Genomic DNA, 115,343 nt, shown 5'->3' with positions numbered 1-115,343 from the left:
GTCGGTCTGACCGCGGCCTTCATCGGTGTCCGCGTCGGTGGACAGGGAGCGCTGAACCTGGTCGCGACCACCACCGTGGCCGTGTACGTGCACCACAGACGTGGCTTCGCGATGGGGGTCACCTCCGCTGTCGGCACAGCAGGCATCTCCCTCGCACCGGTGCTGCTGGAACACCTCATCGGCCGGTTCGGCTGGCGCGAGGTGTGGGCCCTGGAAGGGCTGGCGGTACTGGTTCTGGTGCTGCTGGCCGCTCTGCTCGCGCTTCCCCGCACCCCGGCGTCCACCGCGGCCCCCGACGCGGAGAACCGGGCAGCGCCCGAGGAGGACGACACCGAGACCGCCCCACCCGGGCAGCAGCGCCCGCTGGTCGACTGGACCCTGGGCGAGGCGATCCGCACCGGCATGTTCTGGGTCGTCGCGCTCGGCGTGGGAGTGTGCAGCCTGATCAGCACGGCGCTGAACTTCCACCAGGTGTCCCTGCTCGGGGAACGCGGACTCAGCGCGGCCGAGGCTGCCGCGACCTTCGTTCCGCAGACCCTGGCGGGGCTGGCGGCCAGTTTCCTGCTGGGATGGCTGGCCGACCACGTCGCCGACCGAGTGCTGATCACGGCCATGATGGTCGTCATGGCCGCGGCCACCGCGGGCGCCGGTTGGGTCCATCCCGGATGGACAGCGGTGGCCTACGGCATGGCGCTGGGCATCTGCAACAACGGCCTGCGCACCCTCGAAGCCGTGGCCTTCCCCCGGTGCTTCGGCCTGCGCCACATCGGCGCCATCCGGGGCGTGGTGCACTCGGTGACGGTCGGCGCGTCGGCCTTCGGCCCCGTCATGCTGGCCACGGGCCGCTCCTGGACCGTCTCCTACCAGCCGGTCCTGCTCGCGTTGTGCCTGCTTCCGCTGGCCGTGGTCATCGCCGCCGTCATCGTCACACCGCCTCCCCCGGAGTCGATCCCCCGCAGCAACCGCTCGCGCACCAGAGCGACGTGCTCGCGCTCCGGCGCCCCGGTCCGCTGGGCCAGGAAACCGGTGTTGAGCGGAGGGTCCTCGGGTTCGAGCAGCGAGACCAGGGATCCGGAACCGAGTTCCGCGCGGCACAGGTAGCGGGGCAGGACGGTGACCCCCGCACCGGCGACCACGGCGGCCCGCACCCCGCGCAGATCGGGGACCACCGCTGCGGGCTGCGCGGTCAACCTCCGCCCGAACACGTGCCGCCAGTAGCGGCGCAGGATGGGCAGGTCCTCGGCGTAGGTGACCAGCGGTACCTCCCCGAGCGCGCCGGGATCGTCCGGGGTGACGGGGCCGATGCGCTCGGCCCACGCGGGTGCGGCCACCAGCACGAACTCCTCGTCCATGAGCGGGACGGCCGTGACCGCGCGTCCGCGCGGGCGAACGGCGGAGACCACCAGGTCGAACCGCCCGGCGCGCAGCCCATCGAGCAGTTCGTCGGCCAGCCCCGTGGTGACCCGGAGCCGCACTCCCCGCTCGACGAGGTCCCCCAGCGCGGGCAGCGCGCTCACGCTCAGGAACTCGGCCGGGCCGGCCAGGTGCACCGGCTCGGGCGGGACCTCGCCTTCCGAGCTGCCGCGTTCGGCCACGGCGGTCAGCGTGTCCAACGGGGCAGCCACCTCGGCAGCCAGCTCGTCGGCCACCTTCGTGGGCACCACCCCCTTGGGCACCCTCTCGAACAGTTGCCGCCCCAACCGCTGTTCCAGTGAACGCACCTGCCCGGTCACCGTGGGTTGGGACAGCCCCAGCGACCGCGCCGCCGCGCTGAAAGCCCCGGCACGGTACACGGCGAGAAACGTGCGCAGCAGTCCGAGTTCCAGCGGCCCGTCCGGGGTCCCCGATGGCACACCACTCCCGGATCCATCATTATTCCTATGGGCCATAACGAGAACTCTATTGGCTGAACAATGGCAATGCGGCCTACGGTCGACACCGTCCGCCCGAACGGACCAAACGTGAAACCGCGACCTCGCCACGGGCGAGGTCCAGGAACGAAAGAGCGAAAGATGGCGAAGATACTGTTCGTGATGACCGGCGCCGACCACTGGACCCTGGCCGACGGCACCGAACACCCGACCGGGTACTGGGCCGAGGAGTTCACCGCCCCGCACCAGGTGTTCACAGGAGCCGGGCACGAGATCACCGTGGCCACCCCCGGCGGCGTGGTCCCCACGGTCGACCGGTCCAGCCTGGCTCCCGAGGTCAACGGGGGCCAGGAGCAGGCCGACCGCATCGCGGCGGCCCTGGAAGCGGCCACCGAGCTCAAGCACCCGGTGGAACTGGAGAACGTGCGTCTCGACGAGTACGACGCGGTGTTCTACCCCGGTGGGCACGGCCCCATGGAGGACCTGGCCGTCAACGACGACTCAGCCCGGCTGCTGACGGACACGCTGAACTCCGGCAAACCGCTGGGAGTCGTCTGCCACGCCCCGGCGGCCCTGCTGGCCACCGAGCGCTGGGGCGGGACCAGCCCGTTCGCCGGATACCGGCTCACCGGGTTCACCAACACGGAGGAGAGCCAGGTGGGGCTGGCCGACAAGGCCGCATGGCTGCTGCAGGACAGGCTGATCGCTCTCGGCGCCGAGTTCTCCGAGGGGCAGCCGTGGGCGCCCAACGTGGTCGTCGACCGCAACCTGCACACCGGGCAGAACCCCGCCTCCTCCGGACCGCTGGCCGAGGAGATCCTGCCCCTGCTGAAGTGAGCGGCCGTCCGGGCACCGCACCACGCGTTCCACCTCACCTGGTCGGTGCCCGGCGAAGAACGCGGCAGGATCCACGCAACCCTCGGATCGGCACGGTCGTGGACCGAAACGGCGGCATCCCGGACCTGCTCCCGACCCGCCGGGCACGCGGCCGCTGAGGCGATACGGTCGACCGGTACGCGACCACCACACCGAACCGCTCCGGAGCCGCCTCCGACTCCTCGGGAAGGATCGATATGCGCATCGCCATCGCCGGTGGGCACGGGAAGATCGCCCTGCGGCTCACCGAACTGCTCGCCCGGCAGGGGCAAGAAGTTCTCGGCCTGATCCGGAAACCGGACCAGGCCGCCGAACTGGAAACCGCCGGGTCCCGGCCGGTCCCGCTCGATCTGGAGCGGAGCTCCGGCGCGGAGACGGCCGAGGTGCTGCGGGGAACCGACGCGGTCGTCTTCGCCGCCGGCGCGGGCCCGGGCAGCGGCACGGACCGCAAGTACGCCCTCGACCTGGGAGGATCCGTGCTGCTGGCCGAGGCGGCCGAGGCGGCCGGGGTGCCGCGCTTCGTGCAGGTCTCCACCATCGGAGCCGGACAGCCCCCCGCCCCCGGCTCCGGGGAGGTCTGGGAGGCCTACATCGACGCCAAGACCCGTGCGGAGCAGGACCTGCGCTCCAGGAACCTGGACTGGACCGTGGTCCGCCCCGGCCGGCTGACCGACGCGGAGGGAACGGGACTGGTGAACCTGTCACCCCCTCCCGTGACGCCCGGTTCCGTTCCGCGCCGGGACGTGGCCGCCGTGCTCGTCGAACTGCTCGCGCGTCCCGGCGGAATCGGGCTGACGCTCGAACTGACCGAGGGCGGGATCCCGATCCCCGAGGCCGTCGAAGCGCTGGGCACCGCACGCCCTCCCGCCCCCGGCTCCCCTCACGACTAGGCTGAGGCCGGTCGTCACTCACTCCGCCGCCGGGAAGGAGCCGCGATGCGCGCCGTCGTGTTCGACGAGTTCGGAGCCGTGCCCGAGTTGCGCACGGTGCCGGACCCGGGCCCTTCCCCGGACGGAGCGGTGATCACGGTCGAGGCGACCGGGGTGTGCCGCAGCGACTGGCACGCCTGGCAGGGCCACGAGCCCGACGTCACCCTGCCGCACGTGCCCGGCCACGAGCTGGCCGGACGCATCTCCGCACTGGGCTCCCTGGTGCGCGGCTGGAACATCGGCGACCGGGTCACCGTCCCGTTCGTGTGCGCCTGCGGCACGTGCCCGCAGTGCTCGGCGGGAAACCAGCACATCTGCGCGCACCAGTTCCAACCCGGCGCCACCCACTGGGGCTCCTTCGCCGAGCAGGTCGCCGTCGAAAGGGCCGAGACCAACCTCGTGGCCCTGCCCGACGAGCTGGGCTCGACCGCCGCGGCGACGCTGGGCTGCCGATTCGCCACCGCCTTCCGCGCGGTGCTGCGGCGCGGCGGAACGCAGGCGGGCCAGTGGGTCGCGGTGCACGGCTGCGGTGGTGCGGGAATCTCGGCCGTGATGCTCGCGGCAGCGGCCGGGGCCCGGGTGGTGGCCGTGGACCTCTCCCCCGACGCGCTGGACCTGGCCACCCAGCTGGGTGCCGCCGCTGCGATCGACGGGTGCGAAACCTCCGACACGGCCGAGGCGGTCCGGGAGATCACCGGCGGAGGCGCACACGTCTCGCTGGACTGCGTCGGGCAACCGACCACCTGCGCGGCCTCGGTGTCCTCACTGCGCCCCCACGGTGTTCACGTCCAGCTCGGCCTGATGCCGCCCCAGCAGGGCGTTCCACCGATCCCGATGCACCTGGTGATCGCCCGCGAGCTGAGCGTCGTGGGCACGCACGGGCTGCAGGCCCACGAGTACCCGGAGATGCTGCGGACGGTGGCCGCCTCCGGTCTCGAGCTGCACCGGCTGCTCGGCAGGCGGATCGGTCTGGAGGGGGTTCCGGCGGAGCTGGCGGCGATGAACGACCCCGTGCCCACCCGCGGCGGGCTCACCGTCGTCGAGCTCGACCACCGCTGACCGGAATTCCGGGCGCGCCGAACCGGTGCGCTTGTCGACACCGGCACCGGGGCCGGTTCTAGGCTCTGCACATGACGCAGTACTTCGAAGTGCACCCGGAGAACCCGCAGCGACGCGCGCTCGGCCAGGTGGCCGAGATCCTCCGCTCCGAGGGGCTGGTGGTCTACCCGACCGACTCCTGCTTCGCCCTCGGCTGCCGGGTGGGCAACAAGGACGGTCTCGAGCGGATCCGCTCGATCCGCCACCTGGACCGGAATCACCACTTCACCCTGGTGTGCCGGAACTTCGCCGAACTCGGCCAGCTCGTCAACGTGAACAACACGGTGTTCCGCGCGATCAAGGCATCCACCCCGGGCAGTTACACGTTCATCCTCCCCGCGACCAAGGAGGTTCCGCGCAGGCTGCTGCACCCCAAGAAGAGAACCGTCGGTGTGCGCATCCCCGACCACGTCACCGCACAGGCCCTGCTGGACACCCTGGACGAACCCCTGCTGTCGAGCACGCTGCTGCTGCCCGAGCAGGACGAGCCGATGACCAACGGGTGGGACATCAAGCAACGGCTCGACCACGCGGTGGACGCCGTCGTCGACTCGGGCGACTGCGGCACCCAGCCCACCACGGTGATCGACTTCTCCGACGACGAGGGCGAGATCGTCCGGTACGGGGCGGGTGACCCCACCATGTTCGAGTAGTCCCCCGCAGCCCGGGCTGCCCCTCCCCGCTCGTTCTGGCAGGATTGTCCGGGTGATCGGCTGGGAGATCGCGGGCGGTGTGGTCCTCACGGTGTGGCTGTGGCTGCTGACCTGCCACGGCCGGTTCTGGAGCACCGGCCAACGGCTTCCCGGCAGCACCGAACCGCGCGACTGGCCGTCGGTGGCCGTGGTGATCCCCGCCCGCCGCGAGGCCGACGTCCTGCCGCGGACCCTGCCGACCGTGTTGGCGCAGCACTACCCCGCCCACGCACGAGTGATACTCGTGGACGACGACAGCGACGACGGCACCGGCGAGCTCGCGGAGTCACTGGCCCGCGAGGCCGGTGCGGGGCTCCCGTTGACGGTCACCTCCCCCGGAAGCCCCCCGCCGGGCTGGACCGGCAAGACCTGGGCCCTGGCGCACGGGGTGGTCGAGGCCGGCCAGGTGGACCGGGTGCTGTTCACCGACGCCGACATCGCACACGCCCCCGACTCGCTGACCGAACTGGTGCGGGCCTGCGAAAGCGGCTACGACCTGGTCTCGCAGATGGCGGTGCTGCGCACCGGAACCCGCTGGGAACGCCTGATCGTGCCCGCGTTCGTGTACTTCTTCGCCATGCTGTTCCCGTTCCGCCGGGTCAACCGACCCTCGAGCCGCACCGCGGCGGCCGCGGGCGGTTGCGTGCTGCTGCGGCGCGCGACGCTGGCACGGGCGGGCGGACTCTCCGCCGTCCGCGGAGCACTGATCGACGACGTGGCGCTGGCCCGACTGGTCAAACGGGCCGGTGGACGCGTCTGGCTCGGCCTGGCCGGGAAAGTCCGCAGTGCGCGCTCCTACCCCCGGCTGCGGGACCTGTGGCAGATGATCAGCCGCAGCGCCTACACCCAGCTGCGCCACTCGCCTACGCTGCTGGTCGGGACCGTACTCGGGCTCGCGCTGATGTTCCTGGGCCCACCCGCGGTCACGATCGCCGGTCTCACAGGCGGCGGTCCGGCCGCGCTGCTGCTCGGCACCGCGGCCTGGGCGGTCATGGCGGGCACCTTCGCGCCGATGCTGCGCTACTACGGACACCCGGGCGCGGCGGCCTTCCTGCTGCCCGCCACGGCCGTGCTGTACGTGCTGATGACGCTCGACTCGGCCCGCCGACAGCGGTACGGCCACGGCACGAGCTGGAAGGGACGCAACTACCCGGCATCGCGGAGCGCCGACTGACCGGGGTTTCCCGTTCTGCCTCGGCGCAGGTGATCACTCGGCGGAACCTCTCGCGGGCTCTCGCCGCAGGGGCCCGACATCGGTTCGCGCCGTTCGACGGCCTCCGCTGCCCCGGCCGGAGACGCCACCGAACCACGGCCCCCGGCTCGTCGTCACGAACGGCACAGCCGTACCGCTCCACCGTGGAAGAATCCGATCACGCGCATCGCACGATTCGAACACGGCGGTTCGGTCCGGTACGGACGGTGGCACGACGACGGGATAGCGCCGTTCACCTCCGATCCGTTCACCCCCTCGGAGACCGCCGCGGAGGCTTCCCGGTTGTCCGCGGACGAGGTACGGCTGCTCGCCCCGGTCCGCCCCGGCAAGGTCCTGGCCGTGGGCAGGAACTACGCGGAGCACGCCGCGGAGCTGGGCAACGAGGTCTCGGCGGAACCGCTCGTCTTCCTGAAGCCCGGAAGCAGCGTCATCGGCCCGAACGAGACCGTCGTCCGCCCCTCCCGCACCGCGGACCTCCACCACAAGGCCGAACTCGCCGTGGTGCTGAGCGAGCGCTGCCGGAACCTGCCCCCGGACCGGGTTCCCGAGCACGTGCTGGGCTACACCTGCGCCAACGACGTCACCGCGCGGGACCTGCAGGGCCCGGACCGCCAGTGGTGGCGCGCCAAGGGATCCGACACGTTCTGCCCCCTCGGGCCCTGGATCGAGACGGAACCGGGAACCGGCTCACTCGCGATCGGCACCATCGTGAACGGAGAGACCAGGCAGAACGGCCGCACCGAGCACATGGTGCACGGCGTGGCCGAGCTGGTCTCCCACATCAGCTCGGCCATGACCCTGGAACCCGGAGACGTGGTGCTCACCGGAACCCCGGCGGGAGTGGGGCCGCTGCGGCCGGGCGACACGGTCACCGTGTTCGTGGAGGGCATCGGCGAGCTGACCAACCCCGTCGAGTCCGCGAGCTGAACCCTGCCCGCGGACGTCAGCGGTCGGCGCCGTGGGAGTTCCGCCCCGCGGCCGGGCGAGACCTCCGGGAGCGGTCCCGGTTCCTCGCCTCACTGCGGCTACCGCACCGCTCGGGCGAGTTCGGCGATCCCGGCCGGGCCCACCCGGCAGCACCCGCCCACGACACGTGCGCCTTCGGCGACCCACTGCCGGGCCCGCTCGGCGGAGTAGCGGGCCGGGCCGGTCCAGTCCCTCCGCGCCGGGTCCCAGCCCTCGCCGCTGTTCGGGTAGGCGATCACGGGCTTGCCCGTCACCCGGTGGGCGGTGGCGACGGCGGCAGGCACATCGTCCGGACAGCAGCAGTTCACCCCTACCGCCACGATCTCGGGCACCCCGGCAGCCACGGCGAAGGCCTCGGACATCGGCTGCCCGGCCCGGGTGTGCCCCCCTGCGACGTTGTACGACAGCCACGCGGAAGTCCCCGTTCCCTCCAGCAGGGACACCAGGGCCCGCGCCTCGTCCACGTCCGGCACCGTCTCCAGAGCCAGCAGGTCCGCACCGGCCTCGGCCAGCACTTCCAGCCTGGGACGGTGCCACCGGCGCAGCTCGTCCACGCTCAGCCCGTAACGTCCCCGGTACTCCGAGCCGTCGGCCAAGAACGCCCCGTACGGGCCGACCGAGGCCGCCACCCAGCGTTGTCGGCCGTCGCCGGAGACCTCGGCACGGGCCCTGCGGGCCACCTCGACGCCGCGGCGCAGCAGCCCCGCGGCCTCGTCCCGCTCGATTCCGTGCGCGGCGAAGCCCTCGAACGAGGCCTGGTAGCTCGCGGTCGTGGCGATCACGGCTCCGGCGCGGAAGAACGCCAGGTGCGCCGCCTCGATCTCCTCGGGGGCCTCCGCGATCAGCCGTGCCGACCACAGCGCGTCCGAGAGGTCGTGCCCGCGCGCCTCGAGTTCGGTGGCCAGACCACCATCGGCGATCAGCACCGGACCGGTGGAGCCGGGAAAGCTCATGCTCCTCATTCTAGTGCCGCCGTTTCGGGTGGCGATCGTCATCGGTGACTTCTTGGTGAGAGGATTGGTTTCGTTCAATACTGAAACAACAGTGACAATCAACCGATCGAAGCCGGGGACCACTCACCTTCGCTCGGGCAGGTTCGACACCGATCCTGATCGTGCGTGGTGCGGCCAGAACCGACCCGCTATCGTCCACGGGCGCCGCGTTGCGGCCGCGCCGAGACCGAACCCGACGAGCTGATTCCATGACTTCGACGAACGACGGTCCCGTAGCGGTGACCGGAGCGGCCGGGCTGTGCGCGAGCCGCGCTTCGCCGAAGTCATCGACACCGTCGACCAGCTCCTCGGAATCCCGCCCCCTTCTCCGGCGCTCCCGCGGCCACCTGCCTGACACTCGCCGTCCAGCCAGACACCGCAAAAGCCGCGTTCCACGCGCACCGCACGGTAGTCGTTGCGGAGCGGCTCCAATTCGGAAACACTTCGACCTCGTCAACAGTTTCTCGTCGCCACCGCCGCCGCAGTAGCGACGATCGGAGGAACACCGGGTTCCCGGCGGACGAGTTGTCCACTTTTCGTCAAAAGAGATCACGTCCCGCGAACCCGTGCGATCATCGACACCATGCAGGCAAGATTGAAAAAATTCCTGGGGACTCTGGGCGCTATCGCGGCGGCCGGGACGATGGCCGCAACCATCGCTCCCGCCGCGGCGGCGTCCAGCAACGGCACCACGGCACTGCCCACCTGCACGACGGTGGTCCAGTATCTTCCCGCCACATCGGACAAGTCATGGGACTGCCTGCTCGAACAGGGCATCTCCAACCACGCTGTGAAGGGACTGCAGATCTCCCTGAACAACTGCAACGGGCAGAGCCTGGCCGAGGACGGAATATACGGGCCGGCCACGCGGTCCGCTGTCGCGGATGTCCAGCGCTCGGCAGGGATCGCCGTGGACGGCGTGTACGGGCCGAACACGAGGAAGAACATGCTCTGGTTGACCGCGACCGGATGCAATTCGCGAAACTAGCGAGAACGAACCAGTCGCGGAAAGCGTGCGAATTCAGGTTGTTCCTCAGACCACGCTGAGCGAATACGCGGGATCAGAGGAATCCGGCTACCCCGTTCCGGCCGAACGGAGATCACATCGTCTCGACCGGATACACGGGCCCACTCCCCCGAGAGCCGGATTCCTCGACCGCGTTCGTACCGTCGATGCGGACGATTCCGTCCGGAACGACCAGCGGGAAAAGCCCCCGGATCCCCTCCCGAAAACCACCCGAGCGGGACCGGTCGAGCGGGACCGGTCGAGCGGCCCGCGGCGCCACGAGAGGTACGGTTCCGAACCGGACGGGACAGCCCCGTGCGCCCGGTTCGCGGCACCGATCGGTGCCGGACAGCGCATCGGGCACGGTTGGGAACGAAGGAGTGACGATGGCGGTGCTGCTCGCCGGGTGCGGCGACCTCGGCACGGAGGCGGGGCTGCGTTTCGCCGCCGCGGGCCACGATGTGGTCGGGCTGCGGCGGTCGACACACCGACTTCCCCACGGGATCACCGGCCAGTCCGTCGACCTCACGCGCGAGCTACCGTCCGTACCCGCCGACACCGGGATCGTCGTCATCGTCCTCACCGCGGACCGGCGTGACGCGGAGGGCTACCGGCGGACCTATTCGGACGGCACCCGGAACGTGCTCGACGCGCTCGACCGGACCGGGATCTCCCCCCGAATCCTGTTCGTGTCCTCCACCGCCGTGTACGGGGCCACCGAGGGCCTGGTCGACGAGCACACCCCGACCGCTCCGAGCTCGGAGACCGGCGAGGTCCTCGCCGAAACCGAACGGACCCTGCACGAACGGCGCCCCGACGCGATCGTCCTGCGGCTGGCCGGGCTCTACGGCCCGGGGCGCACCTCACTCGTCGACCGGGTGCGCGAGGGCACCGTCGACAACGCCTCCGCACCGCGATACACCAACCGCATCCACCGCGACGACGCCGCCGCGGCCATCGTGCACCTGACGACCGGGGTCGCACACCCGGACCCGGTGTACGTGGGGGTGGATCACCAGCCGGCCGAACGCGCCGAGGTGCTGGACTTCCTGGCCGCCGAACTCGACGTCCCCCGCCCCTCCGCCGGGGCCCCCGCGACCGGGCGCCCCGGCGACAAGCGCTTCCGCAACGACCGGCTCCTCGCCACCGGGTTCGAGTTCACCCACCCCACCTACCGCGAGGGGTACCGCGCCGTGCTGTCCGGCCGAGGAGTGCGACACCACTGAACGAGGAACTCCTCACCGCGCACGGGACCACGTCGGGGGCTCGTCCCCGAGTACACCGAACAACCCCCGGACGGCCCCGCGACACCGCCGCTGCCCGGCTCAGGAAAGCGGCAGCAGCAGCCGGAAGGTGCTGCCCCCGCGCTCGTTGGCGTGCAGCTCCACCCGACCGCCGTGCGCCTCGGAGATCGCCGCGGTGATCGCCAGCCCCAACCCGGTTCCCCCGGGGGAACGCTCCTCGTCGACGCGGTAGAAGCGGTCGAACACGTGGTCCGCGTCCTCCACGGCGATTCCCGGGCCGCTGTCGGCGACCGAGACCACCGCCAGCGGCGTCTCCGCAGCAACCCCGGCCCCGGCGGCGGACAACGCCCCCTCGCTCGCGAACCCGTGGGAGACGGCCACGGTGACCCCGGTTCCCGGGATGGTGTGCACCAGGGCGTTGTTGGTGAGATTGGTCAGCACCTGCCGCAACCGCTGCCCGTCGCCGAGCACCCGGAACGGGCTGTCCGGCGTCTCCAGCACGATCTCCCGCTCGGGATCACGTGCCCGCGCGTCGTGGACGACGTCCCGCGCCAGGGCGACGAGGTCCACCTCGGCGAGGTCCAGGGGGCGTTCCCGGTCCAACCGGGCCAGCAGGATCAGGTCCTCGACCAAACCGCTCATCCGGCCGGCCTCGGACTCGATGCGCCCCATCATCGCCCGCACGTCCTCCTCCCGAGGCCGGTCGCTGCGCCGGTACAGCTCGGCGAACCCGCGGATCGAGGTCAGCGGGGTGCGCAACTCGTGCGAGGCGTCCGCGACGAACCGGCGCAGCCGCCGCTCGGACAGCTCGCGCTGCCGCAGCGCGTCGACCAACCGGCCGAGCATGGTGTTCAACGCCAGCCCCAGCCGCCCGGTCTCGGTGCGGGAGTCCTGGTCGGGAATCCGCCGCTGCAGCTCCCCACCCGCGATGGCGTCGGCGGTGCGCTCGATCCGCGTCAACGGGCGCAGGCTCAGCCGAACCGTGACTGCCGCGGCCACGGCCAGCACCACGAGCACGATCCCTCCCGCCACCAGCTCGATGACCACGAGCCGGTTCACCGTGGCGTGCACACCGGACAGCGACAGCGCCAGCGCTATGGTCTCGCCGTCCGGCAGCGTGACCGTGCGAACCCGCCACGACGCGCCGTCCGAACGGTCCGGAACCGTCCTGATCGAGGAGTCCCGCGGGCGGCTGCGCAGCGCGGGCCCACCTTCGCCCCGTCCGGACCGCCCGAGCATGTCGGTCGGGCCCCCCGCGGCGTCGAAGAACAGCACCCGGAAGTCGGTGGGCACTCCACCGCGACCGCCGTCCCCCTCGGTCGGAGGCCCCGGCGGCATCCGCCGCCCCTCCTCCCAGGGACGCGACATCTCGACCAGGCGCTGATCCACCCGCTCGGTCAACGACCGCTCCAGCAGGGACACGCTGGCGAACCCCATCGACGTCAGCCCGACCACCGAGACGACCACGAGCAGCAGCGTCAACCGCCCGCGCACGGTGCGCGGCGTTCTCACCGCGACCCCGGCGACAACCGCAGCATGTACCCGACACCACGAATGGTGTGGATCAACGGCGGCGGCTCGGTGTCGATCTTGCGGCGCAGGTAGCTGATGTAGGACTCGACGATGCGGCTGTCCCCGCCGAAGTCGTAGTTCCACACCCTGTCGAGGATCTGGACCTTGCTGACCACCTTCTCGGAATTGATCAACAGGTAGCGCAGCAGCTTGAACTCGGTGGGTGAGAGGTTCACCAGACGACCCCCGCGACGGACCTCGTAGGTGTCCTCGTCGAGTTCGAGGTCGTGGTAGCGCAGCTTCGCCGTGGTGTCCTGCTGCGCGGGTTGGACGCGCCGCAGGATCGCCTGCAGCCGCAGCACCACCTCGTCCAGGCTGAATGGCTTGGTCACGTAGTCGTCACCGCCCGCCGTGAGGCCGGCGATCCGGTCCTCGACGGCGTCCCGCGCGGTCAGGAACAGCACGGGTACGGAATTGCCGCCCTCCCGGAGCCGGGTCGCCACCGAGTACCCGTCGATGTCGGGCAGCATCACGTCCAGCACGACGATGTCGGGCCGGAACTCCTCCGCGGCGCGCAACGCCGCTTCCCCGCTGTCCGCCCCGCACACCTCGAAACCGCTCAACCGCAGGGCGGAGGTCAGCAGTTCGAGGATGCTCGGCTCGTCGTCGACGACCAGAGTCCGCGCGCCGTTCGCTTCCGCCACATCCATAGTATCCGTTCACCTTCCGCGAGAACGCCGTTCGGGCACCGAGATCGGTCCCCGAACGGGCGGGAGGGCACCTCCCCGAAAGGTGCCCTCCCACCCGGATCACTCACACGGGTCACTCACAGCGGTAGAGCTGTTGGGAGCTGTCGGACGAACCGCCCCACGTCTGCGGATCGACCGAGGTGCAGTTGCTCTCCACCCACTGCTGGCGTTCGGAGCGCACACTGTCGTCCGTGCCGGGCATCGCCGTCGAACTCCCGCTCGAATCCTGCGAGTTCCCTTGCGAGCTCCCTCCGGGAGGACCACCTCCCCTTCCCCCGCCGAGCAGCACGAAACCGAGCTGCCCCGAGTCCTGCCACTCGGTCAGCTGCTCCACCGACGGGGCGTCGTCGGAACCGGTGAATCCACCCATCCCGACCACGGTCACATCGGAGTTGATGATGTAGGAGGTCGCCGACATCGCCCCGCCTTCCACGGCCAGCGGGACATCGCGGTCACCGGCGTTGGTCCGCACGTAGTCGAGCAGTGTCCGCTGCTGCTCACTCAGCGAAGCGCCTCCGCCCGGCCCGCCCGAGCCGCCACGCGTTCCCGAACCGGACCTTCCGCCGCCGTTCGAAGGCCCACCGGCGTCCTGCGAGCCGTCCCCGTCGGAACCCGTCCCGTCGGAACCGTTCGGTGGTGTGCCCCTCCGGCCGGGAACGCCTCCTTGTCCGGGGAACGTTGTCTGTCCCTCTCCGGCGGCATCACCTCCGCCGAAGCCTCCGGGGCCACCGGATCCACCGGGGCCGCCACCACCGCCGAACATGCCCGTCGCCGGGCCGGCCGTGGGATTCGTACCCCCCATCGCCTGCGCCGAGGAGAAGGCCCCGATCACCGACCACGCCGCGGGGACCGTCAGCGCGGCGGCCAGGCCCAGCGCCAGCCCGCCGCGCGCGAGACCGTCCCTGCCGTTCCGCCCGATCAGCAGCGCCAGCAGCGCGAGCACCCCGAACCCGACGGCGAGGTATCCGGCCCACCGGTTCCAGTCCGGGTTGCGCGCGACCAGCTCCAGGGCCCAGGCGACGCTGAGCGCCACCCCGAGCGGCAGCAACCACCGCGCCCTGCCGGAGGGCTCCCGGTACCAGTGCCAGAACCGCACGATCCCCGCCCCGACCAGGGCACCGACAGCGGGAGCCAGCATCGTCGTGTAGTAGGGGTGCATGGTGCCCTGGGCGTAGCTCAGCGTTCCGGCCACGACGACCAGCCAGCCGCCCCAGAGCACCCAGCCCGCGAGGCGGTCGCGGTCGACGGCGGCACCGGAACGCAGCCGCAGGATCCCCGCGACCAGCATCGCGACCAGCACCAGCCCGCACAGCGGGAGCAGCCAGCTGATCTGCCCACCCAGGGTGTCCCCGAACATGCGCAGCAGCCCGGGTTCACCGCCGAAACCGGCGCCGCCACCACCGCCGGGAGGGCCTCCGCCGGCGCCACCGCCCCCACCGTTCCGGCCGCCACCGCGGTTCTCACCGAAGATCCGGCCGAACCCGTTGTAGCCGAACACCAGGTCCCACGCCGAACCGTTCTCGCTGCCACCGATGTAGGGCTTGGGATCGGGCCACAGCGCGGTCGCGGCGACCCACCAGAAGGAGGAGACGACCAGCACGACGGCGGCCCCGGCCAGATCGACGAACTTGCGTCCCCACGAGCTCCGGCCACCGATCAGGTAAGCCGTCACGAAGGCGGGCAGCACCATCCAGGCCTGCAGCATCTTGGTCGTGAAGCCGCAGCCGACCAGGAAGGCGGCCAGCAGCAGCCACGAGGTGGCCCGCTGCCCACCGCAGGCACGTGTCACCGCGTAAGCGGCGGCCACGACCAGCAGCACCAGCAGGGTGTCCGGGTTGTTGTCGCGGTTGATCACCACGGTGATCGGGGTCAGCGCCAGGACCAGCGCCGCGATCAGCGCCGGGTGCTCACCCGCCCAGCGCCGGACCGTGCGGTGCAGCAGGAACACAGCCGCCACCCCGAAAACGGCTTGGGGAAACAGCACCGCGAACTGGTTGTACCCGAACACCTTCACCGACAGCACCTGCGCCCACAGGGCCATCGGCGGTTTGTCCACGGTCACCACACCCGCCGGGTCCAGGCTTCCGAAGAAGAAGTTCTCGAAGCTGGTCGACATCGACTTGACCGCGGCCGAGTAGTAGGTGTTGCCCCAGGAGCCGCCGATGCCCCACAGGTAGAGCAGGGCGGCCAGAGCGCAGATCCCGCCGAGGGCCCACGGCTGCCAGCGGCGCCCGGAACGCGATTCGATCGGGGTGTCGGTCGGTTCGACCACACTCGTCATGATTCCTCTTCCTCTGTGGAGGCCGGGGTGCGGAACACCCACGACCGCAGCAGCACGAAGCGCAACGCGGTTCCGACCACGGAGGAGACCACGAGCACCAGCACTTCCAACCATCGTGACGGGTCGGGATTCACGGCCTGCAGGGCGAGCAGCGCCCCCGAGGTGACCACGTAGTACAGGGCGAACACGATCAGCCCCTGCAGGTGGACGCGCCCGGCCGAACCCGACTGGTTCAGAAACGTGAAGCGCCGGTTCGCCTCGGTGTTCCACAACGTGGTCAGCACCAGCGCGACCAGGTTGGCCACCAGCGGTGGCCACCAGCCGCGCAGCAACGCGTACAGCACGGCCGTGATCCCGGTGGACAGCGCACCGATGGCTCCGAAGGAGACGACCTGCCACAACAGCCCGTTCTTCGGCTCGGCCAGCACCGCCCGCGGATGCGCGGGCTTCGGGGCGGGGCGCCGGGGCAAACCTGACACCCTCCCCGCGCCGGTCACCTTGGAACGGGCCACGCGCACCAGTCCCGCGATGTCGTCGACAGCGGTGCGCACCACCTCGACCCTGGTGTCGACGTCCTCCACCCAGTCGACCGGGACCTCGTGCACCCGCAGCCCGTTGTACTCGGCCAGCAGCAGCAGTTCGGTGTCGAAGAACCAGGAGTCGTCCCGCACCCGTTCGAGCAGCGGACGCACCACGTCGGTGCGCACGGCTTTGAATCCGCACTGGGCGTCGGAGAAGCGAGCACCGTGCGTCCAACGGATGATCCTGTTGTAACAGCGCGAGATCAGCTCACGCTTTCCGCCGCGCACGGTCCTGGCGCTGGGCGCCAGCCGGGAACCGATCGCGAGATCGGAATGCCCGTTGACCAGCGGCGCCACCAGCGGGAGCAACCCGTTCAGCCCGGTGGACAGATCGACGTCCATGTACACGACCACGTCGGCGTCGCTGTAACCCCACGCCGTGCGCAACGCCAGTCCCCGGCCCTTGCTGTCCAGGTGCAGCACACGCACCCCGTCCGACCGCTCGGCGAGCTCGCGCGCCACCCGCAGCGTGGCGTCCGTGCTCGCGTTGTCGACCACCGTGATGCACCACCGGAACGGGAAGCTCTCCGCCAAGTGCCGCTGCAGCACCTCCAGGCACCCCGGTAGCGCCCCCTCCTCGTCGTGGACCGGGATCACCACGTCCACCAGTGCGGCCCGCTGCGATGATCGCGCTTCGGAACCGGTGACGGCCTGCGACACGCCTGTCATCCCCACCACCTCTCTTCCGATTGATCCGACGACCATTCCGCCAGAGGGAAGTGCGAACGGACTGGAAAAGAGCTGGGAAAAAGCTGGACGCCGCAGCCCCTACGCGCGACGCGGTCCACTCCCCGGCAGCGGGGAGCGCGCGGTACGACGCCGGCTCCCGGACAGCTGGTTTTCCCGTTCCCCGGCGCGGGCGCAAGACTCCGAACGGGTGTGGTGGTCCAGGATGAGGCCGAAACGCGCAGCGGACCGCGAAGGAGCGTGAAGGCGGTGCACAAGGTCGGGAACCTGACCGGGCCGGGCCTGACGGACCGTTTCGGAATCGGCGGCACGGACCTCGGCGTCCTGACCACCGCCCCGGACGGGCGGCTGGTGGCGGTGCTCGGCGACACCTTCGAACGCCCGGGCGTGGGGGGACCCGGTTGGCGTTCACCGGTCGTGCTCTTCGCCGATCCGGCGTCGGTACGCACCGGGCTCACCTGGACCGGCTCCACCGGACCCCGCGACTACGCGGAGCAGGCACTGCCCTACCAGCACGACTCGATCATCCACGGAGTCCGGGTGAGCACCGTGATCCCGACCGACGTCATCACGATCGGCGGCACCGTGTACCTGCACGTGATGGTCTGCGAAGGCATCGGCAACGTGCACTGGACCGAAGTGCACCGCTCCACCGACAACGGCGCGACCTGGACGCACACCGGAACCACCTGGCCCGGTGACCACCACGACGGCCTGTTCCAGATGCTCACCTGGGCGCGGGGGGCGGACGGCTACGTCTACGCCTTCTCCACCGGATTCCAACGCGACCGGGGACTCATCCTGCAGCGCGTGCCCGCCGACCGGATAACCGAACCGGAGGCGTGGCAGGGCTGGGGTTTCCGGGACGGCGCGTGGGCGTGGGGCAACCCGCCGACCGTCGCCCTGACCGGAGCGCACGGCGAGCTGTGCCTGCGCCCCGTCGAGGACCGGTGGCTGCTGTCCTTCTTCGACGCGGGCAACTACCGCATCGACGTGCTCGAGCTCGACCACCCGACCTCGAACCTCCACGAGGCGCGCCGCACCACGCTGCTGCGCGGAACCTCCTGGGAGGACGAGAACCACGCCACCGGGCACGTGGCCCAGCTCTACGCCCCCTACCTGGTCCCCGGATCCACGCTGGACGAGCTGCACCTCGTGGTCAGCCAGTGGAACACCGAACGGAACTGGCCCTACCGGGTGATGCAGTTCGCCGGTGGCCTGCCCCGGCGGGACGCGTAACCGTCCGGCGAGGGCGTCCCGGCAGACCGGCCCGAGCGGCACTCGCCCGGTCCGGCCGAGTCGACCGGACCGGGCGGGCGCTCGCGCGGTGGGCCGGGCACTCCGACCGCACCGCACGCGCGGGAGCCGCGGACGAGGGCCCGCCACCAGGGGTGTGCTCCTGTCACACGCCCTCGTTCACCGTCTCGTCGTAGTGCTCGCCGTTGATGTCGACGTCGTCCAGCCGCAGGTTCTCGACGTGTTCCAGCTCCATCGGCGTGCCCACATCGCTGAAACCGGATTCGGAGACGGTCACGTCGCTGATCGGCGAGCGCTCGTAGCCCTTCAGGTACAGCGCGAAATCACCGCCCACGCTGTGCACGTCCGAGAGGTTGATGTCCCGCACCGCGGGGGTGTGCGCGTCCGCGTCACCCTCCTCGTACTGGAAGCTCACCCGGATGACCTCGCCCCCGATCTCGGGGACGTCGTTGCTGCGGAAGTAAACGTGCTCGACCACACCACCACGCACCGGGTTGGTCTTGACCCGCGGTGCCCGATCCAGGTTCGGACTGCTCATCGTGTTGTTCTCGGCCACCACGTCGCGCACGCCGCCGGTCATCTCGCTTCCGATGGTGCCCCCTCCGTGCCCGCTTCGCATGTGGTTGTCGTGCACCAGAACGTTCTCGCTGGGCACGTCGATGCGCTTGCCGTCGGCGTTGCGTCCGGACTTGATGGCTGTGCAGTCGTCACCGTTGTTGAACCGCGAATTCCTGATCACGACGTTCCTGCTGGGCTCGGGGACCACCCCGTCGCTGTTCGGCCCGTTCGGACTGTCCAGGTTCACGTTGTCGACGGTCACGTTCTCGGACAGCACCGGATGGATCATCCACATCGGCGAATTGGTGAGCGCACCAGGATGCTCGAGCTGTCGTAGAACTGCACGAAGTTCGGGCGCAGCTCGCTGTCCGCGCCGAAACCACGCTGCTCGACCGGAACGCCGTTCTCGGCCATCTCGAACAGCTCGTCGCGGTGCTCGGTCTCGAGCACACCACCGTGACCGTTGGACTGCTGCTTCCACGGCCACCAGTGGTCCTCGTCCGCCCGACCGTCGAGCGTGCCGGTTCCGGTCGATGGCGACGTTGGTGACGTCCTCGGCACAGATGAACGGCGAGTAGTTGTACAGCTCGACGCCCTCCCAGCGGGTGCGCACGGGAGGCAGGTAGTCCTCGCGGTCCTGGCTGAAGCGAACCGTGGCCCCTCGCCGACGTGCAGGTTGACGTCGCTGCGCAGGTGGATCGCTCCGGTGCGAAACTCGCCGCCACCTTCGACGTTCCGGTGGCACCGCACCTGCTGCCGGAACTGTCCGGTCAACTGGCGTTGTGCGTGCCGCTGGCGGGGATGGTGGAAGACATCGACCGGGCGAGCCCGGACGAGCTCGGAGCACTGGCCCGGCCCAGCGAGGTCCGGGTCGACGCACGTGGGGCCCGCGCCGACACCGCCCCCGGAAACGGGCTGGTGTTCGACCTCTCCTGCTGAGCCGCCACAGCGCGTCGTCTGCCTGGCCGGGTTCCCGCGCACGGTCGGCGGCGTCCCGGAGAGCACCCCGGCACTCCGCCTACACTGCACCGGGAGGGTGAACGTGCCGTCGCGCTGCCACACGACGACCGGCCGAGACCTGCGCGCACCAGCCGTGGTCCCGGCCGCGGGAGCGGTCGAGCACTTCGTCGCGGGGACGGAGCGGTTCCGAACGACCGGACCGCTCCCCGTCCGGAAGACCTCCCGAGGAAAACATCATCACCCGAGAAGAGGGACACGATGCCGCAGGCACACGCCGAAGTCCGAACACAACGAGCACAGCGCTACCTCAAGCAGCTCGCCTCCCACCTGGGAGAACGGTGCGAGATCACCGAGGAGACCGACAGCACCCGGATCACCCTGCCGCGGGACCGGGGAACCGGGCACTGCCTGCTGACGCCGCACGCCGAGACGCTGACCATGCACGCCGAGGCCGACACCACCGATGACCTGGCCAGCGTGCAGGACGTCATCGGCCGTCACCTGGAGCGTTTCGGCGAGCGGGACGGGCTGACCGTCGCGTGGTCGGCGGAACAGCCGCAGCAGTAACGCGATCCTCCCGAACCGGACAACACCGCGGAACCACCACATGAGCGGGACCACACCGGATCGCCCACCGGGGCCGGGCCCGACGAGCGAAAACGGCGTCCGGAGCCGTTGTTCGCGCCACCACGAGCGGGCTCAGCGCCCGGTGGGCGGTCTCCGGACCGCACCCTCGTTCTCGACGCGGACCACACCGCCGAAGCCCTTTTCGCGGAGCGTGCCGAGCAGGTGCGCCCCATCGGTACGGCCAAAGGACGAACAGCCGGCCCCGCTCAGGGCAGTTGCCGACCACGATCCGCTCATCCCGCTGATCCTGCGCTACGCCCGGCCACTCCTCCGGGCGCCGGCGGCGCGGCCCCGGCGGTGTCCGGGGCCGCGCGGCAGTCGCGTCCAGTTTATTTTTCTCGGCAGTTATATAACCAATTGGTCATCCTCAGTCCATGGCCACTGCTTTCGCCGCGCTCGCCGACCCGCACCGTCGGCAGATCCTCGACCTGCTGCGCGCTCGTGAGCGCGCGGTGAGCGAGCTGGTCGACCAGCTGGGCCTGAGCCAACCCGGGGTGTCCAAGCATCTGCGGACGCTGCGCGAAGCCGACCTGGTGACGGTGCGCCACGACGCCCAGCGGCGCTGGTACGGACTGTGCCCCGAACCGTTGACCGAGGTCGATGACTGGCTGGCGCCGTACCGTGCCTTCTGGTCCGACCGCCTCGACGCCCTGGAACGCCACCTGGAGGAGAACCCGGATTGAACGCGATTCTGCGAAGTTCATCCGGTCGAGCGGATGTGGCGGGCGGTCAGTGAGCAGGCCGAGCTCGCAAGCCTGATGCCCGCTGCCGCGGACTGGCCCCCGAGGAGGGGAGGTGTTCGAGCTGGGCGGCCAAACCGGACAGATCACCGAACTCGATCCGCCGCACGTGATCGCCTGGACCTTCGCCGATCAGGTGTTCCGGTTCGAACTGAGCACCGAGGGGGAGGGTTGTTTCCCGGTGTTCACCCACGTCTTCGACGAGACGACACCGGCAGCGCGAACCGCCGCCGACTGGGACCGCTGCTTCGCCCGCCTCGATGCCCTGCTGGCCGGTCGGACGATGAGCGAAATCGCCTCCTCGGCGGCCTGGCCGGACGTGCACGAGCGCTACGCGGCGAGCTGGGGCATCGACCCCGAGATCGGGCGGACGGCCCACGCCGAGCGCACGTCCGGCTGAGCAGCGTCACGCCTGCTCTCGGCTCTCTCGTCCGGACCCCGACCAACACGGCCACCGGTCGTCCGGCAGCGCGAGCGGCGGAGAGCTGCTCGCCCCGACCCGCTCACCCTGAGGCCACCCGCCGAGCGAGACGGCTCAGAACCGTACCGGGAACACGAACGCCGTCGGCAGCGGGAACAGGGTCCGCTCGGCACAGCGGTCACGGGTGGATTCGGCCGGCACACCCGGCAGGTGTCCCCGTCCGGGTGATCCTCATGTGTACCGGATCACCGGAGCGGGTACTCCGCGGCCGGGAACCAACCGCGCCGCCGCCGTTCGCCTGCGAGCGGCAGCGGCGCGGACGGTCGGACACGACGAATCGGTCCGAAGGGAGTATTCGGATGGCCGGTGGCACGCCAACGGCGGACGTGACGACGGAACAGGCCAACGCGATCACACAGGCCTGTGTGCAGAAAGCGCACGAGCTGGACCTGCTCATGAACATCGCCGTGGTCGATGTGGGCGGAAACCTGAAGGCGTTCACGCGCATGGACGGAGCCTGGCTGGGCAGCATCGACATAGCGATCAAGAAGGCCCGCACGGCACGTCTGTTCGACATGCCCAGCGGAGACCTCGGCCCCATGGCCCAGCCCGGCCAGCCGCTGTACCACATCGAGTTCTCCAACGGCGGACTGATCACCTTCCCCGGCGGGATCCCCCTCGCGAACGGAAACGGCCAGGTGGTGGGTGCCGTGGGCGCCAGCGGCAGCACCGTCGACAACGACCAAGCGGTCGCCCGTGCGGGCGTGTCGGCATTCGACTCGACAAGCGCACAGTGACAACGGGGACGGAGTGATCATGAAAGCTGTGGTGTACCAGGGTCCGTACGACGTGACGGTGCAGGAAGTCGCCGACCCACGACTCGAGGACCCCACGGACGTGCTGGTTCGGATCACCACGAGCGCGATCTGCGGATCGGACCTGCACATGTACGAGGGACGGACCGACGCGCAGGCCGGCATCGTCTTCGGCCACGAGAACATGGGCGTCATCCAGGAAGTCGGTTCCGCGGTGACCACCCTGCGTCAGGGCGACCGGGTGGTCCTGCCGTTCAACGTGGCCTGCGGCTTCTGCACCAACTGCCGAGCGGGCAAGAGCGCGTTCTGCCTGACCGTCAACCCACCGGGGGCGGGCGGTGCCTACGGCTACGTGGGAATGGGCCCGTACTCGGGCGGTCAGGCCGAGTACCTGCGCGTTCCCTTCGCCGACTACAACTGCGTGCCGCTGCCACCGGGCGAGGAGCACGAAAACGACTTCGCGCTGCTGGCCGACATCTTCCCCACCGGTTACCACAGCACCGTGCTGGCCGGGGTGCAGCCCGGCGAGACGGTCGCCGTCTACGGAGCCGGTCCGGTCGGGTTGATGGCGGCCTATTCGGCGCTGCTCAAGGGAGCCTCCCGGGTGTTCGTCGTCGACAAGGTCCCCAACCGCCTGCAACTGGCCTCCCGGATCGGGGCCGAGCCGATCGATTTCACACAGGGGAATCCGGCCCAGCAGATCGCCGACGCGGTGCGCGACAGCGGAACCGACCGGGGAATCGACGCGGTGGGTTACCAGGCCACCGCGGCCGAGGGCGAGGAACAACCGGCCCTCGTGCTCAACCAGCTGGTCGACACCGTCCGTCCGACCGGAACGATCGGCGTGGTCGGGCTCTACCTGCCCTCCGATCCCGGCGCTCCCAACGAGAACGCCGCAAAGGGCGAACTGCTGTTCAGGGTCGGGCGCTACTTCGAGAAGGGGCAGAAGATGGGCACCGGCCAGGCCGACGCCAAGCAGTACGCCCACCAGCTCCGCGACCTGATCACCGCCGGTCGGGCCAAGCCCAGCTTCGTCGTCTCCCAGCACCTGCCGCTGAACAGCGCTCCGGACGCGTACTCGCGCTTCGACAAGCGCGAGGAGGGGTACTCCAAGGTGCTGCTCCAGCCCGGCACATCGAGGTGACGGTGCCCCGGACCACCCCCGTTGCCCCGTGCCCGGGACAGCGGGCGGGGTGAAGGCCGTGCTCGAGGCCCGGACCGCCACGGCGGTCCGGGCCTCGAGCACGTTCGGAGGCGACGTCGTGTGTCCGTCCGCCCGCTTCGGGGAGGAGTCGCAGGGCGGACACGTGGGATCGGGTGCTCCGGGACCGCTGACGTCGTGGTGCCCGTTGAGCTCCCGGCGGGACGAGCGGCTCGACACCGGCCGGGAATCCGTGCCGGTCCCGTGAACGTTGGCGCCGGTGTGACCACACCAGTGCGCTTCTCGGTCCTGGATCGCTCGCTCGTCCGACACGGGCGCGACCCCGCGGAGTCACTGCGCCGCACCGTCCGATTCGCCGCGGAGACCGAAGCGCTCGGGTACCACCGGTTCTGGGTGGCCGAGCACCACGGCGTTCCCGGGGTGGCCGGATCGGCTCCGACCGTGCTCGCCGCGGAGATCGCCGCGGCGACCTCCCGGATCCGGGTGGGAACGGGAGGGGTGATGCTGCCGAACCACCAGCCGCTCGTGGTGGCCGAGCAGTTCGGCGTCCTCGAGTCGCTGCACCCGGACCGCATCGACCTGGGGGTGGGGCGCTCGCTCGGCTTCACCGCGGCGGTGCGCCGGGCGCTGGGTACCGACCGGGACGCCGCGGAACGGTTCGGCGCGCAGCTGGCCGAACTGCTCGGCCACTTCGCGGGAGGACCGGATTCGCCGGTGCACGCGGTTCCCTCCGGGGGACGTCGGATCCCGGTGTTCGTGCTGGCCACCGGCGCGGGCGCCGAGCACGCCGCTGAGGCGGGGCTGCCGCTGGTGATCGCCGCCCCACGCGGTGACGACGCGCTGCTGCGCTCGATCGAGCTCTACCGCCAACGGTTCCGCCCGTCGGAGTGGGCACCGCGGCCCTACGTGGTGCTGTCCCGTTCCGTCGCGGTCGCCGAAAGCACCGAACGAGCCCGCCGCCTGCTCCTGCCCGAAGCGTGGGCCGGCGCGTACTCGCGCGTGCACGGGGTCTTCCCACCACTGGAGCCGGCGGAGGACGTCCTCGCGCGGCGAATGAGCAGCCGGGAACAGGAACGGTTCGAACTCGCCATGCGCGGCCACGTGTACGGCACCGCCGAGGAGGTCGCCGACGCGCTGCACTCCCTGGTGGACACAACAGGAGCCGACGAGGTGCTGGTCACCACCAGCGGCGGCCACGACGAGGACGCCCTGCTCGACTCCTACCGGCGACTGGCCCGGCTGATCCCCGCGGAACGCTGACCCCGCACACGAGGCCGCCCCGGAACCGAGCGCCCGGACCCGGTGGGTCCGCAGCGGACACAGCCGGTCAGTCGATGCGCAACGCCTGTACGGGGCAGAGCTCCACGCCCTGTTCGGCGGCGTCCTCCTTGCCCGGGGGAACCTCTTTGCCCTGGCCGATGTCGCTGTAGCCGTACTCGTCTAGTGTGAACAGCTCCGGATCGACGATGTTGCACTGGCCGCGGGCGTCGCACAGCTCGTCGTCCACGCTGACCCTCATGAGTGCTCACCTCTCCCGCGCGGTTACCCGGTCCGACACGGACAGCCTACCGACGCATCCGCCCCGTGACCGACCGGACTCCTCGGTGCGGCAGCAGAAATCCTCCTCCGCGCGCCGGCGGAGACGCCACCGTCCGACGCTTCGAGGACCGGAATTCCCGCTCGGACCCTGCTCCCACGGAAGCACGGGGCCGACGACTTTCCGGCAGGAACCGCCCGTGCCGCACCGCACGCACGGCTCCCCGGGAAGTTGCGTCCACCTGGACGCGCGACGCGCACACCGGCTGTCAGCCGAGCGCGCGGACGGCGACGATCAGTCCGGCGGTTCCGGCCCCGGGCCACGGCGGTTCCACTCCATACGCGACCACGGACGGCTCAGCTCGTCCCGAGTGAGCACTTCCCGCGGGGCCAGGCTCTCGAGAGCGTGCGCCTCGTCGTGCCGGGCGAAGACCGAGCCGGTGTAGCGGTGCCCGGTGTCGGCCGCGATGAACAGCACGGCCCTGTTCCGATCCACCGAGCTCTCCCAGTTCGCCACGAGATACGCCGCTCCGCTGGACAGCCCCGCGAACACCGCGTGCCCGCGAAGCAGCTCGACGCTTCCGGACAGGGCCGCGTCGAACGCGGTCCAGTGGATCGTGTCGTACAGGCCGTGCACCACGTTGTCGAACCGGATGGAACTGCCTATCCCGGCGATGATGATGTCGGGGTCGGCGACGTGCTCACTCCCGAACGTGACACTGCCGAAGGGCTGCACCCCGACCAGCCGGACGTCGCTCGAACGCTGCCGCAGGTAGACCGCCAGCGCCCCCGTCGAGGCCCCGGAGCCCACCCCGCCCACCACCGTCAACCCCTCGGCACCGAGCTCGCGCACGATGTGGTCGGCGACGGTTCGGTAACCGAGGTAGTGGATGTCGTCGTGGTACTGGCGCATCCAGTGGTACTCGGGATGTCGCCACAGGATCTCGCGGACACGCCGCACCCGACGGTTCTGGTCGAGTTCGAGGCTTCCCGAGGGGGGCATCCGCTCCAACGTCGCGCCCAGCACCTCGAGCTGCACCCGCAGCGTCTCGTCCACGGTCGTCGAACCGACGATGTAGCACCCCAACCCGAAACGGTGACAAGCCAGGGCCAGCGCATAGGCGTAGATCCCGCTGGAACTGTCCAGCACGGTGTCCCCGGGACGCACACGCCCCTGTTCGAGCAGGCGTCGTACCGCGGCCAGCGCCGAGACGACCTTCATCGTCTCGAATCGAACGCAAAAGACCCGGTCGGTGAGCCGCACCAGGTCCGGGCGGCTGATCGCGTCCGCGATGTGCTCGTCCATGTTTCGCGTCCTTCCGGGACGGGATAGTTCCTGAACAGGTGGGAGAACGGGATTCCGCGCCGGTTCAGCGCGCGCACGCACTCCCGCAGTCGACCTCGGAGCCCGGGAGCGTCCGGTTCGAAAAGCAGCCCCGCGACGTTCCCGCTGTGCGCCACCTGCACACCGGCCGCGCCGACCTCCCCCGCGATCTCCTCGAGCGCGCCCAGCTCCTCCTTGGGCAGGAATCGCTGGTTGTGCCGGGCGCTCTCGGTGCTGACCCGCCCGAGCAGCGCCACGTCGGACTCGGAGACGGCCCGTCCGAGCATGCCGCGCAGCCGCTGGAACGCCCGCACGTCCGCTTCCCGCTCGGCACCGGAGCCGACGCGGAGCGTGTCCACGGTTCCGCCTCCCCCGGTCACACAACCGACCACGATCACCCCGGGCAGGGCCTTGCCGAAACGTTCGAGGACACGCCCCTGGCGCTGGGCGAACAGCAGGGCGTGGTCGTCCAGCATCAGCGGATCCGAGGCTCCCTCGGAACGCACGGCTATCGCGGCGATCGTGTTCCAGGGCAGCGACACCCCGGAACCGGCGGCAACCGCCCGGACGGTGGCGATGACGTCGCTGGTCGAAGAGCCCATGCCGAGTCCGAGTGGCACGGTGCTGGTCAGCCGGATCCTTCCTCCGCAGGAGCCCCGCCGGCCACGGCGTCGGCACTCCGCACCGGCGAGCACCGCCGCGGTGGCGGCCTTGGTTTTCGTCCGCGGGTGGACGCTCAGCTCCTCCGGATCCGTCCCGGGAACCGGGGTGAACTCGGCGTAGACGCCGGGACCGAAGACGGGAAGTGTGGTCAAACCACGGCACAACCGCCCGTCGGAGTCCCGGAAGACTCCCTGCAGGATCTCGCCGTGGTGACAGGAGCAGTACCCGAGCACCGTCCCTTGGGAGAGCGCGAGGTTCATGAGTCGACTTTCGGGAGGCGATACCGGTACACGGCCGTGGAATCGGCGCTGAACTGCGAGAACGGGAACGGCTCGGCCAACAGCGCGGTCACCCCGCCGCCGAGGAAGGCCCGGGCGATGTTGCTCCCCGTCTGGGCGTAGACCACCAACGGCAGTTCCCGGCGGCGGCAGTGCGCGACGATTCCGTCGAACGTCCCGTTGCCCAGGGTCATTCCCGTGGCGACCACGGCCTCTGCCGCGTGCAGCACCTCGCCGGTGGTGTCGGCGACCGGATCGCCCCACCGCGTGCTGCTGGTGTTGAAGTCGCAGGGCAGACATCTTCCGCCACGTTCACGGATGGCGGCCACCAGGGGGTCGACCACCCCGATCAAGGCGACGTTCGCACCGGGGGCGATCTCCAACAGCCCGGCGATGGCCGCGTCCCGTGCCTCGGCCCGGCTCTCGGGAGAGCCCGCAGGAAGCACGGCCCGCTCGGCCCCGGCACTCGGGCCGTGCGGTTCGAGCACGCCGAGGTAGGCGTCCAGAGCAGCGATCCGCAGCGGCAACGGCGCGTGGCGCAGCAGCAGGTCCAGCGTCACCCCCGAGCACCGTTCGCAGATTCCCGGGTCCAGTTCGGCGGGCTCGAAGGCGCACGCTCCGAAGACCGCTCCGACCCGGACCAGCACGTACTGGTTGCGGTAAGTCACCTCCCCTCCGGCCAGTCGGGTGCCGTGGTGAACCCAGAACACGCTGGTGGCGCTCAGCGATTCGGGCGCGGGGCCCCACTTCCCGGAAAGGGCCCCGCTCATCAGGGCCTCGACGTCCTCGTCCGCACGGATCATGTTCACTCCAGGAAATTCCGGATTCCGCCACCACAGCACCGCTCGAGAGCGCGCTCTCCCACCGTCGGAAGAACTCGGTGCGCGGAATCCTCACAACGACGACACGACGATTCGAAAGATCGTGTCGGATGACAAAGTCACGAGAGCCGGTACAGCCTCACCGCTGTGCTGCCCGGTGCATCAGTTCTCGACCGAACGCAGGTATTCGGCGAGTCTCTCCGCTGCCTCCACATTGCGCGGACCACTCACGGCGGCTCCGTAGTCGAGGACGTGGAAGCGGTCGTTGCGCACCGCCGGGGTCGAGGACAGCGGCGGGAACGACTTGAGGAACTCGATTTTCTCGTCCACCGGCTTGTCCCCGTAGTCGACGACGGTGATCACCTCGGGGTTGGCGTCGACCACCTTCTCCCAGCCCACGGTCGTCCAGCGCTTCTCGAGCCCGGACAGGACGTTGCGCCCTCCGGCCAGGGACACGATCGCGTTGGGGGCGGCCTGGTTACCGGAGGTGAACGGCTTGTCCGTTCCCGAGTCGTAGACGAACACGCTCGTGAGGTCCTCGGGCCGCTGCTCGCGCAGCTTCGCCGCACGTTCCTTCAGGTCCCGCACCACCTCCCGCGCGCGCTGTTCGACGCGGAAGATCTTCCCGATGTCGATCAGGTCGATGTACAGCGCCTCCAGCGGGGGAACGCTGACCGGGTCGCTGCCGTAGTTGAAGCAGCTCTCGGTGTGCTGGTAACTGCGTATTCCGAACCGCTCCAGCTTCCGCGGGGTGATCCCCCGACCTTCGCTGAAACCGGAGTTCCACCCCGCCAGCACCCAGTCGGCCTTCGCCGACAGCACCACTTCGAGGCTGAGCACGTCGGTGCTGAGAGTTTCCACCGACTCGTAGTCCTCCTTCCACGGGGATCTGGCCACCGAGCGGTCGGCGGTGCTCGGCATGACGATGCCGCGCATCCGGTCGGCCAGCCCGAGCGCGAACATCTTCTCGGTACTGCTCATGTCGTAGGCCACGGCACGTCTCGGCACCGGGTACTCGATCTCCTCGCCGCAGTTCTCGACGGTCACCGTGCCGTTCTCCCGCGAGGTGGAGTCGACCTCGGCCCCGCAAGCCGTGGTCAGCAGGCACGCGACCAGGCCCGCGGCGAACAGGGGGGTGCTCCGGTTCAAAGGTGTTTTCCTTCCGTGCTTTCCGGATCGAGCGTGTAGTGCAGCTGGACGACTCCGGTCCCAGGATGTGTCCCGACGGACGGAGTCACCCCGAAAACCCGGCGCACGGCACTCGGGGTGAGCACTTCGGACGGTTCTCCCGCCTCGACCACCGAACCGCCGTGGAAAACGGCGATGCGATCGCAGCACGCCGCCGCCAGGTTGAGGTCGTGCAGCGCCACGAGCACCGTTAGGCCGCACCCGCGCAGGTAGCTCAGCAGCTCCACCTGGTGCCGCACGTCGAGGTGGTTGGTGGGCTCGTCGAGCACGAGAACGCTCGGCTGCTGGACCAGGGCCCGCGCGATCATCACGCGCTGGCGCTCCCCGCCGGACAGCGAGAGCAGGCCGCGCTCGGCCAGGTGGGCCGTGTCGGTTCGACGCATGGCGGCACGGCACAGCGCTTCCACCGACTCCCCCGTGTCCCGGGACTCGCGCGGATGCGGAAAACGCCCCATCGCCACCGCCTCGAACACGGTGAAGTCGAGATCGGCGCCGTTGTCCTGGGTGACCGCGGCTATCATGCGGGCGCTTTCCCGCAACGGGAGAGCGGTCAGGTCCGTGTCGTCGAGCCACACCCTGCCCGAACTCGGTCGAACCGCCCGGTAGAGGCACCGCAGCGCGGTGGACTTGCCGCTGCCGTTCGGGCCGATCAGGCCGAGAACCTCACCGCTGTACGCCTGGAGCGTGAGGTCGTGCACCAGTGCCCTGCCTGCCTTGCGGACCGAGATCTCCTCGAGCGTCACACGCATGTCAGTGGCCTCCGAACAGGTAACCGTTCCGGCGCAGCAGCACGACGAACACCGGAACACCGATCAACGCGGTGACCACGCCCAGCGGCAGCTCGCGCGGTGCGAACAACGTCCGGGACAGCAGGTCCACCCAGACCAGCAGGACCGCCCCGGCAGGCGGGGCTACGGCGAGCACGCGACGGTGCCCCGGCCCGGCCACGATGCGCGCGAGGTGCGGCATGACCAGCCCGACGAAGCCGACGGCGCCGCTGACCGCCACCAGCGCGCCGGTTACCAGCGCGGTCAACGCGAACAGGTTCCTGCGCAGCGCTGTCGCGTCCACGCCGAGACTCGCCGCCGCCTCGTCCCCGAGGGACAGCACGTCCATGCGGGCACTGCTGCGCTGGAGCACGACCATCGCCACCACCACCGAGAGCGTCGCCAGCGGCAGCGATCCCCAAGTCGCTCCGCCCAGGCTGCCCATCAGCCAGAACAGCACGGAACGGGCGGTTTCCCCGCGGGGAGCGAAGAACACGATCACGCTCATCAGGGCCTGGAACGCGTAGGCCAGCGCCACTCCCACCAGCACCAGCCGCAGCGGTGTGAGTCCCGCCGCGGTGCGGGCGGCCAGGTACACCAGCACGGAGGCCCCCAACGCGGTCAGGAAGGACGCCGTCGACAGGGCGTAGACCCCCAGCCCGACGAACAGTCCCAGGGAGGAGACGGCGCTGGCCCCCACCGAGGCTCCGGAGGAGATCCCCAGGATGAACGGGTCGGCCAGTGGATTGCGCACCAGCGCCTGCACCGCGACACCGATGACGCTCAGCCCGGCTCCGACCACCGCTGCCAGCAGCACGCGGGGCGCGCGTACCTGCCAGACGATCGAGTACTCGGCCACCTCGGTGGAATCGATCGTGCCTCCCGTCAGCGCGGCCCCCAGGTACCGGACGGTGTCCCCGATCGGAACGGCCGTCGGGCCCAGCGCGATCCCGAGCAGCAGCGACAGGAGCAGCACCGGGATCAGTGTCGACACCACCGGTGTCAGCCCCGGTCTCGTCCGCACGCCGGTCGACGTGGAACGAGGTCTCGAGCGAAGCACGCACCGTCCTCCTCGAAAAGCATCACTTGTCCGGGTGATCAAAAGACCCCACCCGAACGCACTGCGTCACACCTTGATACTAATAATGAAAATCATTTTCGTCTACACCTCCCAGCGCGAGACCGTGATCACACCTCGTCGGGGCACCCCGCCCCGCTTCGTCCAACCGGGACACCGGGGTCCCGCGGCCGACAGGGGTCATGTTTTTGAAAATGATTATCGTAAGCTTTAAGTGCCTCCAGGCACGGTCCGGAACGAACAGGCACCGCACAGCACGATCGGAGTCACCATGACCACGACCGCGGAACCGAACACGTCCCCCTCGCCCCCGCCGCGGAAATCCGTGCTGCTCGACAGCGGTTTCCTGCGCCTCTGGGTCGGTTCCACGGCCTCCGGGATGGCCACGTGGGCCCTCCCCTTCGTCCTCGGTCTCGCGGTGCTGCGGACGACGCTGACCCCCGCCGAGATCGGGCTGCTGCTCGCGACGCGCACCGCGGGGTTCCTGGTGGCCGTTCCACTGGGTGGCGTGTGGACCGACCGGCACTCCGCGCGCGGCGTCGTCCTCGTCTCCGGAGCGCTGGCCGCGGCGGCGACACCGGTGATCGCGGTGGGCATGGGCGAGTCCACGCTCCTCACCGCCTGCGCCGCCGCCGTGGTCGGAATCGGCCAGGGCACCACGCGCCCGGCCTACCAGGCGTTGACCGCCGAAGTGGTCGACGAGGCCCGACGCCAGCAGGCCAACGCCGCGCGGACGCTCTCCGTACGCGTGAGCACGCTGGTGGCCCCAGGTGGCACCGCGTTGCTGGCCACAGTGCTCAGTGTGCGGTGGCTGCTGCTGATCACCGCCTCGCTCTGGCTGGTGTCCGCGCTCGCTCCCCCCAGGGGCGCACTCCCCGTCCACGACGGGGAGCACTCCCCCGGCGTCGTCGGCGGATTCGTCGACGGACTGCGCGAAGCCCGCCGCCACCCGTGGTTCCCGGCCGGGCTGGCCGCGCTGAGCACCGTGATCACCTTCGGCTACTCGACGACCAGCGTCATTCTGCCCATGATCAGCCGGGACCGCTACGGAACCGAGTTCGTGCTCGCGGGAGCGCTGACCGCCTACACCGCGGGAGCCCTTCTCGGGGCGGTGATCATCGCTCGCTGGCGCCCGGGTTCCCAGGGGTGGGCGGCCCTGGGCGCGCTGGCCTGCTACGGCTTCGCCCCGCTTACCCTGCTTCTCCCCGTCCCGGCCGCCGTGGTGTTCGCGGGGTACGCGATGGCCGGAGTCGGCATCGAACTGTTCAACGTCCCCTGGTTCACGGCCACCCAGCGCGAGGTCGACCCCCGACTGCTGGGCCGGGTGTCCTCACTGGACTTCCTCGTCTCGTACGGGCTCGCTCCGCTCGGCCTGGCACTGATCGGTCCGGCGGTCGACCTCCTCGGAACCACCTGGGTGCTCGGCACCAGCGCGCTGCTGTGCTGCGCGGTTCCCGCGCTGGTCACCACGGCACCGGGAACCCGGCACTTCTCCCGAAGCCACGCGCGAACCGCCTAGCTCGAGTCCCGCACCGTTCACACCGGCGCGCCGCGCGAGGCCCCTGGTGGGCCGGCACTCGGCGGTGCAGGCCCACGTCACCGAGCGGAGGCGTCGTGACTTCGCCGCCTCCGTGGCGGAACTCGGTGCGGTCCGGCTGTCCAACGAGCCCCCGGTCATCGTGACCAGCGCCGAACACGCCCACCAGACAGCACCTGGCCACCACCGACTCGAACCGCACCTGGGTCAGCGGCACCGCTGAACCGGTTCGGCCCGTTCCGGCACGCGGAGTGCCGGCTGTCGACGCAGGGAAGAACGCGAGTCAGGAGGGCAGCTGGCTGATCGCCGCCAGCTTGGCGTGCTGCACGTGCACGCGCACGATCGCCGCGACCATGGAGGCATCGCCCGCCGCGCAGTGGGCGACCAGCTGGTGGTGTTCGTTGCGGGCTTCCTCGTCGCGCTGCCCGGTGGCGGCGAGATTGATGTAGCGCTCGCACGTGTGCCAGAGCATCCGCACGTGCCGTTGCACGGTTCCGTCGCCGAGGCCGGCGAACATGGCGAAGTGGAACGCGCGATGTGCCCGGAGCTTCTCGGCACGGTCCTCGTCGGGATCGAGAGCATCGAGCCGGTCGAGTTCGGTCCTCATGGCCTCGGCGACACCGAGGTGGTCGTTGCGCACCGCCCGTTCCGCGGCCATGACCTCGAGGGTCTCCAGCAGCCGGAAGCAGTCCTCGAGCTCCTGCTGGTGCAGGGGGCTGACCACGGCTCCCCGGTGCGGATACATCTCGACCAGCCCCTCGGCGACCAGCTCACGAAAGGCCTCCCGGAGCGGCACCCGACTGACGTCCAGCTCGTTGACGAGCGTGTCCACCCGCAACCGGGTGCCGGGTGGGTAGTTGCCGAGCACGATGCGCCGGCGGATCTGATCGGCGACGACGTCGGTCCGTGTCTCGGCCGCACCTTCTTCGGCTCGGCTCACCTGCGGTCCCTCCTGTCGGTTCTCACCGACCCAGCTTGCCACCGCAGGCTCCCGAGACCACCGTCCCTGCTACCGGCCCGCGGGCCGCATGTCCGGCACCACGACGTCGCCACCGCGCACGACCGGCTCGTCGTCGGGGTGGAGATCACGGTCCCGCACGGAGACGTCGAAGTGGCACGGGACGTCGCTCGGGCCGCCTGATCGGACGGGGCGAGGAACGCCGCGCGGCTGGTCGATTGGGGATCCCGGCCGGCCCCGGAGAGCAGTGGGCTGCGCCCGCAGGAGAGGACGTGGTGCCGCGGTCCGTTCGCGTGCACGTGTTCGCTCGTGCCAACGGTTTCCGTCACAGTTGTGCCTCCGCTCCGGGGAGCCCGTCCAGGGGCGGTCCGATGTAGCTCTCCGCGAAGTTCCGCGCGTATGCGGGCGAGTTCCGCAACTGCCACAACCGGGACTGCTGCAGCTTCTGCCGGAAAGCCGCGTCCGGCGAGTCGGACGGGTAGTAGGTGTGCATCATGTGCAGCAACGCGTGACTGAATTCCTGGGCCTTCCAGACGTCCGGAACCCGTCGCTGCGAATACCGGTCCAGCTCGGCCTCGTCACCGGATCGCAGGTGCCGCACGACGGTGTCGGCGAATTCGGCCGCGTCCGCGATGGCGAGATTCATCCCCTTGCCCCCGGAGGGCGTGATGATGTGCGCGGCGTCCCCGAGCAGGAAGACCCGGCCGTACCGCATCGGCTCGACGACCCGGCTTTCCATCTCCAGGATGTTCTTGCTGAAGATCTCGCCCTCGTTCAGGGTCCATCCAGGTTTGGCCAGCCTGGTTCTCAGCTCCGTCCAGATGCGCTCGTCCGGCCAGTCCTCGATCGTGTCGCCGAACGGGACCTGCAGGTGGAAGCGGGTCACGGTGTCCGAACGCAGCAGATGACCGGCGAAGCCGTTCTCGTGCTGGGCGTAGACCGTGTGCTCCGCGGAGGGCTCGGCGTGGGCGAGCAGGGTCAGCCAGCGGAACTCGTGCCGCATGGTGTACTCGGTGATCGCCTCGGCGGGAACGCCGTGCTTGCTGACACCGTGCTGACCGTCGGCGCCCGCGGCGTAGTCCGCCCGGAACACCGCGCCGTCCACGCACTCGACCACGACGTGACCGTATTCCTCGCGCACCGATCCCACCGTGGTGGCGCAGCGCACGGTCCCGCCCGCGGCCTCGTAGGCGTCGAGCAGGTCGGTGACGATCTCCTGCTGCGGGTAACCCAGTGCGGTGTCCCACCGTGGTGCGCGGAGTAATCGGTGAAGAAGCTCGTCCCCGCGGAACGGAACTCGCAGCCACGGTGCACGGCACCTTCCGCGTAGAGCCGGGAGGCCAGACCGTTCCTGTCGAGCAGTTCGACCGTGCGGCGCTCGAGCAGCCCGGCCCGCGAGCGGCCCACGATCTGCTCGCGGGTGCAGCGGTCGAGCACGACCGTGTCGACTCCCCGCGCGTGCAGCAGGTTCGCCACCGTCAGCCCGGCCGGTCCCGCCCCGAGGATCACCACCGTGGTGTCAGTGTTCGACACGACGCACCTCCTCGTCGAGTGCCGCGCCACCGCCCGGGATCCGCGGGGCGGTTCCGGTGGCGCGGAGCGGTTCACGTGCCGTCGCGGTCGTCGCGATGACCACGGGCAGGCCGAGCGCGCGCTGGACCGGTTCCACGGGTGACGGCGCCGAGTTCCCGTTCGACGCGCTCGTGCGCACCGGAGCCCCGGCCATCAGCGTGACGAGGCACGCGTACCCGATGACGTCCGTGCCCGCGTCGGCGAGTTCACCGGGGCACCGGTCGCCCTCGCCGACCATCGCGTGCAGCGACTCCGCGTCGACGTTGTGCGGTGCCGCGCTGCTGGAGTGGCACGCGCGGTCCTCGTGTCCCAGCAGCGCCGGGACCTCCGTTTCCATGGTGATGTTCGAGCTCGGCACGATGAGCCCGATCCGCTGCGTCGTCATGCTGCTCCGTGGAGGTAGGTGAGCGCGTCGCCGAGCTCGACGACGTCGCCGTACTCGGCCTGGATGTCGAGACCGGCCCGGTGCGGTTCCGCGGCGCGGTCCCCCAACGCAGTCGGAGACCACCAGGGCCGGGTAGCCGTACTGCGCCGCGTGCACCACGCTCGCCCGGACGCAACCGCTCTCGCCGCGCGTTTCTCCGGGAGCGGTTCGTCGGCGCTCCCGTCGAGGCGGGAATCCGGTTCGACCAGCGTGGTCCCGCGCCGCAGGCCCCCGGAGCCCGGTGCTTTGCGCAGCCACGCGGTGGTTTCCCCTCCCTCGGAGAGGATCGTGGTGAACAGGATCGGCACCCCCGTCGCACGGACGACCCGCAACAGCCGGGCCGTGGCGGCGACTTCGCCGTCCAAGTCCACGCCGATCCGGCTCGCCGGGTCGACGACCCCGGAAGTGAAGTCCACGAACAGCACCGCCGGCCCGGTGCCACGGAGCACGGGCTCACCGATTCCCGCGCGTCGACAACGTTCAGCGACGTCGGCGTGCTCGGTGGCTGCGCCCACGGACGCCCCTCCTCGTTACTGTCCCGTTGCGCCGCAAACCAGATTAAATTTAATGAAAAAAAGCTGTCAACGCTTCCAGTACTGACTGTTTAAAGCCAGTTTTCCATATCGACAGCCAGCGCATCACGGTGCTCGTAATTAAACATTCCGGACAACTCGCTAAGTGAGATACCGCTGTGACGGGTGCCGAGCAGGCCCGCACCCCACCACCGCCTACGGGCTCCACGGGTGCCGCACACTGTGGACGGCGTTGTGCCTCGGCAGGCTGCTCGCCTGAGCCGATCGCTCGCTCACCGGTCCCGTGGTCACGTGGGTGATCGACAACGACGTCGCCTTCACGCGGTCGGCGACCGAACCACACGCGCTCGGAGGGCTGATCGGCAGCCTGTTCCTCGCCGGATACGTGCTCACCCGGTTACCCAGCGGCCTGCGCGAGCTGCTCGGGCGCGAGCGGGGCGTGAACCGCTGGGACGTCCGCCCGGTGCGCTGCTGCCCGGCACCGGGCTCTTCCGCAACACCGTGCAGCCGATGTCGCAGGCACTCACCGCCGACCTCGTGCCGGAACAACAGCACGCCACGGCATTCGGCGGCATGGGGAACACGATCGGCGAGATCGGCGCACTCACCGACCCGGTGATCAGCGGTACCGTGCGTGACGCGACCGGATCCTGGGCACCGGCGGTGCACCTCAGCGCTTCGCGGGAGTCCCCGGGGCCGGATCACGCGGGAGAGCGCTCCGCGAGCACTTCCCGGCATGAAACCGCGCTCGAGCACCGCTCCGGCGCTTCCTCGTGTGCTCCACCACTCGCCGGGTGCCTGATCACCGGTCCTGCCCTCGAGAAGCGGCTACGGTCGGCGGGGGGTGGCGACGCTCGTCGAGGCCACCCGATCCGAACAGCGCGGGTTCCGCGAGCACAGCGGTTCCGGAGAGAGGAGCGACATGCCGGAGCAGAACCACCCCACCGTGGCGGTCACCGGGGCCACCGGTGCGCTGGGCAGCAGGATCGCGGCCGAACTCGCCGAGCGCGGTGCTCCTCAGCTGCTCGTCGCGCGTGATCCGTCCCGGTTGCCCGAGCTCGTCGGGGCCGAGCCGCGCGGACCGGCTCACTACGACGACAAAGCGGCCATGCGGCAGGCACTGCGGGGCGCCTCCACCCTCGTGCTGATCTCCTCGCACCCCACCGGCAAACGGCTGGAGGAACACGCCACCGCCGTCGAGGCCGGACGGGAAGCAGGCATCAACCGGGTACTGTACGTATCGCTGATCGGTGCCGATGTGATCGCGACCTACCGCAACGCCCGCGACCACTGGCTGACCGAACAGTTCCTGACCGGATCCGGGCTCCGCCACACGGTGTTCCGCTCCGGCCTCTACGCCTCCACCCCGGCCGCTCTCGCCGACGACGAGCTCGTCGTACGCGGACCGGGCGGCTCCGGCCGGGCCGCCTTCGTCACCCACGAGGACATCGCCGCCGCGATCACGGCCGCAGCCCTCGACGAGGACAACACCGAGCACGACGGCGCCGTCCTCGACGTCACCGGTCCCGAAGCCCTGACCCTGGAGGAGATGGTCTCCCGGATCGCCGAATCCACCGGCAAGCCCTACCGCTACGAGGACGAGAGCCTCGAGGAGGCCTTCGAACGGCGGTGGCGGCTGGGCGTCAGCGGCGCGCAGATCGAAGCGTGGATCTCCTGGTTCCAGGCCATCGCCCGCGACGAGATCTCCGCGGTCACCGACGTCGTCCCCCGGCTGACCGGTTCCCCGGCGACCCCGGTGCGGAACACGGGGTGGTGGCCCGAGCCGAACACGGCGTGGTGACAGCTCGCCGCACGGTGCTTGGTTGGCGACACGTCGGCGACATCTCCTCGCGACGTGTCGACCACCCGATCGCAGTCGCCGAGAAACAGCGCACCCCGCGGGCGGGGCGGAGCCGGAGCGGCCGATATGGACTCGTCCGGACTCCGCCCCTGGCCGCCGCCCCTGGGGAAAACTCCCGATTATAGGCAAAATCGGGAACACTTCGCGAGCGCGACGATGACAACCGGATTTTTCGCCCCCGCCGAAAACCGGCGCTATCGACACGAACCTCGCTCCGCAGAATACCGTCACCGCGGAGCACATCCGCGCGGTCACCGATCTCGGGCGAAACATTCTCACCACCTCCAAAATTCCCCGCAGTCACCCACGTTCCGAACGTGTTCCCCCCTCCCGCGCGGATCCGGGAATCGAATCGGAAAACAACACCGAAAGACTATCCTTAAAGGACATAAACTTTGTCCGCGCAATCCTTCCCCGGCAGGGACGAACCGGGGAGCGCGCGCACGACCGCAACCGGCGTCCGGGTACGCCGTCCGTCCGCACGACCGCCCCGGCGCTCTTGACGGCGACGGCTCCTTTTGCTCTACTGCGCCGCCGATGGAAACGTTTCCACCGAAGAGTCGGCGAGGAGGTGGGTGTCCGTGGTCACGATCCGCGATGTCGCCGCGCGTGCCGGTGTCTCACAGGCCACGGCATCACGCGCGCTGACCGGGTCGGACTCCGTCTCGGCCGGCGCGGTGGCGCAGGTACAGGCCGCTGTCGACGAGCTCGGTTACCGGACGAACCGGGCGGCCCGTTCGCTGCGCACGCACCGCACGGACACGATCGGATTGCTCATCTCGGACGTGCGCAACCCCTTCTTCTCCGAGCTCTCCTATGCGATCGAGCAGGCCGCGGCCGAGCAGGGCATCGCCGTCATCACCACCAACGCCGACGAGCGAGTCGAGCGCCAGACCGACTCGTTGCGCGCGCTGACCATGCAACAGGTGGACGGACTCATCATCGTCCCCCAGGGAGGCGGAGCGTTCGAGGAGATCTCCGAGGACATTCCGGTGGTACTGCTCGACCGTCGGGTAACCGGTGCCGACGCGCCCGTGGTGCACTCCGACAACAGGGCGGGCTCACAGCTGATGATCGACCACCTCGTCGGTCTCGGGCACACCGACATCGCGCTGATCTCCGGACCGCAGGCGACTTCCACGGGCCAGGAGCGCTTCGCCGCGGCGATCGAGAGGCTGCACGGTCACGGATGCGGTCCCCGGGAGGACTGCCTCGTCGAGGGCGATTTCCAGCTTGCCAGCGGCTATCGGGCGGCGACCCGTCTACTGGACCTGCCGCGGCGACCGAGCGCGATCTTCGCCGGGGACAACCTCATGGCCTTCGGAGCGTTGCAGGCGATCAGGGAGCAGGGCCTGCGGATCGGTCATGACGTGGCTCTGGTGTCTTTCGACGACACGGACTGGTTCCCGCTGCTCGACCCCCCCATGACCGTGATCAGCCAGGACGTGCACGCCCTCGGGATGCGCGCGTTCGACACTTTGCAGGCGCGCATGGACGGCCAGGACGCGCAGGACGCATGTCTTCCGGTGCGGATCACGGTACGTGGCTCCTGCGGCGCCGGATCAACGGCTCTACGAGCGAGGAGGAGATCGTGACGGCATCCCCACTGCTCCAGCTTTCGGGTGTGCACAAGCGGTTCGGAGGTATCAAAGCCCTCGATCGCGTGGATCTGACGGTGCACGCGGGAACGGTGCACGCGTTGCTCGGCGAGAACGGTGCGGGCAAGTCGACGCTGATCAAGATGATCGCCGGTGTTCACGAACCGGACGCGGGCGAGATCTTCGTGGACGGCGTGCCGGTGCGCATCCCCGACACGGCCACGGCGGAGTCGTTCGGGATCGCGACCATCCACCAGGAGCTCAACCTCGTGCCGTCCATGACCGTGGCCGAGAACATCACCCTGGGGCGCACCCCGCGTCGATTGGGACTGGTCAACCGCGGTGAGATGCGTCGGATCGCGCAGGACGCCCTCGACCGGATCGGCTTGCGGGTGGACCTGGACCGCACCGTGGCAAGCCTCGGCATCGCCCACCAGCAACTGGTCGAGATCGCCAAGGCACTCAGCGTCGACGCCCGGCTGCTCGTGCTCGACGAGCCCACCGCGGCGCTGACCAGCACGGAGACGGAACACCTCTTCGAGATTCTGCGCAGCCTGAAAGACCGTGGTGTCGGGATGGTGTTCATCAGCCACCACCTCGACGAGATCGCCGCGGTCGGGGACTCGGTCACCGTCCTGCGCGACGGCTCGTTCGTCGACGAGGTGCCCGCCGACGCGCCGGAGTCCCAGCTCGTGCGCCTCATGGTGGGCCGAGGCATCGAGAAGCTCTACCCGCGCCGGGCTCCCGCGACGGGGCGGCCCCGTCTCGAGGTGCGCGAGCTCTCCAGCCAGGGCCGGTTCGACGAGGTCAGCTTCTCGGTCCGGGCCGGGGAGGTCGTCGGGCTAGCCGGATTGATCGGCGCGGGACGTACCGAGGTGCTGCGCGCGATCTCGGGAGTGGACAAGTACGACACCGGGCAGGTCCTCGTCGACGGCGCCCCCGTCAGGGGCCAGGACGTCTCCGCCGCTGTCTCGGCGGGCATCGGTCACGTTCCGGAGGACCGCAAGGAACAAGGTCTCGTGCTGGACTTGTCGGTGGAGGACAACCTCGGTCTGGCCACCCTGTCCCGAACATCCCGCGGGCCCCTTGCCGACCTTCGTGGTCAACGACGTCGAGCCCGCGAGGTCACCGACCAGCTCCAGATCAAAACGGACGACGTGCGCAGGCCCGTCGGCTCGTTGTCCGGCGGAAACCAGCAGAAGGTCGTCTTCGGCCGCTGGTTGCTGGCGGGCTCCGGAGTGCTGCTTCTCGACGAGCCGACCCGCGGGGTCGACGTCGGCTCCAAAGTCGAGATATACGAGCTCATCAACTCTCTCACCAGCAACGGCGGCGCCGTGCTGCTCGCGTCGAGCGAGCTCCCCGAGGTCCTGGGCATCAGCGACCGGGTACTCGTCATGGCAGGCGGTCGAGTCGCGGGGGAACTGCCGAGTGCGGAAGCAACCCAGGACGCCGTCATGTCCCTCGCGGTCAAGGAGGTCGAACCCACCCATGTCCAGTGACACCACCACCAGCCCCCCGCGGGCGGAGACGCGATCCACCAGGCAGCGGATCAGCGCCCTGCTCGCGGAGAACGGAGCTCTGGTCGGCCTGCTGGTCATCTGCCTCGCGATGTTCATCGCCACCCCCGAGTTCCTCACGGCCCGCAACCTGCTCAACGTCGGTAATCAGGCAGCAGTGGTGGCCATCCTCGCTTTCGGCGTAACCCTCGTCATCGTCGCCGCCGGGATCGACCTCTCGGTGGGCAGCGTCGCCGCGTTGTCGGCCATCGGGTCGGGGTGGATAGCCGCCACGGGCCTGCCCGGCGTTCTCGGGCTCGTCGGAGGTCCCGTCCTCGGGATGCTCGCCGGGCTGGTCAGCGGCCTGGCTGTCGCCTACGGCAGGCTGCCCAGCTTCATCGCGACACTGGCGATGCTGTCCGTCGCACGCGGCCTGACGCTGGTGATCTCGGGTGGGCGACCGGTACTGATGCCGCCGGAGATCAACTGGCTGGGCGCCGAGATCGGACCGGTGCCCGTTCCGATCCTGGTGATGCTCGTGATGTTCGCGATCACCGCCTTCGTGCTCAACCGCACCGTCTTCGGCCGCTCGCTGTACGCCATCGGCGGCAACCACGAAGCCGCGCGACTGTCCGGACTGCCGGTGAAGCGGATCACCGCACGTGCTTATGCGCTCAGCGGCCTCTTCGCGGGGATCGCGGGACTGGTCCTCGCCGCGCGCCTGGAATCCGCCCAGCCCCAGGCTGCCGACACCTACGAGCTCGACGCCATCGCGGCCGTGGTCATCGGAGGTGCGAGCCTCGCCGGCGGCAGGGGGAAGGCCACGGGGACCCTGGTCGGAGCGCTCGTGCTCGCCGTCATACGCAACGGTCTCAACCTGCTCAACGTCTCCGCGTTCTGGCAGCAGGTCGTGATCGGACTCGTCATCGCTCTCGCCGTTGGCGCTGACGTACTGCGCCGCAGGGTTTCCTGAGGCCGCTGCTCGCGGTGCCCGGCGACGCGGCGAGACGTCGCGACTCACGTGCCGGCTGACCGACCAGCCGAGCGAGCCATTCCGCCAAATCCCGAAGTTCCGCCCCGATCCGATTCCCGGAGGAGAGTTCCGTTGAAAACAACACGCCTGGTCCGTGCGATGGTGGTCGCCCTCATCGCGTGCCTCACGGTGGGCATGACGGCGGCCTGTAACCGCGGTGGTGGCAACGAGGGCACGAAGATCGTGTTCGCGGTGTCCACACTCAACAACCCGTACTTCATCTCGTTGCGCGACGGCGCCCGAGCCGCCGCGCAGCGGGCGGGCGTCACGATCGAGGTCGTCGACGCCCAGAACGATGCGACGACGCAGCAGAACCAGCTCGCCAACGCGGTCACACAAGGCGCCGACGCCGTGCTGATCAACCCGGTCGACTCGAAGGCCGCCGCTGCCGCGGTTCGACCGGCGCTCGACGCCGACATCCCCGTTGTCGCGGTGGACCGCTCGGTTCAGGACGAACAAATCACCTCCACCGTGCGCAGCGACAACGTCGCGGGCGGCAAGAAGGCGGCGACCGCGCTGGCCGATTCGATCGACGAGAAGGGCGAGGTCATCGCCCTGCAGGGCGTACCGGGGACATCGGCGAGCCGCCAGCGCGGTGAAGGGTTCGACCAGGGCATCGAGTCCTACTCGGACATCGACGTCGCCGCGAAGCAGCCCGCGAACTTCAGCAGGACCAAGGCTTTGAACGTCACCACGAACCTGCTGCAGAGCAATCCCGATGTCGCGGGGATCTTCGCCGAGAACGACGAGATGGCCCTCGGCGCCGTCCAGGCACTCAGCGATCGCGCGGCGCAGGAGGTCGAAGTGGTCGGCTTCGACGGCACCGAAGAGGGGATGAAGGCGGTCGCCGATGGCGAGATGGCCGCCACGATCGCCCAACAGCCGGCCAAGCTCGGCAGGACCGCGGTGAACCTCGCCGAGAAGGCCGTCTCGGGCAAGAAGGTGCCCGAGCAACGGTCGGTCGAGGTCAAGACGGTCACGAAGCAGAACGTGGAGAAGTTCCGCCAGTGAGCCCACATGTCACGGTGATCGGGTCGATCAACGTCGACCTGTTCGCACAAGTTCCGCACCACCCGCGTCCCGGCGAGACGATCCTCGGCGACAGCGGGCAGCGCGCCCCGGGCGGCAAGGGCGCCAACCAGGCCCTCGCCGCCCGGGGCCAGGGGGCTGAGGTCGCCCTCGTGGGCGCTGTCGGCTCGGACAGCGACGCTGCCATCGCGACCGAGCGGCTGCGGACCGCAGGGGTCGACCTGGAGGAACTGAGGGTGACCACGGAAGCTCCCACGGGGCTCGCGGCCGTCACCGTCTCCGCCGACGGCGAGAACACCATCGTCGTGCTCCCCGGCGCCAATGCTTCCGTGACGCCCGAGGACGTACGGTCCGCCGTGGTGCGAGCTGCCGAACAGCGCATCGTGCTCCTGCAGGGCGAACTTCCGCGGGAAACCACGGAAGCCGCGGTCCGGCGAGCCGGCAGTGACGGCCACCGCGTCGTGCTCAACCTCGCTCCATGGGGTGAGATCGCCCCCGATGTGCTGCGAACGGTCGACCCGCTGGTGCTCAACGAGCACGAGGCAGCGGCGGTCGCCACCGCCCTGGCGCTCGAGATTCCGGAGGAGCCCGCGGAGCTGGCCACCGCGCTGGCTTCCTCCGGGATCCGATCGGTCGTGCTCACGCTCGGCCCGCGCGGTGCCGTGGTGGCCGACGAGTCAGGGGCGCGGGCCGTGCCGGCACCGTCGGTGAGTGCGGTGGACACCACCGGTGCCGGTGACGCCTTCATCGGCGGGCTGGTAGCCCGGCTGGCCGCGGGCGACGACCTGCTCACGGCCACCTCACATGCCGTCCGGGTAGGTGCGTACTCGGTACGGCACCCGGGCGCGCAACCATCGTATCCGACCACAGAGGACGAGCTCCCGTGAAACGAACCGGAATCCTCAACACCGAGCTCGCGGCCCACTGTGCGGCTCTCGGCCACACCGACCGCGTGGCCGTCGTGGACTGCGGCTTGCCCATCCAAGCCGAGGTGCCGACCGTTGACCTCGCTCTGGTCCACGGCGTACCGACGTTCGAGGAGACGCTGGCCGCGCTGCTGGACGAGCTGGTCGTCGAGGCGCACACCTACGCCTCGGAGTCCGAGGGCGAAACCTGCCTGCAGCTGTTGTCCGCCGAAGCCGACCGGCTGGGACCGGGCCGGAACGTGCCGCACCAGGACCTCAAGTCCCTGGTCGGCGAGTGCGCGTTCGCTGTCCGAACGGGCGAGGCCACGCCTTACGCGAACGTGGTGCTGCACTGCGGTGTTGCCTTCGGCCGGTGAGACCGACTCCGGACGTGCACCGGGCTCCACGGCATGCTCGGAACCAGACTCTGGAGCGGTGGCCAGGCCGACAGTGGCTACGCGGGCGCCGGCACCGCGGCCGAACGGCCCACCGGCACCCCTGCCACGAGCCCGGCCGCTCCGCCGCCGATGAAGGCCGGTCTGTGTCACGCCGAGGAGAGCTCCACGGGGCGGAGCCGGGGGCGTCCGGGTTCCGGGAAGAGCGGACCCGGCCCCATCCGGCGGTGTGAGCAGTCTCCCGATCACGGGGTGGACACTTGGCCGTACCGACCCGCATCCGGTGAACTCGTGGCATGAGGGAACCACGGTGACCGCTGCGGAGCCCGGCGGCCTGACGAACACCGCGAACGGTGCCCGAGACCGCGCCGAAGGCACGAGCGGCGGCAGATGGCTCCTGCTGCTCCTGCTGACCACGGTGCTGACCCAGACCGCCCTGAACCTCATCCGCCCCCTGATCTCCTACCGGGTGATCGCCCTGGGAGGCGACGGGCTCTCGATCGGCCTGGTCACGGCCGCCTTCGCCGTGCTTCCTGTGCTCGTCGCCGTCCCCCTGGGCCGAATGGCCGACCGCACCCGTCGCGGCTGGATCATCCTGGCCGCGGGCGTGCTGCTGCTCGCGGGCGGAGCGGCGTCCCTGGGCGTGACCGCCTCGGTGTTCGCCGTTGCCGCGTCCAACGCGGTGCTCGGGCTGGGGCACCTGGTGTTCATGCTCGCCGCCCAGGGGGCCGTGGCAGCGCTCTCCCCGGCGCACAGCCTGGACCGCAACTTCGGATGGTTCACCGCGGCCGCCTCCGCGGGGCAGCTCGTGGGCCCGGCGTTGTCGGGCCTGCTGCTCGGCGGCACACACGATCGGCACCTGGCACAGGCCACCACGGAGGCGTTCTGGGTGGCCGCGGCCGCGGCGCTGCTGGCGCTGCTGCCCGCACTGCTGTCCGGAATCCGCAACGGGGGGAGTTCTCGCGCGGAAACCACCCGAAAGCCCTCGACGACGGCGCTGCTGCGCATGCCCGGGGTACCGTCCGGCCTCTTCGTCAGCCTCGCTCTGCTCGCCGGTCTGGACCTGATCACCGCGTACCTTCCGTTGATCGCCGAGAGCAGGGGGATCGCCCCCGCCGTGGTCGGGCTGCTGCTGTCGCTGCGCGCGGGTGCCTCCATCGCCTCCCGCCTGCTTCTCGACCGCCTGCTCCGGTTCTTGGGACGCACCACCCTGGTGACCGCGAGCTGCTCGGTGGCCGCCGCCGGGATGCTGGTCGTGTCGCTGCCCACGACCGGTGCCCTCGGCATGGCGGCGGGACTGCTCGTGGGTGGTTTCTTCCTCGGGGTGGGACAGCCGCTGACCATGACCCACGTGGTCACGGCCGTACCCGAAACGGCCCGCAGCACCGCCCTGGCGCTGCGCCTGATGAGCAACCGCGTGGGCCAGGTGGCCCTGCCGTTCGCGGCGGGGATCATCGCGGGACCGGTGGGGGCCGCAGGGGCCCTGTGGGTGGGTGCGGGCATCCTGGCCACGGCCGGGCTCGTCCCGCAAACCCGAAAACTCCGGGCCGGGCGGAGCGAGGGGGCCGCGGCTGGGGACAACTCCCAGTTATAGGCAAAATTGGCACACCCCCCGCCGAGGTCCCGCGCTCTCCGGCGCGTCAGGAGTCACGTGCGCTTGCGGGCCCGCAGGACGGTGTCCCGCAGAACGATCCCGTTCCCCTCGTGATTGCCGCGCCCCTCGTGACCGTGATTACCGGCGTGCTCGGCGTGATCAGCGTGCTCGGCGACCGAGCGGGTCCTGGTCTCGGCGACGACGATCTCCCACCGCCGCGGATCGAGGTCGGCCGCGATCTCCTCGGCAGTGAAGTGCACCTGCGGGCCCGACGCCCGCGCGGCGGAGTGGGAGTCGGACGGGTGATGGCCGACGACGAGCAGCGTGCCGCCCGGCGCGACCGCCGCCGCCAACCGGCGGAACAACACCTCGCGCGAGCCCGCCGGGTGCACGTAGTGGCTGGTGACCAGGTCGTAGCTCTCCTCCTCGGGAACCCAACCGGTCAGGTCCGCCTCGACCCAGCTGATCCGGCCGGTGACCTCGGCGCCGAACGTCCCGGCGCGTTCACGCGCCCGGCGCAGCGCCGCAGTGGCGATGTCCACCGCCGTCACCCGCCAACCACGCGCGGCCAGCCAGCAGGCCTCGGCACCGCGCCCACAACCCGCGTCCAGTGCCGTACCGGGGGCGAGCCGGTCGAGCTCGGCCACGAGCTGCGGATCGGGATCATCGGCGCGGGCCGCGATGTGGCCACTGTGCTGCTCTTCCCAGTACGCCCTGTCGAATTCTCGGGACACAACGATTCCTTTCCCCGTTCACAGTCCGTGACGGCGTTCTCCCAGCACCAGTTCGCAGTTGCGGGCCTCGTTCTCGGGTGAGAACGGCGATCTGCGGGCGGAGACCGCCCGCTCGGTCTCCTCGGTGACCAGCTCGGCGTTGATCCGGGCCGCCGTGGCGGCCCCCGCCGCAGCGGCGTTGCCGACCTGGGCGGACAGCTCGGTGACGTTGCCCGCGACCCACACCCCGGGAACCTCGGTACGTCCTGCCGCGTCGCAGGGGATGTGCTCCCCGACTCCCGCCGGGTGCTCGACGGGACGCAGCCCGAGCTCGGCCAGGAAACCGGCACGCGCGGTCATCCGCGGCGAGACCACCAGCGCTTCGCGGGCGACCGTCGTTCCGTCGGCCAACCGCACGCCGGTGAGGCGCTGCTCGGCGGTTTCCACGGCCGCCACCTCGCGATCGACGACGCTGACGCCGCGGGCGGCCAGCTTCTCCGCCTCCTCACCGGTCGGCGGCGCCGTGGTGTGGGCGAAGAACACGACGTCGGCGCTCCACTGGCGGAACAGCAGCGCCCGGTGCACCGACATCGGACCGGTGGCCAGCACCCCGATCGCCCGGTCCCGGAACTCCCAGCCGTGGCAGTACGGGCAGTGCAGCACGTCCTCCCCCCACCGGTCCCGCAGGCCGGGGATGTCCGGCAGCTCGTCGACCAGCCCGGTCGTCACCAGCAGTCGACGCGCGCGAACCGTCCGGTCGTCGGCCAACCGCACCGCGAACCCGGACCGGTCCCGAGAAGCGGTGGCGACCTCGCCGGCCAGCACCTCTCCGCCGTAACCACGCACCTCCGCCCGGCCACGTTCCAGCAGCTCGGCCGGAGACGTCCCGTCGAACGCCAGCAGGCCGTGCACGCCCGCGGCCGGGGCGTTGCGCGGAGCGCCCGCGTCGATCACCACCACCGAGCGCCGCGCCCGGGCCAGCATCAACGCCGCGTTCAACCCGGCGGCCCCGCCGCCGATCACCACCACGTCGTAGTCGTTGCTCAGTTGCTCGGTCATCACGACCACCTCCACGACCACCGTGCTGACCCGTCCCCAATTTTGGCAAACTTTATTGCCAATGTGGCAAAATGAAGGTATGGACGACGACATCGACCAAACGCTCGACGCGGTCGGCCCCCGCCTGCGCGCGCTGCGCAAACAGCGCGAAACCACGCTGACCGAGCTGTCGGCGGCGACCGGCATCTCGACGAGCACCCTCTCCCGCCTGGAATCCGGCGACCGCAGGCCCACCCTCGAACAACTCTTCCCCCTGGCCAAGGCCCACGGCGTCACCCTCGACGAACTCGTCGACGCCCCGCCCACCGGCGACCCGCGCATCCACCCGCGGCCGATCACCCGCGGCGGGATGACCATGCTGCCGCTGACCCGCCGCGCAGGCGGCATCCAGGCCTACAAGATCGTGCTCCCGGCCGGTCACCACCGGCAGGAACCCGATCCGCGCACCCACGAGGGCTACGAGTGGCTCTACGTCCTCAACGGACGGCTGCGGCTCGTCCTCGGTGAGCACGACATGGAACTCACCCCCGGCGAGGCCGCCGAGTTCGACACCCACGTCCCGCACTGGTTCGGCCCCGCCGACGCCGAACCCGTCGAGTTCCTCAGCCTGTTCGGCAAACAGGGCGAACGCGCCCACCTGCGCGCCGCCCCGAGGAAGAACACGTCCGAGTGACCCGTTGCGCCGGCGCGCGGTGCCATCCGTTCGGCGGCTCCACATCCTCGACGGAATCGATCACCCTGGCCGGAGAGCGGTCCTCATCACCGCACCCGAACCGGAGGGCAGCCGCGATGACCCCCGACAGCCGCAGGCAGACATCGGCGACCCGCAGCGACCCCACCACCGACCCTGCCGGCACCGTCCGGGTGCATCCGGACGACCGGCCCGGTGACCCCACGGCCCGGCGAGTCATCAAAACCGCGGGCGGGCAGTGGCACACCCTGACCCACCCGCGTCCCGCAGCGGTTCCGGAAGAGCCGGAAGGGCTCGGCGACTGGCCGCGTCAACCGCTGGCTCACCTGGCCCTGGTGTTGAGCCGCGCCGCGCGCCCCACCTCCCGTGGACAAGGAGCACGACGCGGCCGGGTCGAGCGCCTCCCGGTCCGCCACCGCGTGCCCGCCCAGCGGAACAACGTCGCGGACCACTCGGGCGCACCGTCGTTCTGGGAGGTCGCCAAGGCCTACTGCCGCGCGTTCATCCGCACCGACGACCGCCTGAAGGAGCACGAACGCCGCGCGGACCGCGACAACCGCTGAAACCGGGCAACACGCGTGCCCGGCAGGAGTTCAGCACCGGGGCGGGGGACTCGTGGGCCCGTCCCCCGTGTGCCGCACTCAGGACAACGGGGTGTGGGCCGGGTCCACCCGCTCGTCCTCCCGGACGGGGCCCGGCGGGGTGCCGCTGCCGAACGGACTCCCGCCGAGGGACTCACGCCCGTGGGGACCCGTCCACCCGGACAGGTCCGGCCCGTCGGGGACGATACCGGTGGGATTGATGTCGCTGTGGACGATGTAGTAGTGCTGCTTGATCTGCTCGAAGTCCACCGTGTCGCCGAAGCCGGGAGTTTGGAACAGGTCCCGCGCGTAGGCCCACAGCACGGGCATCTCGGTGAGCTTGTGGCGGTTGCACTTGAAGTGCCCGTGGTAGACGGCGTCGAAACGCGCCAGGGTGGTGAACAGCCGCACGTCGGCCTCGGTGATCGAGTCACCGACGAGGTAGCGCCGGTTCCGCAGCCGGTCCTCCAGCCGGTCGAGCGCGGTCCACAGGCGCTGGTAGGCCTCGTCGTGGGCGGACTGGCTGCCCGCGAAGCCGCAGCGGTACACACCGTTGTTCACCTCGGTGAACACGTACCGGCTGACCTCGGCGATCTCGTCCCGGTGCTCGGCGGGCAGCAGATCGGGAGCGCCTGCGCGGTGGTACTCGCGCCACTGCGTCGACAGGTCGACCGTGATCCGGGCGAAGTCGTTGGTGGCCACCGCTCCCGTGGTCGTGTCCACGAGCGCCGGGACCGTGATCCCCCGCGAGTAGTTCGGATCGCGCCGGAAGTACGCCTCCCGCAGGCGTTCGAACCCCAGCACCGGGTCGCGCCCGCCCGGATCGAGGTCGAACGTCCACGAGCGGGAGTCGTGCGTGGGCCCGGCCAGGCCCAGCGAGATCACGTCCTCCAGACCCAGCAGCCTGCGCACGATGACCGCCCGGTTCGCCCACGGGCAGGCGCGGGCGGCGATCAGCCGGTACCGCCCCGGTTCGACGGGAAAACCGTCGCGCCCGTCGGCGGTGACGCGGGTGTCGATGTAGCGGGTGTCGCGGACGTACTCCTCGCCCCGGACCGGGTACGCTCCACCCTGGCTGTGCTCGGGCCGCGCGGACCCTGCGGTGCTTCGCGCGCCCTCGGAGGCATCGCTCACGCTCCCGAGACTACGACGGTTCGGCCCGGTCGGCACCGTGCGAACCCGTCACCCACCGAGCCGGGGAACCCGGCGGCCAGGAGTGCCCCGCTCACCGAGCCGACGAAGACCCGCCCGCGCCAGTTTCGGCCAGCCGCCGCGGAGGTGCAGGGTGGAAAGGAGCACCACAACGACCACGAGGACCGGGGGCACCGATGAGCGAGCACAGCCGCGAGGAGATCCACGTCGAAACGTCCGGCAAACGCCTGCGAGCCGTGCTCGGGGGCCGCGTCGTGGCCGACACCCGACAGCCGGTCCTCGTCTGGGAGCACCCCTACTACCCCACCTACTACGTTCCTGCGGCCGACGTGCGCGCCGGGCTGAAGGACACCGGCGAGGTGCGGCACTCGCAGCGGCTGGGCGAAGGCACGATCCACGACGTGGTCACGGACTCGAGCAGCGCCCCGGGCGCCGCGATCAGCTATCGGGATTCCCCGCTGACGCGGCTGCGCGGCCTCGTCCGGATCGACTGGAACTCGATGGACGAGTGGTTCGAGGAGGACGAGCCCGTCTACGTCCACCCGCGCGACCCGTACAAGCGGGTCGATATCCTGGCGAGCTCGCGGCACGTGGAGGTGCGGCTCGACGGAACGACCGTGGCCGACTCGAACCAGCCGCGGATCCTGTTCGAAACCGGACTGCCACCCCGCTACTACCTCCCGCTGACCGACGTGCGGATGGATCTGCTGCGCCCCAGCGACCACGTGACCCGCTGCCCGTACAAGGGGACCGCGACCTACTGGAACGTGGTCACCGAGCAGGCCGAGCACACCAACGTGGTCTGGATCTACCGCACACCGCTGCCGGAGAGCCAGCGCATCGCCGGGCTGGTCTGCTTCTACGACGAACGCGTGGACGTCCACCTCGACGGCGAGCACCAGCAACGCCCCGACACCCCGTTCGGCTGATGCCGCCGGGCGGCTCGCCGCTCACCGGTGACACGTGCGCTCCCCTCCGGAGAGGACGATCGGCCGTCCCCGGCACCGGACGGAGCCCGGACGACGATCAGCAGTGATCCTGCTCTTCGGCCAGGTTCGCGGCATCCCGGTTCGCCGCGCGCGTCCCGACCAGGACGAACGCCATCACGACCGCGAAGCACGCGAAGCCGATGATCACTCCGAGCGCACCACCCGTGTCGAACACCGCGAGCACGACGCCGATCAGCACACTCACCGGAGCCAGCACGTAACCGCTCCGCGCAGAGCCCACCACAACCAGGGAGCCGCCGCCCGGTGTCCGGCCTGCCAGGCCCGCTCGGAAGCCATGGTCCGTTTGGTCCTGAGCCCGACCCTCTGGTTCCGGCCCAACTTCCCCCGAGTGGTGCCCCGGCGAACGTCGTCGAAGACCCCGGCCACCATCAACATGCCGGCAGCCAGGCCGATCATCGCCCCGAGCCCGACCATGCGCACCTCCCGCCGACACCTCGCCGCTTCCCCACCCGCATGATCCACACCATCGCCCCGGTCCGTCGAGCCTGGACAACACCTGCGAGACCGCTGACCGAGGCGGGACCGGTGGCGCGAGCCCGTTTCCGACTACAGCGGGCACTACTACCAGCCACACTCCGGGCCGCCACCTCATTCGACGGTGTTTCACCGCCGACACACGGACGAATTCGTGGTGTGATCGACACTATGCGACGAGGACGCAACGGGCACCGGTGCGAACCGGACACCTCACGAATCGGTCTGTGGCGCTGCGAAGCGTGCGGGCAACAGTGGGAGATCCACGGGGTCGCCGACAACCCCCGCGTGCGCAAGGTCAGCCGCATCGGATGGTTCCTCGCCAAACTCTTCGGTTGAGCAACACCGTCCACACTGCCGACACGCCGCGCGCAGTCGGCACGCACCCGCACGAGAACCACCTCCCGCTATCCGGGGACACACCACCACTACCCCAGAACTGCCGGGTCATCCGGGGAAACCGGCATCCGTTCGAACACCCGCGAACGACAACTCCATAACGTCCGCACCGGCCCCGCACCCCGTTCGGCGCGGAACACCGGCGGCGAGCCGCCCTTTCCGCCACGGAAAGCCGACCGCGAAAACCGTGACTGCCCGCGATGCCCCACCGCGGGAGGTGTTAGAACTACACCCGAGGTGTCACGGGGCCGGACACGTCGAAGCCCCGTACGGAAACGCCGCCGGCTCGGGGATCGGCAGCGTCGCAAGCCCGGCCACGAACCATCCGGAAAACCTCCGCGAGCACTTTTCGTCCCGAACCGCTCCCACCACGAGGAGGCAACCTTGATCACCGGCAGCGAACCGGAGGAGCAGGACTCCCCCGACCGGCCCGACGCCGACGGCCACGACGAACAACACGCTGCCGAGATCGACCCGCTGGTGGACCGGGCACGCCGGCTGTTCCGCTTTCTCGCCGAATCCCAGCGGCTGCGCACCAAACCCGTGCACACCGTCGAGAACTACGAGTGGGTCCGCTGGACCTCCGAGATCCCGCACCACCCGGCGATCTCGCTCGCGGGCCGCGACAGCACTCCGGACGGGGACGACCACGTGCTCAGCGTGGCGCGGCTGCCCCACCGGCCCGCTCCTGCCCCCTCCACGGCCCTGGCCGAGTGGCTCGACACTCCCGGGGACGCCCCCGAACGGGCACCACAGCTGCACAGGAGCATCCCGGACGGGACCCGTCCGCAGCAGGAACGCGACTCCGAGCAGACCGGACCTGAGCGGCTCCACCTCGACGACCACCCGGAGATCAGCAGGGCCTACGACGAGTGGATCGAACAGTGGCGGTCCTGGGCCGAGCGGGAACTGTCCGAACGGCCCGTGCGCGGGCTGTACAACGAACTGTTCACCACCTACACCGAACTCGGCAACAACCCCGAATCCCTGGAACTGGTTCTCGGCCTCGGCTGCCTGAGCTGGCAGCCGAACAACGGGTCGAGCATCAAGCGGCACCTGCTGACCACGGCCGCCGACATCCGGCTCGACGACAGCTCCGGCACGATCACCCTCACACGTTCGAATGAAAATGTGGAGAACTTCACCCTCGAACGGGACATGCTCGCCCCGGAACTGATCACGGACGCGAGCAAGCTCAACGAGCTGAGCAGCGAGGCCGCCCGGATCACCACCCACCCGCTCGACCGCGCCGAGCCCGCGGACGTGATCCGGCGCTTCGTGCACACCCTCGACGCCGACGGGCAGTACCACGACGAGGACACACCCTCCCAGGCGCAGCCGTATCCCGTGGCGACCTTCGCACCGGCGATCGTCCTGCGGAAGCGCTCGCAGCGCGGCATCGTGCGCATCTTCGACTCGATCACCGAACAGCTCGCCGAGAACGGCACCGTCCCCGCGGGCGTCCGCCCGCTGGTCGACCCCGACCAACAGCCTTCCGCATCCGACGACCGGACCGCCACGAAGCAGCGGGAGACCATCGACGAGGAAACCTTCCTCCCGCTGCCGGTCAACGAGAAACAGCTGCGGGTCGTCCAGCACGCCGACACCGAACCGCAAACCCTGGTCCAGGGACCCCCCGGCACCGGCAAGACCCACACCACCGCCGCGCTGCTGGCCCACCTGCTCGCCCAGGGCAAACGCGTGCTGGTCACCGCACACACCGACCGCGCGCTGCAGGAGGTCCGCGACAAGCTCCCCGACGAGATCAAGCCCCTGTCGGTGGCGGTGGTCGGCACCTCCCGCCAGGACATGTCCGACCTGCGGGTGGCCGTGGACAACATCGCCGACAACGCCCACGAGCACGACGGCGACCGCACCGCCGAGATCGTCGCTGAGTGCTCGAACAGGATCGACGAGGCCCGCCGCGAACGCGCCCGGCTGCACCACCAGCTGATCGAGGCGCACCGGCACGAGCACGAAGAGCACTCCGTGGCCGGTTACCACGGCACGCTCTCCGAGATCGCCCGGCAGCACACCGCCGAGGCCGAACGCCACGAGTGGCTGGCCGAGTTCGTCACCGCCTCCTCCGACAGCACCCCGCCGCTGGGCAACACCGAGATCGGCGAGTGGTACGGCGCGCTGTTCGACCGGGAGACCTCCGCCGAGGAACCGTGGGCACGGCAACGGCTGCTCGAACCGGCCGAACTCACCGCTCCCGAGAAGTTCGCCGACCTGGTGGACGCCGAGGCACAGGCCCGCGACCACGAGCGGCAGTACGACGAGCTCAAGGAGCACACCGCGTTCGACGCGGTCAGCGCGCTGGACCACGCCACCCGTGAAACGCTGCGGGGCCGGCTGCACGAGCTGGCCGACACCGCTGACGAACTCGCCCACCGGCGGGAAACGTGGATGAGCGCGGCACTGGACGACGTGCTCGCGGGACGAAGTGACCTCTGGCGCTCCCGCGCGGACAAGCTCGAGGAGCTCGTCAACCGCTGTGCGACCGCGCTGAACCAGCTGGACCAGCTGACCGAGGTGCGGGCCACCGGGGACGTCTCCGCACTGGTCAACCTGGCCAACGGGGTGCTCGAGCAGCTGCGGAAGGGCGCCAGGATCAAAATCCGCGCCGACGGCACCCCGAAGCTCGGTCTGTTCACCGCGAAGTGGATCAAGCACGCCGCACCGCTCTTCGACCAGGTCCGGGTCGACGGCACCCCACCCACCACGGTCGAACAGCTGTCGGCGTTCCTGCACTGGGTGGAAGCCGACAGAACACTGGCCGCGCTCGACCGCACCTGGCCCGAGGACGTGGTGATCCCCGCCGAGGACACCCTGCGCGAGCGGCTCGACTGGCACATCACCGAGCACAAGCAGCTGGGGCGGGTGCTCGAACTCGGCGGCGAGCTGGAAACCGAACAACAACGGCTGGCCCGGGCCGGACTGCCGCAACCGGACTGGAACGACCTCGCCGCGGTGCGCCGCTACGCCGCGCTCGTCGACGCCGCGGGGGCCGTGGAAGCCAGAACCACCGCGAGCGCGCCGCTGGACGAACTCGACAAGCACCTGGAGGAGACCACACGCTGGACCGACACCGGTGAGTGCGTGCACGGGCTGCTCGAGGCCGTGCGGGCCCGCGACCACGAGACCTACGCCGCGCACCACCGGAGGCTGCTGCACCTGCTGGAGGCCAGGCGGCGGGTCCGACGGCGCGAGGAGCTGGAACAGCGCCTGGAGGAGGCCGCGCCGCGGCTGCGCGCCGCGATCGAGGCGGAACCGGAGGACAGCCGCTGGGCCGAGCGACTGGCCGACTTCGAACGGGCCTGGTCGTGGCTGGCCGTGCGCTCCTGGGTGCTGGAGCAGCACACCACCGACGAGAACGAGCTGCAAGCCCGGATCAACAGCCTCGAGAACGTCATCCGGGAGCAGAACGAACGGCTGTGCGCCACCCGGGCGTGGAGCCACGCGGTCGATCCCGAACGGCTCGGGGGCAACGCGCGGGCCGATCTCCGCCAGTACTCCAACCTCGTTCGCCGCCTGGGCAAGGGAACCGGCACGCACGCGGAACGGCGGCGTGCCGACATCCGCGACGCCATGATGCGCTGCCGCCCCTCCGTGCCGGTGTGGATCATGCCGATCTACCGGATCGCCGAGCAGTTCCGGATCCGGCCGGACATGTTCGACGTGGTCGTGGTCGACGAGGCCTCCCAGGCCGGGCTGGAGGCGATCTTCCTGCAGTACATGGCACCGCGGATGGTCGTCATCGGCGACGACAAGCAGGTCTCGCCGATGGGTGTGGGGCTGAACCAGGACGAGCTGCGCAAGCTCGCCGGGCAGTACATCGCCGACGACCCCTACAGGGCCTCCTGGGAGGACCCGCAGCACAGCCTGTTCGACGACGCCAAGATGCGCTACGGCGGGCAGATCACGCTGACCGAGCACCGGCGGTGCGTGCCCGAGATCATCGAGTTCTCCAACCGCATCGCCTACCGGCCGGACAACATTCCGCTGAGCCCGGTGCGCCAGTACGACGCCGACAGGCTCGAACCGTTCCGGGCCCGCCACGTCACCGAGGGCTACCGGACGGGCAAGAGCAACGAGCCCGAGGCCGAGGCCGTCGTCGCGGAGATCGTGCGCTGCCTCGACGATCCCCGGTACGCGGGCAGGACGTTCGGGGTCGTCTCGCTGATGGGCGACGACCAGCAGGCCCGGCTGATCGAGCGCAAACTGCTGGAGCGGATCTCCCCCCAGGAGATGGAGAGCCACAGGCTGCGCTGCGGAACACCACCCGACTTCCAGGGCGCCGAACGCGACGTGGTGTTCCTGTCCATGGTGGAGGCACGGCGCGCGGACAAGCGGATGAGCTCGCTGACCGGTCTGCAGCACGTGCAGCGCTACAACGTGGCGGTCTCCCGCGCCAAGGACCAGGTCTGGCTGTTCCACTCGGTGAGCCTGTCCGAGCTGCACAACCGGGAGGACATGAGGTTCCAGCTCCTCGAGCACTGCTACGGCATGATCGACGGCAGTGCCCGCACGGACTCCGGCGAGCTGGTGGGAACCGTCTCCGAGGACCAGCGCGACACCGTGTTCGACTCGCTGTTCGAACAGCGGGTGTTCAACCGGCTGGTCACCCGCGGCTACTCGGTGATCCCGCAGTACCCCGTGGGCCCCTACCGCATCGACCTGGTGGTGATCGGCTCCAAGGCGCGGATGGCCGTCGAGTGCGACGGCGACGCCTGGCACGGCCCGGAAGCCTACGAACGCGACCTCGCCCGCCAGCGTGAGCTGGAACGCTGTGGGTGGACCTTCCACCGCATCCGGGAGTCCTCGTTCCACGTGGACCAGGGCCGCGAGCTCGAGACGCTGTGGAAGGCCCTGCACGAGCAGGGAATCCACCCCAGGGGCGCCGAACCCGAGACCGTGGACCAGGCCGTGGAGGAAACCGTGGAGGCGGCACTCGCCGACGCGGCCCCCGTGGTCGAGCCGGACACCGCACCCGCGGAGCCGTCCACACCGGAAACCACTCCGGATGCCGGGACCGAGACGCGCCGCACGGAAACCGACGACACCGCGAACTCGCCGGTCGTGGTGGACGCACCGGCCGTCGTGAACAGCGGAGGTCAGGTCGCCGAGCACGCGAGCACGGCCGACGGCGTGGAGCCGGAGCCCCGTGCCGAGGATCCGGAGCTCACCGACGAGGGGGTTGTTTCCGAGCACGCGGACCACGTGGAGCACAGCGGCGCACTGCCGCATCCGCAGAGCCTCACGCGCGAGCAGCTCGCCGAAGGAATGCGCGAGATCGTGGCCGTCGAGGGGCCGGTACTCGGCGATCGGTTGGGCAAGCTCTACGCCCGCGCCTACGGCGGGCGGCGCACCAAGGAGATCACGAAAGCCCTCCACGCCGCCATCTCCACTGCGGTGGACAACGACATGCTGGTGCAGGACACGCCACTGGGGGAAAGCGAAATCAAGGACCGCACATTCCGGTTGCCCGAACAACCACCGGTGCACGTGCGCACCGCCGGGCCACGCTCCATCGACGAGATCCCGCCCCGGGAACTGGCGACCGTGCTGGCCCAGCAGGCCCGCCAGCACGGCTGGCAGGACGAGAAACGACTGTTCCGAGCCGTGCTGCACCGGTTCGGCTGGCGACAGTTGAGCACGAAAGCACAGCAGCGGCTACGGACGATCAAACCGCTGGTGGCTGAAGAGGAGGTCTAGTCCCTCGTCAGCTCGGAAAGCACACAAAACGCCCCGCGATTCCGCACGAACGGGAACCGCGGGGCGTTTTCGTGTGTCCGCGCGGGGTCAGAATCCGGCGTTGCCGTTGCAGCTGACCACCGCGTACTGACCGTTGCTGGTGTTCTCGGCCAGGACTTCCCCGTCGACGGTGATCTTGCAGGTGATGTCGCCGCCACCCTGCCCGTTCTGGGCGCTCAGGCTGTAGAAGTCCATCCCCTCGGCGGCCTCGGCCGTTTTCGACCACGGCAGCTCGGCGTTCGTGTTCTGGCTGGTCTGACCACCCCTGCCGAAGGTGATGGAATTCGCGCCGCCGGAGCCGGTGACCTCGTAGACCACCTCACCTGCCCCGGAACCACCCTGATCGCCGCCGGAGCCGTCCTGGTTGGTGCCGGACGGAGAACTCGACCTGTCCGCCCCCGGCCCCCGGTTCACATCGTCAAAGTGCTTGTCCACCTGGTTGGCGAACACCGCGAACACGACGATGGAGACGATGAAGGCGATCACTCCGGTCACGAGCCCGATGTAGCTCACGACCATGTTCGTGGCCGTGCCCTTGTGGGAGCGCACCACGGCGATGATCCCGAAGATGATCGCCAGCGCCCCCAGGATGAATCCCAAGAAGCCGATGATCGGAATCCAGGCAAGGCAGATCCCGATGATCCCCAGCACCAGGGCGGTGACGCCCATGCCGTTCTTCGGCGCCGCAGCCGGCGTCCCCGGCTGCTGATTCGTGTCCGTCACTCTCTCTCCTCATCAAAACGCCACAGCGTCCCCAGGAACATCGGCTCGATCACCAACCTCCTTTCGGGACGTGGAGTCACGAAAAAGGCACGATCGGAACACGCGCACCTCTACCAGCACCGGGACATCCTGCCCCGCGGTGAGCGCCGGAACGAGGCAGTCCGTCTCGACGATCGGGCTGCCACAGGGCCCTGCTGCAGGAAGCCGAACGGGCGGAACAGGCCGAGAACCCGCCGAGTGAGATTCTCACCGTACTAGGTGACTGAAACAGCCCTGGTCAGAAGAACGCCAGCTCGTGGCTTCACCCCGTGGCCGTGACAACCGGAGAACCTCGCCTCAGCGGAGTTCCTTTACCGTGACGCACTCGCGCTGGGATGTGAGCGCCTGACCGCGGCGAAGTAGCGGTTCGCACTCCGCGTGAACATCAGCGCCGTTGCGCTGACCACGCACGCGATGTGGGTCAGCCGTACGGCGAGGAAAATCCAGCCCCACGTGCCGCCATCGCTGAACGCCCGCACGAAAGTTTGCCCGTTGACCATGGCAATGGCCGCCGGAACGATGAGCGAAGCGAGACCGATGATGGAGAGCAGGACGGTCAGAGCAGCACGTGCCCATCGCCGTCCTTTCCGGAAGTTCGTGATCAGGGCCGTAGCTAGCGTGTAGACGACGAGGCGCACGGCTATCCCCACCCACACACCCGAGCCGAGTGCTCCCGCGTGCACAGCCTGGATGACGGCGAGGACCGATTCGAAGACGCCGGCCGCCACCGCGACCGCCCAGATGATCACCGCTCGCCGCACGTTGGCGGGAATGTCCATGACATCGAACTCTGCCATCTCACGTACGAGACGGCAGGAAAACACCAAAATCCGCGCCCCGATCAGACCTTCCCGAGCCAGCATCCTTGACCTTGCCCTGGAAGCGGTCCTCGGGTGGGGCCACCAATGGACTCGGTGCGGGACTGCTGGACTCCGCGAGCGGGACTCGCCAACCACGGTGAGCGCCGGAACGAAGCAGTCCGTCTCGACGATCGGCTACTCGACCGACCAGATCATCCCGAAACGAATTCGCGGACGGTCCCTTCCGGATAACTTGGTCATGTGCGCTACTACGTTCCTCCCAAGCCTCCGCCCGTGAAGTGTTCGAGCAGGACGGCGTGGTGGTTCGCCGTGATCTGCGCAGTCTTCTTCGGACTGTCCGCGCTCATCATGACGACGTATCTCGCCATGCCCTACGCAGCCGGAACCATCGGGTCGTCCGGTCGGCTGGTGGTTTGGCTGTGCAACACTGTCGTCTTCGCAAGCACGACCTACTCCTGGCGAGCGGCTTACCACAGGGCCTTGCGGCAGGAAGCCGAGCGAGCGGAACAGGCCGAGAACCCGCCGAGCGACTGACAACGGGCTCCGCGCCGGGCAGGAGAACGACTCAGCACCGGCCGACCGCGGCCCAGAAGGCGTTGCGGGCCCCTTCCGGCACGGTGTCCGTGTCCGGCCGCCACTCGGTGGCGTGCACCAGCCCCGGCTCGACCAGCTCGAGATCGCCGAGCAGCGCGGCGAACTCCTCCACCGAGCGGTGGTTGGCGACGTGGGTGGTGTCCCGGTAGAGCTTCGAGATCCCCTCGACCCGGTCCGGTTCGTCGTAGTGGTCGGTGATGTGCGAGACCACCAAGAAACTTCCCGGGGCGACCGCCCGGCGGTAGGCCTCCACGATCTCGGCGGGCCCCTCCTCGTCGCCGATGAAGTGCAGCACCGCCGCGGCCAGCACGGCCACCGGCTCCTCGAAGTCGAGCAGCCCGGCCACACCGGGCGCGGCCAGCACCTCCTCGGGCCGGCGCAGATCGGCCCGGGTGATCGTCGCCGTGTCGACGCCCTCGAGGATCTGACGAGTGTGGGCCACCGCGACGTGCTCGTTGTCGACGTAGGCCACTCGGGCAGACGGGTCCTGCGCGTGGGCGATCTCGTGCACGTGGCCCACCGTGGGAATCCCCGAGCCCAGGTCCAGGAACTGGCGAATCCCCTGCTGCAGGCAGAACCGCACCGCCCGCTGCAGGAACGCCCGGTTGCCCCGCGCCCCCGGGATCATCACCGGGGTGATCTCCACCGCCCGTTCGGCGGCCTGCCGGTCCGCGGCGAAGTTGTGCGACCCGCCGAGGTAGTAGTCGTACATCCGCGCCGCGTTCGGCGTCTCGATGTCGATCTCCTCGGACCGCGCGGGCTCCCCGATGTTCATGCCCCACTCCCCACTACCGCGACCAATCACCGTCCGGGAGCGTACACACGCACGCCTCCACAGCGAAGAGCACGACCGGGTCGCGGAGTCGAGCGAAGTGAGCCTGTCAGGACGAGGTCATCCCGCTCACCTCGGCGACCTTCTCGAAGGAGCGCAGCCAGGCCTCCCGCTCGGGAGCCAGCGAGGTGACCATCAGCTCGTCGGCCCGGGCGTGCTTGGCGAAACCGTCCAGGTACTCCTTCGCCTCGTCGGGGGTCCCGACGGCGGAGTAGGTCAGCATCTGCCGGGCCTGCTGGCCCGCGGGCGACTCCAGGGCCTCGTCGGCCTCCTGCCGCGTGAGGTTCCTGCGGGTGAGCAGCCGGAGCCTGCTGCGCTTGGCGGCCTGGAACTGCTCCTGGGCCTTCTCGGTCGTGTCGGCGGCGATGATGTTGACCCCGGCGATGACGTGGGGCTCGGACAGCTGCTCGGAGGGAGTGAACTGGTTCCGGTAGACCGCCACGGCGTCTTCCAGCGCGTTCGGGGCGAAGTGCGAGGCGAACGAGTACGGCAGTCCGAGCGCGGCCGCGAGCTTGGCCCCGAACAGCGAGGAACCGAGGATGTACAGCGGCACGCCGGTCCCCTTGCCCGGCACCGCCTCCACGCCCTGCACCAGGGACTTCTCCCCCAGGTAGCCCTGCAGCTCCTGCACGTCCTGCGGGAAGCTCTCCGCCGCCTTCGGATCGCGGCGCAGCGCCTGCGCGGTCTGCTGGTCACTGCCCGGAGCCCTGCCGAGGCCGAGGTCGATGCGGCCCGGGTGCAGGGTTTCCAGGGTGCCGAACTGCTCGGCGACGGTCAGCGGGGCGTGGTTCGGCAGCATGATGCCGCCGGCGCCCACGCGGATCGAGCTGGTGTGCGCGGCGATGTGCCCGATGATCACGCTCGTCGCCGAGGAGGCGATGCGCGGCATGTTGTGGTGCTCGGCGTACCAGATGCGCCGATAACCCCACCGCTCGGCTCGCTGCGCCAGGTCGATGCTCGCCCGCAGACTGTCGTCCGCCGTTTCGCCCCGGCCGATGTTGGCGAGATCGAGAATGGACAGTGGGACACCCATGGAGGTCGCACCCTTCCGCGCAGACATAGCAGCAGGCACTCGCGCCGCTGCTTCGGTCAATCGGACGAACACCCCGAGCCGACGCGGCTATTCCCGGTATTACCCGGATCACTCCTCCGCGGTGAGGTGGTTGAGCCGCCGAGGACGGCCGGTACGTCTGGACCTCCGTGCCCCGGGAGACCGCCGAAGCACGAGCGGCCCCGAACGGCGTGTTAGGGTCCGCGGCCATGCAGACGCAGCTCGTTCGCACGACCCCGAACAACGGGGTCGCGAGTACCGCGTGGTGGCCGCTGACGGCGGCCTGCTGCCTGCGCGTCTGACGCACTCCCACTGGCCGCCTCGTCGAGGTGGCCCGGGCTTTCTCTCCCGGTTCCTCCCGGGGCGGTCCTCCAACCGACGGAGGAACTCCCATGAGCACCGGGGAAACCGAAACGACCGGCTCCGCCGCCGAACTGATCGACCGCCTGCGCTCCGACGACTGCCCGGCCTTCGCGCTGCTGCGCCGCTGGGACCCCGAGCACGACGCACCCGGCCCCGTCGAGGTGCTCATCGGGCCGGTCACCACGGTCGAGCACCTCTCCGAGATCCCGCTGCCGCAGGGCGCTCCCGAACAAGGCACCGGGCACGACGCCCTCGCGCTCGTGCCGTTCCGCCAGATCCGCGAACGCGGCTTCGACTGCCACGACGACGGCACTCCGCTGCGGGTCCTCCGGGTCGAGGAGAGCCACCGGCTCGACACCCGCGAGGTGCTCGACGCCCTGCCCGAGGACGAGGTCGCGCTGCACGAGGACGGTTTCGACGTCGACGACGAGACCTACGCGACGACCGTCAAGCGGATCGTGCACGACGAGATCGCCACCGGTGAGGGGGCGAACTTCGTGATCCGGCGCGACTTCACCGCCCGGATCCGGAACTACCACCCCGACTCGGCCCTGACGCTGTTCCGCCGGTTGCTGCGGGCCGAGCACGGCTCCTACTGGACGTTCCTCGTCCACGCGAGCCCCGAGACCGACGAGCAGGGCGGGCGAACGCTCGTGGGCGCGAGCCCCGAGGTGCACGTGCGGCTGGACGAGGGTGAGGCGGTGATGAACCCGATCAGCGGAACCTACCGCTACCCCGACACCGGCCCCGACCGCGAAGGCCTGCTGCGGTTCCTCGCCGACCCCAAGGAGAACGCGGAACTGTCGATGGTGCTCGACGAGGAACTGAAGATGATGTCGGCGGTCGGCGACCGCGGCGGCCGCGTGCACGGGCCCTACCTGCGGGAAATGGCGCACCTGGCCCACACGGAGTTCGAGATCCGCGGCCGCACCGGGATGGACGCGCGCGACGTCCTCCGCGAGACCTCGTTCGCCGCCACCGTCACCGGAAGCCCGGTGGAGAACGCCTGCCGCGTGATACGCCGCCACGAGCCGTCCGGCCGCGGCTACTACGCCGGGGCGCTGGCGCTGTTCTCCCGCGACTCCGGCGGGGGCCAGCGACTCGACTCCCCCATCCTCATCCGCGCCGCCGACATCGCCCCCGACGGGCGAGTCCGCGTGCCCGTGGGGGCGACCCTGGTGCGGGACTCGGAACCGTCCTCGGAGGTCGCCGAGACCTGGACCAAGGCAGCAGGCGTGCTCACCGCGCTGGGCGTGCGCCAACGAGCGGCCACCTCCGCGGCCCCCACCCGCCCCGAAGGAGGCTTCGCCCGCGATCCACTGGTCGCCGCACGGCTGGCGGCGCGACGCGACTCGCTGGCCCCGTTCTGGTTGCGCCCGCGGGAAGAGCTCCCCGCACCGACCGGGCAGGCGTTGATCATCGACACCGGGGACAGCTTCACCGCGATGCTCGCGCAGGTGTTCCGCTCACTCGGGCTGGACCCGGTCGTGCGCCGCTACGACACACCACCGGGCGAGCTGCTGGACACGCGGGCGGAACTCACCGTGCTCGGGCCCGGCCCCGGCAACCCCGGTGACCACGACAACGCCCGCATGGTCCGACTGCGCGAACTGGCCCACCACCTGGTTCACAGGGCGCGGACGAAAGAGCACCCGTTGCTGGGCGTGTGCCTGGGCCACCAGCTGATCGGCCGCGAGCTCGGGCTGCCCCTGCTCCGCAAACCACGGCCGCACCAAGGTCTGCAGCGCGACATCGACCTCTTCGGACAGTGCACGACCGTCGGGTTCTACAACTCCTTCACCGCCCACGCCGACGAGGACACGACCGCGCGGCTGCACACCAGCGGGATCGAGCTCAGCCGCGAGCTGGAAACCGGCGAGGTGCACGCGTTCCGCGCGCCGCACATCGCAGGTGTGCAGTTCCACCCGGAGTCCGTGCTCACCCTCGACGGGCGGACGACCGTGCGCGAGCTCGTCCAGCGGCTCTCGCCAGGGCTCATCGACAGCTGAAACACCCGGTGGCCGACGTGCGCGCCACACCGGCCACCGGCAGCCCGAAGTTCTACGGGTCCCCCACATGCGCGGGGCCTACCTTTTTGCGCTGGGACTTTACCAGCGACATCGAGCTTTTGGAATCGGTTTCCTTCGGACGAAGCACCGACACCTCAAACCCCGGAACTACGACGCCCCCGAAACGTGTCTGACCGTGCTCGGGACAGGACGATCGCGGCGTTCGAGGACGACGACACGACAGGTGCTGGTCCGATGGACAGGCTCACGGCCTCGATGAAGTCTCGGGACAACCTGTTCGGGCGAATCAATCGTCAGTTCTTCTTCAGCGCCTCGGCAAGCATCACGATGATGCCGCTGGGACCACGAACGTACGTGAGCTTGTAGACGTCCTCGTAGGTCGCCACGCCACGAAGCGGATAACAACCGTGCCGCGCGGCTGTCTCCAGGGCCTCGTCGATGTCGTCGACCGAGAAGGCGACGCGGTGCATGCCGATCTCGTTGGGCCGAGTGGGCTCCGACTCGATCGCCTCGGGGTGGATGTACTCGAAGAGCTCGAGGTGACCGTGCCCGTCCGGTGTCCGAAGCAGCGCGATGTCGGCGTGGTTGCCGTCAAGACCGACGGCGGTGTCGGCCCACTCACCACTGACCGCGTCGCGGCCGACGACCGTGAGCCCGAGGTCGGTGAAAAAGGCGATCGTTGCTTCGAGGTCGCGAACGGCGATGCCGACATTCTCAAGTTCGATGGCCATGCGTGGCAGGCTACCCAGCCGGACTGAGCAGCGCCGGTGACGAACGGGACTCGATCGAGCGAGCCGTCGAGCGTCCACGAGCTGCTGCGAGCCTGCCAACTGTTCTGTTTCGGGGGATCTACCCCGCGCGTGCGGGGCCTACGGCGGATGTCGAACTCGCGGTTCGATGGGATCGTGTTGGAAACAGGCCCACACACTGTGGATGCGGTTCCCACGGATTCGACCGCCTTCAGCCGCTTGACGAGTCTCGTCCCACAAATGTTCCTTCATCCCCGCGGTCAGGACGAGATCGAGATGACGAACGATCCTGTCACGCTGCCGTGATGGCAAGCCCTCCAGTTTCTTGAGCGCCAACCCGGCATCACTCTCGGAATCGTTGAGGCGGTCCAGCAGCTCGCAAATCGCCTCCAGGGCACGCTTCCACTCGTTATCGGCGTACTCGTGCAGGGTGTTCGAGATACGTCCCAGTTGCTCACACTGCTCGACCCCCAGGTCGCGGTACGAACGCTTGCTGAGCAGAGCCAATACCCAGTGGAATCGGACCTCGCCCCGTCTTGCCCGCGGGCGATGGCCTCGTCGATCAGTTCGCGGGCGCGAGTGGGCACGCCGTTTTCCAGGAAACGCACGCCGACCTCGTACTTCTTGGACGGTGAGTCCTCAGGAAGTACTTGGTAGACCGAAGAGTTGTGTACCTGTTCGGCTTGAATACCGACAGTGGATCCGTGCTCGGCGGCGTTGCTCGTGGTATTCGCGGATTCGCTCATGACACTCCGTTCGCCGCCGCGATCAGCGTCGCTACCTTCGCCGCCGACTCCGCCAGATCATCTATTAGCGGCGGTGGCAAATTGACACGACCGTACTTTTGGTGTCGGCAACAGCGATCGGACGAGCTGCCGCAGTCCTCGCGGTACCACACAGACCCACTTGCCCTCATTCACGGCAAAGATTAAAGAACCATCACGTGAACACGGCCTGAGTGTCACTCCTTCACAGCAAAGATGTTTACCACAAGGGACGCTTGATAGCTGACTTTCATTCGTTCGGTGCAGTGACGGCAGAGAGTCTTCAAAGTAGCATAAAGGCGAGACGGCCCGTAGAGGACGGTTCGATGGTGTCAAACCCAAAGGAGGAGGAATGAGTGCGCGTAAGATCGTGGCGTTTGCGTCCACAATGATCTTTGCGGCGGCGCCGTTCGCAGTGGCATCGGCACCGTCAGCTGCAGCCTCTCCTGAATGCGCGGCAAAAGTCAAGGCCGGCGGAGCTACGCTCTACAAGATAACTCAGGACAACTTAATTCTCGGAAAAAGACTGCAATCGTACGCAGACAATGAAGAGCACACCCAATTCGGATACTTGCCAAGTGGAAAATGTATACCCCAGAGCGAATTCGACAAAGGGCAAGGCTATATCGAGGGGCGCTACGAGTACTATGACAGCTCATATGGCGAAGCCTGGAGTCAGAACGTTCTTCGATTCGGCCAGTACAAGTACTTCTGGAATTTGTATGGATACTGGGTCGATGACAGTCACCTCGAAACCCAGTAATGATATCGGGATTTGCCTTTCGCATTGCTAGTGCCGTGGCACCATGTTGGTAACGATCTCCTTAAGGACCCTTGAAGAATGATCTTGGTGCGCTTCAGGGTGCGATTGGAGTCGATCACGTTCGCTGTGTGAGGAACGCGGGATGGTTCGGCCGAGACCGTGAGAGATCAGTGACGAGCTGCGGTCGGTGATCGAACCGCTGCCGCCGCGCCATGAACAACGGTTTCGGCATCCGGGGCGGTGCCGCATCGACGACCGCAGGACCCAGCAGGGCATCTTGTTCGTGCTCTACACCGGTATCCGGTGGGAGTTTCTGCCTCAGGAGTTGGGCTTCGAGTCCGGCCCGACCTGCTGGCGCCGGCTGGAGGAATGGCAGCAAGGCTGGGGCATGGGAAGACGTGCAGCGGGTATCGCTGGACAAGCTGCGCGCGGCCGACCAGTTGGATTTCTCCCGTGCCACGGTCGATGCCTCCCCTGTGCCGGCCAAGCGAGGTCGAACGGTTCCAAAAGCCGGTCCGAGTCCGGTCGACCCTGGTCGACCGGACTCGAAACCCCACGCGCTCACCGACGCGTGTCGTGCTGCGCTCCGAGCGTCATGGACCGGCGGTCCTTGCCACGATGTGACCCAATTGATGCCGTCGGTGCAAGCGCTGCGCCCGGTACGCGGCTAAGCACGGCCGACCCCGCCACCGCCCACCGACCCTATGCGCCGCCCCGGCTTCGGCGCCCTGCACTGGGCCGCCGAAGCCGCCCTCACCTGGCTCCACGGCCCCCGCAAACTCCGAATCCGGTGGGAAATCCGCGACGACATGCCCAGGCATTCCTACATCTGGCTCACTGCATGCATGATCCTCACTCGCAAACTCCCCACCTCAGCATTATGAAACGACTCCTTAGTCCGCGCGCACCCGCTTGAGTGCCAGCACGAACGTGCTCTTGTCCGCCTGCGTGTCTTCCTTCGGAGCCCTGCTCACGATGTCGAGCTCCGCCTCCACCGCCTCGTAGGTGACTTGGTCGAGCTCTCCCGTGGAATGTTGCTGCCTCAGGTGGTCGCGAAACGCGGCCAACTCGGTGGCCGGACCAGCCGTGGTCGACACCTGGGGCTCCGCACCCATCGAAACGGTGTTCCCGGTGACGTGTTGCCCCTGGATGCCGACCGTGCCGGAGACGTAATTGTGGATGACGGCGCTGTTCTTCGGGTTGTTGCCCTCGTTCATCGTGACGCACTCCCGTTCCTTGACCACTTCTCCAGCGAACCCGACGGCGAATGCCACCGCGTTTACCGCTGCTTGCGGCTGCCAGACACCGTCCGCATCGGTGGTCTTGGTTCCGTCGGCCCTATCGCTGATGCCACGAACGACAGCCACCGGGAAATCGTTCAGATGGCCAGCCTGTACCACACCTGCTGCTTCCATCTCGATCACCAACGCGTCGTTGCAGTGCTGTCGGATCCACGTCGCTTCGTACGAAATCCGGGAGTTCTACACGACCTCCCGGGGCGATGACACCGAAAAGGGCCTTGGGAACACGACCGTCGGACTGACAGGAAAAGGGAGTACAGCCTGCACGACAAGACATTCGAGCAACCACGACAAGCGAGGTCTGCCCGTCTCCTTCGTCCGGCTGTACAGCCTGGTCGCAGACGCTTCAGCCCCGCGATACATGTAGGCACTGAAGCAGGGAACTTCGAAGGGACGCGTATGCCACATACTCGAGCGCGGCTGCGGCGGGGCCTAACGGACAGCGCCTCGGCAGGCCTCACCGCCAAGAACAGCTCGCTTCTCCGCCTCGAGAACCCCGCGAGAGGAGCCGCGAGCTACCCCGAGCGGGCCCCGGTCGTCAGCTCGGGTCGGGAGCGAGCACCACGAAGTCGGCGCCGAACGGATCGGCGCACACGGCCAACCGCCCCACACCCTCCGCGTCCTCCGGTCCCATGTTCACGGCCCCACCGCTGTCCCCCACGCGCGCCGCCGCGGCGTCGCAGTCGGCGGTCGCGAAAACCGGGTGGAAATACGGCTTACCGGCGTGCTGCTCGAAGAACTCGACCCCCATCTGCACGATACCGCCGTGCGCACGGTTCTCCTCCTCGCCGGATGGGCGGATGATCGAGTACGTGCCCTCCCCACCGGGCATGGGCACGTCCCGGGTGCTCCACCCGAACAGCGAGCCGTAGAACTCCACAGCGGCGGCCGAGTCGGTGGTGAACAGCTCGACCCACATCAACGAGCCCGGCTCGTCGACCGCTTCCAACCCCCTGCTGTCGCGAGGCTGCCACACCGCGAACTCCGCCCCCAGCGGGTCGGTGAACTGGGCCAGCCGCGCCTGGCCCTCGGCATCGAACGGCTCCACACGAACCCCTCCGCCTGCCCGGCGAACCCTGTCTGCCGCCTCGTCGGCATCGGCCGCGTTGAAATAGATCATCCAGGCCGGGCGGGCTCCCTCCTCGTCGAGCGGCCCCAGTCCAGCGACGGCCTTGCCGTCCGAGCGGAACACCCCGTAACGGTTCCCCTCCGGATCCATGGACTCGAACCGCCAGCCGAACACCGAGCGGTAGAAATCCCGCGCGGCCGCCGGGTCCGGCACCCCCAGATCGATCCAGCACGGCGCACCGAACGCGAAATCCGTAGTGATCATGACGTTCCCCCTCGTGAGAGTGGCTACGCCGTCACTCTGACACCGACCACCGACACTCGCGCGCCACCAGCCCACCCCGCGCACGACACACCGCCGCTCGAGAGCCCACGCGACGCTGCCCAGTCCCGGGACTCACGGGCCGGTGATCGAGCTCCCGAGCAGGCCGGGCTGTGGAAAACTCCCGATTATAGGCAAAACTGGAAAACAGCCGGGTCAGCTCTCCGGCGGCACGACGTTGATCGAGCACTGCAGCCGGTACTCGTCCACGATGTCCGCACCAGCGGTGATCAGACCGGTCACCGGCCCCTCTCCGGTGTGCTCGGGCACCAGCGGCTGCGCCGACCCGTCCGACTCCACCACCCAGGCCGCCACGGGCCGCGTCTCCGTGTCCCCACCGGGATACTTGATCGACACCGACCACCCCGGCGCCGCCGGGCTCACCCCGGTGACCTGGGCACAGACATCCAGCCCCGCGAAGCCCTCCGCCGTCCGAGCGTCGATCAGACAGTGGTGCTCGGAGTCGTCGACCACCATCGGCGCACCATCGGTCCCCCACCGCTGTATCGGTGTGAAACGGCGCTGGCGCTCCCCCTCCACCTCGGTCTCGTAGATCGCTGCCCACCCGGTCGGCGACCACGTGTCCATACCGTCCGCTCCTCCCGCGGCGCGACTGTGCGTAACCGTCGTATCACGGTAACGCGATCACCGCGCGCACGAACCCGCCACAACTCCCCCTTCCGGGCGGGAATTCCCGACAACCCCCGCCCCGGCGAACGCGACCGAGCCGTCCCGCGGTGGGAAACCTCCGCGGGACGGCTCGCCCGAACCTCGACGCCGCGTCGTCAGCTCGCGCTCAACGAGTAGCGGCTGGTGGCGAAGTCCAGACCACCACCGGACGAGGTGATCTCGAATCCGAACTGGACCTCACCCACCGACGCATCGGAAGAGAACCAGCCACGCTGGACGACCCAGTCCAACACCTCCTCGATGTCCACCGTCCCCGCGTTCGTGCCACCGGTGCGCACGAAGGAGAACACCTCGTTGGAGCCGTTCGTCCCCTTGTGCACGTCCCACCGGTGACCACCGACGTCGACGGTGTCCACCCGGGAACCGATGGGCCCCACGGCACCGTGCTGGTTCATCCACAGCATGATCTCGTAGTCGTGATCGTCGACCCAGATGTCGTAGGCGGTGGCATAAGCCCCGGCGTCCGGCACGGTGACAGCGAACTCACTGCTCAGCCCGCCGATCGCGCCGACCGACTCGTTCACGGCCCTGCCCACGTGCGGGTAGGACTTGACCCCGCCGGTGTTCGGGTGGTCGGCCGTCACTGCCCAATCAGCGTGGGAGTTCGCCCGGATCGTCTGGGGCCCGACACCACTGCCCCAAATGTTGTTGCGCACGACGTAGTCACCATCGGACCAGGTCGCGAACCTCTCCGAGGACTCCCACACCGCCGCGTGAGCCGTGCCCGCACCGAGACCGACCGTCGCCAGCACGGCCACGACCACGGTGACCAATCGGGGTAATCGCATCGCTGCTACCTCCTCCTGATTCTCCGCACCGGCGCGGCACCACGACGCACCGCGCCCCACCGTGTTCACCCGCGGACCGGAACCTCGGCGTCGTCACGCAGGAACACGGGAATCCGCCCCAGGGGAGCGTCCACACTCACCACCGCACCGCCGGCGTACCGGGACCCGGTCCAGGCGTCCGTCCACACGGCGCCGGCGGGGAGGTAGACCTCACGGGCCCGGTGCCCGGCGTCCAGCACCGGGGCGACCAGCAGGTCCGGCCCGAGCAGAAAACCGTCGTCGACCCGCCAGGCCCGCTCGTCGCCGGGAAAGTCCACGAACAGCGGGCGCATCGGCGGCACCCCGCTCTCGTGGGCCACGCGCATCTGCTCGCTCAGGTAGGGCCGCAACCGCTCGCGCAGCCACAACGTCTCACTGATCATCTCCAGCGCCTCGTCACCGTAGGACCACACCTCGTTGGGCCCACCGGTCATGTCCGGACCGAACGGCATCCGCGGCTCCCGCACACCGTGCAACCGGAACAGCGGGCAGAACGCCCCGTACTGGAACCAGCGCACCACCAGCTCCCGGTACTCGGGCGAGTCCGGATCCCCGCCGTGGAAACCGCCGATGTCGGTGGTCCACCACGGGACCCCCGACAGCGCCACGTTGAGCCCGGCCCGCACCTGCGCCCGCAGCGAAGCCCAGGTGGCCGGGATGTCACCCGACCACAGGGCGGCCCCGTAGCGCTGGCTGCCCGCCCACGCCGAGCGGCACAGCAGCACGACCCCGTCGTCGCCCGCGGCACGGCTGCCCTCGTGGAAGGCCCGCGCTCCCTCCCGCGGGTAGACGTTGGCGACCTCGGAGCCCGGACCGGCGTGGAAGCTCAGGTTGTGCGGATGGCCGGGTTGCAGCTCCGGCTCGCAGGCGTCCAACCAGAACGCCCGGATCCCCTTGTCGTAGTAGTTGCGCTTGACCCGCTCCCACACGAAGTCCCGGGCGCGCGGGTTGGTCGGATCGTAGAAGGCGACCGGCATCGCCGCGTCGAACCCCTTGTCGTGCCAGGGCGCGTGCACCGGCACCCCGCGCTCGGTGTCCACCAGTAGCCCGTTGTCCCGCATCTCCGGGAAGTTCTCGCTCAGCGGGCTCACCGACGGCCAGATCGAGACCATCAGCCTGATGCCCAGCTCCTCCAGCTCGCGCACCATCCCGTCGGGGTCCGGCCACTCGGCCGGGTCGAACCGCCAGTCCCCCAGGTGCGTCCAGTGGAAGAAGTCGGTCACGATCACCGACATCGGCAGCCCCCGCCGCTTGTGCTCGCGGGCCACCGACAGCAGCTCCTCCTGGTCGCGGTAGCGCAACTTCGACTGCCAGAACCCACTGGCCCACTCCGGCAGCATCGGGGGATGGCCGGTGGCCTCGGCGTAGCGCTCCAAGATCCCCGCCGGGCCGTCTCCCGCGGTCACCCAGTAGTCGATCCCCCGCGCGTAGTCGGACACCCACCGGGTGCCGTTCTCGGCCAGCTCCACCCGCCCCACACCGGGCGTGTTCCACAGCAGACCGTAGCCCCTGCTGGACACCAGGAACGGGATCGACACCTCGCCGTTGCGCTGCACCAGGTCCAGCACCAGGCCCTTCTGGTCCAGCCTGCCGTGCGTGTGCTGACCGAGCCCGAACAGCTTCTCGCCGTCGTAGGCGTGGAACCGCTGCTCCAACCTGCCGTACCCGCCGCCGTGCCCGTAGAACGACCGCGGCCCCGGCCACCAGAAGTGGGCGCGCTGCTCGCTGAGCAGCTCCGCACCGGTGTCGCCGCGCCGGAACGCCAGCACCGGAACCAGACCGGTGTCGGTGGACACGAGCTCGACCACCGCGGCCAGCGCCCCGTTGACGATCCGTCCGCGCTCCTCGTCGATCCGCACGTCCACATCGGCCCGACCCCGGGGCTCGACCAGCGCTCCCGGAACGTCGTCGGTGACGCCGTGCCGCCCCACCCGAACCCGCAGGCTGTCCCGGCCCCACGGCTCGATCCGGATCACCTCGTGGCGCACCCGCACCTCGAGCACCCGCCCGCCCTCGCGGCTTTCCAGCATCAACAGCTCCTCGTCGTCTCAGAAGGACAGTGCCGACCGGCATTCCGACGGCCTTGCAGCGCGCCCCGGTGGACAGCGCACCCACGGCCGGCAACCGACCCGGAACCGCCCGCCGCGCACTCCCGGCAGTGCTCGCCGTTCCACCCGCGAAGCACTCCGATAAATCGAAGCGCATCGACAAATCCAATGTGATTGACGCTAGAGAACGATGAGGGGAAACACAAGAGCTCGACACGACAAAGCCTTGACACAGCAGGGGAACTGTCAAGAACGGCTGTTGACCAGAACGGGTTCTCGGTGCCACAGTTTCCGCCATCGCGCTCTTCGTGTGAACAAAGCCGTCGAATGATTATCGAATCGCTTCGATTCATTTCGATATTTCCGGAGGTGATGCGTTCCCATGCACCCCGACTCACCGAACCCGATCTCCCGCCGCCGCGTGCTGTCCCTGGCCGCCGGAGCCGCGGCCGGAACGGCGCTGGCGAGCGTCCTGCCCGGAGGCGCCTCGGCGGCGCCGACCGGCTCACCCGAGTTCCGCGACCCCGCGCTGCCCACGCGGCAGCGGGTGGAGGACCTGCTGGGCAGGCTGAACCTCGACGAGAAGATCGCCCTGCTGCACCAGTACCAACCGGCCATCCCCCGCTTGGGAGTCGCCGCGTTCAAAACCGGCACCGAGGCGCTGCACGGGCTCGCGTGGTCGACCGACAGGAACGCCGACGGCGCGGTGGTCACCGCGACGGCCACGGTGTTTCCCCAGGCCATCGGCCTGGCCAGCACGTGGGACCCCGAACTGGTCGAACGCGTCGGCGAAGCCGTCGGCACCGAGGCGCGCGGATACCACTCGGACAACCCCGACGTCTGGGGACTGCAGCTGTGGGCGCCCACGGTCAACCTGCTGCGCGACCCCCGATGGGGGCGCAACGAGGAGGGCTACTCCGAGGACCCGCACCTCACCGGCGTGATCTCCACCGCTTACGGGCGCGGCATCCAGGGCGCGGACCCCGAGCGATTACGCGCCGCGCCCGTGCTCAAGCACTACCTGGCCAACAACAACGAGATCCACCGCCACACCGCCTCGTCGACGCTGCCGCCGCGCGTCAAGCGCGAGTACTACGAGCGGGCCTTCGAACCGGCGCTGTCGGCCGACGCGGCCACCGGGGCCATGTCGGCCTACAACCTGGTCAACGGCAGACCGATGACCGTCCACCGCGACTTCGACGACCTCCTGCGCGACTGGGCGCCGCGGCCGCTGTTCAACGTCACCGACGCCGGTGGCCCCAACAACCTCACCGGCGACCAGAGCTACTACACCACCCAGCCGGAGGCCGACGCGGCGATCCTCAAGGCCGGCCTGGACAGCTTCACCGTCGACGACACCGACTCCGAAAAGACGATCACCGCGGTCAGGACCGCGCTGGACGGCGAGCTGCTCGCCGAATCCGATGTGGACGAGGCCGTGCGCCACATCCTCAGCGTCCGGATCCGGCTCGGCGAGTTCGACCCGCACGGCGGCCCGTACGGCCGGATCGGCCGGGAGGTCGTGGACAGCCCCGCCCACCGCGCGCTGGCCCACCAGGCGGCCACGCGGGCGACCGTGCTGCTCAAGAACGAGCACGACGCGCTGCCGCTGTCACCCGCACGGACGAACCGGATCGCCGTGATCGGCCAGCTCGCCGACACGCTCTACACCGACTGGTACTCCGGTGCCCTGCCCTACGAGGTGACCCCGCTGCGCGGCGTCCGCACCGCGCTCGGACCGAGCACCACGGTGACCTCGAGCGAGGGCGCGGACAGGATCGCGCTCACCGCACCGGACGGACGACACGTCACCGCCACCGACGACGAACAGCCCCTGCGGCTGACCTCCGGCGCGGACTCCGCGACGCGGTTCGACGTCTTCGGCTGGGGCGAGGAGATCGTGACGCTGCGCGCCGCGTCGAACGGCAAGTACCTCTCCTTCGAGCAGGACGGCCGCACCCTGGTCAACGACGCCGAACAACCCAACGGGTGGAACGTGCGGCAGCGGTTCAGGCTGCGCGCGCACGGCGACGGCCACGTGCTGGAGTACGCCGGCTACGACGCGGGCGAGTCGTGGTTCGGTGACCGGAAGTACGCCACCGTCGACGACGGCGGCAGGCTGACCGTCACCGCCGGCTCACCGGACTCGGCCACCACGTTCACCCGCGAGGTCGTCCGCGACGGACGGCAGGAGGCGGTCGCGGCGGCGGGCGACGCCGACGTCGCCGTGGTCGTCGCGGGCAGCATGCCGCTCATCAACGCCAGGGAGACCGACGACCGCCAGGAGATGGACCTCGCACCGGAGCAGCAGAAGGTACTGGAGCTGGTGCACCGGGCCAACCCGAACACCGTGCTGGTGCTGGAGAACAGCTACCCCACCACGATCACCTGGGCCCAGGACAACCTGCCCGCGATCCTGTGGACCACCCACGCGGGCGCGGAAACCGGCAACGCACTGGCCGACGTGCTCCTCGGCCGGGCCGACCCCGCGGGCAGGCTCACCCAGACCTGGCCCCGCTCGGTCGAGGACCTGCCGGACGTCCTCGACTACGACATCATCAAGTCCGAGCGCACCTACCAGTACTCCACCGCGACACCGCTGTACCCGTTCGGGCACGGGCTGTCCTACACCACCTTCGACTACGGCGTCCCGGAACTGAGCGAACCCGTGATCAGCGCGGACGGCGCGACCAGGGTGAGCGTGACGGTCCGCAACACCGGCCGGCGCGCCGGGGACGAGGTCGTCCAGCTCTACACGCACCAACGGCAGTCGCGGAACCCGCAGCCGCGGAAGCGGTTGCGCGCCTTCCGGAGGGTGCGGCTGGAACCCGGACGGAGCCGGACCGTGAACTTCGCCCTGCGCGGTGCCGACCTCGCGCACTGGGACGTCACCCGCGAACGGTGGGTGGTCGAGGCGGCCACGCACGATCTCCTCCTCGGCTCCTCCAGCGCCGACATCCGCCGGCGGCGCGCGCTGCGGGTGCGCGGAGAGACCATCCCGCCACGGGACCTGCACCGGGAGACGACCGCGGCCAACTTCGACGACTACGCGGGCATCACCCTGACCGACCGGAGCAAGCAGCACGGCACGGCCGTGACCGCCTCCGACGGCCACGGATGGATCCTCTTCCACGACGTCGACCTCGGCCCCGGAGCCGGCGGGATCACCGCGCTGGTGGCCAACGGGTCCGCCGGTCCGACGCACCTGGGCGTTCGGCTGGACGGGCCGGCCGGTCGCGAACTGGGCGCGATCACCGTGCCCGCCACCGGCGGCGAGTACGCCTACCGCACGGTGCGCTCCCGGCTGACCCGGGCACGCGGGCGCCACGACGTCTACCTGGTCCTCGACGGTCCCACCAGGATCGCCACTTTCCACTTCGAACGGTGAGCGCGCCCGCGAGCACAGGACGCGAGCGAACCGCCCGAGCCCGTCGACGGCTCGGGCGCACACTTTTCGAACCGCTTCGAGCCAGCCCGACGGGCCGTCCGGGCCCGCCAACCACCGACAGCGGACGCGAACCGCGCACCACACGCCGCTCGAACCGACGCCCCCCCACGTCCACCCGTGGAGGACACGCGGGCCTCCTGCGCTCCGGAAGAGTCCGCCTGATCTACCATGAACCGGCCACCGTTCGATGCGCTTCGACACGCCAGCCGGGAGGACGACATGGTCTCCATCGCCGACGTCGCACGGGACGCGGGGGTTTCCTCCAGCACCGTCTCCTACGTGCTGTCCGGAAAGCGGTCGATCTCGCCGGAGACGCGGCACCGCGTGGAGGCCAGTGTCCGCAGACTCGGCTACCACCCGCACGCCGGTGCCCGCGCGTTGGCCAGCAGCCGCACCAACGTGCTGGCCCTGGTCATGCCGCTGCGGGCCGACATCGACGTCCAGGTGCTGATGGGCTTCGTCACCTCGGTGGTCACCTCCGCGCGCAAGTACGACTACGACGTGCTGCTGCTGACCAACGACGAGGGCCCGGACGGGCTCCGCCGGGTGGCCGACTCGGCGATGGCCGACGCGCTCCTGGTGATGGACGTCGAGTCCGCGGACCCGCGGGTTCCGGTGCTGCGGTCACTGCCCTGCCCGACGGTGCTGATAGGACTTCCGGACGAGCCGGGCGACCTGTCCTGCGTGGACCTCGACTTCTCCGCCGCGGCCAAACGCTGCGTCCAGCACCTCGCCGACCTCGGGCACGAGCACATCGCCCTGGTCGGCCCCTCGCCCGCGGTCTACGAACGCGGCACCAGCTTCGCGGGGCGCTTCCTCAACGGGTTCACCGAAGCGGCACGGACACGCGGGCTGAACGCCCCCAGCCGGCCCTGCTCCCCCTCCTACGACGGGGTGCGCGAGTGCCTCGACAAGATCCTCGTCGAACAGCCGCAGCTCACCGGCCTGGTGGTGCACAACGAAGCGGTGCTCGGCACCCTGCTGTCCGAACTGCGCGCCCGGGGCAGCCGGATACCGGAGGACGTCTCGGTGGTGGCCGTGGGCCCCGACGAGATGGCCGCGAACCGGCCGATGCGACTGACCACGGTGCCGTTGCTGTCCGACGACGTCGGGCGGATCGCGGTGGAGATGACCATGCGCGAACTGGAGGGCGCGGCCTCCCCCGAGGTCCGTCTGCTGTCCCCCCGCCTCACCCACGGCGACAGCACCGCGCAGCGGGCTTGAGCGACCGGAGTCACCCCTCCCGCCACACCCTTCTACCCGGTGTCCCGAGCGCGCCCCGGCACGTCTCCGTCACCGTCCGACACACGTCGGGCCGTGGCATGATCGGCTCATGGGCCGCGACGAGGAATACCTGTTGGACAATCGGCAAGTCGAGGCTGGTGCACGCTTCGACGCGCTCTCGACCCTCTTCGACCCCTCCACGTTCCGGCACTTCGAGACGCTCGGAATCGACGAGGGGTGGCAGTGCTGGGAGGTCGGCGCCGGCGGCACGAACCTCCCCGCTCGACTCGCCGAACGCGTCGGACCCAGCGGACGTGTACTCGCCACCGACATCGACGTGTCCTGGATCGAGGCAACCGACGCGATACTCGAAGTGCTCAGCCACGACGTCGCCCGCGAGGACCCCCCGGTCGGCCCTTTCGACCTGATCCACGCCCGCCTGCTCCTCGTCCACGTCGCGGACCGCGATGCCGCGCTGCGCTCCATGACCCGGGCGCTGCGTCCCGGCGGGTGGCTGCTGATCGAGGACGCCGACCCCGCTCTGCAACCGCTGATCTGTCCCGACGAGCACGGCCCCGAACAAGAACTCGCCAACCGGTTGCGCCGCGGTTTCCGCCAGCTGCTGCAACAGCGCGGCGCCGACCTGGCCTACGGGCGCAAGCTGCCACGACTGCTGCGCGAGATCGGCCTCGCGGAGGTCACGGCCGATGCTTACTTCCCGATCGCCTCGCCCCAGTGCGACGTCCTCGAGGCGGCCACCGTCCACCAGGTACGTGACGAGCTCACCGCTGCGGGCCTCGCCACGGACGACGAGATCGAGCGGCACCTCGCCAACATCGCTGCTGGACAGCTCGATCTCGCGACTTCGCCGATGATCTCGGCCCGGGGCCGCAGTCCCTTCCGGTCCTGACCGAGCTCGCGGGGCTCGCCCGCCGGCACCGCCCGCGCCGCAAGCACTGCGCCGGTCGTCAACGCGGTCGGAAGAGATCAGCGGGAGCGGAGCCGCAAAACGGGGCGTCTCCTGTGAAGGTCCGGGCACCACGGTTCCCGTCGTGTTGCGGCGAAACCGGCGAGTGGGGCACATTACGCGGTTACGCTGCGGCCAACAGCACATCACCCGTCCCGTACCCGCCTACCTTGCCGAGGAGAGAAGCCTCATGAACCTGGCGCTGTGGATCGTCACCGGCCTGCTGGCCGCCGTCATGCTGGTCGGGGGCACGACGAAGCTGTTCGTGCCGAAGGACAAGTTGGCCGCGACCGCGCACGGAGGGTGGACCGACGACTTCGGCGTCGGTTTCGTCAAGGCCCTCGGAGCCGTCGAGGTCCTGGCGGCGGTGGGGGTCGTTCTGCCTGCCGTGGTCGGTATCGCGCCGGTTGTGGTGCCGGTGACCGCCGTCTGCTGGGTGCTGCTGATGATCGGCGCGATGATCACGCACCTTCGTCGTCACGAGAGAACGCCCGTTGCCGCGAACCTGCTCTACCTGGCCATGGCCGCCTTCGTCGCCTGGGGACGCTTCGGCCCCGAGTCCTTCACCGGTTGACCCAACCGGTCCTCACCTCAGCCCAGGGCCGAACGCTCCGGAACCAGGACGTTTGGGACTCCGCCCGGCGGGAAACCCACCCGGCCACCCCGCGAGTTCGCGGTCCGCGCCACGACCGCGAGCCACGTGCGTGCCCGCTACCGCACCAGGCGCAGGAACCGCAGGGCGACGGACCCGGACGCGGCGAACACGGCGGCACCGGGGTAAAGCGTGGTGCGGTTCTCGCCGCCACCGGACGTAAGCAGGGCAGGAGCCAGCATCGGCTCCACCGTCCGCGGAAGGGAGTTGGCCATGTTGAACACACCCGTCCCCTTCGCTGCTTCCGTGTCGCTGTTGGGAAGCACACCGGTCACCAGAGCGTAGTCCACACCGGCGTAGACGCCCTGCCCGACACCGGCGATGGCGAGTGCGTTCCGGCACGGCGCGGGCTGACCACGCCCGCTCCGGAGCCGAGGCACTCCGCGTTCGGCGCTGCGCCCCTCTCCGTGCTTCGTCGAGAACTCCCGGGACGGGATCGACGAGCGGGTCACGCGGCTGTCCCCACCTCCGGAACAGTGAAATCCGGACGGGCTTAACCCCTTAACACTCAAGGGTCACGCCACTGCTCCGTTTCATGGAGCGACAGCCCCCTGAAGGTCGCGCTACTCGCCCACCTGGACCGGACGAATCGCACACCGAGACTCAAACGTCCGTGCACAGTGATTTCGCCCGTCGTCTCCACTCCGGGCACCTTCCGGTTCCCGCCGCGGGAGACTCCCGACAGTCCGCGGACACCGACACGTCCCTGCTCGAACACCGCCACCGTGGACAGCACGTTGACCCGAGAAGAAGCGGGATCCTATATTCCGCTTAAGTCGTACTCCGGTGACGACACAGGCTGTGTGAGATCCCCTCGGCGGACCGTTGCGCCCCGTACGGCACCGGCCGGACGCACCTTGCGCCCACCCGGTTCGCCGTCGCTTCGTGACCGGGCGGTCCCTCCACGCGCACGCCAACGGTCCCGGCTCTCGCCTGCCGGACCTGCGCCGCAGCCACGACCTGCTGGCCGATGAACGGCGCGGACTGCTCGGCTTCGACATCGGCCGCGTCCTCCGGATCGTTCGGGTGCACGGGGAACGGGTTCAACGTGATCCCCGCACCGGCCCCGGGTGCGTGTCCACGGATGACCTCACGCCCCTGACCGTGGGCGAGCAGCAGGTGGTGCCCTGCCGCCACGGCCGCGCGCGGATCGGTCCGCCCTGGCGCGTGCACGCCGGCGGCGTATCCCAGGAAGGCGGCGCACCAGGGTTCGTTGAGCGTCGTCCAGTTCGACACCCGGTCACCGAGCCGACGCGGCACACTGCCGACGTAGTCGGCGAAACGGTACACGGTGTCCCGGTTCGCCCAGCCACCGCGGTCCTCCAGCTCCTGTGGCAGGTCCCAGTGGTAGAGCGTCGGCCACGGCGCGATGCCGTGCTCCAGCAACTCGTCGACGAGCCGCTCGTAGAAGTCGAGTCCCGTCCCGTTGACGGCACAACCGGCGGGCCGCACCCGGGGCCAGGCGATCGAGAACCGGTAGGCCCGCAGCCCCAGCTCGGACATCAGCCGAACGTCGTCGCTCATCCGCCGGTAGTGGTCCGCCGCGGGTTCACCGGTGTCCCCACCTGCCACGGCACCGGGCCGCTCGCAGAAGGTGTCCCAGATGGACCATGCTCTTCCATCCGCTGTGGTGGCCCGGTCGGCGCGACAGCCGGTGCCGCACGCGCCGGGCCGCGTGGGAAGCGCACTCACTCGTTCACGCGATCCGTTCCTCGACGGAGGACTCGTAGAGCCAGCAACGTGCCGTGTGACTGTCGCCGACGGCGAACTCCGGCGGTTGCTGCTCGCACTTCGGCATCGCGTGCGGGTACCGGGCCCGGAAAGGACAACCCCGCGCATCGGCCGACACCTCACCGCAAGGCCGCTCGGGGGAACGACAGCGCCGCGGAGTCCCCACCCGGATCCGGAGCCGAGTCCCTGAGCAGCCGGGTGTAGGGGTGCCGCGGCCTCAGGATCACGTCGTCGCTGCTGCCGCGCTCGACCACCTGACCGCGGTACATCACCAGAACCTGCTCGGAGAAGTGCCGCGCGGTGTCCGGATCGTGCGTGATGTAGAGAACCGCCAGGTCCTCCTCGGTCTTGAGCCCGTCGATCAGGTTGAGTATGTCCGACCGGATCGACACGTCGAGCATCGAAACCGGCTCGTCCGCCAGTAGCACCCGAGGTCCGGTCGCCAGCGCGCGAGCGATCGCCACCCACCGGCGCTGCCCGCCCGAGAACTCGTGCGGCTGCTTGGCGACCACCCGATCCTGGGGAACCAGCGCCACCCGCTCGAGCAGACGCTCGACCCGCTCGTCCACGGCGGACCGACGACCGCGATCGTTGCCGAACCACCGGGTGCCCGATGCGCTCGGCTTCAACACCGAACCCGCGCAGGCCAGACGATGCTGGCACGGGCGTTCGGGACCGGGGACGCGTTCCTGAGTCACCGGCGATGAGGCCTACGGACAAGGACCGGCTGTCCGAGCAACCCTGGCGGCGATCGTCGGTCGGGACCGGTGCTCACGGTCCGCGCATCTACGACTGGGCTCGCGTGCCGCTGGGTACCCACTTGCCGCCCAGGCGAGGCCACTGGCCGCTGGCACGGCACTCGATCAGCAACCTCAGCGAGATCGCCTGCTACATCTGCTACGGGCCCCGCCGCACGCGACTGCTCAACCTGGTCTGGACCGCCGGATCTCGCTGGCACGTCGAAGAATGCTTCCAACAAGCCGAAAACGAAGCCGGACTCGACCACTACCAAGCACGCTCCCGACGAGCTTGGTATGCCCACACGACTCTGTCCCTACTCGCTCTCGCCTGGCTGACCGTGACCAAAAAACACGCCACAAAAGTAGAGGTTCAGCAGCACTAGCGAACCAGGCGTGATCACCTATACTCCAGCAGAACTCCGCCGCCACCTGATCAACTTCATCACCCGAGCATCACCCCCAGCCAAACACGTCTACTCCTGGTCACACTGGCGCCGACACCACCAACACCAAGCCCGACAATGCCCCTCCCGACAGCGTCCACCCACTCTGAGTACCACCGCAGTACTAGGTCCAGTGGCTCTTCGTATCAAGCGTCACACGGGGCCAGCCGGATCACGACACGCCTCTCCCCGTCCGCAGAACCACAAACCACCCGCACGGCGTCGGAATCCCCGGTTACAGGCCCGACTCCGGGCTAATCATATCCGCGGACCAGGTGGCTTTCATCACGATCTTCCACATCGTGCAATCGAGATTCATTTTCCCAGGCGTAAACACTATAGGACACCTCCGGCACAAGTACATCTCGGCCAGCACGGAGGGAAGCCGTTCGCGCAAACTCAAAAAAATTGTATCGCAAGAAACCATCTCCTTTTCTGAAAGCATGCCCCCATGAGCCCATCAACGGAACTCGACACCAACGAAGAATTCATTCCCCTCATCCCGAAAAAACGGGCACTTCCCACGAGAAACGATCGATCCATCGTTCCGCCACCGCTTCATAAGCATCGGATTCTACGATGTTCGACGTTTCTTAATCCTCGTGATCGCAAAACCACATACACTAGCGCTGACAACCGAAACCGAACCGCCGAGAAGCAGTGGAGCCCTGCCATCTACATATTCCGCCGACCAGCCGGCGAGTGTGCTCCCCAACGGTGTCCCACCCAGCAGAAGCAACATGTAGAACGACATGACCCTACCGCGCACACTCGAATCCACTGAAAGTTGAATCGTGTTGTTGGCAGTGAGAATAAAAGTCATCTGCGTCGCCCCGAGCACTAAGAGAAGGATGCCGAAGACCCATGCGGAAAAAGAAAATGCAGCTATGCTCTCGGCCACCCCGAATGTTAGCGCGCTGCCGATCAGTATGTGATGCCGAGGCAAGTCGCGCGCACTGCGCCACGCGGAGAATGCCGCCCCAACCAACGTTCCCGCAGCGAGCATGGCGTGGAGCAGGCCGAAGTCATCCGATCCCGTTTCGAAGACCTGGTTGGCCATAACCGCGAGTGAGGTGTTAAAGGTAAGCCCGAACGTTCCGACGCAGAAAACGAGACTCAGCACCGAGACCAGCTCAGGGCGCTGCCGTACGTAGCGGACCCCTTCAAGGAGCTGACCTCTCCCAGCCGGCACGGGATCGTTGCGGTGAAGCAGAGCAGGGTTCATCATCACGAGAGTCACCACAACCCCAATCACCGAAAAAGCGTTTACCAGAAACAACCATCCGGTGCCGATCCAGGCGATCAGATAACCGGCTATGGCCGGCCCGACCAACCTGCATGAGTTCACGATAATAGAGTTCAGAGAAACAGCGTTCCCTACCTGACTCCTTCCCACCATCTCCATCACGAAGGATTGACGGATGGGCATTTCGAGCGCTCCGCAGCACCCTAGGGACAGACACAGCACGTACACATGCCACAGCTGAACCAGTCCCGCCACATCCAGCAGTCCCAAAGCCAGCGCAGATCCCCCTATACCGTACTGGAGCACGATCAACAGATGTCGTTTGTCGAGTCGGTCGGCCAATAATCCCGCCCAGGGGGTGAGCAACAACATCGGAAGGAACTGCAGCGCGACCGCTATTCCCAGCGCGGTGGCACTTCCTCCGGATATCTCCAGCACCAACCAATCCTGCGCGATGCGCTGAATCCAGGTACCGAGCAGGGATACTACCTGTCCACCCGCGTAAAGTTGAAAGTTACGCACTCGCAGTGATATGAACATCGAGCTGGAGCGCCGGGAAAAAACCCTCTCGGCTGTCTCCTCTTCCACGGTCTTGTCTGTCGCATACGAGGACATATACTATCCTGTCGATTCAGTTGCATAAAACACATACACGCGAGAGCCAATCGGGCTATTTCCCCATTTCTCCGTACGTGCCTTTTGTGACTATGCACTCCTCCGCGAAAGCCAACGCACGCAGATGATAGGATCTGGCCGTCCAGCCAAGACTAATATTGTGCCCAGAATTCGGTTGGTGGTCGACCACAACACGCTCGCCCCCGAACAGGTCCTTGAGTCCCTCAAGTGTTTCCCGGTCGTGCTTCCACAAAAACTCGTACTCGGCGAATGTAAAACGAACCGGAACCTCGACCTGTTCGGCCACACCAGGAAGGACATCCGGCCATTCCGGAACCTCCCGGTACTCACGTTCGGGCATGGGGGACAGCAATGAACGAGCCCACAGAAAGGTGTTGGTCGGATAAAAGCGCAACGCCCCCCAGTGCATACGCCATACTTCTCTGTCACTTGAGTCGAAGAAACGGTGCATATCAGCGGCGTATCTGTTCCCACAACCCGAAATATCAAGACCGAGCAACACGTCGGTTTCCATGTCAGCAGCCACACTCAAAGCCACTTTCCCCCCATAAGAATGCGCTACCAGGAAAAAACCCGCCCCCACAGTGTGATAAAGCGCGAAATCGTTCAGGGCCGTACACAGCGTCTCGCTCTGTTCCATCAAGGTCTGCCCGTAAGGAAGCTGGTGTGCCGATAACCCGTAACCGGGTCGGTCCACCGCCAAGATCGTATATCCGAGATCCGCTCCCAATGCGAGCAGCGACAGATTCTGGTCCACCAGTCCGTCGAAGTATCCCGCTCGCATTCCACCACCGTGCAATGCCACGACAACAGCCCGCGGCGGTGCTTGCGACGGTTCACACAGCAACGCGGACAGTCTAGTTCCACCGGCATTCAGAACAATCTCCCGCACCACGGGAGCCGCCGAAGAAGCAGAATCATTCACGCGTATCAGATCTCCCTGTTACTTGACGCCCACCCCCGCAGAATCATGTCACGAACGAAATCCCGCAACGTAGAAGCCTCGAAAATCGGCCGAATAATTGGTCGTCCCGATCTCACTAGCGCGACCAGTCGCGTGGATCCCGTTCCGTCTGCCCCGTCCATCGGAGACCGCACCAGGCCGCAGCGGACCCCTGGATCGACCGAGTCCGCACATCATCCACTCCGAAACATCGGTCACAGCACCTCCTCAATCCAAAGAAATCTCATCGAAATAGGACTGCATTATTTCGATCTCCCGGCGACCGGAGATACCATGCTTGCTGTACACTGATGTAAGATGGTACTCGATGGCACGTCGGGTGAGTGACAACTTATCAGCGATCTCCCCATTACTGTACCCGGCACTGGCGAGCCTGCAAACACGAAATTCCTGCGAAGTCATCTTCCGAGGAGCCTCGATACCACCAAGAGCGGAATCGGCCACACCTACCCAATATTCGTTCTCGAATTCACGACCGCTCGCAATAGCCTGACGAAGAAACTGACGCCCCCTGGCGATGTCATTTTGATTCGACAGAAACTTTCCAAGCAGAGTCAACAACATAGGAAGATCGCTTCGGTTGTGGCCCGACTGAAGCAGCCCGATCGCCTCGTTGGCAGCGTTTCCGGGATTTCGGTACTCTTCCAACAAAACACCACTGCACAGTGCCCGGGCCACCCCACTTGGAGCTCCCCACACCCGCGCCCTGCTAAGTTCGTTTTTCACCAGACGTTTGGCTACGGTCGTTCTGCCCAACTGATTTTCCACACAGGCTGCACGCGTTCGCCAGGGAACCACCACCCCGTTGCGAACCCCGTTCGCGCTCAGCAGTCGATCACATGCCACATAGTCTCGAACCGCCGCTCCCATTTTGCCCGCACACAGGGAAATCACGCCCCGCACGCACAAAAGGTGCACCTTACCGCTACGGCAATCAGAAACCGAGTCCAGATATCCGTAATCAGCCAGCAGCCATTCGGCGCGACGGTACTGACCAACGCTCACCAATGACTCGGCGAACCATGCGACAGAAATTTCACGAATTTCGTTGGGTTCGATCCCACGCAGTAACTGATCGAACAGAACGAAGGCCTGCTGGTGGGCTCCCGAAAGATGGCATATCCTCGCCTCTACAAGCAGGAGAACCATCCTCGGAACAGTACGATATGACCACTCCTGTTTCTCCTTGAGACGAGTACAGTGCGCATCCGCCAGAAGAAGTTCATCCGAATACAGCAGCGTCAGCAACGCGTACCACACACAAGATGACCTGTCTTGGCAGGAGTACTCGGCCAGTGCCAATTCAGCCAGTTCGACCGCCTCAGTCCTTCTTGTGCCGTCGAGTAGCAGATAAATCGCCCGAGAAGCTGGACAAAAACCATGTTCAGCGTATCCGTGTTCGACATCCTGATCATCGAATGGACCACCGAATACCTGTCTCGGCTCCGAATTCTCAGTACAGTACTCAGTCAAGATGATCTACCCTGTCTTAGCCGGACCCAACAAGTTCAAAAGTTTACCAGGAAACATCTTCCGATCTTGCTCTTCTGGCGTCGGATCACCCTCGCGAACATCCGTGAACCAGTAAATCCCCTGTGATGCCAGATCCCTCGAGAGTGAAACCTCAATGAAACTGAGGCGGATGTTTTCAGCTCCACCTCCTCCGATCCTGCAGTACCAATGTGAACTTTAACCTGACTGACCGAAAAATCCTATATTTTTGTGAGCTTCACGTCATGTGTATTCTACACACCCATCGAGGATCGGACGGTCGAACGAAACACTCGGAGCGCCCGGCCGGACGCGTGTCCTCTACTCATGCGCAGGCAGAAGTCACGCGCCCCGACAAAGTGCCGTTGTTGATCTCAGCGTTCGAGAGGGCGGTACGTACGCGCGGTGCGCAACAGTTCGCCCCACCAAACCAGGCGGTCCAGCATGGTCTTGGCAGCGCTCTCGGCGTCATCGACGTCGAGAGGACGGTTTCCGTCGAATTGATCCCAAAAATTGTGGAAACTCAAGGACTCTCGCACGCTCACTGCGTGTAGCTCTCCGAACACTTGGCGTAGGTGCTCGACTGCCCGCAAGCCACCCCCCATACCACCGTAGGACACGAAACCGATCGGTTTCGCCGCCCACTCGCCGGAAAACCAGTCTATAGCGTTTTTGAGCGCAGCCGGCATGCTGTGGTTGTACTCTGGAGTGACAACGACGAAAACGTCGGCCTCGGCCAGTCGAACGGATAGGGATCTACGCACCTGGTCTGCCTCGGGATCCGGCGCCTCACCCGGTTCCGGCATCACCATCGGCAGCGGGTATTCGAGAAGATCGACGAATTCCACCGCCAGCTCGGGGCGCGTATCGGCCAGCTCAGCGAACCAGCGCGCTACGGTCGGCCCGAACCGTCCATTCCGCACACTTCCCAGGATGACGGTCAGCTTGAGTGGATGCTCGTTCATATCTGGATCTTTCGCTCGAGTGAAGTTTTACGAAAACCGGCCAACGCGACACAAACTCCGAATGCTCCGAACACCGAAATCACCAGCAGAGCTGGTCGATACCCCTGGAACAGGGTCAGCAGTGCCGCGACTGACGGCAACATCACGACGGAGCCAAGCTGCACGGCCGTCTGGTAGAACGGCACGGCCACCGATCGCGAGGCTGGCTCTATGGTGGACGTCGACTGCATGTTCAAAGCAGTAAACGACAGCACGAATCCGGCTTCGACGAGCAGCAGCACCGGAAGCAGTCCCGTGGTGTAGGACTCCGGCTCTGGCTGCCAGAGATAGAGCACCACTCCCGCGAACGCGGAGAACGCACCGGTGGTGATGAGCGAGGTGGTCCCGAATCGCTGAACCAGACGCCCTGTGAAGGGAACCGTGACGGCGAGCGGAGCGCACGCGGGCAGCAGTGCCACCGCGGTCTGCCACGGGTGCCAGTCGAACCACTCCTTGGACTGGACCGTGACCAACAGCAGTAAACCGATGTAGGTTCCGTTGAGTGTGGATGCTCCGAGAGCCGCGCGTACGAGCGAACCGTTACGCAGTACCGCTGAGGTTACCCGCGGCGGCTTTGGTGCCGCGGAAGCCGGAATCACCCACGCTCCCAACAACAAAAGCACCAGCGCCACCGGAGCGGGAAACAGAAAGTTCCAGCGCCAGTTTGTCTCGGAGAAGAGCCCGGAAAGCAGCAGCCCGATAGTGAAGCCGGCGGCTCCGAACAGCGAGTAGATCGAAACCGCTTTGTTTCGCTGCGCCCCTTCCGGAAACGTAGTGCTGATAAGCGCCAGTCCGACCGGTGCCGTCAGAGCCGCACAAATTCCTTTCACAATACGAGTTATAATGAGCACGGAAACACTGTCCGCCATCCCTCCCACCACTGAGGCGACCGCGAAGAGAACCATAGCTCCCAGGTAAATGGGACGCCTTCCCCATCGAGCCGTCAGCACCGGACCGAGCATGAGCATGGCGGCGAATCCGAGGGAGAACCCGCTCATCAACCACTGTACCGTCCACAACGTCAAACCGAGGTCGGCGCTGATTTCCGGTAACGCGAGGAGAACCACCGACACCTCGATCGCATCGAGGACCATGTTCCCCGACAGGACGAACAGCAGTATCCACAGTCCACGCCCCCAGCCCGCTGTGACCGTACCTGTTGATCCGTGGTCAACCATGTTCAGATCCCGCCGACGACATCGTGGTGGACTCCCGCCCAAGCAGTGTCGGCAAATGCTCGCTGATCAGTTCGATGTTGCGTGTTACCAGGTCATCCGGCATCCCAGCTATGCTGGCCCAGAAGATGAGGTGCTTGACGGGAAGCCCGTCCGTCTGTTTCCGGACACGCGCGCAGGCATCCTCCGGTGTGAGGATCTCCAGCGCTCCCCACGGCCTGTCCTTGGTCTTGTGGCGAAACTCCTCCGGAACGATCAGCGGTGGCTTCGGTTTGTCGGTACCTTCCACAGACGACTGTCGGTAAGTGTTCATCTGGTGTGCCAGATGCGGTACCACACGTGACCACGCGGCATCAGGGTCGTCCGCCAACATGATCGGAAGCAGATCCGATACCTGCGCGGCGGCCGGATCGTGACCGCCTTCGATCAGCCCGGCACGATAATGCTCGAATATGTCGCGCGAGATGTGCAGGAGGTTGATTCCCAACCTACCGGCGATCCGCGCACCCCGAGGACCGTAGAACCCACCCCAGATCGGCAGGGGGTCCTGGATCGGCCCCGGTGTGATGCCGCCCTCTGCCCACAAACGACGGATTTCACGGATATTGTTCTCCGTAGCGGGGTATCGGTCTCGAATATCGACGTCGAACAGGTCGTATTCGGGCACTCGATACCCGGCTCCCAGCCCCAACTCCAGACGCCCGCCGCTGATGAGGTCCACGACCGCCGCCTCCTCTGCCAACTGGGCCGGTTTACGCAGGGCCGGCAACAGGACGGCAGTGCCTATGCGGACGTTGTGGGTACGTGCCGCTGCCGCGGCGGCGAAGGTGAGGGGCTGCGGTAAGTAACCATCTTCGAACAGGTGGTGTTCGGTGAACCAGATACCGCCCGCACCACGTTGGTCGGCTTCTTCGCAGAACTCCAGCGTCCGCGCGTAGTGATCCGCCCACGGGCGATGCCACTGAGCAGGATTGCGTAAATCGAAGAGGAACCCGACGTCCATACCATGCTCTCCGTTCTTCGTATCGTCAGCGCGGATTTTTTTGCCAGCTTCGGGGGCCATCGACCCCCGAGAAACGCTCCGGGCGGCGCCATGGGGCCATTTTCGGTCCTTGCACGTCCTCTGGCGGTTCAAACTCGTCCAGGACGGCGCGCCGAAAAATTACAGCGGCGAGCGCACCGATCTCGAAAGGATCCGGTTCCCCCTTCTCGACTCGCACTCGAAAGGGGAATGAATCTTGTTGAGTACTCATTGGGGAGGGTTCCCGTGCTTACGCCGCGGCAGATCGGCGTCCTTGCACTGCAACATCGCGAACGAACGAATCAGCACTGAGCGCATGTCACATGGATCGATCACATCGTCGACGAGCCCGCGTTCGGCGGGGTGGTAAGGGTGTACCAGCTCCTGGCGGTACTCCTTGATCTTCTGCGTTCTCGTGGAATCGGGATCGTCGGCGGCGGCTATCTCCCGGCGGAATACGACCTCCGCAGCCGCCTCGGCGCCCATCACCGCTATCTCGTTGTTCGGCCAGGCGAATGCGAGATCCGCACCGATCGAGCGTGAATCCATGACGATATACGCGCCACCGTAAGCCTTTCGCAGCACCACCGATATACGTGGCACAGTGGCGTTGCAGTATGCGTACAGCAGCTTCGCACCCCGCCGGATTATCCCGTCATGCTCTTGATCGGTACCCGGCAGGAAACCGGGGACGTCGACGAGAGTCAACAGCGGGATGTTGAAAGCATCGCAGAACTGGACGAACCGGGCTCCTTTCTCACTGGCCTTGATGTCCAGCACACCGGCCAGTATCGAGGGTTGGCTGGCGACCACTCCGACGACATGGCCGTCGAGCCTGGCGAACGCGCAAACGAGGTTAGTGGCCCACTGGGCGTGGACCTCCAGGTAGTCGCCGTTATCAACGGTCTCGGCGATTACGTCGCGGACGTCGTAGGAGCGACTCCCCTCCAACGGCACCACGTCCAACAGCTCATCGACACGACGATCTGCCTGATCTCCGGTCCGCACCACCGGGGGGAGCTCGCGATTGTTGGAGGGCAGCATCGACAGGAGCAATCGGACGTCGGCGAGGCAGTCCTCCTCGTCCTCATAGGAGAACTGCGCGACACCTGACACATCACTGTGCACGTCGGATCCGCCGAGACCATCGTGGGTGACGTCCTCACCAGTGACCGAGCGAACCACCTCGGGGCCGGTGATGAACATCTGTGAGACGTCACGGACCGTGAAGACGAAATCGGTCAGCGCGGGAGAATAGGCCGCACCGCCCGCACACGGTCCGAGCATCACGCTGATTTGAGGGATGATCCCGGACACCTTGGTGTTGCGTTGAAAGATCCCGCCGTATCCGGCCAGCGCCGAGACGCCCTCCTGGATACGCGCACCGGCACCGTCGTTGAGCGACACCAGGGGTGCGCCCGCGGCGATGGCCATGTCCATGATCTTGTGAATCTTCTGCGCGTGAGCCTCGCCCAGGGCCCCTCCGAAGATCCGGAAGTCGTGTGCGTAGACGAAAACAGTCCTGCCCTCGACGGTCCCCCACCCGGTGACTACGCCATCCGTGAATGGGCGCTTCGCCTCCATCCCGAAACCGGTGGCGCGGTGCCGCCGCAGCGTCTCGACCTCGGTGAAGGTGCCGGCGTCCAGCAACTGCTCGATCCGCTCATGTGCGGTGAGTTTCCCCCTGGCGTGTTGCCGGTCAGTAGCCGACGGATCCGATCCGAGCCATGCCTGCTCTTTCAGTTCGTTGAGTTCTTCGAGATGATCCGAGAATCCGGTCGATCCCTGTGCGGTGGTCATCAATTCTCCTGTACGTTCTCGTGAGCGCTCGACTTGGTTCCCCTCAACCCAACAGGGTCCCGCCACTAGCATCGATGAATGCACCAGTGATCCAACGAGCCTCATCGCTGGCCAGGAATGTCACCACGTCCGCGACGTCCACTGCTTCGCCGACCCTTTTGAAGGCCGAGAGCTGTGCCATCTGTTCGACGATCTCCGGAGTTTCGAATATTTCGCTGCCGTTGTTGGTGATACCGGGAGCCACGGTATTGACTGTGATCCGGCGCGACGCCAAGTGACGCGCGAAGTGCAGCGAGATCTGTTCGATAGCCCCCTTGGACATCGAATAAGCGACTTGTTCCGGGTTGGCGAAGCGGGTGAGCCCGGACGAGATGTTTATGACTCGTCCACCGTCCGAAAGGTTGTTCAGTGCGCGCTGCACGATGAAGTAGGGAGCTTTGGCGTTCACCGCGAAAAGCCTGTCGAACTGCTCCGGAGTTACGTCCTCAGGGGCGAGCCCGGCCGGGGTCGTTTCTCCGGCGTTGTTCACGACGACGTCGATGGTGGTATCACCGGTCCGCTCCTTCAGCCCCTGCTCCAGACCGAGGAAAAGCTCGTGCACATCACCGGAAGCTCCCAACTCGGCACGAACCGGAAACGCTCTTCCGCCGTTTTTCTCGATCGAGGAAACCGTTTCCCGAGCTGCCGCTTCGTTCGTCGCGTAGTGCACAGCGACCAGCGCGCCTTCTTCGCTCAATCGCATCGCGGTAGCACGGCCGATGCCCCGGCTGGCACCGGTGACCAGTGCGGTTTTGTTGTTGAGCCTGCCCATTTCGAAACTCCGATCAACAGAAGAGATGGTTTTCTGCACTTTTCTGGTTGGAACTTCCGGGACGCGTTTACCGCTGATCATGCGGGCAAAGTGCCCCTGAACGGAATCGAATCCCATCAGCTCGGTGAACAGATTTCGGAGAGGATTTACTTCTGGCCCTCCGAGCAGCAGGAGTGCCTGCGCCCGGATATTGGTCAGCGTCCGCGAACCGACTGCCGCCCGTTCACGGTGGTACTCGTCGAGCGCCTCGTCACCAGCTCGGGTCGTGAGACGTTCGAGAAGCCTTCCACCGAGTTCCGCGGCGTCCTGCAGGCCAAGGTTGAGCGCCTGCCCACCGACCGGCATCTGCACATGAGCGGCATCGCCGGCCAACAGCACCCGACCACGACGGTACTCCGTCACTTGCCATCGCGCGTCGTCGAACGCATTGAGCCACGACGGAGTTCCGTCTCTTATGTCCTCACCGGTCACCTTCGCCCAAGCGGCGGCGACCTCGGCGTATTCCGGTTCGTTCGAGTACTCCTCCGGAGAGGTACCGTACACGTGCACCATGACACGGGTACTTCCGTCGGGCCAGCGAAATGCCGTCGCGAGTCCGTGGGCGTGCCGCTCGAAACGGCGGTTGGGAATCTCGATACCGGCCACATCGGCCCGAAGCATCTTCCTGGTAGCCGCATCACCGGAGAGTTCAAATCCCGCGACCCTGCGGACAGTACTCTGCTCACCGTCACATCCCACGACATAAGCACTGGTCATCCAGTGTTCGTCGCCCTCGGCAGTGACCGTCCCCACTCGCACGTGGTCCTCGAGTCCGGTCAGCTCCGTCACCCGCTGCCCACGTTGGATGCGCGCTCCCAACTCGGTGGCCACTTCGGCCAGCACAGCCTCGATGCGAGTCTGTGGACACTTCCACTGCCCCGCGTAGGGATCCGTGGGAGCCGCGATGGCCAGGTCGAGAGGGATACCGCCGAAGTGGCCGACCCCACCGCTCGGGAGCTCACCCAGCCTGCCCAGGAGGCCTCGTTCGGCGAGAATCCCCATAGTCCGCGTGTGCAGTGTCGATGCTCGGGACTCGGTCATCGGCTCGGTTCGCTGTTCCAAGACCGTGACCCGAGCTCCGCCGGCGCACAGATCTCTGGCGAGCAACAGCCCTACAGGTCCTGCTCCGACCACAATGACGTCGGTGTCCAGCGTGGGATCAGGGTGAGCGGCATCCCCCGGTGTGGCCGTCATCGGTCAACCCCGCGCTTCCGCGTAATCCTTGGCATGGCCGAGGGTGGCGCGGCTGTTGTTCCCGAGCGCATCGCGAATGAACTCACGGGCTTCCACGATGTCGGCCTCGGGACCGAGTATGCTCGTGATGTTGTCAGGGTTGATCACGACGGTGTGCTGCGAGCTGGCAGTGGTGAATCCGTCAGCGCCTTCCTCGAAATCCCAGCGCCCGGTGTGCAACGTCATCAGCGCCGGCAGTGTGGTCTGCTTGTAGGCGATCCGGTGATGCGGAAAACAAACCCGGACGGACTCCGTGGTGTGCGTGGAACCGTCCTTGGCACGTGTGTTCATCCGCAACATCTGCAGGCCGGGTGTTTCCTCCGTCAACTCGACGTCAGCCACGTGCGGCAGTCGCTCGGTCCACAGCTGTGCTTCATTGACGAAGTCGTAGACGTCCTTGGCGGAACCGGATATCCGTAGAGAATCCACGAACGAAATCGATAGCTTGTCCTTCTGTACCGCGTTCTCCACTCCGGCCTTCAGGCCGGGGAGCTCAGCTTTGCTGTTGCTGTCGACGGCCTGCTCGATCCATTCCAGCCCTTCGGGATCGTCGTCGATCGCACGGTAGGTGTGCAGCAGTCGGAGTCGGGTCTCCTGTTCCCCCAGCTGTTCTACGATCCAGGTACCGCTCATTTCCGCCACCGGCGGAGCGGGAACCTCCTGCCAGAAGGTGATCCGCAATTTATCGGGATCCAGAGTCCTTCGCGATTTCCAGTTCTTGGCCTCGCCGTTGGCCGTGGCCCAGATTCGAATCCGCTCCTCGTTTCCTTCCCGTTCGAGATAGTCGACGTATACCGAGGGAGGAAATATCTGGGGCCAGTTCTCGACTTCCGCGAGCAGGCGATACACATCGGCAGGCGGAGCCGCTACGGTGATCTCGTGTTCGACCTCACGAACAGAGTGCTCAGTCATTTTCCTCTCCTAGAGATCAGTAGTTCCCAAGTCCACCGCAGACGTTGATCGCCTGGGCGGTAATCGATCCGGCCGTCTCCGAGACGAGATAACCGACCATGCCGCTGACCTCCTCCGGAGTGGAGTAGCGCCCCAGCGGGATCTTGGCCTGGAACTGCTCGAGAATGTCGTCCTCGGTGGTGTTGAAGACGGCGGCATACCGCTGACGAATGCCCTCTGCCATGGGTGTTTCCACATAGCCGGGGCACACGGCGTTGACGGTGATACCGGTCTGCCCGAGCTCCTTTCCCAGCGCCTTGGTGAAGCCAACGACCCCGTGTTTGGACGCCGAGTACGGGGCTCCCAGCACAACGCCCTGTTTACCGGCCGTGGACGCGATGTTGATGATGCGCCCCCAGGACTTCTCCCGCAGTCCACCGTTGCTGAGGACCTCGCGAGTCATTAGGAAAACACTGTTGAGATTGGTATTGATCACATCGAACCACAGCTCGTCGGCGATGTCGGCGGTCTGACCACCTCCCCCGCGACCAGCATTGTTGACCAGGATGTCGATCGGGCCAAACTGGTCCACCGCGGCGGCGACGAAGGCGCGAACTCCCTCTCCGTCTCGGACGTCGCAGCTGGTTCCGTGCACGTCGAACCCGTCGGCACGGAACTGCTTGACCGTGGACGCCACGTTGTCCGCGTCACGGGCTCCAATGAACACCTGATGCCCCTGGTCCGCCAGGGTCCTGGCCGTTTCAAGACCGATTCCGCTGGTCGCCCCTGTAACGAGTGCAATTTTCGAACCGTGTGCCATGTCAACCTTCCCGAAAACTCGAAAAATTCTTGTTCAGGTATTTCCGCCGTAGCGCAGTTGCTCATTGACCATGTCGATCAACGCGCGCGGATTGACCACTGAGGCCATTTTGTCCTCGTCGAGCCGGATCCCATAGTCACGTTCGATACGACTTCCGGTCTCCAACAGGGCGAGCGACTCGTACCCCAGTTCCTCGAAAGTGCTGTCCATGATATCGCCGTCAAGGTCCACGCTCTCGTCGAAACCGGCCCCCTCGCGCAGAACCCTCCTGAAGTCATCAAGAGTGAACGAGTCACCAGAAGACATTTTCTCTCCTTCAAAAATTTAAAGAAAAATTGGACGGAAGTCCATCTCGTTTATCAGTATCCGGATCGAACTACCATCGCCGAATTGAAACCACCCTGACCGCGGGAGAGCACGAGCGCGGCCCCTGGCGCCGCGGTACGCGGTTCCCCGGCAACCAGGTCGATGTCATACCGGTCCGATCGCGAGCTACCGATCGTGGGCGGAATGACGCCATCCCGCATGGTGAGGAACGCCGCTGTAAGGTCCAGCGGTCCCGCCCCTGAGTACAATCGTCCGGTCATCGTCTTCGGGGCGGTAACCGGAACTCCCCGTGGCCCGAACACTTTTGTGATCGCTTCGGCCTCGATCTGATCCAGCGTCGGTACGGCCGCGGCGTCGGCGAAGACCACTCCGATCTCGTCCGGTGTCGCCGCCGCATCGACCAACGCGCGCTCGATGGCCTTCTGGAGTGTCGGTTCCCGACCACTCCCGGGTCTGGGATCCATCGTGGATGCGTGTCCCGCGATCTCACCGTAGACCTCGGTACCGCGCTCACGCGCGTGCTCGGCATCCTCCAGGACGATCAGGGCGCCTCCCTCACCCACGATGTGGCCACACGCGTCGTCATCGAACGGCAGGTACGCCCGGCTCGGTTTCTCACTGGTGCTCAGTCGACCACCGGCCATCTGCGCGACCCAACCCCATGGGCAGATCGAGGCGTCGACAGCACCCGAGATCACCACCCGTGTCCCGTTACGGATCTGCCTACGAGCCTGGGCGATCGCATCCACCCCCCCGGCTTGGTCACTGACCACCACGCTGCTGGGACCGCGGAGTCCGTTGCGGATCGAGATCTGGCCGCTGTTGACCGCATAGAACCACGCGAACGATTGGTAGGCACTGACGTACTGACCGCCCTTGCTCCACAAGGCCCTGAGCTCGTTCTGCCCGAATTCGAACCCTCCGGCGTGGCTGGCCGTGATGACTCCCGCCTCGTAGTCGGGCATTTCGGCGGGCACTATCCCGGAATCCTCGAACGCCCAGTCAGCGCAGACGAGCGCGAGTCGGGTCATCCGGTCCGTCTGCGGGAGAAGCCTGTTGGGCAGGTACTCTTCGGCGGTGAAGTCGGTGATCTCCCCAGCCAGCCGAGCAGGGTAGGACGAGGCGTCGAAGCGACTGATCCGGTCGATTCCGCTGCGCCCGGCAAGGGTGGTGTCCCAGTACTCGCTGAGCCCCAGTCCCGTGGGCGCAGCGACCCCCAATCCTGTTACGACGGTCTTACTCACCGTTGCCTCCCGTGCGGTTCAGCCAGTACCACCGCGCTCTGGAACCCCCCGAAACCACTGCCGACCGACAACACCGCGTCCGTCTTCCAGTCGCGCGCTGTCAGCGGCACATAATCCAGATCGCATTCGGGATCCGGGGTGTGCAGGTTCGCGGTAGGGGGCACCACGTCATTGGCCATCGCCAGCACGGAAGCGGCGATCTCGATCGAACCGATGGCACCGAGCGAATGCCCGACCATCGACTTGATGGAGCTGACGGGAGCACGGTATGCGTGCTCACCCAGGCTGCGTTTGAATGCGGCCGTTTCGTGTCGGTCGTTCTGCCTGGTACCAGAACCGTGCGCGTTGATGTAGTCAATGTCGGCCGGGTCGAGTCGTGCCTCGTCGAGGGCGTTGCGGATCGCCTCGGCCATCTCCTTGCCATCGGACTTGAGTCCGGTCATGTGATAGGCGTTTGAGCGAGTCGCATACCCCGACACCTCGGCATAGATTTTCGCGCCTCGTCGTCGCGCGTTTTCGAGTTCCTCCAGGACGAACACAGCAGCGCCCTCCCCCAGGACGAAGCCGTTGCGACTCGCGTCGAAGGGACGTGAAGCGTGTTCGGGATCTTCGTTACGCGGGGTGGTCGCCTTAATCGCGTCAAAGCAGGCGACCGTGATCGGCGAGATCGGCGCGTCGGTCGCTCCGGCGATCATCACCTCGGCCGAGCCTTCCCGGATGATCTCGGCGGCGTAGCCGATCGCGTCCAGCCCCGACGTGCAACCGGTCGATACCACGGTGCTGGGCCCCTCTGCTCCTGTGGCCCAAGCAACCTCAGTAGCGAACGCACCAGGCGTTAGATAGTTGTACAGGTGCGGCACGGCATACGTGTGATCGACCAGTTCCAGCCGGCCACCGTCGCTAACTGTCCGATACTCCTGGTCCAGGCCCATCGTTGCCCCGACGGCGCTGCCGATGGTCACCCCGATCCGATTCGGATCGACCGCGTCGAACTCAAGTCCACTGTCGGTCACGGACTCACGCGCGGTAACCACGGCGAACTGGGCCGCACGGTCCATCCGCCGGATCTCCTGGGGAGTAAGTCCGAGCAGGTCGCCGTCGAAATCCACTTCGGCCGCTACCTGTGAGCGAAAGGATGAAGCATCGAAGAAAGAGAGGGAACGCGTGGCGGTGCGACCATCGGCGATCAATCCCCAGAAACTCTTGGCTCCCACTCCACCCGGTGCGGTTACTCCAACTCCTGTGACTACGACACGACGATTCATAAATTGCTCCAGTGGTAAAAGCGACGAGCCATAGCATCAGACGGCGAGCGCCAGGTCGCGGGATCATAAGCATCGATGAAGGGCTTGAGCTCCTGGCTGATACGAACGAACCTGGGATCCGTTTTCGCTTCTTCGATCAGTTCGCCGCCGTTGTCGTCATCGAAGTCTTGCAGATGAAAGTAAAGCCCCTGGTATTCGAAAAGTTGACGACGACGGGTCCCCATGCGGTTCGGCATGTCCGTCTCGTCGAACTCGCGGAACAAGGCCGCGACGTCATCGCTCGAGTCCGGTTTGATCTTGGCCACGATCAGCGTGCTGTACATAGTTCCTCTTTCCAGTAATTATCGGGAAGGCCCGAACCAGCGGTTCAACGCCATCGGTAGGTCGTGGTGGCTTCCCGGCGCCGCCCACGCGACGTGCCCGTCAGGACGCAACAGGATGGCAGCGGTCTCCGCCAGTGGACTGCCGGGTGTGACGTTCCGCGGGGTTCCCGCAACGAGATCGACACGATCGGACCACCCCTCCGCACGAGCTCGCAAGGTTGGGTTGCCCACCAGGTCCAGGAGCACCCCCCTGCCCGAACGCAGTAACCGGCTGCTGGTTGTGCGCTGGCTTCCGCAGGTCAGTTCGAGTGGCGGCATCCGGAACCCCAGCAGGGGGTTCTCCCCGCCGCCTACCTCGTAGCTGATGTCTAGTCCGCTGACCCGGGCGGCGAAATGACGTTCGATCTCGGGGTATCCAAACAACTCGCCGAGCACGTCCCGCAGCGGTCCTACCTCGTCGCCTCCGAGAATGAGCATGCTCTGCGCACGGGTGTTCTCCAGGAGCTTGCGACCGACCTCGTGGCGTTCGCCGTGGTAAGTATCCAGCAGGGATTCGGGAGCGTTGCCACGCAGCACGGCGGCAAGCTTCCAGCCGAGGTTCACCGAGTCCTGGATGCTGGTGTTCATCCCCTGCCCGCCAGCCGGCAGGTGAATATGCGCGGCGTCACCCGCTAGCAGCACCCTTCCCTTCCGGTACTGAGTGACCTGTCGGGCGGCATCGCCAAAGGCACTCACCCACACCGGGTCGGCTTCTGAAATATCGTCCCCGGTCAGACGCTTCCAGATATCAGCCACCTCGGCGAAGGCTGGCGGCTCCGTGCGGCGTTGCGGTGGAACTCCACGTTCCCCGACGATGATCCGCTGCACACCGTCCGGGAGCCGCGCGGCCATGACCATGCCACCGGAGACCTGCTCCCCTGTCATCCGAGGCTCCAACTCGACGCCCCGGACATCGGCTAGGAACAGCTCGGTCGTGGCCGCGGTTCCCGGGAAATCGAACCCCAGGGCTTTCCGCACCTCGCTGCGCCCCCCGTCGCAACCGACGAGGTACCGGGCCGTCAGAGGCTCATCGGAACCGCGAACGTGCACGCTGACCCCCTCGGAGTCCGCGACCACCCCGGTAAACTCCTGACCTCGACGGATGTCGGCCCCCAGCTCCGACGTCCAGCTCTCGAGCACCGTCTCGGTCTGCGACTGCGGTATCGTCTTGGCGGCCCAGTGCTCCGAGTCCAGCACTCCCAGATCGAGGGGAACCCCTCCGAAATGCCCCATGTCGCTGGTTTGGAAATCACCGAAGCGAGGAAGCAATCCACGCTGGTCGAACACTTCCATCGTTCGGATCGTGAATCCGATCCCGCGCGATTCACCGGTTCTTTCTTCCAATTTTTCCAGTACGACGACGTCGATCCCCGCCAAGCGCAGCTCTCCAGCCAGCATGAGTCCAGCCGGCCCCGCTCCCACGACTACGACCGAAGTGTCCATTCAATTCTCCAGAAACGAGGGCAAGGGATAAGCCAGGGTTTCAGTTGACTGTCGTGTCCGTAAGGCGACATATCTTCGCCCCTCCGACAACGGATGCCCCGGTCACCGCTGCAAGTTCACGAACTACGCCATCTCGATGCGCGACCAGTGGCTGTTCCATCTTCATCGCTTCCAGCACTACTACGGGGTCGCCTACCTCGACTCGCTGTCCTTCTTCCACGGCGACCTTGATAACCGTGCCCTGCATCGGCGAAACGAGCTCTTCACCGGAAACGTCGCGATTGGCATCCTTTCTTCGCGGACGCCTGGACTTGCGGTCAGTTTCCCCCACAGATCGTGAGGGAGTGATCGCAGGTAGCGATACCTCCACCCTCCGACCATCGACCTCAACAACCATCGTTTCCCGCTCTCGGGAAACCCCGCGGATTTCCCCCGACTCGTCGATTTGAGGCTCGATCCGATTGTCGAAATCATTTTCGATCCACCGGGTGTGCACGTCAAACCGACATTCTTCGCTCAAAGCGGAAAACGAGAGATCCTCCACCACCACGAGGTGGAACGGCAACGTGGTCGGCACACCGGAGACCTCGAACTCCGAGAGCGCTCGGTAAGACCTCCGCAGCGCCTGCTCTCGCGTGGCCCCAGTCACGATCAGTTTCGCGATGAGTGAGTCCCATTCAGGACCGATGACGTCCCCGGAGGTCACCCCCGCGTCCGTCCGGACCCCCGGTCCAGCCGGGAGGTTGATTTCCCGCACCAACCCCGGTACGGGAAGAAAGCCGCGCCCCGGATCCTCACTGTTGATCCGAAACTCGATCGAATGGCCACGCGGAGCCGGGTCAAGCTGTTCCAGGGGATCGCCACGAGCTATACGAAACATCTCGCGCATCAAATCGACGCCAGTGACTTCCTCACTGACCGGATGCTCCACCTGAATCCGCGTATTGACTTCCAGAAAGGAGATGGTCCCATCCTGGCCCACCAGGAACTCACATGTCCCGGCACCCACATAACCCACGTTCGCGAGGATCTTCTTGGAAGCGGCATAGAGCTCAGCGGTCTGCTCAGCAGTCAGGAACGGGGCGGGTGCCTCTTCGACCAGCTTTTGATGCCGACGCTGTAGGGAGCAATCGCGGGTAGAGATCACGGTGACCGTACCGTGCTCATCAGCGAGGCACTGAGTTTCGACGTGACGGGGCCGGTCGAGGTAACGCTCCACGAAGCATTCGCCTCTCCCGAACGCCGCGGTAGCCTCTCGTACGGCCGAATCGTAGAGCGGCGCTATCTCCTCGTGCGACCTCGCTACCTTCAGCCCCCTACCACCCCCACCGAAGGCAGCCTTTATCGCGATGGGTAAGCCGTGTTCCTCCGCGAAGTCGCATACCTCCTCCGCCCCGGAGACGGGCTCGGCGGTCCCCGCTACGAGCGGCGCGCCCACCGTTTCAGCCACCTTGCGTGCCGCGACTTTGTCACCGAGGGCACGCATGGCTCGGGGCTGAGGACCTATCCAGACAAGACCGCTGTCTATGACCGATTGGGCGAAATCGGCGTTCTCCGCGAGGAACCCGTAGCCTGGATGGATCGCGTCGGCGCCAGCTTCCTCCGCCACCCGCAGAAGCTTTCCGGGGTCCAAATAGCTGGATGCTGGGTCATCACCACCAAGTGCGTACGCCTCGTCGGCCAATCGCACATGCAACGCATCACGATCGGGATCGGCATAGACAGCCACGCTCGCAATTCCTTCATCCCTGCATGCACGAACCACCCGAACCGCGATCTCACCTCGGTTGGCTATGAGCACTTTCTGCACGATGGATTCCTCTCGAGGCCATTTCCTTGTTCAAGGACTAGTTGTCCTCAACGCTCTTCGGATCGAGATTGAGAGCGATACGACGCAGAACATCGTTCGTGGCAAGGAACTCTTCCTCAGTTATACCTTCAAGCGCCCCCGAAGCGTAGGAATTTACCAGCACCTCAGCACGATCGTGGGCCAATACCCCTGATTCGGTAGTCTCGATCGAACCACCATCCAGTACCACCCAACCCCTCTCGGCGAAAGTTTCCAGAACCCCCCTGTACGAGTTCATCTCGTCCTCGACAAGAAAAGGGGCCAACCCCTTGTCGACGTCTGACACGGTCCTCATTCCGATATTGACCGCATGCAGAACCTGCCACTCTCTGCGGGTGAGCTGCTCACCAGAAAGCGCCCGTTCAGTGGCGGAGTCGAACAGTTGATGCAGAAGCACCAACCAATACCCCAAACGTTTCGTCGTATTTTTCTGCAGCATATATACCTCGCTTCCACAGCAGGTGCCAGGGGCGCGAACCCCACCCGACGAGTTCATCCCTGTCACGAACAAATCCAATATTAGCGAGCCGCAGCCGACGTCCTCACTGTGGAGCCACCCCAGATCCAGCTAGCAGCAATATGAGCGGCGTCACCCACGAAGAAAATGCGGCCTACTCGAAATGTGCTACCATGGTGTGAAGTTGTTGATCAAGGACATCGAAACCGCCGTCAACTCGAATCACTTGCCCAACCGCCGCGCCGAAGTCATCGGCGAGCAGTGCGATGCTCCTCGCCGCATCCTCGGGTTCGAGCAGTCTCCCCTCGACGGAACGGCTCTGGAAAAACTGACGAAGCTGATCATTCATGACGCCTGTGGTCGCGTCGGTACGCACGGCGGGCAACGCGATCGTATTAGCCACGATCCCGTACTGTGCGGCGACTCCCGCCACATGCCGACTGAACGTATTGAGCGCGGCCTTGGCCGTCGAGTGCGCCGCGACACTTCCTATCGTGTCAGCAGCGGTACTCGAAACATAGACTATCCGCCCCTCTCCCCGTTTTCGCATGACCGGCAACACGTGCTGGGTCAAGAAGTACGAGCCGGCCAACTCGCCACTCACCTTGCCGATGAAATCACTCCAGGAGAGCGCGAGCAGCGGTTCGAACGGTGGATTCACTGTGTTCGCGTTGCAGACGAGCGCGTCTATGCGGCCATGTTCACGGTACAGTCGATCCACCATTTCTTCCACGTCTTGCGGATCACAGATATCAGCTTGCGCGGTTTCCGCTGATCCGCTAGCCGCTTCGATCGCCCTGACTACCTCCTCCGCCGCACCGGTGTTCTGTAGGTAGTTGACGACAACGTGGTACCCTCGCCGACCCATCTCAAGCGCTGTAGCGGCCCCGATACCACGACCCGCTCCGCTGATCAACGCTATCCGAGTTGAGTGCTGCACGCGTCCTCCTCGACCAAAGTATCCTGTTGCAGTTCCCGCTGAGCGACTCTAGGGCACGAATGGTCACCTGACCCTTCGGTACTCCCCCAGTTCCCACAGCACATCATTGCGACCACAGCACATCGCTGCCATAGTCATAAACAAGTAGAACACGTACGGTAAAACTCCGGAAAACAAATCCAGAAGGGAAATCAGGTGCAAAAAAATACCGACCTCGCCGAGACGGTGGAACGACTCGCCAGTCGAGTCCAGCATCTGGAGATCACGCAAGAGCTCACCAACTTACGCAAAGAGTTCCACCGCTGCCTCAACAACGCCGAGTGGGACAATCTCAGCAACCTATTCACCGACGAAGCCCACCTCGACTACGGGCAGTACGGACAAGCACACGGCGCGAAAGAGATACGCCACTACTACAGCGCACTGGCCCAAAAAATCGCAGAATTCCGACGCGGAGCAACCGAAATAGCACTCAAGAATTTTATCCATGGCCACCAATCAACGATCCTGAGCGACGAATCAGCCACAGGCGTGTGCTTCTTCGAGGAAATGATCAGGTTCAACAAGGAAACCGAGATATATCAGAGCATCGGGCAGTTTACCGACAAGTACGTGTACCAGGACGACCGATGGCTCTTCGCGAAGGTACAACTCGATCATTACTGGGTAGTTCCGGACAATGAGGGCTGGCGCTGGCCCTGGTGAACCGCGGCAGAAAAAGATCAGGTGAACCACTCTCCCCTCCTGGACTCCCACCCAATCCACCACGCCCCCTGAGGGGAGCCATTCACCAGCCCCACCCGGGATCCCCTCACAAGCGACACCTCATCCGAAAATCATTCAAACACCCTTCTCTTAAAGAAGGCTTCCGGAAAGAACGCGGCCGGCGACGATGAGCGACGACCGATCCGCGCTGGCGCTGTGTCGCGTGCGGTGAGTTCTCACGGCGGCTGAAGGTGTTGCCGCGGCCTTCGTATCGCACTCCCCGGAGTGCGATAACCGAGCGGCGGAGCACGTGTTCGACTGACCGACGGTGCCGTCCGAATGTGCTCGGTGCCCGAGACGTCGGTCCTGGAGACTGTGATGATGTCACGGTGGTCGGAGTGGTTACCTGATCCCGCTGTTCGCGTCAGCATGCGACTTGGTCGCGTGAGATCACCGCTGACCTCGACGACCGCGAGGGGCGGCTCAACCGGCATCAGCCGGATCAACACGCGGTTGTCGTGGGTATTGGACACTGGGAAGTTCGCAGCGGAAGTCGGCTTCCCGGTGATCAGATGGACATGAACCCGGTCCCTCCTCGATGGTCGAGCCGACCGTGTGAGTGCCGTTTCCCAACTGACTCCCCCCGTTCGGAATCACTCGTGAACACCCTGAATCGCCAATGCCCGCCAGCTCGTCCGATACCAAATCGATGAGACGGCTCAATCCATCATCGATGGTCATCACACTCCCAGCCACCGGTTATTAGGGCACGGCTCAAGATCCTTTCGCGGTGATGCTGTGAATCAAAGCCCGGCCGACGCGCCCCGAGTTGACCCTCGCGCGTGAGTTCGGACTCATCGCAAGGCGACTGGGCGGTCGTGATGCGAGGGCTCCCCCGCTTCCCGCGATGACGTTTACCGACGTGGGGCGGCAATTGGACAGGCGAACAGGCCACTCCGCTGGGAGGTCGGGGATCTTTCCGAACCACCCCGAAAAATGTGCCGGTAATGCGGTGGACCTGTGCCGAGTCCGCAAAGGACGTGTCGCTGGTACGTACGCGACGAGGGATCGAAGGAATCACTGGTGAGCAAACCGGTGTACCGAGACCGTCTCCGCCCCATCCCCGCCGAACCGCGCAGGGTCAGCTTCATGCGACGTGGTGGATGGTACCGCGAAAGACCTCGCCTCGAGGCGAGCAGGAACGGGTGCTGCGTCGCATGATGCCCTGATTCGAGCGATCCCCCTGTTTTGTGGCACGTTCGCGCGGGAGGGACGGTAACTTGATGGGATCAGGGCGCACAGTCCCCGGAAAACCTGGAAACGAGTGGCGAGCGAGTGTATGTCTCCGGGAGCCCGGGTGAGGTAACGTCACCACTTCCACAGCTGACCTGCTATTCGGCATGTCCTGTTCTCTCTCGGGCGGCCGGGGAGCCAGGTTGAGTTGACACCTGTCCGACGTCGCGGATCACTTCGGCGGACCTGGGGCACAGTCGCTCCCAGCTGTGGCGTACCGCTATCCGTGTCTAACGCATCCCTCTCCGGTCAAGTCGAGCGCGCGATGCGGACACGCTCATTGGACAACACGAGTTGATCGGCGAGCACGACGGTGATGCGTGGACGATCGCGGCGGACACTCGAACCCCGGGAGGCCGTTCAGCCCCGTACACCATGCGGTCACCGGTCCCCTGCCGACGTGACTCCCACTCCGGTCGTGCCGGGGGTCGCCAACTACACGAATACTCCGCGGGGCCGGTTACTGATCCAATCGCCGGCACGGACAGGGCCAAATGTCCGACACCAAGAGCGCGCACCCGGTCGCCTCTGTTAAAAACAACAAAAAGAGTTGCAGAAGACCCCACAACAATCTAGACTCCGATTCGTCGGAGTCTAGCATAACCATGCAGACCCCAACGAATCGTGGCAGCACGGCACACTGGGGATACGATGACACTGGGGAACAACGCTATCGACGCGTACGCAGCGACAAAGAGAGTCTGACTCCAAATGTCAACTGTGCGACAAGTCGATCAAAGCAGTCGGAGCCCGATAACTCCACGAAGGATCTATCCAGGACATCAACGAGAAAATCGTGTTCCGCGAACGGTGAGTTCACGATTGATGTCCCCAGTCCTACTGGACCCATACCGGTGCTCCCGACCACCACCACAACCACAGTCCGAGCACAGCGCTTCTCGAGGTGGATGATCAAGGTCACACCGACCGGTGTCATGAACCTTCCTCACCACTTCAGCAACACCTCACGCGAACCACTCCCCATCGTGGCGAACTCAGATTCCTGTGACTTCTGACAACGTGCTTCCAAGTAGCATCCCCGGAGTGCCGTTCAACATTTGACAGAAAAACTTGAAACACGACACGAATCACAGACATCAGAAATCTTAAAATATCAATCAAACAAGGCCCGAAAAGAACAATATCACGAAAATAAAATTCCAATTCGACAAAGTTTGGCAGGATATTCTCGTGAGTGCCCATATAGACGAACAGCAAAAAGACTACATTAAATCAGTGAAAGCCGAGACCAATCAACTGGCGCTCAGCGGCCGCTGGGCAGAAGCATTCGACACGACGATAAATTTTCTGAATCAGCCGCCAAACAGCTCATTGTTCACCAAGATAGAAGACCTGTGCAGTCTGGTTTACACTTCCGGCGAACCGCCGTGGGGAAACCAAATTCATAACACCGAAAAAGGAGAGCACGTACAGCACTCTCGACGCCGATTATGCAAAGCACTCCTGCTGGCGAACCGCGGCATCGACCGCCAGTCCGCAACCATGCTCGCGATGGAATCCCTGAACAACTCGAAAGACAGCGATCCAGTATTATTCTGGTATGCCATCACGCTCTTGATCTACGCCGAGGAAGTAGAGTTCGCCGAACACGAGGTAATCAAGGCAAAAAAATCCGCTCGCTGGTCCGACGTAGACGATATTCGCGACTCCCTCGCAGTTCTGCAGGCCAGGTTGACAGCGTTCAAAGGGAACCTCCAGGAAGCACGCAAAATTCTGTCCGAAGTAAACTCCAAGAAGTTACATCCGCGACTATCCGAAATTTCTGTTGCTTGGCACCTGGAAATATTGGCCGAGCTGGCCGAGTCCGAAGAGGCAAAAGAGCTTCTCCACGTACACACCTTTCCCGGGCCGATAGCAAACATCGAAAACCGCCCTGCCTTCTTGTCCGCTCGCGGTTCTGTCGAGTTGAGCGTCGGACGTTTCGAACGGGCTCTCGAAGATTTTCTCGCATGCGGCCGGGAACTTACCAGACTCGGAGTGTTCAATCCGGCTGTCACCAATTGGCGGTCAAAAGCAGCACTGTGCGCTACCACGCTTGACCAGAAAGACCTGGCGATCGCTCTTTCCAACGAAGAACTACGGGCCGCACGAAAATGGGGAACTCCCTGGATACAGGCGATGGCTTTGCATTCAGTTGCCCTTTCCCAAGGAGACGAACGAACTGTACACCAGCTTCGGGAAGCTACATCTCTATTAACACACAGTCAGATCTGGCGTTACTGCGCCAAATTATACTTCGACTTCGGAACCCATCTTTCTGAGATTCAACTCGCCGAGGAGGCGAGCGACATGCTGGCGACTTCCAAAAGGGTCGCGCACCAATGTGGGAACTCGTTCTGGAGCTCACGGGCCGATCAGGCACTGAACGGCCCGAACCACGCGAGCACCTCCGCCAAGTTGACGCCACAAGAGAAGCGAGTCGCCCGGCTCGCAAAAACCGGTATGAGCAACAATGAAATCGCCGACCAAATGTACATCACCGTCGGAGCGGTCGAGCAACACCTTTCCAAGGTTTTCAAGAAACGAAACATATCCAATCGGCGTGATTTGTCCTACGCAGTAATTTGCTGTGACTGACCACCAGCACCCTTGGAAACGAATAATTTCGACAACCGTGAGGCCGACAGCGCAGCAACGGTACCCGCCGGAAAAATCCTCATCCGAACACCCGTGCAAGCTCGATTCTGGCAATGATTCGGGGAATCGTGCGAGCGTGCAGCACCGACCCCGCACACGCCCGCTTTCTCGAGTGAACAACAGAGTGCGCGGACGTAGGACTACCGGGCCAACCGGGAGATCCTACGCCCGCTTTCCTCATACGCGCGATGCCGGGCGCATACACAGTCAAGCCAACGCTCTTACCAACAGAGAGCGCCCACTCGCAACTCAGCTGAAGCTGGGGGCCTCACGTCTGGTTCTCTTCAGTTCGTAGAAGTGACTGTGACCGGCCAGTGTCCGAGTGGCATCGAAGATGTCACCGGACACCTCACCACGCGGTACACGCGAAAGGACCGGTCCGAACAGCGCACCACCGTCGACATGGATCACTGGTGTACCGACGTCCATCCCTACGGGGTCCATACCTTCGTGATGACTTCTCCGTAGCTCATCGTCATAGCTGTCGTCGGCTCCAGCGTCTGCCAACGACGAGTCGAGCCCTACTTCACCGAGTGCTTCGACGACAACGTCGTCGAGATCGGTGGCACCTTCGACGTGAAGCCGCCTTCCCATCGCGGAGTAGAGCGGATCGATGATCTGCGGACCGTTCTCCAGCCGAGCTGCGGTGAGCACGCGCACCGGCCCCCATGCTCTGGCGAGCATCGCCTGCCACTTTTGCGCCATCGGTTCCTCGTCGTTGAGTACCGACAGGCTCATAACGTGCCAGTGCAGATCGATGTGGCGAACTTCGCGCACTTCACGCAGCCATTCGGAAAGAATCCACGCCCAAGGACACATCGGGTCGAACCAGAAATCGACGCGTGTTCCGCCTGCCATGATCGGCTCCAATCGGTCGTCGCTGACATTGGCCAAGATCGACCACTGCTACATGGATATCTGCGACCGAGGCGCGATGACGAAACACAAAGCCGCGCTGACCACAAGGGCGGTGATCATGGTAATCATCGACGCAGTGAGCGCCAGTGGGAATCCACCGCCGTTGAGCGCGGAGAAGAAGACGGTACCGAGTCCGGCTACACCCACCGCGGCGCCGAACTGCTGACTGGTGGTCCACACACCCGAGGCGGATCCGGCGAGTTCAGGAGGAACGGAGACGAGGAAGAGAGTCGTCAACGGCGGCATGACCATGTTCATCCCGACTCCCAGCGCGAACAGACCGGGAACGAGTGCCCAGCCGTTGATTCCGGTCGTCGCGCCTTGCCCACCGGCGAAGAACACGGCGAGCGCGCCCGCACCTCCGATCAGGCAACCGGCCAGTACCACCAGCCGACCGAATCGGAAGGTCAGTCGACCCACGAACAGCGCCATGGCGAGCCCGCCCACCGAAAACGCGATGGTGAGCACACCTGCCTGCAGCGGGGTGTAACCCTGACCTTCCTGCAACCAGTACGCGAAGATCAGCAGGAAGCCGCTGAAGCTCGCGAAGGCGACCAGCTGCACGACGAGCCCGGCGGCAGCGGTGCGACTCCGGAACACTCCCACGGGCAGCAGGGCACCCGCGCGCCACTCGGGACGGCTGTGCTCGGTGTAGGCCAGGCCGACCACGATCAGTATGCCTGCGATCAGCATGATCCAGGACCATGCCGGCCAGCCGTAGACACGTCCTTCGAGCAGTGGGAACACGATCGCGACCAGACCGACGGTCAGGACCCCGGCGGAGACCCAGCGCGGACGGTTACCGGAGGCCCGACTCTCCGGGACCAGCCAGGCTCCCAGCAAAACGAGGAGAACGGCGACCGGCACAGTGATCAAAAAGATCGGCCGCCACGACAGCCCGGCGATATTCGCGCTGACCAACAGCCCGCCGAGGACCATTCCACCAGCCTGAGCGATCCCGGCGACGACCCCGAACGCCCCGAAGACCGACGCCCGCTCGCGCCCAGTGAAGATGGTGTGGAGGATACTCATCACCTGGGGAGCCAACATGGCGGCCGACACCCCCTGCACAGCACGCGCGGCGATCAGTTCTCCCGGACTCGTCGAGATCCCGCACCAAACACTGGTCACGGCGAACAAGGTGAGCCCGAACAGGAACATCCTCTTCCTGCCGAAGAGATCTCCCAACCTCGCCGAGGTGATCAAAGCCACCGCGAAAGCGAGCAGGTAGGCCGCGGAAAACCATTCGACCTCCGTACCGCTGGCACCGAGATCACGCTGCATGGCAGGCAGGGCCACGTTGACGATCGTGATGTCGAGCAGATCGAGCATGAAAGCCAGGATGAGCACCGACGCGGCTGCCCACCGGCGTGGATAGGGCACTTCGCCGCTCTCCGCACCTTCCCGCTGCGCCTCCGGCGTTGTTTCAGTGGTCACGTTGCACTCCTTGATCACCCACTATGGGCATGATGGCCGGTGGGACCAGTCAGCACCTCGCTGTTGACCCCCATTCAGACCGATCGGTCTGAGCAGAGAGTGGCCGACTCCCTCGAGCGGTGTCAAATCGTTTCCACAACACAAGACCGATCGGTCTGCTACCATGTGGCACATGGTGCGGCAATCCACCGAGGTGGTCCGCGAACGTGTGCTGAACGCCGCCGCGGATCTCTTCGATCGCTATGGAGTCCACGCCGTCGGTCTGCAGCGGGTCATCGACGAGGTGGGCTGTGGGAAGTACATGCTCTACCGCGAGTTTCCGAGCAAGGATGATCTGATCGTGGCTTATCTTCGCCGAAGCTGTCAGTACTGGGACCAGACCCTGGACTCCACCCGTGCGACCACGACACGACCGGAGGAGCAACTCATCGAGTTGGTTCGTACGGTGAGCCGACAAGTTCCCGGCACGCGTGGTTGCCCGCTGCGCAACACCTATGCCGAGTTCCCCGAGCACGACCACCCCGCACGTCAGGTCGCGCTCGAACACTTTTCCTTGGTCAGGCAACAGCTCGGCGATATCGCGCGCCAAACGGGCGCACCCGAACCGGACCGACTCGCCGAACGTATTCTCCTGATCATCAATGGTCTTTACTCACCGGGGCACACGGCCGGCCCGGAGGACATGTCCGAGATCAGCGTGACACTCGCCCGCGATATCGTGGCGGTCGAGACCGGAAAACATCCGACGCGCGATCAGAGCGGTCAGAGAGCCGAGGCTCGCTGACTCGTATTGGGTGCCTCCAACGAGACGGGGTGCCAGGACCGGACTCCCGGAGCTGAACGATGGGAGAAGATTCCGCGACACGGGCCGGCAATGTGATGCGGGCGGTGATTTCGATGAGCGCGGTCTCCGACCCAACGACGCGGGAGATCGTGCCCAACACGTTCGTGACGAACGCGGGCGTCCGTCGCGGGAAGCGCGCCTGCGACGACACCCAGCCTGATCAACTGGTTCCAGGATTGGCCTCGTCGCCACATGTGGCGGCTCCCCAGCCGCCCCAGAGGTGAGCAGCGTACTCAGCGGACTCCGCGTCCGTCGACCACGAGGTGCACCTTAGTGCTCAGATCTCCTCGCGAGCGGCTGAGGGCTTGTGGCTGCCCCCCTGCGCCGGTGGCGTGCTGATGAGTCCACGGTGGAATCCACGCTGACCGTCCAATCCAGCTGGCCTGCGGCGTCTCGCCTGCCCGCTGCGGCTCGGTCAGGATGCGTTCCTGCTTACCTTCACCAGCCCAGCTGTAGAAGCGGGGCCGCGCTGTTTTGCCATGGGCCGAACCGTTCCGGCGGATCCAGCCACGGGCAACTGGTGCGCTTCCCGAAGCTCATCTCTTCCACGACCTGTCGATGATCCCGCCAACGGTCTCCCCGATCTTCCCAGGGGAAGTTCTCCGAGCGAGCGCGTTTACAGCGAGACGGCGGGGGCCTTCCGGAAAGGCGAGCCGCCGCACGGCGGAAGACAACCGCGCTCACGCCCCCGGAAGGACGCGGCCCGTTGGAGCACAGCACGGCTTCGGCACCGGGACGTGCTACCCGCGCGGAGCAACCGGGCTCGCGGCACCAGGCACGGCACATCTCGACACCACATCTCCGGACCGCACCTGCCGGTCGGAGAACGAGCTCGGTGGCCTTCCGCCGAGTCGCACCGCTCCACCCAGGGGTTCCCGGTGCGAGGGCGGACGAGCGCTTCTCACTCCTCCCCGACCATGTCCTCGTCGGTGGCCGACGGTTCCTTCTCCAACTGCCCCTGCTCGGGGAAGCGCCACTCCGCGGTTCGCTCCCGCAGCGTCCTGTCCTCGACCCTCCCCCACTCCCGCGGGCCGTTATCGGCCGATCCGGAAACGCGCGCGTATGTGCCGCTCTCCTCGGCCACGACACGTCACCCCCTCTCACCGGAGCCGGGGACACCTCATCGCCGCCCGGCCCGACGGGACTGCCGACCGCTCTTCTCCTGCAGCGCCTCGACCAGTTGCTCCTTGTTCATCGAGGAGCGCCCCGGCACGTCCAGCTCCTGGGCCCGCTCGTAGAGGTGCTGCTTGCTGGCCCGGGCGTTCACCCCGCCGCGGGTCGGCTTCGCGCGCTTGCCCGCTCCTCCCCTGCGGGCCTGCTCGTCCGAGGGACCGCGCTCCGGCTTGGGCTCCCAGTGATCGCCCACCTTCTCGAAGCTGCGCTTCAGCGTCGCGAAAGCGGTCCGGTGGGCCCGCTGGCCCTCACCGTATTCCCGCACCGCGCTGTCGTGGGTCTTCAACCACGTTTCCTGGGCTTCCTTCGGGGACCGCTGCAGGGTCGAAGGCAGTTCTTCACGACCAGGCACGATACTCACCTCCGCATCTCCTACTCCCGAGTGATTGCCCACTGCGCGGCGGGGCAAACACAGTCCCGGGTCAGCCGAAGACGGTGGCGCCGTTGTCGTGCCGGATCACGCGGTCCTCGCAGGGCCAGCGCACCGCGCGGGACAGCACGGTGCGCTCGACGTCGGCACCGCGATGCTGCAGGTCGATGACGGTGTCGGCATGGGTGGCCCGGGCGACGTCCTGCTCGATGGCCGGCCCCTGATCGAGCTCCTCGGTCACGTAGTGCGCCGTGGCACCGACGTGCTTGACCCCGCGCTGCTCGGCCTGCGCGTAGGGACCGCCCCGATGAACGCGGGCAGGAACGAGTGGAGGATCTTGATGATCGGCACCCCGAGTTCGGACGGGAACTCCTCCGACGGGATCCGCATGTGGCGCGCGAGGACCACGAGGGCGACGTTTCCCCGCAGCAGCCGCAAGTGATCGGCCTTCGACGCGAACACGGCGACACGTTCGGGAACCGGCATCTCCCGAACGGTGAACTCGAGGTCGAACTCCCGCGCCGGCCGCTCCTCGGGAGCGCTCTCGATCCCCGGCAGCGCGGCCTTGAGGTTGTCCAAACCGAACACGGTGCGCTGGAAGAACGCGCCGCCCTGCGGATTGTCCGAGCACTGGTCCAGGGGCACGATGCTCGCGTGGTGCTCACGCAGCACCCCCGCGGTCGCGGCGACGGTCCCGGGGCTGTCCCTGCCCCGCACGACCAACGAGGCGTGCTGGTGTGCGGAGGCGGACTCCGCGGTGGAAGAAGCCTGCCGGGAGGCGGTCACCCCGACACTCCTCCCCGAAGAGGACTGATCCGTTCCGTGCTGGTCATGAGCCCACCGAACGCGCACGAGCGCAACTCGGCACCCCGCACCGGCGTCTTACCGCCGGAGGTGACAGCGAACCACCTCCGTCGACCCGGGTGGAAAAACTTCGAACGGGCGAACCGCCCCGGGGGGGTATCACTCCTGTTTGTGCCCCCACCGGAGAGGTGTGTTTTCCACCGGTTCCCGCACTCGTCCAACGTCGACGATGCTGTCGCGACGTTCGAGCGGCACGAGTGAACGGAAACACGTCCACCTCCGCTCCGCCGGGTCGACACGACGAACCGGTCGACGTCGTGATGTCCGTGGCACCCGCGCAGCGCGCACCACTCACGAACGACATCGTCGACACGTTCGACCGGAAAACGCGCGAACAACGCCGCGGCGGCGCGTCGGTGCCGAAACACCCTCCTGGGGAGAGGGGAGGGGGACGCGCGGGCGGTCCGTCAGGGCCGCCCGCGCCGTACGTCGCCGGAACCGCCAAAATCACCTCCGAAGAGAGGTTTTCCGGGGAGGAACGATGGCTGAACAGGACGGTGAGACCGCGGAGTCGCGACCGCGGTTGATGCGGGCTCCGGGAGCAGGGCGCTCGGAGGTCGCACCGATCGAGTTGTTCTTCGATCTGGTGTACGTGTTCGCGATCATCCAGATCTCGCACACGCTGCTGGACGAGCTGAACTGGCTGGGAGCCCTGCGCGTGGCCCTGCTGTTCGGAGCCGTGTGGTGGGCGTGGAACTACTCGGCGTGGGCGATGAACTGGCTGGACCCGCACAGCGGGGTGGTGCGCGTACTCAACCTGCTGCTGATGCTGGCCGCACTGGGCATGTCGCTGGGGCTGCCGCACGCCTTCGCCGAGGACGGTCTGCTGTTCGCGGGCTGCTACGTACTCGCCCAGGTGGGACGTGCCGCGTTCATGGTGGTCGCGTTGCGCGGGCACGTGCTGTCGGGCAACTACGCGAATCTGCTGGCCTGGAGCACCGTGGCCGGGGTGCTGTGGATCGTCGGCGCGCTGTTCCCGCCCGACCTGCGGCTGGTGTGGTGGCTGGTGGCGCTGGCCGTGGACGTCGCCGCCCCGCGGTTCGAGTTCCGCTTCCCCCTGCTCGGCGCGGCGCCGATGCACACCTGGCCCACGGACCCGGAACACCTCGCCGAGCGCAACCGCGGGGTGTTCATCATCGCGCTCGGCGAGTCGATCCTGATCATGGGCTTCACCCTGTCCGAGATCGACCCGATCCCGCCGGGAGCGGTGGCGGCCACGGTGCTCGGTTTCCTCGGCCTGTTCGTGCAGTGGTGGGCCTACTTCGCACTGGCCGGGCACAACACCCAGGCCAGCCGCGGCGACGCCAGCACCTCGGCGTTGCGCTCGGCGTTCGCCTACGCCCACGCGCTCATGGTCGCCGGGGCGATCGTGGTGGCCGTGTCGATCGAACTGCGCCTGACCCACGAGCACACCGGCCCGTCGCTGGTGTTGACCACAGTGGGCGGACCGTTGATCTACCTGCTGGGCAACATCCTGTTCCTGCGCTCGCGGACCGGGGCCGTCGCGCGTGCCCGTTACGCGGCAGCGGGCGCGCTGATCGTCGTCGGAGTCGTGGGGCTGGTGCTCGGCCACGCCGTTCCACCGCTGCTGCTCGGCGTGGCCACCGTCCTCATCATGGGCGTGCTCGCCGTCTCCACCCAGGTCAACTCCAGCCGCTCCGCGACCGCGGCCGCCGAGTAGCGACGGGAGAGGGCACGCGACCGCCGTGGCGGACCGCTGCCGGATCGTGCTCCGTTCCGGCAGCGGTGCGTGCCGGCCGGACCGGTGTGCTGCCGACCCGGCCGGCACGGCTCCGCTCGCGGCGGCCGTCCCGTCGTGGGACTCCCCGCCCCTGTCCCCGCACACCGGGCGTGCGACGTGATGAGATCGAACGGCCTGTCACAGCGGACGAACGCCAACTGCGAGGAGGAACCGCTTCCCATGACCGCCGTAAGCGCAACATCGGTGGACATTCCCACTCCGGACGGCGTGGCCGATGCCTACTTCACCCATCCGGACGACAACGCAGCCCACCCGGCCGTGCTGCTCTACATGGACGCCTTCGGACTGCGCCCGCACCTGAACGGGATGGCCGACCGGCTCGCCTCCTCCGGCTACACCGTCGTGGTGCCCAACGTGTTCTACCGGCACGGCCGCACCCCGGTGGTCGAGCTGCCCGAGTTCATCGACCCCGGGCAGCGCCCCGAGATCTTCGAGACGATCGGGCCGA

102 protein-coding genes and 6 pseudogenes (2 of these 108 only partly in view) are annotated in these 115,343 nt (G+C 67.1%); 46 read left to right on the top strand and 62 right to left on the bottom strand.

The genetic code is table 11. The features are described from left to right. A pseudogene (locus FHR84_RS04740) lies at positions 1–765 on the top strand (MFS transporter); its annotated part reaches 210 nt to the left of the window's first position; the annotation flags it as partial. Between the two features lie 95 nt (positions 766–860). Here the strand turns inward: FHR84_RS04740 and FHR84_RS04735 are convergent. After that, the gene (locus FHR84_RS04735) at positions 861–1,889 is read right to left on the bottom strand and encodes a LysR family transcriptional regulator (protein ID WP_343075148.1); all 1,029 of its coding nucleotides are present in this window, start codon (positions 1,887–1,889) and stop codon (positions 861–863) included. Positions 1,890–2,012: 123 nt separating this feature from the next. Here FHR84_RS04735 and FHR84_RS04730 point away from each other — a divergent pair, with 123 nt between their 5' ends. The 6 genes from FHR84_RS04730 (at position 2,013) to FHR84_RS04705 (ending at position 7,606) form a co-directional block, all read left to right on the top strand. Then, on the top strand, positions 2,013–2,708 hold the full coding sequence (locus FHR84_RS04730; RefSeq protein WP_179534157.1) for a type 1 glutamine amidotransferase domain-containing protein: 696 nt from the start codon (positions 2,013–2,015) through the stop codon (positions 2,706–2,708). 236 nt (positions 2,709–2,944) lie between these two features. Then, positions 2,945–3,637: an SDR family oxidoreductase gene (locus tag FHR84_RS04725; RefSeq protein WP_179534156.1), complete on the top strand. Its 693-nt coding sequence runs from the start codon at positions 2,945–2,947 to the stop codon at positions 3,635–3,637. A gap of 45 nt (positions 3,638–3,682) precedes the next feature. Next, positions 3,683–4,735: a zinc-dependent alcohol dehydrogenase family protein gene (locus FHR84_RS04720; RefSeq protein ID WP_179534155.1), complete on the top strand. Its 1,053-nt coding sequence runs from the start codon at positions 3,683–3,685 to the stop codon at positions 4,733–4,735. A 71-nt stretch (positions 4,736–4,806) separates the two neighbouring features. Next, positions 4,807–5,427 carry an L-threonylcarbamoyladenylate synthase gene (locus tag FHR84_RS04715; RefSeq protein WP_179534154.1) on the top strand — a complete coding sequence of 207 codons (621 nt, stop codon included), beginning with the start codon at positions 4,807–4,809 and terminating at the stop codon, positions 5,425–5,427. Between the two features lie 52 nt (positions 5,428–5,479). Beyond that, entirely contained in the window at positions 5,480–6,640 is a 1,161-nt protein-coding gene (locus tag FHR84_RS04710; RefSeq protein ID WP_179534153.1) for a glycosyltransferase, read from the top strand. A 195-nt stretch (positions 6,641–6,835) separates the two neighbouring features. After that, positions 6,836–7,606 (top strand): fumarylacetoacetate hydrolase family protein, encoded by a 771-nt coding sequence (locus FHR84_RS04705; protein ID WP_179534420.1) that lies wholly within the window; start codon positions 6,836–6,838, stop codon positions 7,604–7,606. Between the two features lie 98 nt (positions 7,607–7,704). Here the strand turns inward: FHR84_RS04705 and mmuM are convergent, their stop codons facing one another. Further along, the gene (mmuM, locus tag FHR84_RS04700) at positions 7,705–8,598 is read right to left on the bottom strand and encodes a homocysteine S-methyltransferase (protein ID WP_179534152.1); all 894 of its coding nucleotides are present in this window, start codon (positions 8,596–8,598) and stop codon (positions 7,705–7,707) included. Positions 8,599–9,220: 622 nt separating this feature from the next. Between mmuM and FHR84_RS04695 the strand changes: the two genes are divergently transcribed. After that, positions 9,221–9,625 carry a peptidoglycan-binding domain-containing protein gene (locus tag FHR84_RS04695; protein ID WP_179534151.1) on the top strand — a complete coding sequence of 135 codons (405 nt, stop codon included), beginning with the start codon at positions 9,221–9,223 and terminating at the stop codon, positions 9,623–9,625. A 404-nt stretch (positions 9,626–10,029) separates the two neighbouring features. After that, positions 10,030–10,869 carry an NAD-dependent epimerase/dehydratase family protein gene (locus FHR84_RS04690; RefSeq protein WP_179534150.1) on the top strand — a complete coding sequence of 280 codons (840 nt, stop codon included), beginning with the start codon at positions 10,030–10,032 and terminating at the stop codon, positions 10,867–10,869. Between the two features lie 99 nt (positions 10,870–10,968). Here the strand turns inward: FHR84_RS04690 and FHR84_RS04685 are convergent, their stop codons facing one another. The 4 genes from FHR84_RS04685 to FHR84_RS04670 all read right to left on the bottom strand — a co-directional run bounded on the left by FHR84_RS04685 (position 10,969) and on the right by FHR84_RS04670 (position 16,679). After that, on the bottom strand, positions 10,969–12,399 hold the full coding sequence (locus FHR84_RS04685; RefSeq protein ID WP_179534149.1) for an ATP-binding protein: 1,431 nt from the start codon (positions 12,397–12,399) through the stop codon (positions 10,969–10,971). After that, entirely contained in the window at positions 12,396–13,109 is a 714-nt protein-coding gene (locus FHR84_RS04680; RefSeq protein WP_179534148.1) for a response regulator transcription factor, read from the bottom strand. The genes FHR84_RS04685 and FHR84_RS04680 overlap by 4 nt, the downstream gene beginning before the upstream one ends. A 112-nt stretch (positions 13,110–13,221) precedes the next feature. Continuing rightward, on the bottom strand, positions 13,222–15,429 hold the full coding sequence (locus FHR84_RS22755) for an ArnT family glycosyltransferase (RefSeq protein WP_179534147.1): 2,208 nt from the start codon (positions 15,427–15,429) through the stop codon (positions 13,222–13,224). Beyond that, the gene (locus FHR84_RS04670) at positions 15,426–16,679 is read right to left on the bottom strand and encodes a bifunctional glycosyltransferase family 2/GtrA family protein (protein ID WP_179534146.1); all 1,254 of its coding nucleotides are present in this window, start codon (positions 16,677–16,679) and stop codon (positions 15,426–15,428) included. The genes FHR84_RS22755 and FHR84_RS04670 overlap by 4 nt, the downstream gene beginning before the upstream one ends. A gap of 258 nt (positions 16,680–16,937) precedes the next feature. On the opposite strand from FHR84_RS04670, the gene FHR84_RS04665 reads away from it, so the two are divergent. Next, positions 16,938–17,936, top strand: coding sequence for a glycoside hydrolase family 183 protein (locus FHR84_RS04665; protein ID WP_425489846.1), 999 nt, complete (start codon positions 16,938–16,940; stop codon positions 17,934–17,936). 163 nt (positions 17,937–18,099) lie between these two features. On the opposite strand, the gene FHR84_RS21950 is transcribed toward FHR84_RS04665, so the two are convergent. Together FHR84_RS21950 and FHR84_RS21945 are read right to left on the bottom strand one after the other, a co-directional pair. Beyond that, entirely contained in the window at positions 18,100–18,807 is a 708-nt protein-coding gene (locus FHR84_RS21950) for a glycoside hydrolase family 28 protein (RefSeq protein ID WP_218861956.1), read from the bottom strand. Beyond that, positions 18,798–19,073, bottom strand: a complete 276-nt coding sequence (locus tag FHR84_RS21945; RefSeq protein WP_218861955.1) for a hypothetical protein — start codon at positions 19,071–19,073, stop codon at positions 18,798–18,800. Before FHR84_RS21945 ends, FHR84_RS21950 begins: the two co-directional genes overlap by 10 nt. A gap of 147 nt (positions 19,074–19,220) precedes the next feature. Between FHR84_RS21945 and FHR84_RS04655 the strand changes: the two are divergent. The 7 genes and pseudogenes from FHR84_RS04655 to FHR84_RS04625 form a co-directional block, all read left to right on the top strand. After that, positions 19,221–19,451: pseudogene (locus FHR84_RS04655) on the top strand (mandelate racemase/muconate lactonizing enzyme family protein); the annotation flags it as partial. A gap of 279 nt (positions 19,452–19,730) precedes the next feature. Next, positions 19,731–20,039 carry a DUF2218 domain-containing protein gene (locus FHR84_RS04650; protein WP_179534145.1) on the top strand — a complete coding sequence of 103 codons (309 nt, stop codon included), beginning with the start codon at positions 19,731–19,733 and terminating at the stop codon, positions 20,037–20,039. A gap of 434 nt (positions 20,040–20,473) precedes the next feature. Further along, positions 20,474–20,782, top strand: coding sequence for an ArsR/SmtB family transcription factor (locus FHR84_RS04645; protein ID WP_179534144.1), 309 nt, complete (start codon positions 20,474–20,476; stop codon positions 20,780–20,782). Between the two features lie 112 nt (positions 20,783–20,894). Further along, entirely contained in the window at positions 20,895–21,239 is a 345-nt protein-coding gene (locus FHR84_RS04640) for an SRPBCC family protein (protein WP_179534143.1), read from the top strand. A gap of 380 nt (positions 21,240–21,619) precedes the next feature. Beyond that, the gene (locus FHR84_RS04635; protein WP_179534142.1) at positions 21,620–22,057 is read left to right on the top strand and encodes a GlcG/HbpS family heme-binding protein; all 438 of its coding nucleotides are present in this window, start codon (positions 21,620–21,622) and stop codon (positions 22,055–22,057) included. Between the two features lie 19 nt (positions 22,058–22,076). Beyond that, the gene (locus FHR84_RS04630) at positions 22,077–23,219 is read left to right on the top strand and encodes a glutathione-independent formaldehyde dehydrogenase (protein ID WP_179534141.1); all 1,143 of its coding nucleotides are present in this window, start codon (positions 22,077–22,079) and stop codon (positions 23,217–23,219) included. 279 nt (positions 23,220–23,498) lie between these two features. Next, positions 23,499–24,497 carry an LLM class flavin-dependent oxidoreductase gene (locus FHR84_RS04625; protein ID WP_343075146.1) on the top strand — a complete coding sequence of 333 codons (999 nt, stop codon included), beginning with the start codon at positions 23,499–23,501 and terminating at the stop codon, positions 24,495–24,497. Between the two features lie 67 nt (positions 24,498–24,564). On the opposite strand, the gene FHR84_RS04620 is transcribed toward FHR84_RS04625, so the two are convergent. The 7 genes from FHR84_RS04620 to FHR84_RS04590 form a co-directional block, all read right to left on the bottom strand. Continuing rightward, entirely contained in the window at positions 24,565–24,756 is a 192-nt protein-coding gene (locus tag FHR84_RS04620) for a ferredoxin (RefSeq protein WP_179534140.1), read from the bottom strand. Positions 24,757–25,068: 312 nt separating this feature from the next. Continuing rightward, complete coding sequence (locus FHR84_RS04615; RefSeq protein ID WP_179534139.1) at positions 25,069–26,079, bottom strand: pyridoxal-phosphate dependent enzyme; 1,011 nt, start codon at positions 26,077–26,079, stop codon at positions 25,069–25,071. Next, entirely contained in the window at positions 25,992–27,020 is a 1,029-nt protein-coding gene (locus FHR84_RS04610) for a GHMP family kinase ATP-binding protein (RefSeq protein WP_179534138.1), read from the bottom strand. Before FHR84_RS04610 ends, FHR84_RS04615 begins: the two co-directional genes overlap by 88 nt. Then, positions 27,017–27,841 (bottom strand): Rossmann-like domain-containing protein, encoded by an 825-nt coding sequence (locus FHR84_RS04605; RefSeq protein WP_179534137.1) that lies wholly within the window; start codon positions 27,839–27,841, stop codon positions 27,017–27,019. Before FHR84_RS04605 ends, FHR84_RS04610 begins: the two co-directional genes overlap by 4 nt. A 180-nt stretch (positions 27,842–28,021) precedes the next feature. Continuing rightward, positions 28,022–29,008, bottom strand: coding sequence for an ABC transporter substrate-binding protein (locus FHR84_RS04600; protein ID WP_179534136.1), 987 nt, complete (start codon positions 29,006–29,008; stop codon positions 28,022–28,024). Beyond that, positions 29,005–29,796 (bottom strand): ABC transporter ATP-binding protein, encoded by a 792-nt coding sequence (locus FHR84_RS04595; protein WP_179534135.1) that lies wholly within the window; start codon positions 29,794–29,796, stop codon positions 29,005–29,007. The genes FHR84_RS04600 and FHR84_RS04595 overlap by 4 nt, the downstream gene beginning before the upstream one ends. 1 nt (position 29,797) lies before the next feature. Beyond that, positions 29,798–30,838 (bottom strand): FecCD family ABC transporter permease, encoded by a 1,041-nt coding sequence (locus FHR84_RS04590; protein ID WP_425489845.1) that lies wholly within the window; start codon positions 30,836–30,838, stop codon positions 29,798–29,800. 325 nt (positions 30,839–31,163) lie between these two features. Between FHR84_RS04590 and FHR84_RS04585 the strand changes: the two genes are divergently transcribed. Both FHR84_RS04585 and FHR84_RS04580 read left to right on the top strand, forming a co-directional pair. Further along, positions 31,164–32,411, top strand: a complete 1,248-nt coding sequence (locus tag FHR84_RS04585) for an MFS transporter (RefSeq protein WP_179534134.1) — start codon at positions 31,164–31,166, stop codon at positions 32,409–32,411. 46 nt (positions 32,412–32,457) lie between these two features. Then, positions 32,458–32,652, top strand: a complete 195-nt coding sequence (locus FHR84_RS04580) for a hypothetical protein (RefSeq protein WP_179534133.1) — start codon at positions 32,458–32,460, stop codon at positions 32,650–32,652. 60 nt (positions 32,653–32,712) lie between these two features. On the opposite strand, the gene FHR84_RS22235 is transcribed toward FHR84_RS04580, so the two are convergent. The 4 genes and pseudogenes from FHR84_RS22235 to FHR84_RS04560 all read right to left on the bottom strand — a co-directional run bounded on the left by FHR84_RS22235 (position 32,713) and on the right by FHR84_RS04560 (position 35,898). Next, a complete protein-coding gene (locus FHR84_RS22235) occupies positions 32,713–33,369 on the bottom strand; it encodes a GntR family transcriptional regulator (protein ID WP_179534132.1) in 657 nt (218 codons plus the stop codon). A gap of 343 nt (positions 33,370–33,712) precedes the next feature. Next, a pseudogene (locus tag FHR84_RS04570) lies at positions 33,713–34,863 on the bottom strand (4-hydroxybenzoate 3-monooxygenase). A gap of 43 nt (positions 34,864–34,906) precedes the next feature. Further along, entirely contained in the window at positions 34,907–35,344 is a 438-nt protein-coding gene (locus tag FHR84_RS04565; RefSeq protein ID WP_179534131.1) for a hypothetical protein, read from the bottom strand. Continuing rightward, positions 35,341–35,898, bottom strand: a complete 558-nt coding sequence (locus FHR84_RS04560; RefSeq protein ID WP_179534130.1) for a cysteine hydrolase family protein — start codon at positions 35,896–35,898, stop codon at positions 35,341–35,343. Before FHR84_RS04560 ends, FHR84_RS04565 begins: the two co-directional genes overlap by 4 nt. Positions 35,899–36,838: 940 nt before the next feature. Between FHR84_RS04560 and FHR84_RS04555 the strand changes: the two genes are divergently transcribed. The 8 genes from FHR84_RS04555 to FHR84_RS04520 all read left to right on the top strand — a co-directional run bounded on the left by FHR84_RS04555 (position 36,839) and on the right by FHR84_RS04520 (position 45,827). Further along, positions 36,839–37,717, top strand: coding sequence for an NAD(P)H-binding protein (locus tag FHR84_RS04555; RefSeq protein WP_179534129.1), 879 nt, complete (start codon positions 36,839–36,841; stop codon positions 37,715–37,717). 635 nt (positions 37,718–38,352) lie between these two features. Beyond that, positions 38,353–39,372: a LacI family DNA-binding transcriptional regulator gene (locus FHR84_RS04550; RefSeq protein ID WP_343075145.1), complete on the top strand. Its 1,020-nt coding sequence runs from the start codon at positions 38,353–38,355 to the stop codon at positions 39,370–39,372. Beyond that, on the top strand, positions 39,369–40,874 hold the full coding sequence (locus FHR84_RS04545; protein ID WP_179534128.1) for an ATP-binding cassette domain-containing protein: 1,506 nt from the start codon (positions 39,369–39,371) through the stop codon (positions 40,872–40,874). The genes FHR84_RS04550 and FHR84_RS04545 overlap by 4 nt, the downstream gene beginning before the upstream one ends. Beyond that, positions 40,864–41,844: an ABC transporter permease gene (locus FHR84_RS04540; RefSeq protein ID WP_179534127.1), complete on the top strand. Its 981-nt coding sequence runs from the start codon at positions 40,864–40,866 to the stop codon at positions 41,842–41,844. Before FHR84_RS04545 ends, FHR84_RS04540 begins: the two co-directional genes overlap by 11 nt. Positions 41,845–42,003: 159 nt before the next feature. Beyond that, complete coding sequence (locus tag FHR84_RS04535) at positions 42,004–42,915, top strand: substrate-binding domain-containing protein (protein ID WP_179534415.1); 912 nt, start codon at positions 42,004–42,006, stop codon at positions 42,913–42,915. After that, the gene (locus FHR84_RS04530) at positions 42,912–43,820 is read left to right on the top strand and encodes a PfkB family carbohydrate kinase (protein WP_179534126.1); all 909 of its coding nucleotides are present in this window, start codon (positions 42,912–42,914) and stop codon (positions 43,818–43,820) included. Before FHR84_RS04535 ends, FHR84_RS04530 begins: the two co-directional genes overlap by 4 nt. Then, on the top strand, positions 43,817–44,215 hold the full coding sequence (rbsD, locus tag FHR84_RS04525) for a D-ribose pyranase (protein ID WP_179534125.1): 399 nt from the start codon (positions 43,817–43,819) through the stop codon (positions 44,213–44,215). The genes FHR84_RS04530 and rbsD overlap by 4 nt, the downstream gene beginning before the upstream one ends. Before the next feature lie 328 nt (positions 44,216–44,543). Then, a complete protein-coding gene (locus tag FHR84_RS04520; RefSeq protein WP_218861951.1) occupies positions 44,544–45,827 on the top strand; it encodes an MFS transporter in 1,284 nt (427 codons plus the stop codon). Between the two features lie 53 nt (positions 45,828–45,880). On the opposite strand, the gene FHR84_RS04515 is transcribed toward FHR84_RS04520, so the two are convergent. Then, the gene (locus tag FHR84_RS04515) at positions 45,881–46,561 is read right to left on the bottom strand and encodes a methyltransferase domain-containing protein (protein ID WP_179534124.1); all 681 of its coding nucleotides are present in this window, start codon (positions 46,559–46,561) and stop codon (positions 45,881–45,883) included. A gap of 18 nt (positions 46,562–46,579) precedes the next feature. Further along, a complete protein-coding gene (locus FHR84_RS04510; RefSeq protein WP_179534123.1) occupies positions 46,580–47,599 on the bottom strand; it encodes an NAD(P)/FAD-dependent oxidoreductase in 1,020 nt (339 codons plus the stop codon). A 79-nt stretch (positions 47,600–47,678) separates the two neighbouring features. Here FHR84_RS04510 and FHR84_RS04505 point away from each other — a divergent pair, with 79 nt between their 5' ends. Next, positions 47,679–48,272, top strand: a complete 594-nt coding sequence (locus tag FHR84_RS04505) for a helix-turn-helix domain-containing protein (RefSeq protein WP_179534122.1) — start codon at positions 47,679–47,681, stop codon at positions 48,270–48,272. 116 nt (positions 48,273–48,388) lie between these two features. Further along, entirely contained in the window at positions 48,389–48,853 is a 465-nt protein-coding gene (locus FHR84_RS04500; protein WP_179534121.1) for a hypothetical protein, read from the top strand. Positions 48,854–48,931: 78 nt separating this feature from the next. Here FHR84_RS04500 and FHR84_RS04495 read toward each other — a convergent pair whose 3' ends face one another. After that, positions 48,932–50,005 (bottom strand): glutathione S-transferase C-terminal domain-containing protein, encoded by a 1,074-nt coding sequence (locus tag FHR84_RS04495; RefSeq protein ID WP_179534120.1) that lies wholly within the window; start codon positions 50,003–50,005, stop codon positions 48,932–48,934. Positions 50,006–50,199: 194 nt separating this feature from the next. Here FHR84_RS04495 and FHR84_RS04490 point away from each other — a divergent pair, with 194 nt between their 5' ends. Then, positions 50,200–50,952 carry a DUF427 domain-containing protein gene (locus FHR84_RS04490; protein WP_179534119.1) on the top strand — a complete coding sequence of 251 codons (753 nt, stop codon included), beginning with the start codon at positions 50,200–50,202 and terminating at the stop codon, positions 50,950–50,952. Between the two features lie 97 nt (positions 50,953–51,049). On the opposite strand, the gene FHR84_RS04485 is transcribed toward FHR84_RS04490, so the two are convergent. Together FHR84_RS04485 and FHR84_RS04480 are read right to left on the bottom strand one after the other, a co-directional pair. Then, entirely contained in the window at positions 51,050–51,229 is a 180-nt protein-coding gene (locus tag FHR84_RS04485; protein ID WP_179534118.1) for a hypothetical protein, read from the bottom strand. Then, entirely contained in the window at positions 51,214–51,447 is a 234-nt protein-coding gene (locus FHR84_RS04480; RefSeq protein WP_246300259.1) for an SdpI family protein, read from the bottom strand. The genes FHR84_RS04485 and FHR84_RS04480 overlap by 16 nt, the downstream gene beginning before the upstream one ends. Before the next feature lie 231 nt (positions 51,448–51,678). Between FHR84_RS04480 and FHR84_RS04475 the strand changes: the two genes are divergently transcribed. Together FHR84_RS04475 and FHR84_RS04470 are read left to right on the top strand one after the other, a co-directional pair. Further along, positions 51,679–51,846 (top strand): hypothetical protein, encoded by a 168-nt coding sequence (locus tag FHR84_RS04475; protein WP_179534116.1) that lies wholly within the window; start codon positions 51,679–51,681, stop codon positions 51,844–51,846. 444 nt (positions 51,847–52,290) lie between these two features. After that, complete coding sequence (locus tag FHR84_RS04470) at positions 52,291–57,624, top strand: AAA domain-containing protein (RefSeq protein WP_179534115.1); 5,334 nt, start codon at positions 52,291–52,293, stop codon at positions 57,622–57,624. 87 nt (positions 57,625–57,711) lie between these two features. Here FHR84_RS04470 and FHR84_RS04465 read toward each other — a convergent pair whose 3' ends face one another. Then, complete coding sequence (locus FHR84_RS04465; RefSeq protein WP_179534114.1) at positions 57,712–58,386, bottom strand: MmpS family transport accessory protein; 675 nt, start codon at positions 58,384–58,386, stop codon at positions 57,712–57,714. A 350-nt stretch (positions 58,387–58,736) separates the two neighbouring features. Further along, positions 58,737–59,222: a hypothetical protein gene (locus tag FHR84_RS04460; protein WP_179534113.1), complete on the bottom strand. Its 486-nt coding sequence runs from the start codon at positions 59,220–59,222 to the stop codon at positions 58,737–58,739. Between the two features lie 297 nt (positions 59,223–59,519). Here FHR84_RS04460 and FHR84_RS04455 point away from each other — a divergent pair, with 297 nt between their 5' ends. Further along, the gene (locus FHR84_RS04455) at positions 59,520–59,780 is read left to right on the top strand and encodes a hypothetical protein (RefSeq protein ID WP_179534112.1); all 261 of its coding nucleotides are present in this window, start codon (positions 59,520–59,522) and stop codon (positions 59,778–59,780) included. Between the two features lie 31 nt (positions 59,781–59,811). Here the strand turns inward: FHR84_RS04455 and FHR84_RS04450 are convergent, their stop codons facing one another. Both FHR84_RS04450 and FHR84_RS04445 read right to left on the bottom strand, forming a co-directional pair. Beyond that, positions 59,812–60,615 carry an SAM-dependent methyltransferase gene (locus tag FHR84_RS04450; RefSeq protein WP_179534111.1) on the bottom strand — a complete coding sequence of 268 codons (804 nt, stop codon included), beginning with the start codon at positions 60,613–60,615 and terminating at the stop codon, positions 59,812–59,814. A 106-nt stretch (positions 60,616–60,721) separates the two neighbouring features. Then, entirely contained in the window at positions 60,722–61,705 is a 984-nt protein-coding gene (locus tag FHR84_RS04445; protein WP_179534110.1) for an LLM class flavin-dependent oxidoreductase, read from the bottom strand. Between the two features lie 410 nt (positions 61,706–62,115). Between FHR84_RS04445 and FHR84_RS04440 the strand changes: the two genes are divergently transcribed. Then, positions 62,116–64,095 carry an anthranilate synthase family protein gene (locus FHR84_RS04440; protein WP_179534109.1) on the top strand — a complete coding sequence of 660 codons (1,980 nt, stop codon included), beginning with the start codon at positions 62,116–62,118 and terminating at the stop codon, positions 64,093–64,095. Positions 64,096–64,409: 314 nt separating this feature from the next. Here FHR84_RS04440 and FHR84_RS04435 read toward each other — a convergent pair whose 3' ends face one another. Together FHR84_RS04435 and FHR84_RS04430 are read right to left on the bottom strand one after the other, a co-directional pair. Further along, a complete protein-coding gene (locus FHR84_RS04435) occupies positions 64,410–64,847 on the bottom strand; it encodes a VOC family protein (protein ID WP_179534108.1) in 438 nt (145 codons plus the stop codon). A gap of 138 nt (positions 64,848–64,985) precedes the next feature. Continuing rightward, positions 64,986–65,372 carry a hypothetical protein gene (locus tag FHR84_RS04430; protein WP_179534107.1) on the bottom strand — a complete coding sequence of 129 codons (387 nt, stop codon included), beginning with the start codon at positions 65,370–65,372 and terminating at the stop codon, positions 64,986–64,988. A gap of 609 nt (positions 65,373–65,981) precedes the next feature. Here FHR84_RS04430 and FHR84_RS04425 point away from each other — a divergent pair. Next, positions 65,982–66,392 (top strand): hypothetical protein, encoded by a 411-nt coding sequence (locus FHR84_RS04425; protein ID WP_179534106.1) that lies wholly within the window; start codon positions 65,982–65,984, stop codon positions 66,390–66,392. A 166-nt stretch (positions 66,393–66,558) separates the two neighbouring features. Continuing rightward, positions 66,559–67,103: pseudogene (locus FHR84_RS04420) on the top strand (transposase); the annotation flags it as partial. A 182-nt stretch (positions 67,104–67,285) separates the two neighbouring features. Here the strand turns inward: FHR84_RS04420 and FHR84_RS04415 are convergent. The 5 genes from FHR84_RS04415 to FHR84_RS04395 form a co-directional block, all read right to left on the bottom strand. Beyond that, the gene (locus FHR84_RS04415) at positions 67,286–67,816 is read right to left on the bottom strand and encodes a phosphorylase family protein (protein ID WP_343075165.1); all 531 of its coding nucleotides are present in this window, start codon (positions 67,814–67,816) and stop codon (positions 67,286–67,288) included. A gap of 415 nt (positions 67,817–68,231) precedes the next feature. After that, positions 68,232–69,026 (bottom strand): VOC family protein, encoded by a 795-nt coding sequence (locus FHR84_RS04410; RefSeq protein WP_179534104.1) that lies wholly within the window; start codon positions 69,024–69,026, stop codon positions 68,232–68,234. Positions 69,027–69,239: 213 nt separating this feature from the next. Next, entirely contained in the window at positions 69,240–69,671 is a 432-nt protein-coding gene (locus FHR84_RS04405) for a hypothetical protein (RefSeq protein WP_179534103.1), read from the bottom strand. A 197-nt stretch (positions 69,672–69,868) separates the two neighbouring features. Then, complete coding sequence (locus FHR84_RS04400) at positions 69,869–70,561, bottom strand: GH12 family glycosyl hydrolase domain-containing protein (RefSeq protein WP_179534102.1); 693 nt, start codon at positions 70,559–70,561, stop codon at positions 69,869–69,871. 65 nt (positions 70,562–70,626) lie between these two features. Beyond that, the gene (locus FHR84_RS04395; RefSeq protein ID WP_179534101.1) at positions 70,627–72,630 is read right to left on the bottom strand and encodes a glycoside hydrolase family 31 protein; all 2,004 of its coding nucleotides are present in this window, start codon (positions 72,628–72,630) and stop codon (positions 70,627–70,629) included. A 400-nt stretch (positions 72,631–73,030) separates the two neighbouring features. Here FHR84_RS04395 and FHR84_RS04390 point away from each other — a divergent pair, with 400 nt between their 5' ends. From FHR84_RS04390 to FHR84_RS04375, 4 genes are all read left to right on the top strand, one after another. Further along, entirely contained in the window at positions 73,031–76,036 is a 3,006-nt protein-coding gene (locus FHR84_RS04390) for a glycoside hydrolase family 3 protein (RefSeq protein WP_179534100.1), read from the top strand. Between the two features lie 279 nt (positions 76,037–76,315). Further along, entirely contained in the window at positions 76,316–77,320 is a 1,005-nt protein-coding gene (locus FHR84_RS04385) for a LacI family DNA-binding transcriptional regulator (protein ID WP_179534099.1), read from the top strand. A gap of 109 nt (positions 77,321–77,429) precedes the next feature. Beyond that, positions 77,430–78,230, top strand: a complete 801-nt coding sequence (locus FHR84_RS04380; RefSeq protein ID WP_179534098.1) for a class I SAM-dependent methyltransferase — start codon at positions 77,430–77,432, stop codon at positions 78,228–78,230. A gap of 247 nt (positions 78,231–78,477) precedes the next feature. Next, positions 78,478–78,861, top strand: coding sequence for a DoxX family protein (locus FHR84_RS04375; RefSeq protein ID WP_179534097.1), 384 nt, complete (start codon positions 78,478–78,480; stop codon positions 78,859–78,861). Positions 78,862–78,998: 137 nt separating this feature from the next. Here the strand turns inward: FHR84_RS04375 and FHR84_RS04370 are convergent, their stop codons facing one another. The 3 genes from FHR84_RS04370 to FHR84_RS04360 form a co-directional block, all read right to left on the bottom strand. Further along, a complete protein-coding gene (locus FHR84_RS04370; protein WP_179534096.1) occupies positions 78,999–79,391 on the bottom strand; it encodes an MFS transporter in 393 nt (130 codons plus the stop codon). A gap of 319 nt (positions 79,392–79,710) precedes the next feature. Then, positions 79,711–80,631, bottom strand: coding sequence for a family 1 glycosylhydrolase (locus FHR84_RS04365; RefSeq protein WP_179534095.1), 921 nt, complete (start codon positions 80,629–80,631; stop codon positions 79,711–79,713). Positions 80,632–80,789: 158 nt separating this feature from the next. Further along, positions 80,790–81,299 carry an ATP-binding cassette domain-containing protein gene (locus tag FHR84_RS04360; RefSeq protein ID WP_218861948.1) on the bottom strand — a complete coding sequence of 170 codons (510 nt, stop codon included), beginning with the start codon at positions 81,297–81,299 and terminating at the stop codon, positions 80,790–80,792. 20 nt (positions 81,300–81,319) lie between these two features. Between FHR84_RS04360 and FHR84_RS04355 the strand changes: the two are divergent. After that, positions 81,320–81,793: pseudogene (locus FHR84_RS04355) on the top strand (IS701 family transposase); the annotation flags it as partial. Between the two features lie 634 nt (positions 81,794–82,427). On the opposite strand, the gene FHR84_RS04350 reads toward FHR84_RS04355, so the two are convergent. From FHR84_RS04350 to FHR84_RS23120, 19 genes are all read right to left on the bottom strand, one after another. After that, complete coding sequence (locus tag FHR84_RS04350) at positions 82,428–83,714, bottom strand: MFS transporter (RefSeq protein ID WP_246300118.1); 1,287 nt, start codon at positions 83,712–83,714, stop codon at positions 82,428–82,430. Between the two features lie 55 nt (positions 83,715–83,769). Next, positions 83,770–84,660, bottom strand: coding sequence for an alpha/beta fold hydrolase (locus FHR84_RS04345; protein ID WP_179534092.1), 891 nt, complete (start codon positions 84,658–84,660; stop codon positions 83,770–83,772). 246 nt (positions 84,661–84,906) lie between these two features. After that, entirely contained in the window at positions 84,907–86,172 is a 1,266-nt protein-coding gene (locus tag FHR84_RS04340; protein WP_179534091.1) for a helix-turn-helix transcriptional regulator, read from the bottom strand. Between the two features lie 392 nt (positions 86,173–86,564). After that, entirely contained in the window at positions 86,565–87,155 is a 591-nt protein-coding gene (locus FHR84_RS04335) for an NADPH-dependent FMN reductase (RefSeq protein WP_179534090.1), read from the bottom strand. Further along, entirely contained in the window at positions 87,152–88,372 is a 1,221-nt protein-coding gene (locus FHR84_RS04330) for an MFS transporter (RefSeq protein ID WP_179534089.1), read from the bottom strand. The genes FHR84_RS04335 and FHR84_RS04330 overlap by 4 nt, the downstream gene beginning before the upstream one ends. Further along, the gene (locus tag FHR84_RS04325) at positions 88,365–89,372 is read right to left on the bottom strand and encodes an LLM class flavin-dependent oxidoreductase (protein WP_179534088.1); all 1,008 of its coding nucleotides are present in this window, start codon (positions 89,370–89,372) and stop codon (positions 88,365–88,367) included. Before FHR84_RS04325 ends, FHR84_RS04330 begins: the two co-directional genes overlap by 8 nt. A 25-nt stretch (positions 89,373–89,397) precedes the next feature. Beyond that, positions 89,398–89,622 (bottom strand): acyl-CoA carboxylase subunit epsilon, encoded by a 225-nt coding sequence (locus FHR84_RS23475; protein WP_179534087.1) that lies wholly within the window; start codon positions 89,620–89,622, stop codon positions 89,398–89,400. Continuing rightward, entirely contained in the window at positions 89,619–91,190 is a 1,572-nt protein-coding gene (locus FHR84_RS04315; protein WP_179534086.1) for an acyl-CoA carboxylase subunit beta, read from the bottom strand. Before FHR84_RS04315 ends, FHR84_RS23475 begins: the two co-directional genes overlap by 4 nt. Positions 91,191–91,233: 43 nt before the next feature. Further along, complete coding sequence (locus tag FHR84_RS04310) at positions 91,234–93,234, bottom strand: SDR family oxidoreductase (protein ID WP_179534085.1); 2,001 nt, start codon at positions 93,232–93,234, stop codon at positions 91,234–91,236. A 3-nt stretch (positions 93,235–93,237) separates the two neighbouring features. Next, a complete protein-coding gene (locus FHR84_RS04305; protein ID WP_179534084.1) occupies positions 93,238–94,185 on the bottom strand; it encodes an aromatase/cyclase in 948 nt (315 codons plus the stop codon). A gap of 16 nt (positions 94,186–94,201) precedes the next feature. Continuing rightward, a complete protein-coding gene (locus FHR84_RS04300) occupies positions 94,202–94,984 on the bottom strand; it encodes an SDR family NAD(P)-dependent oxidoreductase (RefSeq protein WP_179534083.1) in 783 nt (260 codons plus the stop codon). A gap of 33 nt (positions 94,985–95,017) precedes the next feature. Beyond that, positions 95,018–95,290, bottom strand: a complete 273-nt coding sequence (locus tag FHR84_RS04295) for an acyl carrier protein (protein WP_179534082.1) — start codon at positions 95,288–95,290, stop codon at positions 95,018–95,020. A 53-nt stretch (positions 95,291–95,343) separates the two neighbouring features. Beyond that, positions 95,344–96,555, bottom strand: a complete 1,212-nt coding sequence (locus FHR84_RS04290; RefSeq protein WP_179534081.1) for a beta-ketoacyl synthase N-terminal-like domain-containing protein — start codon at positions 96,553–96,555, stop codon at positions 95,344–95,346. Continuing rightward, a complete protein-coding gene (locus FHR84_RS04285; protein ID WP_179534080.1) occupies positions 96,552–97,820 on the bottom strand; it encodes a beta-ketoacyl-[acyl-carrier-protein] synthase family protein in 1,269 nt (422 codons plus the stop codon). The genes FHR84_RS04290 and FHR84_RS04285 overlap by 4 nt, the downstream gene beginning before the upstream one ends. Next, the gene (locus FHR84_RS04280; RefSeq protein ID WP_179534079.1) at positions 97,817–98,143 is read right to left on the bottom strand and encodes a TcmI family type II polyketide cyclase; all 327 of its coding nucleotides are present in this window, start codon (positions 98,141–98,143) and stop codon (positions 97,817–97,819) included. Before FHR84_RS04280 ends, FHR84_RS04285 begins: the two co-directional genes overlap by 4 nt. Before the next feature lie 18 nt (positions 98,144–98,161). After that, complete coding sequence (locus FHR84_RS04275) at positions 98,162–99,625, bottom strand: FAD-dependent monooxygenase (RefSeq protein WP_179534078.1); 1,464 nt, start codon at positions 99,623–99,625, stop codon at positions 98,162–98,164. A 40-nt stretch (positions 99,626–99,665) separates the two neighbouring features. Beyond that, positions 99,666–101,435, bottom strand: a complete 1,770-nt coding sequence (locus FHR84_RS04270) for an ATP-binding protein (protein WP_179534077.1) — start codon at positions 101,433–101,435, stop codon at positions 99,666–99,668. Between the two features lie 37 nt (positions 101,436–101,472). Further along, a complete protein-coding gene (locus tag FHR84_RS04265; RefSeq protein ID WP_179534076.1) occupies positions 101,473–101,913 on the bottom strand; it encodes an LETM1/MDM38 family protein in 441 nt (146 codons plus the stop codon). Positions 101,914–102,085: 172 nt separating this feature from the next. Further along, positions 102,086–102,799 carry an SDR family oxidoreductase gene (locus tag FHR84_RS23120; protein ID WP_343075164.1) on the bottom strand — a complete coding sequence of 238 codons (714 nt, stop codon included), beginning with the start codon at positions 102,797–102,799 and terminating at the stop codon, positions 102,086–102,088. Positions 102,800–103,066: 267 nt separating this feature from the next. Here FHR84_RS23120 and FHR84_RS04255 point away from each other — a divergent pair, with 267 nt between their 5' ends. Both FHR84_RS04255 and FHR84_RS23115 read left to right on the top strand, forming a co-directional pair. Further along, positions 103,067–103,576, top strand: a complete 510-nt coding sequence (locus tag FHR84_RS04255) for a nuclear transport factor 2 family protein (RefSeq protein ID WP_179534074.1) — start codon at positions 103,067–103,069, stop codon at positions 103,574–103,576. A 2,484-nt stretch (positions 103,577–106,060) separates the two neighbouring features. Beyond that, the gene (locus FHR84_RS23115) at positions 106,061–107,467 is read left to right on the top strand and encodes a LuxR C-terminal-related transcriptional regulator (protein ID WP_179534073.1); all 1,407 of its coding nucleotides are present in this window, start codon (positions 106,061–106,063) and stop codon (positions 107,465–107,467) included. A 309-nt stretch (positions 107,468–107,776) separates the two neighbouring features. Here FHR84_RS23115 and FHR84_RS04245 read toward each other — a convergent pair whose 3' ends face one another. Beyond that, the gene (locus FHR84_RS04245) at positions 107,777–108,385 is read right to left on the bottom strand and encodes a mycothiol-dependent nitroreductase Rv2466c family protein (RefSeq protein WP_179534412.1); all 609 of its coding nucleotides are present in this window, start codon (positions 108,383–108,385) and stop codon (positions 107,777–107,779) included. 48 nt (positions 108,386–108,433) lie between these two features. After that, complete coding sequence (locus FHR84_RS04240) at positions 108,434–109,882, bottom strand: MFS transporter (protein ID WP_179534072.1); 1,449 nt, start codon at positions 109,880–109,882, stop codon at positions 108,434–108,436. A gap of 172 nt (positions 109,883–110,054) precedes the next feature. On the opposite strand from FHR84_RS04240, the gene FHR84_RS04235 reads away from it, so the two are divergent. Then, the gene (locus FHR84_RS04235; RefSeq protein ID WP_179534071.1) at positions 110,055–110,666 is read left to right on the top strand and encodes a TetR/AcrR family transcriptional regulator; all 612 of its coding nucleotides are present in this window, start codon (positions 110,055–110,057) and stop codon (positions 110,664–110,666) included. 961 nt (positions 110,667–111,627) lie between these two features. Here FHR84_RS04235 and FHR84_RS04230 read toward each other — a convergent pair. The 3 genes and pseudogenes from FHR84_RS04230 to FHR84_RS04220 all read right to left on the bottom strand — a co-directional run bounded on the left by FHR84_RS04230 (position 111,628) and on the right by FHR84_RS04220 (position 113,055). Continuing rightward, positions 111,628–111,810 carry a hypothetical protein gene (locus FHR84_RS04230; protein ID WP_179534070.1) on the bottom strand — a complete coding sequence of 61 codons (183 nt, stop codon included), beginning with the start codon at positions 111,808–111,810 and terminating at the stop codon, positions 111,628–111,630. A gap of 36 nt (positions 111,811–111,846) precedes the next feature. Beyond that, positions 111,847–112,251, bottom strand: a complete 405-nt coding sequence (locus tag FHR84_RS04225; protein WP_179534069.1) for a ChaB family protein — start codon at positions 112,249–112,251, stop codon at positions 111,847–111,849. A 70-nt stretch (positions 112,252–112,321) separates the two neighbouring features. Next, positions 112,322–113,055, bottom strand: a pseudogene (locus FHR84_RS04220) (formyltransferase family protein). A 559-nt stretch (positions 113,056–113,614) separates the two neighbouring features. On the opposite strand from FHR84_RS04220, the gene FHR84_RS04215 reads away from it, so the two are divergent. After that, positions 113,615–114,814 carry a low temperature requirement protein A gene (locus FHR84_RS04215; RefSeq protein ID WP_179534068.1) on the top strand — a complete coding sequence of 400 codons (1,200 nt, stop codon included), beginning with the start codon at positions 113,615–113,617 and terminating at the stop codon, positions 114,812–114,814. A 240-nt stretch (positions 114,815–115,054) separates the two neighbouring features. Then, positions 115,055–115,343, top strand: the start of a protein-coding gene (locus tag FHR84_RS04210) for a dienelactone hydrolase family protein (protein ID WP_179534067.1). The gene runs 479 nt beyond the window's last position; 289 of the gene's 768 nt are visible here — the first part of the coding sequence; its start codon is at positions 115,055–115,057; the stop codon falls past the right edge of the window.

Source organism: Actinopolyspora biskrensis, assembly GCF_013408175.1.
In the GTDB taxonomy this organism is placed as follows: Bacteria; Actinomycetota; Actinomycetes; order Mycobacteriales; family Pseudonocardiaceae; genus Actinopolyspora; species Actinopolyspora biskrensis.
Note: the sequence above shows the minus strand (reverse complement) of the source record. Positions and strands in the feature narration are given on the sequence as shown.

What these genes read in the sequence shown, in the direction of transcription:
- FHR84_RS04735 (WP_343075148.1), bottom strand. Translation starts at nt 1,889, where the DNA reads ATGGCCCATAGGAATAATGATGGATCCGGGAGTGGTGTGCCATCGGGG.
- FHR84_RS04730 (WP_179534157.1), top strand. Translation starts at nt 2,013, where the DNA reads ATGGCGAAGATACTGTTCGTGATGACCGGCGCCGACCACTGGACCCTG.
- FHR84_RS04725 (WP_179534156.1), top strand. Translation starts at nt 2,945, where the DNA reads ATGCGCATCGCCATCGCCGGTGGGCACGGGAAGATCGCCCTGCGGCTC.
- FHR84_RS04720 (WP_179534155.1), top strand. Translation starts at nt 3,683, where the DNA reads ATGCGCGCCGTCGTGTTCGACGAGTTCGGAGCCGTGCCCGAGTTGCGC.
- FHR84_RS04715 (WP_179534154.1), top strand. Translation starts at nt 4,807, where the DNA reads ATGACGCAGTACTTCGAAGTGCACCCGGAGAACCCGCAGCGACGCGCG.
- mmuM (WP_179534152.1), bottom strand. Translation starts at nt 8,598, where the DNA reads ATGAGCTTTCCCGGCTCCACCGGTCCGGTGCTGATCGCCGATGGTGGT.
- FHR84_RS04695 (WP_179534151.1), top strand. Translation starts at nt 9,221, where the DNA reads ATGCAGGCAAGATTGAAAAAATTCCTGGGGACTCTGGGCGCTATCGCG.
- FHR84_RS04690 (WP_179534150.1), top strand. Translation starts at nt 10,030, where the DNA reads ATGGCGGTGCTGCTCGCCGGGTGCGGCGACCTCGGCACGGAGGCGGGG.
- FHR84_RS04680 (WP_179534148.1), bottom strand. Translation starts at nt 13,109, where the DNA reads ATGGATGTGGCGGAAGCGAACGGCGCGCGGACTCTGGTCGTCGACGAC.
- FHR84_RS22755 (WP_179534147.1), bottom strand. Translation starts at nt 15,429, where the DNA reads ATGACGAGTGTGGTCGAACCGACCGACACCCCGATCGAATCGCGTTCC.
- FHR84_RS04670 (WP_179534146.1), bottom strand. Translation starts at nt 16,679, where the DNA reads ATGACAGGCGTGTCGCAGGCCGTCACCGGTTCCGAAGCGCGATCATCG.
- FHR84_RS21950 (WP_218861956.1), bottom strand. Translation starts at nt 18,807, where the DNA reads ATGTGGATGATCCATCCGGTGCTGTCCGAGAACGTGACCGTCGACAAC.
- FHR84_RS04650 (WP_179534145.1), top strand. Translation starts at nt 19,731, where the DNA reads ATGCCGCAGGCACACGCCGAAGTCCGAACACAACGAGCACAGCGCTAC.
- FHR84_RS04645 (WP_179534144.1), top strand. Translation starts at nt 20,474, where the DNA reads ATGGCCACTGCTTTCGCCGCGCTCGCCGACCCGCACCGTCGGCAGATC.
- FHR84_RS04635 (WP_179534142.1), top strand. Translation starts at nt 21,620, where the DNA reads ATGGCCGGTGGCACGCCAACGGCGGACGTGACGACGGAACAGGCCAAC.
- FHR84_RS04630 (WP_179534141.1), top strand. Translation starts at nt 22,077, where the DNA reads ATGAAAGCTGTGGTGTACCAGGGTCCGTACGACGTGACGGTGCAGGAA.
- FHR84_RS04620 (WP_179534140.1), bottom strand. Translation starts at nt 24,756, where the DNA reads ATGAGGGTCAGCGTGGACGACGAGCTGTGCGACGCCCGCGGCCAGTGC.
- FHR84_RS04615 (WP_179534139.1), bottom strand. Translation starts at nt 26,079, where the DNA reads ATGGACGAGCACATCGCGGACGCGATCAGCCGCCCGGACCTGGTGCGG.
- FHR84_RS04610 (WP_179534138.1), bottom strand. Translation starts at nt 27,020, where the DNA reads ATGAACCTCGCGCTCTCCCAAGGGACGGTGCTCGGGTACTGCTCCTGT.
- FHR84_RS04605 (WP_179534137.1), bottom strand. Translation starts at nt 27,841, where the DNA reads ATGATCCGTGCGGACGAGGACGTCGAGGCCCTGATGAGCGGGGCCCTT.
- FHR84_RS04595 (WP_179534135.1), bottom strand. Translation starts at nt 29,796, where the DNA reads ATGCGTGTGACGCTCGAGGAGATCTCGGTCCGCAAGGCAGGCAGGGCA.
- FHR84_RS04585 (WP_179534134.1), top strand. Translation starts at nt 31,164, where the DNA reads ATGACCACGACCGCGGAACCGAACACGTCCCCCTCGCCCCCGCCGCGG.
- FHR84_RS04565 (WP_179534131.1), bottom strand. Translation starts at nt 35,344, where the DNA reads ATGACGACGCAGCGGATCGGGCTCATCGTGCCGAGCTCGAACATCACC.
- FHR84_RS04555 (WP_179534129.1), top strand. Translation starts at nt 36,839, where the DNA reads ATGCCGGAGCAGAACCACCCCACCGTGGCGGTCACCGGGGCCACCGGT.
- FHR84_RS04540 (WP_179534127.1), top strand. Translation starts at nt 40,864, where the DNA reads ATGTCCAGTGACACCACCACCAGCCCCCCGCGGGCGGAGACGCGATCC.
- FHR84_RS04535 (WP_179534415.1), top strand. Translation starts at nt 42,004, where the DNA reads ATGGTGGTCGCCCTCATCGCGTGCCTCACGGTGGGCATGACGGCGGCC.
- FHR84_RS04510 (WP_179534123.1), bottom strand. Translation starts at nt 47,599, where the DNA reads ATGACCGAGCAACTGAGCAACGACTACGACGTGGTGGTGATCGGCGGC.
- FHR84_RS04505 (WP_179534122.1), top strand. Translation starts at nt 47,679, where the DNA reads ATGGACGACGACATCGACCAAACGCTCGACGCGGTCGGCCCCCGCCTG.
- FHR84_RS04500 (WP_179534121.1), top strand. Translation starts at nt 48,389, where the DNA reads ATGACCCCCGACAGCCGCAGGCAGACATCGGCGACCCGCAGCGACCCC.
- FHR84_RS04490 (WP_179534119.1), top strand. Translation starts at nt 50,200, where the DNA reads ATGAGCGAGCACAGCCGCGAGGAGATCCACGTCGAAACGTCCGGCAAA.
- FHR84_RS04480 (WP_246300259.1), bottom strand. Translation starts at nt 51,447, where the DNA reads ATGGTCGGGCTCGGGGCGATGATCGGCCTGGCTGCCGGCATGTTGATG.
- FHR84_RS04475 (WP_179534116.1), top strand. Translation starts at nt 51,679, where the DNA reads ATGCGACGAGGACGCAACGGGCACCGGTGCGAACCGGACACCTCACGA.
- FHR84_RS04460 (WP_179534113.1), bottom strand. Translation starts at nt 59,222, where the DNA reads ATGGCAGAGTTCGATGTCATGGACATTCCCGCCAACGTGCGGCGAGCG.
- FHR84_RS04450 (WP_179534111.1), bottom strand. Translation starts at nt 60,615, where the DNA reads ATGAACATCGGGGAGCCCGCGCGGTCCGAGGAGATCGACATCGAGACG.
- FHR84_RS04445 (WP_179534110.1), bottom strand. Translation starts at nt 61,705, where the DNA reads ATGGGTGTCCCACTGTCCATTCTCGATCTCGCCAACATCGGCCGGGGC.
- FHR84_RS04440 (WP_179534109.1), top strand. Translation starts at nt 62,116, where the DNA reads ATGAGCACCGGGGAAACCGAAACGACCGGCTCCGCCGCCGAACTGATC.
- FHR84_RS04435 (WP_179534108.1), bottom strand. Translation starts at nt 64,847, where the DNA reads ATGGCCATCGAACTTGAGAATGTCGGCATCGCCGTTCGCGACCTCGAA.
- FHR84_RS04425 (WP_179534106.1), top strand. Translation starts at nt 65,982, where the DNA reads ATGAGTGCGCGTAAGATCGTGGCGTTTGCGTCCACAATGATCTTTGCG.
- FHR84_RS04410 (WP_179534104.1), bottom strand. Translation starts at nt 69,026, where the DNA reads ATGATCACTACGGATTTCGCGTTCGGTGCGCCGTGCTGGATCGATCTG.
- FHR84_RS04405 (WP_179534103.1), bottom strand. Translation starts at nt 69,671, where the DNA reads ATGGACACGTGGTCGCCGACCGGGTGGGCAGCGATCTACGAGACCGAG.
- FHR84_RS04400 (WP_179534102.1), bottom strand. Translation starts at nt 70,561, where the DNA reads ATGCGATTACCCCGATTGGTCACCGTGGTCGTGGCCGTGCTGGCGACG.
- FHR84_RS04395 (WP_179534101.1), bottom strand. Translation starts at nt 72,630, where the DNA reads ATGCTGGAAAGCCGCGAGGGCGGGCGGGTGCTCGAGGTGCGGGTGCGC.
- FHR84_RS04390 (WP_179534100.1), top strand. Translation starts at nt 73,031, where the DNA reads ATGCACCCCGACTCACCGAACCCGATCTCCCGCCGCCGCGTGCTGTCC.
- FHR84_RS04385 (WP_179534099.1), top strand. Translation starts at nt 76,316, where the DNA reads ATGGTCTCCATCGCCGACGTCGCACGGGACGCGGGGGTTTCCTCCAGC.
- FHR84_RS04380 (WP_179534098.1), top strand. Translation starts at nt 77,430, where the DNA reads ATGGGCCGCGACGAGGAATACCTGTTGGACAATCGGCAAGTCGAGGCT.
- FHR84_RS04375 (WP_179534097.1), top strand. Translation starts at nt 78,478, where the DNA reads ATGAACCTGGCGCTGTGGATCGTCACCGGCCTGCTGGCCGCCGTCATG.
- FHR84_RS04350 (WP_246300118.1), bottom strand. Translation starts at nt 83,714, where the DNA reads ATGTCCTCGTATGCGACAGACAAGACCGTGGAAGAGGAGACAGCCGAG.
- FHR84_RS04335 (WP_179534090.1), bottom strand. Translation starts at nt 87,155, where the DNA reads ATGAACGAGCATCCACTCAAGCTGACCGTCATCCTGGGAAGTGTGCGG.
- FHR84_RS04330 (WP_179534089.1), bottom strand. Translation starts at nt 88,372, where the DNA reads ATGGTTGACCACGGATCAACAGGTACGGTCACAGCGGGCTGGGGGCGT.
- FHR84_RS04325 (WP_179534088.1), bottom strand. Translation starts at nt 89,372, where the DNA reads ATGGACGTCGGGTTCCTCTTCGATTTACGCAATCCTGCTCAGTGGCAT.
- FHR84_RS23475 (WP_179534087.1), bottom strand. Translation starts at nt 89,622, where the DNA reads ATGAGTACTCAACAAGATTCATTCCCCTTTCGAGTGCGAGTCGAGAAG.
- FHR84_RS04315 (WP_179534086.1), bottom strand. Translation starts at nt 91,190, where the DNA reads ATGACCACCGCACAGGGATCGACCGGATTCTCGGATCATCTCGAAGAA.
- FHR84_RS04310 (WP_179534085.1), bottom strand. Translation starts at nt 93,234, where the DNA reads ATGACGGCCACACCGGGGGATGCCGCTCACCCTGATCCCACGCTGGAC.
- FHR84_RS04305 (WP_179534084.1), bottom strand. Translation starts at nt 94,185, where the DNA reads ATGACTGAGCACTCTGTTCGTGAGGTCGAACACGAGATCACCGTAGCG.
- FHR84_RS04300 (WP_179534083.1), bottom strand. Translation starts at nt 94,984, where the DNA reads ATGGCACACGGTTCGAAAATTGCACTCGTTACAGGGGCGACCAGCGGA.
- FHR84_RS04295 (WP_179534082.1), bottom strand. Translation starts at nt 95,290, where the DNA reads ATGTCTTCTGGTGACTCGTTCACTCTTGATGACTTCAGGAGGGTTCTG.
- FHR84_RS04285 (WP_179534080.1), bottom strand. Translation starts at nt 97,820, where the DNA reads ATGAATCGTCGTGTCGTAGTCACAGGAGTTGGAGTAACCGCACCGGGT.
- FHR84_RS04280 (WP_179534079.1), bottom strand. Translation starts at nt 98,143, where the DNA reads ATGTACAGCACGCTGATCGTGGCCAAGATCAAACCGGACTCGAGCGAT.
- FHR84_RS04275 (WP_179534078.1), bottom strand. Translation starts at nt 99,625, where the DNA reads ATGGACACTTCGGTCGTAGTCGTGGGAGCGGGGCCGGCTGGACTCATG.
- FHR84_RS04265 (WP_179534076.1), bottom strand. Translation starts at nt 101,913, where the DNA reads ATGCTGCAGAAAAATACGACGAAACGTTTGGGGTATTGGTTGGTGCTT.
- FHR84_RS23120 (WP_343075164.1), bottom strand. Translation starts at nt 102,799, where the DNA reads ATGGGTCGGCGAGGGTACCACGTTGTCGTCAACTACCTACAGAACACC.
- FHR84_RS04245 (WP_179534412.1), bottom strand. Translation starts at nt 108,385, where the DNA reads ATGGCAGGCGGAACACGCGTCGATTTCTGGTTCGACCCGATGTGTCCT.
- FHR84_RS04235 (WP_179534071.1), top strand. Translation starts at nt 110,055, where the DNA reads ATGGTGCGGCAATCCACCGAGGTGGTCCGCGAACGTGTGCTGAACGCC.
- FHR84_RS04215 (WP_179534068.1), top strand. Translation starts at nt 113,615, where the DNA reads ATGGCTGAACAGGACGGTGAGACCGCGGAGTCGCGACCGCGGTTGATG.